The organism is Neoluteolibacter marinus (genome assembly GCF_014904755.1).
GTDB classification, from domain to species: Bacteria; Verrucomicrobiota; Verrucomicrobiia; order Verrucomicrobiales; family Akkermansiaceae; genus Haloferula; species Haloferula marina.
This window is the reverse complement of record NZ_JACZFQ010000095.1, coordinates 114,936-230,278: the sequence shown is the minus strand read 5'-3', so window position 1 is coordinate 230,278 and position 115,343 is coordinate 114,936. Positions and strand designations below refer to the sequence as shown.

85 protein-coding genes and 1 tRNA gene (2 of these 86 cut by a window edge) are annotated in these 115,343 nt (G+C 63.8%); 39 read left to right on the top strand and 47 right to left on the bottom strand.

Features of this window, described 5'->3' with window-relative positions; all coding sequences use genetic code 11:
- Window positions 1-340, top strand: the 3' end of a protein-coding gene (locus IG178_RS18585) for a PVC-type heme-binding CxxCH protein (RefSeq protein ID WP_193214075.1). It extends 2,540 nt beyond the left edge of the window; the window shows 340 of its 2,880 coding nt (coding positions 2,541-2,880); the start codon falls outside the window, past its left edge; the stop codon is at window positions 338-340.
- Between the two features lie 13 nt (window positions 341-353).
- Entirely contained in the window at window positions 354-1,454 is a 1,101-nt protein-coding gene (locus IG178_RS18580; protein ID WP_193214074.1) for a hypothetical protein, read from the top strand.
- Window positions 1,455-1,499: 45 nt separating this feature from the next.
- On the opposite strand, the gene IG178_RS18575 is transcribed toward IG178_RS18580, so the two are convergent.
- Complete coding sequence (locus IG178_RS18575; RefSeq protein ID WP_193214073.1) at window positions 1,500-3,230, bottom strand: hypothetical protein; 1,731 nt, start codon at window positions 3,228-3,230, stop codon at window positions 1,500-1,502.
- 145 nt (window positions 3,231-3,375) lie between these two features.
- On the opposite strand from IG178_RS18575, the gene IG178_RS18570 reads away from it, so the two are divergent.
- From IG178_RS18570 to IG178_RS18560, 3 genes are all read left to right on the top strand, one after another.
- Window positions 3,376-3,933, top strand: a complete 558-nt coding sequence (locus IG178_RS18570; protein ID WP_343226013.1) for a sigma-70 family RNA polymerase sigma factor — start codon at window positions 3,376-3,378, stop codon at window positions 3,931-3,933.
- Window positions 3,930-5,459 carry a LamG-like jellyroll fold domain-containing protein gene (locus tag IG178_RS18565; protein ID WP_193214071.1) on the top strand — a complete coding sequence of 510 codons (1,530 nt, stop codon included), beginning with the start codon at window positions 3,930-3,932 and terminating at the stop codon, window positions 5,457-5,459. Before IG178_RS18570 ends, IG178_RS18565 begins: the two co-directional genes overlap by 4 nt.
- Window positions 5,460-5,563: 104 nt before the next feature.
- Window positions 5,564-7,990: a sulfatase family protein gene (locus tag IG178_RS18560; protein WP_193214070.1), complete on the top strand. Its 2,427-nt coding sequence runs from the start codon at window positions 5,564-5,566 to the stop codon at window positions 7,988-7,990.
- Between the two features lie 4 nt (window positions 7,991-7,994).
- Here the strand turns inward: IG178_RS18560 and IG178_RS18555 are convergent, their stop codons facing one another.
- The 10 genes from IG178_RS18555 to IG178_RS18510 form a co-directional block, all read right to left on the bottom strand.
- Entirely contained in the window at window positions 7,995-9,356 is a 1,362-nt protein-coding gene (locus IG178_RS18555; protein WP_193214069.1) for a DUF1552 domain-containing protein, read from the bottom strand.
- Window positions 9,357-9,410: 54 nt separating this feature from the next.
- Entirely contained in the window at window positions 9,411-11,744 is a 2,334-nt protein-coding gene (locus IG178_RS18550) for a DUF1592 domain-containing protein (RefSeq protein WP_226895566.1), read from the bottom strand.
- A 12-nt stretch (window positions 11,745-11,756) separates the two neighbouring features.
- Window positions 11,757-12,731, bottom strand: a complete 975-nt coding sequence (locus IG178_RS18545; RefSeq protein ID WP_193214068.1) for an alpha/beta hydrolase — start codon at window positions 12,729-12,731, stop codon at window positions 11,757-11,759.
- Window positions 12,732-12,910: 179 nt separating this feature from the next.
- The gene (locus IG178_RS18540) at window positions 12,911-13,291 is read right to left on the bottom strand and encodes a hypothetical protein (RefSeq protein WP_193214067.1); all 381 of its coding nucleotides are present in this window, start codon (window positions 13,289-13,291) and stop codon (window positions 12,911-12,913) included.
- Window positions 13,292-13,438: 147 nt separating this feature from the next.
- Window positions 13,439-13,930, bottom strand: a complete 492-nt coding sequence (locus tag IG178_RS18535; protein ID WP_193214066.1) for a VOC family protein — start codon at window positions 13,928-13,930, stop codon at window positions 13,439-13,441.
- 87 nt (window positions 13,931-14,017) lie between these two features.
- Window positions 14,018-15,133 carry a WD40/YVTN/BNR-like repeat-containing protein gene (locus IG178_RS18530; protein WP_193214065.1) on the bottom strand — a complete coding sequence of 372 codons (1,116 nt, stop codon included), beginning with the start codon at window positions 15,131-15,133 and terminating at the stop codon, window positions 14,018-14,020.
- 29 nt (window positions 15,134-15,162) lie between these two features.
- Window positions 15,163-15,432, bottom strand: a complete 270-nt coding sequence (locus tag IG178_RS18525) for a MoaD/ThiS family protein (protein WP_193214064.1) — start codon at window positions 15,430-15,432, stop codon at window positions 15,163-15,165.
- Between the two features lie 86 nt (window positions 15,433-15,518).
- A complete protein-coding gene (locus tag IG178_RS18520; protein ID WP_193214063.1) occupies window positions 15,519-15,878 on the bottom strand; it encodes a hypothetical protein in 360 nt (119 codons plus the stop codon).
- Between the two features lie 83 nt (window positions 15,879-15,961).
- Window positions 15,962-16,441 (bottom strand): hypothetical protein, encoded by a 480-nt coding sequence (locus tag IG178_RS18515; RefSeq protein ID WP_193214062.1) that lies wholly within the window; start codon window positions 16,439-16,441, stop codon window positions 15,962-15,964.
- Window positions 16,442-16,729: 288 nt separating this feature from the next.
- Entirely contained in the window at window positions 16,730-17,503 is a 774-nt protein-coding gene (locus IG178_RS18510) for a class I SAM-dependent methyltransferase (protein WP_193214061.1), read from the bottom strand.
- 129 nt (window positions 17,504-17,632) lie between these two features.
- Between IG178_RS18510 and IG178_RS18505 the strand changes: the two genes are divergently transcribed.
- Entirely contained in the window at window positions 17,633-18,724 is a 1,092-nt protein-coding gene (locus tag IG178_RS18505; protein ID WP_193214060.1) for a nucleoid-associated protein, read from the top strand.
- 28 nt (window positions 18,725-18,752) lie between these two features.
- On the opposite strand, the gene IG178_RS18500 is transcribed toward IG178_RS18505, so the two are convergent.
- The gene (locus tag IG178_RS18500) at window positions 18,753-20,108 is read right to left on the bottom strand and encodes a basic secretory protein-like protein (protein ID WP_193214059.1); all 1,356 of its coding nucleotides are present in this window, start codon (window positions 20,106-20,108) and stop codon (window positions 18,753-18,755) included.
- Window positions 20,109-20,231: 123 nt separating this feature from the next.
- Between IG178_RS18500 and IG178_RS18495 the strand changes: the two genes are divergently transcribed.
- Window positions 20,232-20,972 (top strand): dienelactone hydrolase family protein, encoded by a 741-nt coding sequence (locus IG178_RS18495; RefSeq protein WP_193214058.1) that lies wholly within the window; start codon window positions 20,232-20,234, stop codon window positions 20,970-20,972.
- 153 nt (window positions 20,973-21,125) lie between these two features.
- The gene (locus tag IG178_RS18490) at window positions 21,126-21,392 is read left to right on the top strand and encodes a hypothetical protein (protein WP_193214057.1); all 267 of its coding nucleotides are present in this window, start codon (window positions 21,126-21,128) and stop codon (window positions 21,390-21,392) included.
- Window positions 21,393-21,425: 33 nt separating this feature from the next.
- Here IG178_RS18490 and IG178_RS18485 read toward each other — a convergent pair whose 3' ends face one another.
- Genes IG178_RS18485 through IG178_RS18475 form a run of 3 tightly spaced genes read right to left on the bottom strand, consistent with a single transcriptional unit; the run spans window position 21,426 to window position 24,291 of the window.
- Window positions 21,426-21,995: an SMI1/KNR4 family protein gene (locus IG178_RS18485; protein ID WP_193214056.1), complete on the bottom strand. Its 570-nt coding sequence runs from the start codon at window positions 21,993-21,995 to the stop codon at window positions 21,426-21,428.
- Window positions 21,996-21,998: 3 nt separating this feature from the next.
- The gene (locus tag IG178_RS18480) at window positions 21,999-22,304 is read right to left on the bottom strand and encodes a hypothetical protein (protein ID WP_193214055.1); all 306 of its coding nucleotides are present in this window, start codon (window positions 22,302-22,304) and stop codon (window positions 21,999-22,001) included.
- A complete protein-coding gene (locus IG178_RS18475) occupies window positions 22,297-24,291 on the bottom strand; it encodes an RHS repeat-associated core domain-containing protein (RefSeq protein WP_193214054.1) in 1,995 nt (664 codons plus the stop codon). The genes IG178_RS18480 and IG178_RS18475 overlap by 8 nt, the downstream gene beginning before the upstream one ends.
- On the opposite strand from IG178_RS18475, the gene IG178_RS18470 reads away from it, so the two are divergent.
- Together IG178_RS18470 and IG178_RS18465 are read left to right on the top strand one after the other, a co-directional pair.
- On the top strand, window positions 24,276-25,382 hold the full coding sequence (locus IG178_RS18470) for an IS4 family transposase (protein WP_193214053.1): 1,107 nt from the start codon (window positions 24,276-24,278) through the stop codon (window positions 25,380-25,382). The genes IG178_RS18475 and IG178_RS18470 overlap by 16 nt on opposite strands.
- 14 nt (window positions 25,383-25,396) lie before the next feature.
- Entirely contained in the window at window positions 25,397-25,789 is a 393-nt protein-coding gene (locus IG178_RS18465; RefSeq protein ID WP_193214052.1) for a hypothetical protein, read from the top strand.
- A gap of 200 nt (window positions 25,790-25,989) precedes the next feature.
- Here IG178_RS18465 and IG178_RS18460 read toward each other — a convergent pair whose 3' ends face one another.
- The 6 genes from IG178_RS18460 to IG178_RS26245 form a co-directional block, all read right to left on the bottom strand.
- Complete coding sequence (locus IG178_RS18460) at window positions 25,990-26,514, bottom strand: SMI1/KNR4 family protein (RefSeq protein WP_226895565.1); 525 nt, start codon at window positions 26,512-26,514, stop codon at window positions 25,990-25,992.
- The gene (locus tag IG178_RS18455; protein ID WP_193214050.1) at window positions 26,511-39,680 is read right to left on the bottom strand and encodes a PKD domain-containing protein; all 13,170 of its coding nucleotides are present in this window, start codon (window positions 39,678-39,680) and stop codon (window positions 26,511-26,513) included. Before IG178_RS18455 ends, IG178_RS18460 begins: the two co-directional genes overlap by 4 nt.
- A gap of 317 nt (window positions 39,681-39,997) precedes the next feature.
- The gene (locus tag IG178_RS18450) at window positions 39,998-40,585 is read right to left on the bottom strand and encodes an RNA polymerase sigma factor (RefSeq protein WP_193214049.1); all 588 of its coding nucleotides are present in this window, start codon (window positions 40,583-40,585) and stop codon (window positions 39,998-40,000) included.
- Window positions 40,582-45,321 (bottom strand): PQQ-dependent sugar dehydrogenase, encoded by a 4,740-nt coding sequence (locus tag IG178_RS18445; protein WP_193214048.1) that lies wholly within the window; start codon window positions 45,319-45,321, stop codon window positions 40,582-40,584. The genes IG178_RS18450 and IG178_RS18445 overlap by 4 nt, the downstream gene beginning before the upstream one ends.
- Before the next feature lie 95 nt (window positions 45,322-45,416).
- The gene (locus IG178_RS18440; RefSeq protein ID WP_193214047.1) at window positions 45,417-48,680 is read right to left on the bottom strand and encodes an RHS repeat domain-containing protein; all 3,264 of its coding nucleotides are present in this window, start codon (window positions 48,678-48,680) and stop codon (window positions 45,417-45,419) included.
- A 117-nt stretch (window positions 48,681-48,797) separates the two neighbouring features.
- Complete coding sequence (locus tag IG178_RS26245; RefSeq protein ID WP_193214046.1) at window positions 48,798-49,592, bottom strand: PEP-CTERM sorting domain-containing protein; 795 nt, start codon at window positions 49,590-49,592, stop codon at window positions 48,798-48,800.
- Window positions 49,593-50,031: 439 nt separating this feature from the next.
- Between IG178_RS26245 and IG178_RS18430 the strand changes: the two genes are divergently transcribed.
- The 3 genes from IG178_RS18430 (at window position 50,032) to IG178_RS18420 (ending at window position 54,429) form a co-directional block, all read left to right on the top strand.
- A complete protein-coding gene (locus tag IG178_RS18430) occupies window positions 50,032-50,583 on the top strand; it encodes an ECF-type sigma factor (protein WP_226895564.1) in 552 nt (183 codons plus the stop codon).
- A gap of 13 nt (window positions 50,584-50,596) precedes the next feature.
- On the top strand, window positions 50,597-52,807 hold the full coding sequence (locus tag IG178_RS18425) for a serine/threonine protein kinase (RefSeq protein ID WP_193214044.1): 2,211 nt from the start codon (window positions 50,597-50,599) through the stop codon (window positions 52,805-52,807).
- Window positions 52,808-52,908: 101 nt separating this feature from the next.
- A complete protein-coding gene (locus IG178_RS18420) occupies window positions 52,909-54,429 on the top strand; it encodes an FAD-dependent oxidoreductase (protein WP_193214043.1) in 1,521 nt (506 codons plus the stop codon).
- 598 nt (window positions 54,430-55,027) lie between these two features.
- Here the strand turns inward: IG178_RS18420 and IG178_RS18415 are convergent.
- The 9 genes from IG178_RS18415 to IG178_RS18380 all read right to left on the bottom strand — a co-directional run bounded on the left by IG178_RS18415 (window position 55,028) and on the right by IG178_RS18380 (window position 67,664).
- A complete protein-coding gene (locus IG178_RS18415; RefSeq protein ID WP_343226016.1) occupies window positions 55,028-55,480 on the bottom strand; it encodes a HEPN domain-containing protein in 453 nt (150 codons plus the stop codon).
- Between the two features lie 117 nt (window positions 55,481-55,597).
- Complete coding sequence (locus IG178_RS25635) at window positions 55,598-56,053, bottom strand: hypothetical protein (protein WP_226895562.1); 456 nt, start codon at window positions 56,051-56,053, stop codon at window positions 55,598-55,600.
- 32 nt (window positions 56,054-56,085) lie between these two features.
- Window positions 56,086-56,349: a hypothetical protein gene (locus IG178_RS18410; RefSeq protein WP_193214041.1), complete on the bottom strand. Its 264-nt coding sequence runs from the start codon at window positions 56,347-56,349 to the stop codon at window positions 56,086-56,088.
- A gap of 99 nt (window positions 56,350-56,448) precedes the next feature.
- A tRNA-Ser gene (locus tag IG178_RS18405) sits at window positions 56,449-56,536 on the bottom strand.
- A gap of 205 nt (window positions 56,537-56,741) precedes the next feature.
- Window positions 56,742-60,221 carry a sulfatase-like hydrolase/transferase gene (locus tag IG178_RS18400; protein WP_193214040.1) on the bottom strand — a complete coding sequence of 1,160 codons (3,480 nt, stop codon included), beginning with the start codon at window positions 60,219-60,221 and terminating at the stop codon, window positions 56,742-56,744.
- Between the two features lie 303 nt (window positions 60,222-60,524).
- A complete protein-coding gene (locus IG178_RS18395) occupies window positions 60,525-63,461 on the bottom strand; it encodes a family 43 glycosylhydrolase (protein WP_226895561.1) in 2,937 nt (978 codons plus the stop codon).
- A 23-nt stretch (window positions 63,462-63,484) separates the two neighbouring features.
- Complete coding sequence (locus IG178_RS18390) at window positions 63,485-65,536, bottom strand: arylsulfatase (RefSeq protein WP_226895560.1); 2,052 nt, start codon at window positions 65,534-65,536, stop codon at window positions 63,485-63,487.
- A 163-nt stretch (window positions 65,537-65,699) separates the two neighbouring features.
- Window positions 65,700-67,088, bottom strand: coding sequence for a FecR domain-containing protein (locus IG178_RS18385; RefSeq protein WP_193214037.1), 1,389 nt, complete (start codon window positions 67,086-67,088; stop codon window positions 65,700-65,702).
- Between the two features lie 9 nt (window positions 67,089-67,097).
- The gene (locus IG178_RS18380) at window positions 67,098-67,664 is read right to left on the bottom strand and encodes a sigma-70 family RNA polymerase sigma factor (protein WP_193214036.1); all 567 of its coding nucleotides are present in this window, start codon (window positions 67,662-67,664) and stop codon (window positions 67,098-67,100) included.
- 222 nt (window positions 67,665-67,886) lie between these two features.
- Between IG178_RS18380 and IG178_RS18375 the strand changes: the two genes are divergently transcribed.
- The 6 genes from IG178_RS18375 (at window position 67,887) to IG178_RS18350 (ending at window position 76,271) form a co-directional block, all read left to right on the top strand.
- Window positions 67,887-69,656, top strand: coding sequence for an assimilatory sulfite reductase (NADPH) flavoprotein subunit (locus tag IG178_RS18375; RefSeq protein WP_193214035.1), 1,770 nt, complete (start codon window positions 67,887-67,889; stop codon window positions 69,654-69,656).
- A 45-nt stretch (window positions 69,657-69,701) separates the two neighbouring features.
- Window positions 69,702-71,420: an NADPH-dependent assimilatory sulfite reductase hemoprotein subunit gene (locus tag IG178_RS18370; RefSeq protein ID WP_193214034.1), complete on the top strand. Its 1,719-nt coding sequence runs from the start codon at window positions 69,702-69,704 to the stop codon at window positions 71,418-71,420.
- 28 nt (window positions 71,421-71,448) lie between these two features.
- Window positions 71,449-72,174: a phosphoadenylyl-sulfate reductase gene (locus IG178_RS18365; protein ID WP_193214033.1), complete on the top strand. Its 726-nt coding sequence runs from the start codon at window positions 71,449-71,451 to the stop codon at window positions 72,172-72,174.
- Window positions 72,175-72,215: 41 nt separating this feature from the next.
- Complete coding sequence (gene cysK, locus IG178_RS18360; RefSeq protein WP_226895559.1) at window positions 72,216-73,175, top strand: cysteine synthase A; 960 nt, start codon at window positions 72,216-72,218, stop codon at window positions 73,173-73,175.
- A gap of 137 nt (window positions 73,176-73,312) precedes the next feature.
- Complete coding sequence (locus tag IG178_RS18355) at window positions 73,313-74,542, top strand: glycoside hydrolase family 99 protein (RefSeq protein ID WP_193214032.1); 1,230 nt, start codon at window positions 73,313-73,315, stop codon at window positions 74,540-74,542.
- Between the two features lie 58 nt (window positions 74,543-74,600).
- Window positions 74,601-76,271 (top strand): 4-alpha-glucanotransferase, encoded by a 1,671-nt coding sequence (locus IG178_RS18350; RefSeq protein WP_193214031.1) that lies wholly within the window; start codon window positions 74,601-74,603, stop codon window positions 76,269-76,271.
- Here IG178_RS18350 and IG178_RS18345 read toward each other — a convergent pair.
- From IG178_RS18345 to IG178_RS18310, 8 genes are all read right to left on the bottom strand, one after another.
- On the bottom strand, window positions 76,249-77,052 hold the full coding sequence (locus IG178_RS18345; RefSeq protein WP_193214088.1) for a ThiF family adenylyltransferase: 804 nt from the start codon (window positions 77,050-77,052) through the stop codon (window positions 76,249-76,251). The genes IG178_RS18350 and IG178_RS18345 overlap by 23 nt on opposite strands.
- 52 nt (window positions 77,053-77,104) lie before the next feature.
- Window positions 77,105-77,992, bottom strand: a complete 888-nt coding sequence (locus IG178_RS18340; protein ID WP_343226012.1) for a sugar phosphate isomerase/epimerase family protein — start codon at window positions 77,990-77,992, stop codon at window positions 77,105-77,107.
- Between the two features lie 50 nt (window positions 77,993-78,042).
- Window positions 78,043-78,273 (bottom strand): DUF2905 domain-containing protein, encoded by a 231-nt coding sequence (locus tag IG178_RS18335; protein WP_193214030.1) that lies wholly within the window; start codon window positions 78,271-78,273, stop codon window positions 78,043-78,045.
- 10 nt (window positions 78,274-78,283) lie between these two features.
- Window positions 78,284-79,204 carry a sugar phosphate isomerase/epimerase family protein gene (locus tag IG178_RS18330; protein WP_193214029.1) on the bottom strand — a complete coding sequence of 307 codons (921 nt, stop codon included), beginning with the start codon at window positions 79,202-79,204 and terminating at the stop codon, window positions 78,284-78,286.
- Window positions 79,205-79,346: 142 nt separating this feature from the next.
- On the bottom strand, window positions 79,347-80,000 hold the full coding sequence (locus IG178_RS18325) for a Rossmann-fold NAD(P)-binding domain-containing protein (protein WP_193214028.1): 654 nt from the start codon (window positions 79,998-80,000) through the stop codon (window positions 79,347-79,349).
- A gap of 46 nt (window positions 80,001-80,046) precedes the next feature.
- On the bottom strand, window positions 80,047-80,850 hold the full coding sequence (locus IG178_RS18320) for a cysteine peptidase family C39 domain-containing protein (RefSeq protein ID WP_193214027.1): 804 nt from the start codon (window positions 80,848-80,850) through the stop codon (window positions 80,047-80,049).
- Window positions 80,847-81,629, bottom strand: coding sequence for a thiazole synthase (locus tag IG178_RS18315; protein ID WP_193214026.1), 783 nt, complete (start codon window positions 81,627-81,629; stop codon window positions 80,847-80,849). The genes IG178_RS18320 and IG178_RS18315 overlap by 4 nt, the downstream gene beginning before the upstream one ends.
- A 137-nt stretch (window positions 81,630-81,766) precedes the next feature.
- On the bottom strand, window positions 81,767-82,759 hold the full coding sequence (locus IG178_RS18310; protein WP_193214025.1) for a malate dehydrogenase: 993 nt from the start codon (window positions 82,757-82,759) through the stop codon (window positions 81,767-81,769).
- Between the two features lie 193 nt (window positions 82,760-82,952).
- On the opposite strand from IG178_RS18310, the gene IG178_RS18305 reads away from it, so the two are divergent.
- Complete coding sequence (locus IG178_RS18305; RefSeq protein ID WP_193214024.1) at window positions 82,953-83,273, top strand: hypothetical protein; 321 nt, start codon at window positions 82,953-82,955, stop codon at window positions 83,271-83,273.
- Window positions 83,274-83,318: 45 nt separating this feature from the next.
- Entirely contained in the window at window positions 83,319-83,852 is a 534-nt protein-coding gene (hpt, locus tag IG178_RS18300) for a hypoxanthine phosphoribosyltransferase (RefSeq protein WP_193214023.1), read from the top strand.
- Here hpt and IG178_RS18295 read toward each other — a convergent pair.
- Window positions 83,833-84,588 (bottom strand): YqjF family protein, encoded by a 756-nt coding sequence (locus IG178_RS18295; protein ID WP_193214022.1) that lies wholly within the window; start codon window positions 84,586-84,588, stop codon window positions 83,833-83,835. The genes hpt and IG178_RS18295 overlap by 20 nt on opposite strands.
- A 210-nt stretch (window positions 84,589-84,798) precedes the next feature.
- Here IG178_RS18295 and IG178_RS18290 point away from each other — a divergent pair, with 210 nt between their 5' ends.
- Window positions 84,799-87,849: a beta strand repeat-containing protein gene (locus IG178_RS18290; RefSeq protein WP_193214021.1), complete on the top strand. Its 3,051-nt coding sequence runs from the start codon at window positions 84,799-84,801 to the stop codon at window positions 87,847-87,849.
- Between the two features lie 48 nt (window positions 87,850-87,897).
- On the opposite strand, the gene IG178_RS18285 is transcribed toward IG178_RS18290, so the two are convergent.
- Genes IG178_RS18285 through IG178_RS18270 form a run of 4 tightly spaced genes read right to left on the bottom strand, consistent with a single transcriptional unit; the run spans window position 87,898 to window position 92,268 of the window.
- On the bottom strand, window positions 87,898-88,764 hold the full coding sequence (locus IG178_RS18285) for a sugar phosphate isomerase/epimerase family protein (RefSeq protein WP_193214020.1): 867 nt from the start codon (window positions 88,762-88,764) through the stop codon (window positions 87,898-87,900).
- A gap of 10 nt (window positions 88,765-88,774) precedes the next feature.
- Window positions 88,775-89,818 (bottom strand): Gfo/Idh/MocA family protein, encoded by a 1,044-nt coding sequence (locus IG178_RS18280; protein ID WP_193214019.1) that lies wholly within the window; start codon window positions 89,816-89,818, stop codon window positions 88,775-88,777.
- 20 nt (window positions 89,819-89,838) lie between these two features.
- A complete protein-coding gene (locus IG178_RS18275; protein ID WP_193214018.1) occupies window positions 89,839-91,440 on the bottom strand; it encodes a divalent metal cation transporter in 1,602 nt (533 codons plus the stop codon).
- Window positions 91,441-91,452: 12 nt separating this feature from the next.
- Entirely contained in the window at window positions 91,453-92,268 is an 816-nt protein-coding gene (locus IG178_RS18270; RefSeq protein WP_193214017.1) for a sugar phosphate isomerase/epimerase family protein, read from the bottom strand.
- 136 nt (window positions 92,269-92,404) lie between these two features.
- On the opposite strand from IG178_RS18270, the gene IG178_RS18265 reads away from it, so the two are divergent.
- The 5 genes from IG178_RS18265 (at window position 92,405) to IG178_RS18245 (ending at window position 97,111) form a co-directional block, all read left to right on the top strand.
- On the top strand, window positions 92,405-93,352 hold the full coding sequence (locus tag IG178_RS18265) for a dihydrodipicolinate synthase family protein (RefSeq protein ID WP_193214016.1): 948 nt from the start codon (window positions 92,405-92,407) through the stop codon (window positions 93,350-93,352).
- Window positions 93,353-93,362: 10 nt separating this feature from the next.
- Entirely contained in the window at window positions 93,363-94,349 is a 987-nt protein-coding gene (locus tag IG178_RS18260) for a LacI family DNA-binding transcriptional regulator (protein ID WP_193214015.1), read from the top strand.
- The gene (locus tag IG178_RS18255; RefSeq protein ID WP_193214014.1) at window positions 94,346-95,158 is read left to right on the top strand and encodes a sugar phosphate isomerase/epimerase family protein; all 813 of its coding nucleotides are present in this window, start codon (window positions 94,346-94,348) and stop codon (window positions 95,156-95,158) included. Before IG178_RS18260 ends, IG178_RS18255 begins: the two co-directional genes overlap by 4 nt.
- A gap of 41 nt (window positions 95,159-95,199) precedes the next feature.
- The gene (locus IG178_RS18250; RefSeq protein ID WP_193214013.1) at window positions 95,200-96,351 is read left to right on the top strand and encodes a Gfo/Idh/MocA family protein; all 1,152 of its coding nucleotides are present in this window, start codon (window positions 95,200-95,202) and stop codon (window positions 96,349-96,351) included.
- A gap of 76 nt (window positions 96,352-96,427) precedes the next feature.
- Window positions 96,428-97,111, top strand: coding sequence for a hypothetical protein (locus IG178_RS18245; RefSeq protein ID WP_193214012.1), 684 nt, complete (start codon window positions 96,428-96,430; stop codon window positions 97,109-97,111).
- 170 nt (window positions 97,112-97,281) lie between these two features.
- On the opposite strand, the gene pheA is transcribed toward IG178_RS18245, so the two are convergent.
- The gene (gene pheA / locus IG178_RS18240; protein ID WP_193214011.1) at window positions 97,282-98,352 is read right to left on the bottom strand and encodes a prephenate dehydratase; all 1,071 of its coding nucleotides are present in this window, start codon (window positions 98,350-98,352) and stop codon (window positions 97,282-97,284) included.
- Window positions 98,349-99,074, bottom strand: coding sequence for an SMC-Scp complex subunit ScpB (gene scpB, locus IG178_RS18235; protein WP_193214010.1), 726 nt, complete (start codon window positions 99,072-99,074; stop codon window positions 98,349-98,351). The genes pheA and scpB overlap by 4 nt, the downstream gene beginning before the upstream one ends.
- Before the next feature lie 248 nt (window positions 99,075-99,322).
- Here scpB and IG178_RS18230 point away from each other — a divergent pair, with 248 nt between their 5' ends.
- The 10 genes from IG178_RS18230 to IG178_RS18185 all read left to right on the top strand — a co-directional run bounded on the left by IG178_RS18230 (window position 99,323) and on the right by IG178_RS18185 (window position 109,368).
- A complete protein-coding gene (locus tag IG178_RS18230; RefSeq protein ID WP_193214009.1) occupies window positions 99,323-99,913 on the top strand; it encodes a TraR/DksA family transcriptional regulator in 591 nt (196 codons plus the stop codon).
- 29 nt (window positions 99,914-99,942) lie between these two features.
- Window positions 99,943-100,116 carry a 50S ribosomal protein L33 gene (rpmG, locus tag IG178_RS18225; RefSeq protein ID WP_193214008.1) on the top strand — a complete coding sequence of 58 codons (174 nt, stop codon included), beginning with the start codon at window positions 99,943-99,945 and terminating at the stop codon, window positions 100,114-100,116.
- Between the two features lie 6 nt (window positions 100,117-100,122).
- Window positions 100,123-100,365, top strand: coding sequence for a 30S ribosomal protein S18 (rpsR, locus tag IG178_RS18220; protein WP_193214007.1), 243 nt, complete (start codon window positions 100,123-100,125; stop codon window positions 100,363-100,365).
- A 74-nt stretch (window positions 100,366-100,439) separates the two neighbouring features.
- Window positions 100,440-101,222, top strand: coding sequence for a GTP cyclohydrolase FolE2 (gene folE2, locus IG178_RS18215; RefSeq protein ID WP_193214006.1), 783 nt, complete (start codon window positions 100,440-100,442; stop codon window positions 101,220-101,222).
- A gap of 52 nt (window positions 101,223-101,274) precedes the next feature.
- Window positions 101,275-101,658, top strand: coding sequence for a hypothetical protein (locus IG178_RS18210; RefSeq protein ID WP_193214005.1), 384 nt, complete (start codon window positions 101,275-101,277; stop codon window positions 101,656-101,658).
- A 102-nt stretch (window positions 101,659-101,760) separates the two neighbouring features.
- Window positions 101,761-104,073 (top strand): Tex family protein, encoded by a 2,313-nt coding sequence (locus IG178_RS18205; protein WP_193214004.1) that lies wholly within the window; start codon window positions 101,761-101,763, stop codon window positions 104,071-104,073.
- Window positions 104,074-104,191: 118 nt separating this feature from the next.
- On the top strand, window positions 104,192-104,725 hold the full coding sequence (locus IG178_RS18200) for a hypothetical protein (protein ID WP_193214003.1): 534 nt from the start codon (window positions 104,192-104,194) through the stop codon (window positions 104,723-104,725).
- A gap of 56 nt (window positions 104,726-104,781) precedes the next feature.
- Window positions 104,782-105,711, top strand: a complete 930-nt coding sequence (locus IG178_RS18195; RefSeq protein ID WP_193214002.1) for a prolyl oligopeptidase family serine peptidase — start codon at window positions 104,782-104,784, stop codon at window positions 105,709-105,711.
- Window positions 105,712-105,728: 17 nt separating this feature from the next.
- Entirely contained in the window at window positions 105,729-106,307 is a 579-nt protein-coding gene (locus IG178_RS26385; protein ID WP_425499869.1) for a GNAT family N-acetyltransferase, read from the top strand.
- Between the two features lie 13 nt (window positions 106,308-106,320).
- Window positions 106,321-109,368 carry an SNF2-related protein gene (locus tag IG178_RS18185; protein WP_193214000.1) on the top strand — a complete coding sequence of 1,016 codons (3,048 nt, stop codon included), beginning with the start codon at window positions 106,321-106,323 and terminating at the stop codon, window positions 109,366-109,368.
- 1,420 nt (window positions 109,369-110,788) lie between these two features.
- Here IG178_RS18185 and IG178_RS18180 read toward each other — a convergent pair.
- Window positions 110,789-111,628, bottom strand: coding sequence for an IS1 family transposase (locus IG178_RS18180; protein ID WP_193213999.1), 840 nt, complete (start codon window positions 111,626-111,628; stop codon window positions 110,789-110,791).
- Window positions 111,629-111,758: 130 nt separating this feature from the next.
- Between IG178_RS18180 and IG178_RS18175 the strand changes: the two genes are divergently transcribed.
- On the top strand, window positions 111,759-112,070 hold the full coding sequence (locus IG178_RS18175) for a hypothetical protein (RefSeq protein ID WP_193213998.1): 312 nt from the start codon (window positions 111,759-111,761) through the stop codon (window positions 112,068-112,070).
- A gap of 230 nt (window positions 112,071-112,300) precedes the next feature.
- Here the strand turns inward: IG178_RS18175 and IG178_RS18170 are convergent, their stop codons facing one another.
- On the bottom strand, window positions 112,301-112,753 hold the full coding sequence (locus IG178_RS18170; RefSeq protein WP_193213997.1) for a hypothetical protein: 453 nt from the start codon (window positions 112,751-112,753) through the stop codon (window positions 112,301-112,303).
- 445 nt (window positions 112,754-113,198) lie between these two features.
- Here IG178_RS18170 and IG178_RS18165 point away from each other — a divergent pair, with 445 nt between their 5' ends.
- Window positions 113,199-115,343: the 5' portion of an MBG domain-containing protein gene (locus IG178_RS18165; RefSeq protein WP_193213996.1), read on the top strand. It continues 1,071 nt past the right edge of the window; the window shows 2,145 of its 3,216 coding nt (coding positions 1-2,145); its start codon is at window positions 113,199-113,201; its stop codon lies off the right edge, out of view.

The window sequence follows — 115,343 nt, the reverse complement described above, 5'->3', positions numbered from 1 at the left end:
CGAGGGCGGCGAGATCGGGCCCGAGTTGACCGGAGGTGAGCGCGGCAGCCTCGACCACTGGCTCGACAACATCATCGATCCGAACGCGCTGGTCGGGGTCGGCTACGAACTCCACCAGATCGAGAAGAAGGACGGCAGCACCGTCATCGGCATGCTGGCCGCGGAAAACGACGAGGAGCTGATCCTGCGCATGGTCGGGGTCGAGACGAAGGTGCCCAAGAGGGAGGTGAAGGAGAACAAGGCGCTCGGGAAATCGATGATGCCGGAAGGCATGATCAACGGGCTGTCGGACGACGAAGTGCGGGATTTGATCGGCTACCTGATGGGGCCGGGCAAGTGACGGGGTCCGGACGATGAAAGCTGTGAGGAGCATCACGGTCTGCCTGGCGGCGCTCGCGGTGCTGGGCGCCGCACCGGGACGCGCGGGTCAAACCGGGGTTTCGATCCGTGACGGAGCCTTCCTGATCAACGGCGAAGCGACCATGAAGGGACGCAGCTGGCGCGGCCATCCGGTCGAGGGCCTGCTGCCGAACGCCCGGATGGTGCAGGGCATCTTCGATGACATGAACCCGGCGACCCGCGGGCGTTGGGCGTATCCCGATACCGGCACGTGGGACCCGGAGCGGAACACCACGGAGTTCATCCGGGCGATGGCGGACTGGCGGCGGCACGGCTTGCTCGCCTTCACGCTGAACCTGCAGGGCGGATCGCCGCAGGGATACTCGAAAGAGCAGCCTTGGGAGAACTCGGCCTTCGATGCGGAGGGTGGCTTGCGGAAGCCCTATCTCGACCGTCTTGAGCGGGTGCTCGACGCCGCGGATGAGCTGGGGATGGTGGTCATCCTCGGCTATTTCTATTTCGGCCAGGACGAGCGGCTGAAGGACGAGGCGGCGGTGATCCGCGCGGTGGATGGCGCGACCGATTGGGTGATCGCCAAGGGCTACCGCCACGTGCTGGTGGAGATCAACAACGAGTGCAACGTCCGCTACGACCACGCGATCCTGAAGCCGCAGCGGGTGGATGAACTGATCAAGCGCGTGCAGGAGCGATCGGCGCGGGCGGGCCGGCGGCTGGCCGTGAGCACCTCCTACGGCGGCGGCACGGTGCCCGGTCCGAACGTGGTGGCCTGCGCGGATTTCCTGTTGCTGCACGGCAACGGCGTCGCGGGACCGGAGGCACTGCGGGCGCTGGTGAAGAAGACCCGGGAGGTGGAGGGTTACCGGGGACAACCGGTCGTCATCAACGAGGATGACCACTTCGACTTCGAAAAGGATTCGAACCACTTTACCGCGGCGACCGGGGCGGGCGCATCGTGGGGCTACTTCGACTACCGGATGAAGGGCGAGCCGTTCGAGGAAGGATACCAGAGCGTGCCGGTGGACTGGTCGACCGGCAGCGAGAGGAAGAAGGGCTTCTTCCGTCTGCTCTCGGAGATGAGCGGGGAAACTCCGTGACCTTCGCCAGCATTGTGCGGGCGAAGGTCGGGTCTTTCCAAGGAATCAAGGGGCGATCTCGATGGAGAAGAAGCCCTTGCTTTCGTAACCGGCCGGAACGGTGACCGTCTGGGGCGAGGTGGTCACGCCTTCCATGCCGGGCAGGATCGCGAACGGTGTGGCCAGATCCGGCGAGCCGAGCAGGTTGTAGCTGGTGTCGGCTTCGACCGACCATGATAGATCGACGCTGGTCACCTCTCCGGCACCGTTGCGCTGGACGTTGGAAACCTGGAGGCCGAACTCCGGCGGGGCGGGGATCGGCAGGGCGAAGGCCCCGATGCTGGATCCCCCGAAGCCGTCCTTGCTGAAGGTCTTGTTGCCGGGATTCGAGATGTAGTCGGCCAGGGTCTGGAAACCCTCCAGCACGCCGCCGCCGCTGGCCTGGAAGTAGTTGGCGCCGGGGATGTCGTTCGGGGAGGCCTGGGTGGTGGGGGCGTCCTCGTTGAAGTAGTAGAAGTTGAAACGATTGCCGCCGTAGGTCGAGGCGGTGACGGTGGCGTTGACATTGTTCACGAAGTCTTCGGCCGTTGCATACTCGCCGATGTCGCCGTCGATCAACGCGTCGCCTTCATAGACCACGTAGAAGCCGCCGGTGTTGCCGTCGTAGCTGATGCCGTGCACCGATCCCTGGGCACCGGTGCCGCCGTAGACGGCGAAGCCCGGTTCGCCGAAGTCGGGCACGATCGAGTTGGTGTCGGCCAGCCAGTCGGCCAGGGTCGGCCACTGGATGACATCGCCGAAGACATTGATGCCGTAAACGATGCCGGTGCTCGGGTCGGTGGTGAAACCCTGGAAGGTTCCATACGACGGCTGGCTCGCCTCGAGGAAGCCGGTGGCGGCACCGCCGGGGCCGGTGACCGGAATGTCGCCGGTGTTGATGCCGGTAAAGCCCCGGATGTCGCCGTTGCCCTGGACGAAGTAGACGTAGCGGGGCGGGGTGACCGGTGCTTCCGGGGCGTCGCCGGTGACGGTGACCGAGAAATCTTCGTAGGTGGCGGGACCGGTCAGCTGGGCGATGTCGTAGATGAAGTGGCGGGATGTCGTGGCAAACCCAAAGGTGCCGCTATCCGCCGGCGTGGGCGAACCGTTGAGGTAGATGGCGTAGGTGGAGTGGCCGATGAGGGTGGTATCGACGTCCTCGATGACGATTCTCAGGCTAACAGGCTCACCGTAGGGCAGACCGGAGGCGATCGCCTGGTTGATCGCCACACCGTCGGGGTTCGAGTTGGCGCCGACGCGCTTGAAGATCTGGGCGCCCGCGGAATTGGCGTCGGCCTGGAGTTGAAGCGACAGCGGGCAGTTGTTGACGTTGTCATTGGTCGACGCGCCGAGGATGAAGGAGAACCGGCGGTTGGCGGTGTCGACCGAATCGTTGTCCAGGGTGACCAGGATCTCGTAGGTCTTGCCGACGAGATAGCTGCCGAAGTCGAAGCCGGTGCTGGAATCCGTGGAGAGCTGGACGGCACCGACTCCGCCCAGGGCGGCGATCCGGAACCGGTTGTCGGCGATGTCGAAGGCGGAGGGGTCCTTGCCGGTCCCGGACTGGTAGTAGCTGAGGGTGAAGTCGGTCGCAGCCTGCCCGGTGAGCCGGGTGGCGACCTCGGTGTTCACCCCGTCGGGGCCGAAGCCGGTGGCGACGGAACTGTCGCCGGTGATGTTGAAGTCGTCTGCGATGATGAGCTGTCCCTGGGCGAGGCCGGTGGACAACGCGATGGCCAGAATGGTGTTGGGTTTCATGACATGGGGAGGAAGCTGGCTTGGTCGCTTCCTTCCCATCGGCATGTCCAAACGGCTGGAAACGTTCGCCGGAAAAACTTTCAACGCCCGGTTGCGAAATTCCGCGAACGTTTCCACGCTCCCTGACATACCACCGGTGACAGACGTGTTTCCCGAATCTCCAACCAAGGCCAGCGACCCCTCTTCCGGGGACTTCGTCTGCCAGTTGATCGACCTGCAACCGCAGCTGCGGTCATTCGTCGGTCACCTGATGCCTTTTCCCGATGCCCGGGCGGACATCGTGCAGGAGGTCAACATGCTGCTCTGGGAGAAGCGGGAGGACTTCGAGGAGGGGACCAACTTCCGAACCTGGGCCTACACTTTCGCCCGTTTCGTGACGATGAACCACCAGAAGCGGGCGCGGCGCGAGAAGCGGCTCGTGTTCAACGACGAGCTGCTGGAGTCGCTGGCGGACGAGTTCGAGGAGAGCGATCCGCTCATTGCCGAACGGATGCCGGCCCTCAAGTCCTGCCTCGGCAAAGTACCGGCGGACGAACGTCACTTGCTGCTGGAACGCTATGCCGAACATGGGGCGGTCGAACGCGAGTCGCGGGACAGCGGCCGCAGCGCCGCCGCCCTGCGCGGGATGTTGTTCCGCCTGCGGATCGCGCTGCGGCGCTGCATCGAGCGCGAGATGAAAATCAACCCCGCTCCCGGATCATGACACGGCTCCGCTTCGAGCAACTGGTGCAGGGCCTGATCGACGGCTCGTGCAGTGAGGAAGAGTTCGAGCTGCTTCAGGAAGAGCTTTCGGGTTCGGCGGAGAAGCGCCGCTTGCTCCGTGAGGCCTTTCTGGTCCACGAGATGCTGGCGGTCGAGGCGACCTTGAACTCGCCGGTGGCGGTGTCGCGCAAGGTGGTCCCGGTCGAGGCCTTCCTGCGCAAACAACGGCAACGGACGCTGCGGGTGGCGATGGTGGCCGCCGCGGCCGTGGTGCTGCTGACCGCGGTGGTCCTGCAGTTCATCCACGCCGACACCCGGGTGCCGGCCCTGCGCTTTTCCGCGGCACCGAACAGCAAGTTCACCGTCAGCCACCGCAAGGCGGGGGATGCACCCGAAAACGAGCTCAAGCCCGGGTCGGAGGTGGACCTGCTGGAGGGCACGCTCGAGCTGAAGTTTTCCAACGGCGTGCGTTCGATCGTCCAGGCACCGGCGAAGTTCGTGCTGCACGATGCGATGAAGCTCGGCATGGACCACGGCATTGCCCGCTTCGAGGTGCCGGGCGGGGCGCACGGGTTCACCGTCATGACGCCGAGTTTGAACGTCGTCGATCTCGGCACCGAGTTCGGCATCGTCGAGCGGCCGGAGCGGATGCCGCAGGTCCACGTCTTCAAGGGGCGGGTCCAAGTGACCGCCCGCCAAGGGCTGCGCGCCAGCCGCATTCTCAATGCCGGGGTCTCGGTGGCGGCAACGATCGCCGGCAAGCTGGAGACGATTCCCAGCGACAGCTCGTTGTTCTTCCGGGAACTGCCACCCGGCCTGCCTTACTTGCATTTCCCGTTCGAGCGCGACGACACCGGCAAGCTGGTGATCGAGGGCTATCATCCTGCGCTTGAATCCACCGTGGCCAGGGTGCGCTCGGGTGGACCCGGATGGGTGGACGGGGTGAAGGGCAAGGCGGCCCATTTCTCCGGCAAGGCGACGCCGATCGAGACCAACTGGAACGGGATCGAGGGCGACGCCCCGCGGACGATCTCCGCCTGGATCCGGCAACCGAAAGACCTGCCGTTCCGGCCTTACCAGACCATCGTCGCCTGGGGTGACCCGACCATCGGGATGGCGGGGAAATGCGAGTTGCTGCTGTTCCGGCCGAAGGCCGGCGAGCGGACCGTGCTGCGGCTGTCCTTCGACCAGTTCCTGTTTTCCGGCAGCACCGACCTGGCCGACGGCGAGTGGCATCACGTCGCCGCGGTTTGTCACGGGACCCAGAAGGTGCAGGGCAACCCGATCGTCGATCTCTATGTCGACGGGAAGCTGGAAATCATCGATCCCGGCCAGTCCAACACCAATGCCGACACCGTGCGTGGCGCCCATACCCGGGTCGGCGTCCGCAGTGCCACGCCGCTGGTGATCGGCTACACCGAGCGCCCGCAACGCGGCCGTGGTTTCCGCGGTGACATCGACGAGGTGATGGTGTTCGAGGCCGCGCTGGGGCCCGACCGGGTGAAGGAACTCGCGATCCGTCCCTGAGCGGAGCGAAGCGGCGGCGGACGGGCGAATCTCCGAACGTTTCGGGACGGTGCGGACATGCATCCCGCGAAACCCGCGCCTCACCAGGCGATCCGTCCGACGTCATGAAGAAACCCATCGCCGCCCTGTTCCTCGCCGCCCTCGTGCCGCTGGCCCCCGCCGCGCAACCGAACATCCTGTTCATCTTCATCGACGACATCGGTTGGGGCGACATGTCGTGTTACGGCAGCCCGGTGAAGGACAAGTCGAACGTGCCGATCACCCCGAACCTCGACCAGCTCGCGGCCGAGGGGATCCGCTTCACCGACGGCTACGTCGCCTCGCCGATCTGTTCGCCGTCGCGGGTCGGCGTGCTCACCGGGATGAACCCGGCCCGCCACGCGATCTACAGCTTCCTCAACAACAAGGCAGCGAACGCGTCGCGGAACATGAACGATTGGCTGCAGCCGGACACGACGACCTCGGCCCGTTTGTTCCGCGACCACGGCTACATGACCGGCCAGTTCGGCAAGTGGCACATGGGCGGCGGCCGCGACGTGAACAACGCCCCGTTCCCGCAGGAGTATGGCTTCCAGTCGTCGCTTGTCTCCTTCGAGGGCATGGGCGACCGCGTGCTTTACAACGGCGACGGGCTGTCGAACCAGAATGCCGACGTGCCGGGCACCATCACCTGGACCGACTGGCAGAACGGCGCCGACCTCCACACCGACGCGGCGATCGCTTTCATCAACGCCGCCCACGCGGCGGGCAAGCCGTTCTACGTCCACGTTCCCTACAACGACACCCACTCGCCGTACAACGTCGATCCCGGGCATGAGAACGATTTCGACCACATCGCCAGCGTGGCGACGAACACCACCGGCAAGAACTTCCTCGAGGAACTCAACGAACTCGACAAGGAGATCGGCCGCCTCATCGATACCATCGACAACCTGGGCATCTCCGGTGAGACGCTGATCGTGGTGGTTGGCGACAACGGCGCGCCGGACGACAACATCAACGCCCTGCTCAATCGCAACGGCGGCCTGCGCGGCGGCAAGGGCGCGCTTTCGGAAGGCGGTATCCGCGAGCCCTTCTTGATCCGCATGCCCGGCACCGTGCCGGCCGGGGTGGTGAACTCGACCACCGCGGTGTCGACTCTCGACCTGCTGCCGACCTACTGCGCGCTGGCGGGGATCCCCTTGCCGGCCGCGCCCTTCGCGGGGGAGAACATGAGCGATGTCTTCACCGGTTCCAGCCGCGCCCGCCAGCGGCCGCTGTTCTGGGAGTATGGCACCGTGTCGGCGCTCTCAAGTCCCGCGCCGAAGCTGGCGATCCGGGAGGGTAACCTGAAGTTCATGCGCGATCCCGACGGCGGCCGCCGCGAGTTCTTCGACCTGTCCAGCGACCGGAACGAGACCACCAACCTGGTCGCGAACCCGGCCCATGCCGCCACCGTGGCCGCGATGGAGGCGAAACTGGTGCGTTGGTATGAAGAGGTTGTGCTCGGCGAGGTCGGCGAGACCTATGTCTGCGATCCGCCGAGTGGACCGGAAGTGCTGATTTCCGATAGCTACGACCTGCCCGGCGGGTCCTCGGCGGGCAGCGGCTTCGGCAGCGGGACGGGCGTGAACGAGGGGGTGGCCTCGCGCCAGGGCGGCGCGCTCGCCGGGGCTTTGGGCTATGTCCAGACCGACAGCAACAAGGCCGCTTCCGCCCACTCGATCTCGGGTAACCGCCTGACTGTCGCCAAGGCCGCGGGTTCCACCGCGTTCCAGCTTTCCGATGACGGCACGGGGCCGCGGGACTTCGGCAACGAGCTCCGCGGCCGCCGCTATGAATGGCGGGTGAGCCTGGACCTCGATGACACCGACATCAGCGCGGCGCGGATGACGCTTGGGATCTCGGATACGGCTCTGCCCGCGGGCGGGGTCAACGGGCATGACCTCGGGATCCAGCTCGATCTGGTCACGGGGAACACGGTCTCAGTCTTCAAGCGGATCAGCGCCGCATCCCACTCGGGAACCGGCGGTATCAATGCCAGCATCCGCACCGGGCTGCCGGCGGGCGAGCCGGTCGATGTGCGGGTGGTAATGGATGACAGCACCGACTACACGGGGTTCAACACCAGCTACGAGGTCTTCATCAACGGAACCTCGGCCGATACCGGCAACATCAGCTTTGCCGGCGACTCGCGCTACCTGGTCTTCGACACCGCGCCGAACACCGGCCCCTCGAGCTACGAGAACTTCGCGATCGAAACGCTGGACGTCGGGCCGGAGCGCCTCTGCCGGATTCCCGAGGTGGGCATCTCCGAATTTACCCCGGCCGCGGTGTCCGGCGTGGAGAAGGTGAGGCTCTATTGGACGACGCAGCCGGGACAAACGGTGGAGCCGGTGATCTCGTCGGATTTGAACTCGTGGCAGCCCTTGCTGGATGGCGGCGTGCCGGTTCAGGTCGGAACCGAACATGGCACCATCCGCTGGTTCGAGGCGACCATTCCCGCGGAGTTCAAGGAGCGGTCGTTCATCCAGCTGCAAACGGTGGACTGATCGATCAGATCTTCTTCAGCACGCCGGTCGAGTCGCCGAAGCGCTTTTCCTTCACGCCCATCTCCTCCAGCATGCGGAGGTAGAGGTTCGCCATCGGCACGTTCTCGCCGAGATCGACATGGCGGCCGGGCTTGAAGGCACCACCGCCGTGACCGGCGACGACGATCGGAAGGTCGTCGTGATTGTGGCGGTCGCCGTCGGAGATGCAGCCGCCGTAAACGATCATCGAGTTGTGGAGCAGGCTCTTGCCATCGACGTCCTCGGTGGCCTTGAGCTTATCGAGGAAGTAGGCGAGCTGCTCCATGTAGAAGCGGTCGATCTTGGCGATCTTCTCGAGGTTGTCGCGGTTCCGCTGGTGGTGGGAGATGTTGTGGTGGCCGTCGGAGACGCCGATCTCGTTGAAGGACCGGTTGCTGCCGTCGTGCGCCATGAGGAAGGTGGAGATGCGGGTCGAGTCGGTTTTGAAAGCGAGCACCATCATGTCCATCATCAGCCGCATGTGCTCCTGGTAGGAGCCCGGCCGGTCGGTCGGTGCGGGCACGCCCGGGTCGGCGGGCAGGCCCATCGCCTCGGTCTTCTCGATCTGCTTCTCGATCTCTCTGACGCCGGTCAGATACTCGTCCAGCTTGTGCTGGTCGGTGCGGCCGAGGCGGCGGTGCAGGGCCTGGGCGTCGTGCTGGATGAAGTCGAGCATCGACTTCTTCGCGGCGTATCGGCGGCCGAGGCTGTCGGCGCGCTCTTTCGCGCTACCGGCACCGAAAAGCCGCTCGAAGACCGCGCGGGGGTTCGACTCCGGCGTCATCGGCTGGTTCTCCGAGCGCCAGGAAAGGTTGAACTGGTAGGCGCAGGAATAGCCGGAATCGCAGGCGCCGGACTTGCGGACGCCGTCGGTGGAAAGCTCGAGCGAGGGCAGGCGGGTCTGGCTGCCGATGGCATTGGCGGCGACCTGGTCGATCGAGATGCCGAGGTTGATGTCGGATCCGGCGGTCTTACGGGCGCGGCAGCTGGTCAGGTAGGTGGCGACGCCGCGGGCGTGGTCGCCAGGGCCGTCACCGCCGGCCGCGGCGAACTGCTGCTCGAAGCCGGTGAAGATCTGGAAGTCCTCGCGGTGCTTCTCCATCGGCGCGAAGGTCTTGCCCATCTTGTAGCCGGAGGTGGTGCCGTTCGGCCGCCAATGCTCCACGTTCACGCCGTTCGGAATGTAGAGGTAGGCCATCCGCAACGGGGCCCCGCTGGCGGTGGTGGCGAGCGCGCGGCCGGCCTCGGCGGCCATCAAGGGCCGGAACGACTCCAGGGCGGGCAGGCTGATCGCAGCACCGAGACCACGGAGGAAGCCGCGGCGGTTGAGCATTCCGGGAGTGTTCATGATTCGAGGAGAGAGCGTTGAGGGTTGTAATACAAGAGGAAAGGGGCCGGGCTGTCAGTCGTCACCGCGGCGCTTTTGGAACGGCGCGCTTTCGACGATGCCGTAGATCAGCTCGCGCATCTTGCCGTCGTTCTTCTCGAGGCGTTCGACGAGCTGATCGATGGTGGTCGCGTCGTAGTACTCGACGCCGCGGCCGATGGCGAAGGTGAGGAGCTTCTCGGAGAGGCAGCGGTAGAAATCGCCGCGGCGCTTGTCGGCGAGGATCACCTTCAACTCGGCGACATTGGAGAATTTCTCGCCGGTGACCAGCTCGCCGCCGGTGTCGATGCTCTTGCCATGCTCGTCGGTGCGGAAGCGGCCGAGGGCATCGAAGTTTTCCATGCCGAGCCCGATCGGGTCCATACGGGCGTGGCAGCCGCGGCAATCCGGCTTCTTGCGGTGGATTTCCATCTTCTCGCGCATCGTCATGCTGGCGCCGATCTTGCCGGCTTCCTCGAGCTCCGGGACGTTCGGCGGAGCCGGCGGGGCAGGGGTGCCGAGCAGGTTGTCGAGCACGAACAGGCCGCGCTTGACCGGCGAGGTGCGGGTCGGGTTGGAGGTCACCATCAGTACCGTGCCCTGGGTCAGGAGCCCGCCGCGCTCGGGGTGCTCGGTCAGGTCGACGGGCTGGAATTCCTCCCCCTCGACGCCAGAGATGCCGTAGAACCGGGCCAGCCTGCCGTTGAGGAAGCTGTATCGCGCGGAGATGAGTTCTTCCGCCGGGCGGTCCTTGCGGAGGATGAAGTCGAACAGCATCTCGGTCTCCTTCCGCATGTCGGAGCGGAGGCGCACGTCGAAGGCGCGGGCGGCCTCGCGGTTGGTTTCGAGGCCGAGGATGTCCTTGGCGCTGACCGGCACCGACTCGACGTCGCGGGCCTGCAGCCACTGGCCGGTGAAGTTCTTCACCAGCCGCTCCGAGCGCGGGTCGGCGAGCATGCGGTCGATCTGCTGGTGCAGGTTCGCGCGCAGCTTGGTGTTGAAGGCGAGGCTGAGCAGCTCGTCGTCGGGTACCGAGTTCCACAGGAAGAACGACAGCCGCGCGGCCAGCGAGTATTCGTCGAGGCGCACGATTTTGCCCGGGTTGTTCGGCTCCGGCTGGATCTCGACGCGGAACAGGAAGCGGGGCGAGGCGAGGCAGGTGGCGATCGCCTGCTTGAGGCCGTCCTCGAATTCCTTGCCGGGCTGGCGGTCGACTTCGTTCACGATGTCGACCAGCCGGTCGATGGTCGGATTGTCGATCGGCTTGCGGAAGGCGCGGCTGACGAAGCTGCGCATGATCTTGCGGGCATAGCGGTCGCGGGCAGCGGGATCCTCCGGTGCGGGTCCGTCGACGAAGATCATCTGGTAGCCCTTGGAATACTCTCGCTGCTCGCCGCCGAGCGGTCCCTGGACGATGACGCGCTGGAGCGTGAGGTTGAGTTCCTCCTCGCCGGCGGCCGGTTCACGGGAGGGGCTGAGTTTCACCTCGAAGACCTGCTTGCCCTTCTTCAACGGCACCTTGCCGGTCAACTGGATGGTCCGCCGCTGGTCCCAGCCGAGCGACTCCTCGCCGACCTTCTTGCCGCCGGCGCTGACTTCCATCAGGGCTTCGTGGATGGTCGCCTCGTTGGCACCCTTGATGGCGTATTCCAAGGTGACCTGGTAGTCGCCGTCCCACTTGATTTCCTGGCTGGTCCGCACCTCGCCTTTTTTCGCGAAGGGCATCCACAGGCCGGTGGACTTGGGATCGCCGGAGTTCTTGAAGTCCTTGCCCTCGATGTCGATCCGCGGGACCTGGGCAGCGGCGCCTTCGGGCAGGGCAAGCGCGACCACCTCGTCGGCGGCGGCGATGTATTTCTCCATCAGCAGCGGCGAGATCGAGAGCACGTCGCCGATGTTGTCGAAGCCGTAGCCGGTGTCGTCGGGCGGGAAGACCTCCTTGGTGTCGTATTCCACGCCGAGCAGGTCGTAGACGGCGTTCTGGTACTCGTTCCGGTTGAGCCGGCGGATGGTCACTCGGCCGGGATCGGGATTGTCGGGGTCGAGCTTGAAGACGTTGCTCTCGATCCACGCGAGCAGCTTCTTCTTCTGCTCGACCGACAGCTGGTCCTCGTCGGACGGCGGCATGATCTGGCTGCGGACGTTCTGCCACACCGGCATCCAGTGCTTGCGGTCGTCAAGATGGGCGGAGAGGTCCTGGTACTCGTCCATCGAGAACTTGCCCTTCGAGATGCCTTCGCCATGGCAGGAAAAGCAGGTGTCCTCGAGAATCGGCAGGATCTCGTCCTTGTAGGTCTCTTCGGGACCGGCGGCCGCGATGGCGATCATGCCGCAAGTCGCGGCGAAGCTGGTGAATCGAAAGTCAGGCATTCCGGGAAGGGGTCACTCGGCGGGCATTTCGGCGGCGGGGGTGTCCGGGTAACCGGCCCACAACCACTCGAGGGCGGCGGGCAGGGTCTGGGCGGTCACCTTGCCGTCGGTGTGGCCGGCGTTCTTGCTGAACACATAGCGGTAGGCGTAGCCCTTTTCTTTCAAGGCGGCGGCCATGCGCTCGTTGGCCATCACCCAGTTGTGCAGCGAGGCCTCGTCCTTGTCCCAGCCGTTGTCCTTCTCGCTGACCTGCAGCCAGACGCGGATCGGCTTGGGCTTCGACTTCGGGATGATGTTCTCGTGATACTCCCAGGCGCCGTGCGGCGAGCGGCGGTTGAAGGGAGATTGCTGGTTCACGTAGGTGCCGGAGTAGGTGAGCACGCGGCGGTAGAGGTCCGGCTCGAACCACGCCATGGTGAATGCGGCCGCGCCACCGGAACTGCCGCCCATGGTCGCGCGGGCCTCCGGGTCGCGGGTGAATTTCAGGCCGAATTCCTTCTCGACCGCGGGGAGCGCCTCCTTCTCGATGAACTTGGCGTATTCGTCCGAGACTGTGTCGTATTCCAGCCCGCGCTGGCTGCCCTGGGCGTCGCCGCCGCCGGAATCGATCATGATGGCGACCATCGGGGGTACGCGTTTTTCCGCGATCAGGTTGTCGAGGACCTTCGGCAGCACCCATTTGTAGCCGAGTCCGTCCTGGGCGATGATGAACGGCGCGGGCTTCTTGCGGTCGAGTTGTTCGGGGATGTAGACGGCGACCTTGCGTTCGTAGGGCACCTTGCCCTTCTGGTTTTTCGCGATGCCCTTGTAGATCCGGCTGTCCTTGGAGTGCATGGTGAACTCCTTGATTTCGCCCTTCGGCACGCCGGATTTTACCTGCAACTCCGGGGCGTCGTGGTAGTCGGGGCCGATGACGAAATCGGTTTCCGCGACAAGCGGAACCAAGGCGCCCCAGGCGAGGAACAGCAGGGTGAAACGGGTTTTCATGCAGGGCGGGAATCTCGGTGGCAGCCGTCCCGGGGTCAAACACCGGCCCTGTCAGGTCGTTGCGGTGGAACGAAAATGCCCGCCATGAAAGGCGGGCATTCGAAAAGCAACTTGAATGGGTTTTCGCCCCCGTGCCCTCCTTCAAAACGGAAGGCACGGGGGCGACAGCCGGAAGCGGCTCAGATGCGAAGGTGCCACATGGAATCGGCTTCCGCGTCGCGCCAGGCGGGGCGGCGGGAAATCGGATCCTGCAAGGTGCGGGAGACCTTGCGGCCCGCGGTGAAGACGAAGCTCTCGACCGCGATCTCCACCACTTCGAGACCCATGTAGTAGGTCTGGTGGAGGGTCGCGACGGACTCCGCTCCGAAGGCGCCGGCCAAGTGCTCGCGCAGCAGGGCGGCTTCTTTCCTTCCGACGAACAGGAACGACGGGGTCTCGCCGAACCTGCACTTCGAACGGATCAACTCCGAGACGGCCCGGGCATCCCAGGTGTCTCGCATTTGCAGTTCAGGAACGACCGAAGTCGTGTCGGGAACCATGTTCTCGTTTTGTGTGTTCATGGGTGTGTGGGTGAGTGATCACCTGTCAGGCGGAGCAAACTACGTGCCCGCCCCGATTTTTTATCAATTCCGGCCGGATAGTCGGGAATGACGATCTTTCAACAAATTCGTCGAAAATGATCGCACCCATGCAACTCTGGCAATCCGTCAGCTCCCGTGCTCCGCGAGCAACGAGGCAAGATCGAGGTGTCGGGTGAACATGGCGATCTGGCCGGCCTCATCTCTCGGCCACTGGGATTCGGGACGGTCGCAGTAGAGTTCGACGCCATTCTGATCGGGATCCCGGAGGTAGAGTGCCTCGCTCACCCCGTGATCCGCGGCGCCGTCGAGCGGGATCCCCGCCCGCTGAACGCGGCGCAAGGCATCGGCCAGGCTCGGGCGATCGGGATAGAGGATGGCGGTATGGAAGAGTCCGGTGTGGCCGGGGGGCGGCGGAGTGCCGCCGAGACTTTCCCAAGTGTTGACCCCGAGATGATGATGGTAGCCCCCGGCAGAAAGGAAGGCCGCGGAGTCGCCGAAGCGCTGGGTCAGTTGGAGGCCGAGGATGTCTCGGTAAAACCCGAGGCTTCGCTCGAGGTCGGCGACTTTCAGATGCACATGTCCGATGCGGACGCGGGGATCAATCGACGTTGCTTGCATGCCGCGACGATAGCAGCGCCGCCCCGGGTTTCCCCATGCCAAGTTCTTGGCGTGGGCATGCCCTCACAGCATGGCCCCGCGTCCCCGTCACGCGAAGCGCGTGCAGTAGACCGGCGGCAAATGGGCGGTGATGAGTTGCCAGCTGTCACCCTGGTCTTCACTGACCCAGAGGGAACCGGTCGTCGATCCCATCACCAGCAGGTCGCCGCTTTGATCAATGTCGAGACCATGGCGGTAGACGAGATCGTAGCAGGGAACGGCCGGCAGTCCGGTGGTGAGGGTTTCGAAGCTTCGCCCACCGTCCCTCGTGCGGTTGACCACCATCCGGCCATCGACCGGATAGCGGAACTCGTCCTTCTTCGCGGGGACGAACCAAGCGGTGTCGGGGTCCTGCGGGTGGACCGCGACCGCGAAGCCGAAACCCGACGGCTCCACGCCCGCCACTTCCTGCCAACTCGCGGCGCCGTCGTTGGATCGATAAATCGTGCAATGATGCTGCACCCAGAGACGATCGGGATCGGCGGCGCACATGACCATGCGGTGGGGATCCTGCCAATCGGGGTCGGCTCCGCCCTGGTCGGCGGGGACGAAGTCATAGGCCATGCCGTGGGCGCTCTGGGCCCAGGTTTCCCCGCCGTCCTCGGTGCGCCAGACCCCGCCGCAGGAAATGCCGACGCTGACTTTCCGCGAGTCCCGGGGATCGACGCAAATCGAATGGATCCCGGGGAAATCATACCCGCCGCCCGCCCACTTCGACCGTTCGGGCCGGTCCCAGAGGCTGCGCACCAACTCCCAGCTTTCGCCGTCGTCGGTCGAGCGGAAGAGTCCGCCGGGGATCGTGCCGCACCACAGCACGCCGGCTTGATCGGCCCCTCCGGCTTCCAGTGCCCAGACCTTTTCCAAGGACCACGGAACCGCGACATTGCGGTTGGGCTCCATGATGTCGGGAACATCGTCGGGCTTGGGTGGGTAGGCGACGCCGGCTTTCTCCTCCCAGGTCGAGCCGCCGTCGGTGCTGCGATGCATCTTGGTGCCGAAATGGCCGTGCTCGACCGCGGCGTGCAGCATTCCCGTCCGACGGTCGTGGAGCAACATGGGCACTTGGATGCCCAAAAAGGATTCGCGGATCATCGACCAGCCGCTTGCGTCGCGTTCGAAGGCGAAGAGGCCCTTGCGGGTGCCGACATGGATCAGGTTTTTCATGGGCGGGGATCAGGGGAAGTGAGCGGGGTTTATCCGCCGGACAAGGCTTGCATCACGAAAACATCCCCGTCCGCGGGAAGAGGATCCGACAAGTTGAGCCGGTCCCGGACCGACTCGCCGTTCACGAAAATCGAAATGTGTTTCCGCACCGCCCCGGTGTCTTCGAGCACATAGCTTTTCAGGCGGGGGTTGAGCTTCACCACTTCCTCCAGGGCTTCGCGCACCGTCGAACCCGTGACCTCGGAACGCACGACATCGACGTGGGTCTGGAGGTGCTGGGAGAAGGCGATCGACGGCATGGTGTCGAATCTGGCCACGCACCCGTGGGGCGTCAACGAGGGAAACGGTGGGACGGGCCAGCGACCGGATCCGCGGCGATCCCTGCTCAGCGGGGCAGCGCCGGCCGGTGGCTTGGCGGGTGCCCGCGGTAGTCCTTCGCGCCCTGATTCACCCGGACGCGACAAGCCCGGTAGACGAGATAGGACAAGGTGAACGCGGTGGTAACGAACAGCATCCAGTGGCCCTTTTGCTCCTGGCGGATCATCTGCCAGTTCCAATCCTCGGCCAGCAGATCACCAGCGGCCTGGTGCCTCCAAACCGAATGGTGGAATCCACCGGTCGTGCCGCCCTCCGCGCAAACGTAGGCATGGCCCGAGATCCGGGATTTCCAGCTCAGCTGGGCAATGCCCCAGCCGCCGGAAATTCCGAGGACGAGGGCGACCACGGCGATGACGAAGGTTTTCACGACAGATCGGTCGGTAACGATGACCCGTGCTCCGCGAAAACGCTTCGCGGGAACCGGACAAGCTCCACCCGTTGCCGCGCCTGTCAAACGACCGTGTGCTCCATCCCGGGAACCGGAACCAGCCCGCGATCGTGGCGCTTGAGCGCGCGGATGATGCTCGGTGCGGCGAACACCAGCAGCCGCACCCGGTCGGAGCCGTCGCGCGACCACTGGATTTCGAGGTCGCTCCGGCAGCCGTTGAGGCGCACAAAGAAGCGGATGCGCTCACAGCCGCGCTGGCCCCGCCGGGAAATCCGCTTGGCCAGCAGGCGCGCCTGCCGCTCGCCGAACCCTGCCTCCGTGCGATCGGAGATCCGCTGGAGGATTGGTTGAAGATTCTTGCAGCGGGTGCGGATCTCGAGGCCCCGCCGGGGCGACATCACCATCTCCATCTCATCGAGGATCTCCTCCGAGTCGCCATCGAGGTCGCGGTTATAGCGCTTCTCCAACCACCGGGCGAGGATCCACCCGGAGGCAAGCCCGCCGCCAAGGATGGCGAGCAGGATGATTTGAGCATCTGACATTTTGTCGGCAGTCCGTTCATCTTTGGGGGGAGTCACGGGGCAGGGGGAGCTAAGGGTTCTGACCCGTTAGGGGCGCCGGTCGTTCAATGTCAGCGGGAAATTGTCGGAGTCGCCCGGAAATGACCGCGCCCCCGGGTTGAAGGGGGGCGCGGACGATTCGACCGGAGGGCAACGGGATGGCCGCGCCCATGTGCTCATGACGAGCGGAAACTATAACACCCTTGATGAGAAAAGGGTGAGTCGGAAAAACAGGAAAATGAAAAAAGTAACTCCCGAGTTACTCAATGATCATGGCTTCTCAAATATCAGGAGATGTTGCCAGGGGAGGGGGCGGAGATTTTTGACGAAGCGGAACCCGGCCGATTCGAATTCGAGGCGGGCCTGGGCTTCGGTCATCTTGTGCAGGGGCTTGATCGGCACCCGCGGATCCTCGGCGCGGTATTCGAGGAGGAAGATCCGGCCCCCCGGCTTGAGGGCGTGGCGGAGGGACGCGAGCATCTCCCGCGGATGGGAGAACTCGTGGTAGGCATCGACCATCAAGACGGCATCGAGGGTTGCCGGCGGCACCCGGATGTCATCGATGGCCCCGAGATGCGGCTGGACGTTGCGGATCTCACGTTCCGAGGCCCGTTCGCGGAGGAAATCGAGCATCTCGGGCTGGATGTCGACGGCGATCACTTTGCCCGCGGGAACCTTGGGGGCGAGGCGGAAACTGTAGTAGCCCGATCCCGCGCCGATGTCGGCGATCACCGCGTCCGGCGCGAGTTCGATGGCGGCAATCGCTTTCGACGGGGCCTCCTCATCCTCCCGGTTCCCGCGCTCGAGCCAGCCCAGTCCCGCGTGGCCCATGACCTGGGCGATCTCCCGGCCGTGGAAAAACTTGCCGGTGCCGTCCGGAGTGGCCGGGCCCGTGGTGTATTCGACGACCGGCGGTTCCGGAGCTTCGGCGGCCTGGGCCTCCTCTGCCGGATCATCCTGCGGCGGCGCTGCGGGCCGGAACCACATCCAGGTGGCGATCGCGATGCCGAGGGCAACGACAAGGGGAACGGCGGTGCGGCTCATTTCCGGGAGATCTTGGCGCGGCAGCCCCGAAGTGCCATCCCCGAATCCCCGGAAACCACAGGGCCCGGCGCGCATTTTTCCAACCGGTCTTGCCTCCCGCGGCGGGTGTTCCTAGCGTCCGCGCCCCGCATGTCCGTCAAGATCCGCTTCACCTCCGCCGCCGCCACCAAACTCGTCCTCGCCAAAGTGGGCCATCCCCAGCGCGATGAACCGCTGCAAACCTCCAAGCAGGTGTTCGTGGTGGACGAGGCTGACCGCTCCACCCTCACCGGGATTTTCCTCAAGCCCTTCCGCAACCTCGCCGGCTACCGCTTCAACCACCACTCGTCGCTGGACCAGCACGAGATGAACTCCTGCGCGAAAGCGATATTCGAATCGCCGGACGGCCTCCTGGAAAAGGGCTGCGACATCGCCAAACGCCTCTATTCCAAGTCCAACCACCCGAACATCAAGTCCGGCGACCTTTGCATCTCCCTGGTCGAGGACGTGGAGGTGAACGGCGAGCCGACCCAGGCGATTTGCATCCTGAAATCGGAGAGCGTGGTGCCCTTCCTGAGCATTTCCACCAAGGACGGCGATCTCGAGCTCCACACCGAGCAGGGGATCAACCCGGAGAAGATCGACAAGGGCTGCCTGATCCTCAACCACCATCCGCACAAGGGCTTCCACGTCCTGACCTTCGACCGGTCGGGATCCGATTCGCGCTTCTGGGTCCGGGATTTCCTCGGGGTGGTCTCGGTGACCGACAGTCCCTTCCTGACCAACAAATACGCCGACATGGCGGTGGCCTTCGTCAAGGAGGAGGAGAAGGCCAAGAAGCAGGCGGCCGAGGAGACGGCGGACGACGGCACCCCGCCGTGGGAAACGGCCACCGCCGCCCGCGACGCGCTTGCTTACTTCGAGGAGAAGGAGCAGTTCAGCCTGCAGGAGTTCGAGGAACAGGTCCTACGGACCCCCGAGGCCGTCGAGAAGTTCAAGGAGCACCGCGCCAAGGTCGAGGAGGAGCAGGGACAGCGTTTCGAGGATTCGTTCGAGATCTCGAAAAAGGACGTGAGCAAGGCCAAGAAGCGGATCAGCACGGTGGTCAAGCTCGACACCGGCATCGAGATCCACGTCAAGCCGGGGGCCGTGGATCAGCCCGAGGATGTGCTCGAGCGCGGCTTCGACACGTCAAAGGGGATGAAGTTCATCAAGGTCTACTTCAACCGGGACGTGACCTGAGGCCACGTCCCGGCCGGGTCGGGCAAGCTCAGCGCTTGCCCTTCTCGACATCCTTCTTCCAGCCCTCGGAAAGTTCCTCGAGGGTGCTGCCGGTCCACTCCTTCCAGAGCTTCTCCTCGTAGCGGCCTTCGCGGGCGGCGGCATTGAGCTTCTTGAAGAGATCCTTGTCCTTCTCGGTGCACACCCAGTCGAGGAAGTTGGCCGACACGCGGTAGCTGGCATCGTAGCGGGCCTGGTTCACGTTGCGGACGTGGGCGCCCTGGCTTTCGGGCTCGAAGAGGAACCAGCGGATGTAGTCGCAGATGCCTTCGGTGATCCAACCCGGGGTCGGCTTGGGATTGCGGTTGGTCTGGCGGGCGCGCCAGTAGTTCTGTACCACGTGGCCCATTTCGTGGACCACGCAACCCTTGGCCTCGCGCTGGAGCTGGCCGGGGAACCACGGGGCGCTCATCGAGATCTTGTTGCCGGCGGCGTAGGCCGGGGTGCCGCCCATGTCGTCGCGGAATTCAAAAATCACCACATCCGGCGCGCGGTAGCCGTCGCTCGGCAGCATCTCAACGAGTTTCGGATACCACTCCTCGATCGTCGGCAGCAGTTCCTTCTCGCACCATTCGGTGAGGGCGGGCGCCTTGGAGCTGTCGATGATGTAGCGGTACTTGCCGTCGGCCGACTTGTAGTTCTTGACGATCTTTTCAGGCGGCTTGATCCGCTCGATCTCCGGTCCGCGGGCGTCGATGACGTCGATCTCGCTGAAGAAGGTGTTGCCGTGCGCGTCGTCCGGGGAGGTGCGCTGGATGTCGAACAGCAGGTGCTGGTAGTTGCCGAGCGCCCGGCCGCCGCGATTGGCGATCTCGACGCCGTGCTGGCCTTCGCCCTTGCCCGACTTCGGCCGGGTGTCGACTTCGGCGATCAGTTCCCAGCCGCAGGAGCGCGGGTCGGTGCCGCGGGTCGGCGAGGCATTGAAGTCCTTGGCTTTGCCGTTGGCGCCGTAGACGCTGTAAACCTGCGGGCCGCGGCCGCCACCGTGCCAGGAATAGGTGCCGATGCTCTTCACCGCCGTGAGCGATCCGAGATCCAGGCCGAGGCGACCGCCGTCGGTGTTCATCGCGAAGAAGAAGTTCGACTGCGGCTGGTCGGCGCTGTTCGGGACCTTGCCGTCGTTCAGCGCGGAGAGGTCGGCGCTGTTGCGGTCGCGGTCGCCGTCAATGATGGAAAAGGTTCCCTTGGCCGCGGCGTCGTTGAGCGCCGGGGGATCGACCTTGTCGAACTTGAAGCCGGCATCGGTCGCGTTGAAGCCCGGCGTCACCGACGGGGCGGCGAGGAGGGGACCGGCGGCGAGGAGGGTGGAGCAGACGAGGGAGCCGTTACGAAAGGTCGGGATCATGCTTGTTACGCGCCTAAGCGGCGGGGCGTTTAGTCTTCGTTCATCATCCATCGTCATTTTTTGCCGCCGGCGCCGCGGGAAAGGCTGGCCAGGGCTGGCCGGGCAGCCGAGTTTCCCGGCGACATGGCCACGCTGACCGAGGGAATCGCCGATCTGGAGACCACGCGCGGGACGATGCGCGTCCACACCTTCACTCCGAACGGGGGAGGGAAATACCCGGCGGTAATTTTTTACTCCGAGATCTTTCAAGTGACCGGGCCGATCCGCCGGATGGCCGCGGCGATCGCCGGCGAAGGCTATCTCGTCGTGGTGCCCGAGGTTTACCACGAGTTCGAACCCTTGGGGACCGTGCTAGCCTACGACCAGGCCGGGTCGGATCGCGGCAACGAGCTGAAATACGCCAAGGAGCTCGCGTCCTACGACGAGGACGTGGACGTGGTGGTGAAGTGGCTGCAGGCGCATGATTCCTGCACCGGCAAGATTGCATCTCACGGCGTCTGCCTCGGCGGGCATCTGGCGCTGCGGGCTGGGTTCCACGAGGGGGTGTCGGCGGTGTCGGCGTTCTATCCGACCGACGTCCATTCCGCGTCGCTCGGCGCCGGCAAGTCGGACGACACCCTGAAGCGGCTGCCCGGCATGGAGGCCGAACTGCTGTTCGTGTGGGGCCGACAGGACCCCCACATTCCGGACGAAGGCCGCTCGCTGATCCGATCCACCGTCGAAAAAGGCGGACGGTCCTTCGAGTGGCACGAGTTCAATGCCGCCCACGCCTTCCTCCGCGACGAGGGCCCCCGCTACAACCCGGCCTTGGCCCGTGCCTGCATGGCGCTGCTGTTCAGGTTCCTAGCCGAGCACGTCGGTTGAGCGAAGAGCGAGCGGACCGGCGTCGCGGGAGATCCGCCGCACCTGGAGGGAACCCGTGGAACCTTGGCGTGCGGAAGCCCTATTTGCTCGTCCGTCAACCTCGCTAGCTCGGGAAGGTTGACATTCTCGGGTCGAGAGTGTTCAAGTGAACTTATGACCGCCGTTCACCCCTCACCCCCGCGCTGCGTCCCGCTCGCCGAATGCCGGATCGGCGACTGGGAGGATTCCCGCTTTGTCACCGAGTGGTTCCGGCGCGAGGGCATCCAGCGCTTCCAACCGCTCGATCTCGGCGAACGGGGCCGCAGTCCCTTTGACGAATTGCGCTTCGATCACTCCCGGCCGGTCTGGGAGTTCCAGCGCTGCCATTCACCCCGTGCCGACGACCTTGGCTCGCATGCGGTCTGGCGGCGGATTTCATAGCCTGGTGGCCTTGCGTCTCGATAGGACCCAATCTCAGATCGAGGGTTTTAGAAAAAGTTCCTCAACGCTGGGGGCGATCATCGCGAGAGATCCATCGCCAGCTTCGAGGTCGAGGTAAACGACGGGTGGGTCTTCGGGTTTCTCACGGTAGTCGAGAAGGTTGAACACGTGACCATCGGTGTACAACACGATCAACTTGGAGAGGTCGCCAAATCGGCGCTCAAGTTCGGGCTGAAGTTCGGGGTTGTCTTCGAAGTCGCCTCTTCGATCCAGCCATTGATCGAGAGCTTGGATCGTCGAATCCCAAAGTTCCTCGGAGAAATTTGTTAGAATAGAGAAGACTTCGGACGGAGAGATGTCCTCATTGAAGTATTCATTTCTTACTGTGCCGCCGTTTTGCAGCATCAAATGTTCAGCGAGCCAATTCGGAAGCCGGCATCCGGTCTTTGTCTCAAACTCGCTGAGAAGGGTGGTTTCGACCTGAGGGGCCGAGTTGATTGGGTGATTCGGCGGGTAGCCGGAAAGCGTCTCGTTCGGAAGGTAGCACAATGGTATCTGAATGTGTTGGTGTGGAAATTGCCATTGGTGGGCGCTTGAGCTCATTTTTCATTCTTCGTCAAAGATCGGGGTGCTTGGATCTAATGCAGCATTAGCATCGAATCTACCTCGGCCGATGAATCTAAGGCCGATTACGGTGTTGGATTCTGGATCTATGGTTACAGCGGCGGTATCTCCACCATCGAGTTTAACGCCAACGTGTTCGATCGGACCGTCGATCATGTCGGGATGAGGATCCGATGCGCCTGGAACATAGACTACTTGCCCATAATCCCTGAAAATGAAGAATGAGCGAAGCATTACACGATCGCCAAGCTGCACAAAATCGCCGCTTTTGTAAGTGTAGTTAGTCATCAGTAATGGCAGCGATAGCTTGTGCGGGGCCAAATACGATCGTAGAGTATACCGCAGTGGCGAACATGCTCGTCAAAAATCGAACCTTTGCGGTGTTTGCTCCGAGTGCTGCATTTAGCGAGCGAGGAATAGGGAGAAGGTTCCAATACCCGTTTCCCAGCCTTTGCAAGCCGCGGTTCTCCAATAGGTTTTCAAATATTTGATTTGGGCCGCCGGCTCTAAACCAAGATTGCTGGATGAAAACATGATGTTGGTCCCAAGCTATGTTTGGGAACAATCGCTTTAGCATCCGTCCCAGCCAGGTGGATCCTACGCGAGGATAGGATTTATTCGTATTGAAAAGCCATCGACTGATGTTCACGACAAGGCGGCGTCCTCCTGTGCGCCATAATCCAGTGGCGGTAATTCTTTGCAGGGATCCGATTGCTCGAAGAGCGGGGCGGAGCATTGCCCGTATAACAGGACCAAAGACGCGGCTTATCAAGCCCCCGACGGGGGCGGTTACTCCGCCGACAATAAAATCCGTTCCAATGTCTGACCAGAAGGATTTTGGGTCTTGTGTACCAGAAGCAATCCGGAACCCGAGACCAAATGCCGCATTGATCGAGCCTGAAACTGCGAATGTAGTCGCTACTTCCTTGATCGTGACGTGACCACTCGGATCAATCCCATTCGCTGGATTCGCATGAGTATACAGGTATTTGTGCAGCGTCAGGGGCTCACCGTTCCGGCCCTCGTAAGCATCGGAGTTATGGAAGCGGCCCAGGTTGGGAACAAGGTAGCGGGCCCGGAGGAAGTACATTCCCAGGTCGGTGTCCCACTGCTCGCCTGTAAAGAGGTAGCGGTTCTCTGTGAGGAGGGGGAAGTTGGTCAGGTCCTGAAGGACGAGGCCGCCGGTGGCGGGGTCGAGTAGTTGGTGGGCAATGAGGCAGCCGTAGGCGTCGTAGGTGTAGGCCTCGGTGACAACTCCGTCGTCGTTGCTGAGGGCGCGGACGCTGCCGAGGCCGTCGTAGTGATACCAACGCCGTTCGGGGATGGAGCGGAGGATCGGGACACCGTTGCTGCGGTCGTTCCAGGAATCGAAGGCAATCAGGTCGTGCCCGTAGAGATGGCGGGCGACGAGGTTGCCGGAACCGTCGCTTTCTTCGACCACCTGGGCGTAGCCGGTGTGGTTCTGGCGGTCGACGAGGTAGTGGTGGATGCTTTCGTTGAGGCCGCCTTGCTGGACCCACTTGGCGACGCGGTCGCCGTCACTGTTGTAGAGGAGGTCGATGATCTTGCCGTCGGAGCGGGTGCGGCGGATCAAGCGGTTGTCGAAGGAATAGACGTCGTTGGCGGAAGCCGGACCGGTGGGGTTGTCGGTTCCCACCTCGGATTGGGTATTGTTGCCGTTGGCGTCGTAGCTGTGGTGGTCAAGCTGGTCGTTGACGTTGAAGGTGTGGGCTTGGGAGGGTAGAAGTGCGTTGAGGCTGCCGCTGCTGCTGCGCGTCAGGCGGTTGCCGACCTTGTCGTAGGTGTAAATTACCTGGCCCGTGGGCAAGAGGGTGCTGCCGGCGATGCTCTCGCCGGTCAGGCGGTAGAGATGGTCGTAAGTGTGGCTGATGGTGCGTCCGCCCAGCTCGCTGATGGTGGTGCGATGTCTTGCGGCATTCAGGGTGTAGCCGTAAGCTTGGAGCGGTATCGTGAGCCAACCCGTTCCAGCCCGACCGACAGTGAGGTCGGTGAGGCGGTTGAGAGTATCGTAGGTGTAGCCGTGGGTGACCTGGTTGATGTAGCTGGTGCCGGCGAGATTGCCGGCGGCACCGTAGCCGTAGGCGGCGAGGGAGTAGGAGGCCGGATCAACGCCTTCCTGACCCTGGTGAACCGTGACTAGGCGAGGTGGGAAGATGCCTGTCCCGAATGGCACTAAATTTGGCTGCTCCGCCGTGCTGAAAGCTGTTAGGAAACCCTGCCCGGCCGGGTTCCTGAGGTGTGAGAAACAAGACACCGTACCTGACAGGGTTTTCCGCCCGCTTGCGTGGCAGCGCCAAGGCTTCGGCACAAGCCCGCACCCGCTCCGAATGCCGGAAGATCGCGACCAACTCCATCGCCGACACCGCCCGCATGTTCGCGCCCGTCCTCGACGCCCGCTTCATGCATGAACTCGACACTTCCCCTCGCCGGCAAGCTTTCGACCAGACCACCACCTTCTGGGCGTGGGCCGGCCAGATCCTCGGCGGCAACACCTCCTGCTCGCAAGCCGTCGGCCAGGTCCAAGCCTGGTGCGCCGAAGCCGGCAAGCCGGTGCCCGCCAGCAACACCGCCGCCTACTGCACCGCCCGCGGCCGCCTGCGCGGCGACTTCCTCGCCGCGGTGCAGCGCAAGCTCGGCAATGCCATGGAAGTCCGCCAGCGCGACAACGACCGTTGGCATGGCATGACGCTCAAGGCCATGGACGGCAGCAGTGCCCGGCTCATGGACACCCCGGCCAACCAGAAAGCCTATCCGCAACCTTCCGGGCAGAAGCCCGGCTGCGGCTTTCCCGTCATGGGTTTTGTCGGCGTGGTCAATCTCTCCAGCGGGGCCTGGCTCGGTGCCGCCGACGGCAAATGGAGCGAACACGACAGCAGCCTTGCCGGCGAAGTGCTTCATCACTTTGGAAAAGGCGACCTCGCCCTGGCCGACCGCGCCTTCAACTCCTACGAGCTGGGCTGCCTGCTGCTGGCCCGAGGGACCGACAGCCTCATGCGCCTCCATCAGGCCCGTCACCGCAACCTCCAAGCCGACTGGCAGCGCGGCGAAAAGCTCGGTCCATCCGAGCGCCTCGTGATTTGGAAGAAGCCCGCGCAAGCCCCTGCCGGAAGCCGCCTTTCCCCGGAGCAATGGGACGCCCTGCCAGCCACCTTGAAAGTGCGCTACCTCCGTTTCCGCTACGAGACCCGCGAGGGCAAGAAGAGCGAGATGGTGCTCGTCACCACCCTGACCGACGGGGCGGAGATCGACTGGACCGAGCTTGCCGAACTCTACGCCACGCGCTGGGAACCGGAACGAAGTGGAGATGGTCCGGAGGACAAATCGAGCTCAAGCTGCGCGATCTGAAGACCACGCTCGGCATGGAGCGCTTCGAGGTCAAAAGCCCCGCGATGGCGCGCAAGACCCTGCGCCTGATGATGATCGCCCACAACCTCGTGCGCTCGATGATGCAGCGCGCGGCGATCGCGTCGGACCACCCGCTGCGTGCGCTGAGCTTCAAAGGGACGCTCGACCTGTTGGTGGCGTGGCGCGCCCGGCACCGCGGCCGCCATCACCACGGGCGGATGGCGGCCAGGATGGATGCCGAACTGCTCGATCTCATCGCCACCAAGAAGGTGGTGGAAAGGCCCTTCCGGCGCGAACCGCGGGCAGTGAAAAGAAGGCCGAAATCCTATCCCTATCTCACCGCGCCCAGGCGCCAATACGTCGAAATCCCGCACCGCTCACGCTACCGGAAGCCCGCCCAAATTTAGTGCCATTCATGCTTGTCCCTTTGTGTGCACGGAGAGCACGAGATCCGAAAATGTTCGAATGCGAGAACCGGCCCCATTCATCGGCCGAGCCATCGCCCTTGTCCAACGGCACAACGACGGATCGTCAAGGCCACAATGCAGCCTGGAGGGGACTGACCCCATTCATGACCCCATTCACATTCATGTGGAGGAGTGGAGACTTAGGCTGACGGCTTCAGGAATAGGTCCTCGATGCTTGGGGCAAGCGTCACAATCGATCCGTCACCGGCCTCGAGATCCAGGTAGACGACGGGTGGGTTCTCCGGTCGCTCGCGATAGTCGAGCATGTTGAAGACGTGGCCATCCGTATAAAGCACGATCAGCTTGGAGATGTCGCCATAGCGTCGCGCAAGTTCGGGTAGAAGTTCGGGGTCGTCCTCGAAGTCACCCCTTCGTTCGAGCCAGTCGGGTAGTGGCTGGATCGCTCCGAGCCAAGCTTCATCCGACGGATCTAGGATCACTGAGAAAATGTCAGAGGGCGACAAGTCTTCATCGTAGTAGTCGCTTCGGACCATTCCCCCGTTCTGGATTTTCAGATGGCCAACAAGCCAAGATGGGAGCGAACAAGCTGTCCGTCGTTCGAACTCCACGAGAACGTGGTCGCTTGCCGGCGCGATCTTCCAGAGAGGGTGATCTGAGGGGAAGTGGGATTCCCGTTCCGCTGGGTGATAGAGTAATGGGTTCAAGGCCGGTAGGGTGTGTTCTTTAATACGGACCAGAACTTGGCACCGCCGTCGTGTCCAAGGCTTTGGTGAATCGAAGTTTTTACCAGTTCCATGATTCCGACAACCTCATGGTGATGCCAAGTTTTTCCACCACCCTGAGACTGGGGGGCGGCAAGTGCAAGCAATGAGAACTTCGCCCGGACACGGTTTGCTCGCTTCTGGTCTTCACGTCGGCTTCCAGTCAGTTCGATGAAGACGACGCTGCGCAACTTGTCGGCACGATAAGCATGAAAATCAGCGAGCCCGTTGATCTTCAGGGGCACGTTTAGCGCCGCTGCCTTGGCTGCTTTGGATCCGAGTGAAATTAATCCTGTGACCCCAGCGAGCGTCGCCGGGTTTGCTGCTGTGCGCTTATTGAAGTTTCGAAGTAATCGGAGATTGTATGGGGTGGCACGGAATAGGGCGAGGATCATCGGGAGATCTCTGTTCTCAACAGCGGCGGCTAGCGTTGCTTCTATGTTCAGTATCACAAGCAGATTAACGAGCACCCGATAGCTTGCTCGGATGATGGGTTGCGCTCGCTGGACTTGGGTCCACGCATTCCGAAGCTGAATGCGTATGCTCGCCCCCAGTTCACTGAGCGTCATATGGCCCGTCGGATCGGTAAATGCCACTGGGTTTGCGTGTACGTAAAGATACTTGTGGAGTGTCAGCGGCTCCCCGCTGCGGCCCTCGTAGGCGTCCTGGGTTTGGAAGCGGCCCGTTGAGGGGTTGAGGTAGCGGGCGCGGAGGAAGTACATCCTGAGATCGGGGTCCCATTGCTCGCCTGTAAAGAGGTAACGGTTCTCGGTGAGGAGAGAGAAGCTGGCTAGGTCTTGGAGGACGAACTCGCCGCTGGCGGGGTCGAGTAGTTGGTGGGCAATGAGGGAGCCGTATGCGTCGTAGGTGTAGGCCTCGGTGACAACTCCGTCGTCGTTGCTGAGGGCGCGGACGCTGCCGAGGCCGTCGTAGTGATACCAACGCCGTTCGGGGATGGAGCGGAGGATCGGGACACCGTTGCTGCGGTCGATCCAGGAATCGAAGGCAATCAGGTCGTGCCCGTAGAGATGGCGGGCGACGAGGTTGCCGGAACCGTCGCTTTCCTCGACGACCTGGGCGTAGCCGGTGTGGTTCTGGCGGTCGACGAGGTAGCGGTGGATGCTTTCGTTGAGGCCGCCCTGCTGGACCCACTTGGAGACGCGGTCGCCGTCACCGTTGTAGAGGAGGTCGATGATTTTTCCGTCGGAGCGGGTGCGGCGGATCAAGCGGTTGTCGAAGGAATAGACGTCGTTGGCGGAAGCCGGACCGGTGGGGTTGTCGGTTCCCACATCGGATAGGGTGGTGTTGCCATTGGCGTCGTAGCTGTGGTGGTCGAGCTGGTCGTTGGCGTTGAACGCGTGGGCTTGGGACGGCAGAAGGGCGCTGAGGCCGCCGCTGCTGCTGCGGGTCAGGCGGTTGCCGACCTTGTCGTAGGTGTAGAGGACCTGGCCGGTGGGCAGGAGGGTACTGCCGGCGATGGTCTCGCCGGTCAGGCGGTAGAGGTTGTCATAGGTGTGGCTGATGGTGCGCCCGCCCAGTTCGGCGATCGCGGTGCGATGGCCTGCGGCATTCAGAGTGTAGCCGTAGGCCTGGAGGGGGGTGGAGAATCCGCCGGTGCCCGCGCGGTTGACGGCGAGGTCGGTGAGCCGGTTGAGACTGTCGTAGGTGTAGCCGTGGGTGACCTGGTTGATGTAGCTGGTGCCGACGAGATTGCCGACCGCGTCATAGCCGTAGCCGGCGATCGGGTAGGAGGCTGGGTCGACGCCTTCCTGGCCTTGGTGGACCGTGGCGAGTCGGTCCAGTTCATCGTAGTCGAAGGACAGGTCATAGCCGTCCACGGTATCGGACTTCACGCCTGCAAGGGTCCCCGAGGGATTCCAGGCGTAACGCAAGGTTCCGGTGGTGGAGGCCTGGACGAGGAGGCGCGAGTGTAGGTCGTAGGACCACGCGTCCTGATGGAGGATCGTTCCACTGGCATTCTTCACCATGGCGGCAGTGCGGCGGCCGAGTGAGTCGTATTCGAAATCGAAACGGGCCGGCGCGTGGGCCAAGGCGAGGGATGGATGTGCGGGGTCGGCGACAGTGGCGAGCAGCCGGTCGTTCAATGGATCATAGTCATAGGTCGTGGTGCGACCATTGAAGTCGGTGCGCCCGGTCAAACGGCCGAGGAGGTCGTAGTCGTAGGTCTCGTGCTGACCACCGGGAAGGTCGCGGGCGGTGCGTCGTCCGAGGCCATCATAGGCGTAGGTGGTTACCCGGCCGAGGGCATCGCGTTGGACGGTCTGCAGGCCGCGGCTGTCGTATTCATATTCCGTGCGGCCGCCTTCGGCATCGATCACGGCGACGAGACGGCCTTGTGGATCATACTCAAAACGTGTGATCTCGCCGGCGGGATCGGTGGTGGAGATGCGGCGTCCCAGGGGGTCGTAAGTGGTGCTGCTGAACGTTCCGTCGTGTAAGGTGGTTCGGGTCAAGCGTCCCGCCGTGTCGTAGGTGAAGCCCGTCGTGTGGCCGAGGGCATCGGTGGTCGCAGCTTGTCGGCCGGCGGCGTCGAAGGAGAACTCGGTCCGATGGCCGAGCGCGTCGATGACGGCCGTGCGGCGACCGGCGGCATCGTATTCGAAGGAGGTCGTGTTTCCTAACGCGTCGGTGGTGGCAGTCACGCGACCATCGGCGTCGTAGGTGGTGGTGCTGCGCGGGTTGTCGGCGAGTTCAGGCGCGCTGGCGATGTCGGCGACCTCGCTCAGCACGCTGGCGGGCATCGTTTCATCGGGCAAGATGGTGGCGATGCTGCGGCCGAGGGCATCATGGAGGGTGTAAGTGGTGATGCCGGCGGCGTCGGTGGTGGCGGTCATGCGGCCTTCGACGTCGTAGGTGCTGGTGGTGAACGTGCCGTCCGGGAAGTCGGTGCGGACCTGGTTGCCGCGCTCATCGTAGCTCATCACCGTTTCGCGGCCGGCGGCGTCGATGGTCTTCCATGTCTTGCCGATCGCGTTGTAGACGGTTCCGGAAGTCGATCCGTCGGGATAGGTGGTGAGGGTGATCCGGTTCTCCTCGTCGTATTCGAAGGACGTGACCAGATCGCCCGTGCCGGTGTGCAAGGTGGTGCTCAGCCGGTTGCCGTTGGCGTCATAATCGTGGCTTTCGGAGCGAAGCAGGTTGCCGTCCGAGTCGGTCACCACGGTGCTCCGTTCATTGCCCTTGGCGTCGTGGGTGGAAGTCGTGGTGGTGCCAATGGCATCGGTGAGCGTGCGGAGGTTGCCGGCCGCATCGTAGCTGAAGCGTGTCGTCGTCCCGGCCGGGTCGGCCATGGCGGTCAGGTTCCCGGGATAGCTGTAGCCCAGCGTGGTGGTCTGGCCGAGTGCATCGGAAATGGTGAGCGGTCGCTTGTCGGAGTCGTAGGTATAGCGTGTGACGTGACCGGCGGGATCGGTCTCGGTGAGCAGGTTGTCGCGGGCGTCGTAGCTCCGGCTGGTGGTCAGGCCGAGCGGGGTGGTGACGGTGACCTCATTATCGTGGTCGTCGTAGCTGTAGCGGGTGATCCCCCCGAGCGCATCCGTGGTGCGGACGACGTTCCCGTGGTCGTCGTACTCGTGGACGGTGGTGTGGCCGAGGCGGTCGCGGATGATCTCGCGGTTGTCCGCCAGGTCGTGCTCGAACTCGATGGTCTGCCCGGCGGCGTCCATCTGGGAAATGAGTCGGCCGTCCTCGTCATACTCGGAGCGGATCGCCGGGATGCCGCGGGGATCGAGGATCGAGGTGAGGTAGTGGGGGAAGCCGGCGTTCTCATAGAGATAGGTCGTCACCTCGCCGACACGGTCGGTCACGGTGTGCAGGCGGCCATGGGTGTCATAGCCGTAGAGGATCTGCTCGCCGGCGGGGTCGGTGACCGCGGTGATGCGGCCGGCGGGGTCGCGGGTGAAGAGGATGTTCTCGCCGTTCGAGTGGAAAACACCCTGGGAGTTTATGGTGAGGCTGTTGCCGTTCGGCTCCGAGATCGAAAGCAGACCCAGCTTTTCGTCGATCACGTAGCTGGTGCCCTCGGGCTCGGTGTAGCGGAAGCGGCCGGGGTCGGCTGGATTGAAGGTGATGTCGATGACCGTGCCCCGGCCGGGGATGGGGCCGTTCCAGATCACCGATGAGTCGCCGACGATCTCGAGCGTTCCCGAAGAACCGTCGACCGCCTTGAATTCAAGGGTGCCTTCGGAGATCTCGGCGAACTTCTGAACATTCGGGTGATTTTCCGACACCGGCGTGCGGGCACGGAAGACCGGCTCGAAGGTTTCGGTGCGGCCGTCGGGGAAGGAAATCATCACGCGCTTGCGGGTGGTCGGGCTGACGGTGTAGACGGGGACGATGGCGGAGATCGTCTGGTCTTGTTCCCAGCCGTAGCCGATGCGGCCGGCCTTGCGGATGCGGATCGATTTCAGGCCGACATTCCATGCCGGGCCGAAGTCCCCTCCGCGCGGGTCGCGGCTATCGTAGGTCCGGGTGACACTGAGAGGAATGCCGGTGAGGGGGATGGAGAGGTCCTCGAAGGCCAGGGAGAAGTGGCCGATCTTCATGTTGCCTTCGACCCGCACCGGGATCGAGTAGCTGGCCGCGGTTCCGGCGGTGGTGGTGCCGGAAAGGGTGAGCTGATAGGTGCCGTTCTGCAGCAAGGTCGGATCGAAGATGCCAAGCTCGTCGTCGAGAACCGCGTGGTTGCCGCCCGCGATCCAGGTCGGCGCCGGGAGTGGCTCTTCCTCCGCAACCAACGGAGTAACGCTCAACGACCAGGCTTCGAGGCGGGTCGAGTAGGCGCTGCCAATGATCGGAGTGGGAGCCGTGATGGCGTCGCCTTCAAAGGGCGACACGATGTCGAGCGTGAGGGCTTGTTCCTCGAAATCGACGATCTCGAAGCTCAGGGGTGGCGAAGTCGCGGTCTGGCCATCGGAGGAGATCGCCACGGCGGTGACGCTGTGGGTGCCGATCGCGAGCGGCGGCAGCTTCAGGAGCCAGTCGTTGGTGCCGCTGCTGCGGGTTGCCGAGCCAATCGGGGTGCCGCCTTCCTCGAACCGGACCGCCGTGATGCGGCCGCCGTCGATCACGGCACGGGCCTGGAGGTTCAGCAGGCTGCGGTCGGTGACCTGGGTGCCGTTGTCCGGGCTGACGATGCGGATATCCGGGACGCCGATGACATTCCAAGCGACGGTGGCACGGGTGCTGAGTGCTCCATCGGAGGCTGTGAGTTGGAAGAGATACGAGCCGCCGGAACCGAAGGTGACCTCGGTTTCCAGGGCGAGGGGATCGGCGATGAAAGCGATCTCCGGACCTGAGAGCTGGATCCATTCGTAGGTCAGGCTGTTTGCCGGCAGGCCATCGTCGCTGGCCGTTGCGGACAGGGTCACCGTTTCGAGCGGCCTGGCCGGTGCGGCGGGCGACATGGACAGGACCGGGGCGACATTTCCGGGGGGCATGACGACGAGACTGGTCCGCGCGCTGGTTGAAAGCTCGCCGTCGGAAACGACGAGTTCGAAGAGGTAGCTGCCGGCCGTGTTCGCGGAGATCAGGGTGCTTGCCTCGGCTGCCGTGGCGATCGTGGCAGTGGCCGGGCCATCGATCTGTTGCCAGGTGAAGGAGAGCGGACCGGACGTACGGCCGTCGTCGGAGACCGTCGCGACAAAGGTGGCCGTGGAGGCGGGCTGTTGGATGCTTCGTCCGGCTGGAAGTGCGACTGTTGGAGCGCGGTTCGGAAGGGCGGGGGCCGAGTCCGGCACCACGATGGTCAGCTCGTCGCTGCCGCTGAGTTCGCCGTCACTCACGCTGAGGCGGAGTCGGTAGGTGCCACTGCGGGATACCGAGGCCGAGGTGTTCGCTGAGGTGGCATCGGCGAAGTCGACCGGGCCCGGCCCGCTGGCGAGATTCCAGCGATAGGCGAGGGCTTGGACTCCAGGCTTGCCATCGTCCGTGGCAGATCCTGTCAGGTCGAAGATGGCATCGGCTGCAGCTTGGTCATCGCCTGCGGAAATGACGGGAGCCTGGTTGGGCGAGGGTTCGGGCAAGACGGTGACGTCGATCTCCCGGGTCGTGGTGAGTTGTCCGTCGGAGGCCTCGAAGAGGATGCTGTAGCTGCCTGCTGCCGGGAACGTGGCCCGGGTCGCGAAGCCCTGCTGCGCTGCGAATGAGACGGTGGCCGGACCACCGAGTTGGACCCAGCGGCCGTTGAGGATGCCGGTCGGGAGTCCGTCGTCGGAGGCGGATGGATCAAGATCGATGCTGCCTTGGGGGATCTGGAGGCTCAGGGAGGCCGGCAAGCTCAAGGCAGGTGCCTGGTTGACCGGGGCGACCACTTCGACACGCAGCGTGTCGGAAACGGTGAGTGTTCCGTCGCTGACCGTGAGCTGGAGGAAATAGCGTCCGGCTTCGGGAAAGGTGGCGGTGGCCTGGACCAATGCCGCGTTGTCAAAGGCAACTCCCCCGGGGCCGGACACGATGCTCCAGGAATAGTTCACCGATGCGGCGTCAAAGTCCCCGAGGAGGATCTGCGGCGTGAAGGTGTGGCTCTCGCCCGGGGCGAGGGTCGCATCCGCTCCGGCGTCCACCCGCGGGTCGCCGGCGGACGCGGCGGGGAATTTGCCTGCTGCGCCGGCTTCGGCGATGGCCAGGATTTCCGCTGGAGTGAGGGTTCGTTGATAGAAAGAAAGTTCGTCGATCCGGCCCGGGAAGATCCGCGCGTCACCGGGGTAACCGCCGATGAAGAGCTCCTTGTCGAAGTGGGCAGCAGGGTTGTTCGAAAGCAATTGCTCCTTGTTAAGAACCCCGTTGAGGTAAATCCGGGCTTTCGTGTCGGTCGGATCCCAGGTCAAGGCCACGTGGACCGGTTGGTCCAAGGGCAGTGCCGCGGTAGACGGATAGCGGTTGGAATAGAAACCGTAGGTGGATCCCCCCGCTTGATTGGTGAGTGACCAGAAAATTACCGGATCGCTTCCCACTCGAGTCAGCTCAACGCGCTGAACCCGCGTTCCCTGAATGTTTTCCAGGGCGAGGATCGTGGAATTGTAGGTGCCGGTGGTGGATGTCGGAACCTGAAGCCAGGCCTCGATGGTGAATCCGCCGGTCGACGAGACGGAGGTCTGTGCCGGGGGAAGGAACCGGACGTAGGAATTCCCATCCCCGAACTGGAAGCCATCCCCGACCTCGACGGGTGCATAGGCCTCGGTGCCGCTCCATACTCCTTGCCGGTTTGCAGTCAGGTCATCGGTGTGGTGATTGCCTGAAATCCAGGACACCAGCCCGGTGAACGCGGGAAGGGTGGTCTCCAGCCCCACATGCACCTGGACCGTGTCTCGACCCGTGGCGTCGCCATCGAAGGCCTCGAGCTGGAGGGTGTAGATGCCGGGGGATCCGAAAGTGGCCGAGGTCCGGGCTGCCTGTGGGTTTCCAAAGGTGACCGCTCCCGGACCTGACAGCATGCTCCATTGGATCTGCAGGTTGCTGGAGTCGTCGGAGACGAAGCCATCGAGCTCGACCGGCGCTGAGAGATCATCGGAGCGGACCGGGCTCCCGGCATCCACCACGGGGGCTTGGTTCAAGGTCGGCGGACATTTGCCGTGGGGCGCGGATTCAAAGAGGCGGAGAACCTCGTTGTCGGAAAGGGGGCGCGAGTAGAACGCAAGGTCGTCGAGGTCGCCGTCGAAACGCCGGAGCGGGTCGTTGGTGACATAGGTGTTCAGGCCCTTGACAGTTGGAATCAGCCCGCCGATCGAAAACTGGTCATCCGTCTCGAAGTAGGGGCCGATCGGCGAGGTGAAGATCTTCCTGCCGACTCCGTCGATGTAGGCCCAGGTCTGGTTGTTCCCGCGGTCGTGGGTCACCACCACGTGGTGCCAGACGTCGAGTGCCAGGGGTTGCGAGCTTTCCGTGATCCGGGCCGAGCCATAGGTGCTGGTAGGGGTGGAGGCAGGCGGCGACTGCAAGTAGAGATGGCGTGCGGTGTAGCTCGGGTTCAGGTTGGGAGAACCCCAGGTGAGAGCTTTCCCGGGAAATCCGGTGGCCGGATCAACGAAGGCGAAGATATAACTCGCCCGGTCGCCCCGCGCCCGCATGCGGAACTCGATGGAGAAGCCGGCCTCCGAGTTGAGCCCGAGGTCGCCGGTGAGACCTCCGTCGAGGATGTCGCCACCGTCGAGAATCTGGACGGCATCGCGGATCGGACCCTCGGTGAAGCGTGGCGATTCCCAGTAGCCGTAACGGGTCAGGTGGTGATCCCCCGCCGCGTCGCGGAGGTTGCCGTCGAAGGGCCACCAGGCGGTGAGTCCGGCCGGGCCGGGGAATTCACACGGGACAGCAACCCGAACGGTCACAATGTCGGAGGAACTGGACTCCCCGTCGCTGACCGTGAGTTTCAGGCGATACTCGCCGGCGGTGTCGAAGGTGACCCGCGGGGTCAGGATCGAATCGTCACTGATCGTGGCAATCCCGGATCCGGCGACCTGCTCCCAGCGGACGGAAGATTGGGAATCCCAGGGCAAGCCGTCGTCCTGATAGGAGCCTCGCAGGATCAACTGCTCATTGAGGTCCGGCAGCCACATGCCGTTGCCTGCGTTGACGACCGGGGGGCGGTTGACATCGAGGGAAAGGGTGCGTTGGAGCGAAGCGAGCAAGACTTCTGTCTGTGGGAGCGATTGGGCGGCGAGGAAATCCGCCGGCACGGTCGCCTGGAGTTCCATGTTCACGGAGTCGATCGGATCGATCCCGTTTGAGAATGCGATCACCACCACCCGCACTCCTGCTTCCCGGGCCTCCCGCGCGGCAATGTCGGCGTAGGGTCCGGCACCGTCGCCGAAGAGCACGATCGCCCGGTCAGCGGGTGTCTCCCGTGGATTGGCGAGCAAGTGATCGAGGGCTCCCTGGATGCCCTTGTCGATGTTGGACGGTTGGAAACTCCCATAGGTTCCAGGTTCGCCCTGCGGCTGAACCAACTTCTCCGCCGCGAGATTCAGATCTGAAGTGATGGGCAGGAATTCACCGCGCATCCTTCTCACGGCGACGCGATCCTTCGCCGGGTCCAGCGTGCTGATGAGGCGGCGTGCGGCCTGGCGGGCCTTGTAAATCGGTGTGCTCGGATCCGATTCGGATTTCAGAGCCCACATCGAACCGGAGTGATCGATCACGATCGCGAGATCCAGGGGAGGTCGTTCCGTCCGGGTGGTTACCACGAGGGTAAGGCGATCTTCGACCGTCCACTCCCCGTCATAGGCTTTCAGGTGCAGCACATAGGTGCCGGGACCTGGCACCGATACTTTGGTTTCAGCGGCGAAGGGGTCGGAGAGTGAGACCCGGCCCGGTCCGGACAACTGGCTCCACTCCAGCGTGATGTCCGGCGAATCATCGACCAACATCGCCGACAGCGGGATGGGGCTGCTTGAGTACTCGACCTGAAGGTCGTCGCCGGCATCGAGGGACGGGATCTGGTTGGTGCTGCCCGGCAGCAGTGTCACCGCAACGGTATCCGCCGAAGACTTTTCGCCGTCGCTTGCCTCCAACTGGAACTCGTAGGCCCCTGGCACGGCGAGCCGGACCGGTGTGGTGGGTCTCGAGTTATCTCCGATCTCCGCCGGAGGCCCGGAGATCTGGGTCCAGTTCACCGTGATCGATTCATCGCTTGGCTGCCCGTCGTCGGTCACGGTGCCGTTGAGAAAGTCCTCGCCCGGTGCGATGAAGCGAAGTGAAACAGCGTCGAACATCGCGTCGTTTTTCTCCTGGGAGTCGGTGGTCGATGGGTCGAGCAATGTTGCGATCAACCAGACCCGTGCCCGGGTTGCGCCGATCGGCACGGTCATGGATCCGGCGAGTTTCCCCCATTGGTCATGCACCGGGGCCCGGTCGATGAGATGCCGGGACAACATCTCGCCGGTGGTATCGTTCCAGAACTCCACCGCCGCCGAAGGACGATCGAGCTCACCGGTCGGGAAGTAGGCGGAGGGATGACCGGTGTAGTCGCTGTAGAGCAGCTCGGTCCTCTGGAAGGTCCTTGCGAGTGCTTCGAAGGTCAGTCGTGCCGAACCGGTTGCGATGACCTCGGACATGGAATCAAGGGCGACGTCCTGCCAAAGCTCCGCCTGGGTATTGGAGACAACGTGGAAGAAGTAGGTCCCCTCGTCCGCGGCGGGATAGAGCGGGGTCTGGACTCCATAGCTGCCGAGCCGCAACCTCGATTGCGGGACCCCTTGGCCCCAAACCGAGCCATCGTCCGAGGTCCAGCCCGGGATGAGGTCGCCATCGAGTGGTTCTTCGTTGCCGCCGTTCACCAGGAGATTCGGTCCCGGGGCACCGGAGCTGAAGGTACGGTCGGATCCCGCGAAGACCACCGGGGCCTGGTTCTCCGCTGTCACGGTGATCTGAACCGGGGCCGTGAGGGTCGTCCGGCCGTTGGTGTCGATCGCGGAGGCAATGATCGTATGGTCACCGGGTTCCAGTTCGCCCAAGTCGTGCACGAACCGTCCGTCGGCGCCGCCAGTGACCCTCACCCCGTCCACTGCCAGTTCGATGGCGGCCAACCGGCCTTCCGGATCGCTCGCTTCGATCACAACTTCGATCGGTTCGCCATTTTTGAACACCGCACCCGGGAGCGGGGAGAGGATCTGGATGACGGGATCGCCATCGACTTCCACCACGATCTCGGCGGGCGCTGAGGTCGCCGCGCCGTCGTTGGCGGTGAAATTGAAGCGTCCTATTCCGGAAAACGCCGGCTCCGGCTGATAGATGGCGGTCGATCCGTTGATGACGACCGTGCCTCCGACCGGGGTGTCATGAAGGGCAAAAGTGAGTGGATCCCCGTCGATATCCTGCGCGGTGAGCGGTATGGTGACTGGTTCTCCCTGGTGCGTCGTTCCTCGCGCTGCCGCCGCGACCGGGATGTCGTTGACCGGAGTCACGGTCAGGTTCACCGCGGCCGTCGATTCCAAGCCGTCCGGGTCGATGGCCGTGAATTCGAAATACGCCGTTCCGTGGTAGTTTGCCGCCGGGTGAAAGATCAACTCCGGTGCGTCGCCCTCGAGTTGTCCCGGGAAGTCTCCGGGAAGGGACAAGGTGTATTCCAGCACATCGCCGTCAGGGTCGCTTGCCGCCAAGGTGATCGGGATGGATTCGTCTTCCTGCGTGAGGCCGTCGGCGGAAACCACCGTGGGAGGATCGTTGACAGGTGTCACCGTGATCCGCACCTGTCCCGATGCGCTTGAGCCGGAACTGTCCAAGACCGAGAAGGTGAACGCCGCGACTCCGTTGAAGTCGGTGTCCGGCGAGAACCGGAGAGTCGGTGCTTCTCCCGAAAGTTGCCCGGGGAAGTCGTCCGGCAAGTTCACCTCAAAGGCCAGGGGATCACCGTCCGGGTCGTCGGCTGAAAGGGAGAAGTCAAGGGAGCCTTCTTCCTCCACGACCAAGTCCAGCGAGGTGGCGGTGGGCGGGTCGTTCACCGCGAGGACCGTGATCGTGACTTTCGCCGGGGCAGAGGTGAATGCGCCGTCGCTGACCGTGTAGTGAAACACGTCGACGCCGTTGAAGTCCGGCGCCGGCCGGTAGGTGAGATCTGGCAAGTCGCCTGACAGACTGCCGTATCGGGGACCGGGGATCCCCGCGGGATCCTCCGGGTCGGGAACGATCTCAACCTGGAGCAGATCGCCGTCGGGATCGGTGCCGGATAGCGAGATGGCGATCTCGCCGTCTTCCATCACCGTGACGCCGGCAGCATCCGCGTGGGGTGCCCGGTTGACCGGCTGAAGCAGCAAGGTCACGGTGGCCGATTCGGAAGCCAGGCCATCCGGATCGAGTGCCCGGTAGGTGAAAGCGTCTGCCACCACGTCTTTCGCCCGCTCACCGGTGTGGGAATAGGTCAGCGCGGCGAGGTCCCCGTTGAGAACCCCCTGGGTGGGTGAAGCGAGAATCTCGTAGGTGACCGGGTCGCCGTCCGGATCCACCGCGGACAAGGTCAAGGGGGTGTCGATTTCTCCCTGGTTCAGCACCACCACGAGGTCGTCGGCCACCGGCGGGCGGTTGGGCTGGAACACGTGGATGAGCACGGCTGCCGCTTCGGATTCCGCGAGCCCGTCGGAGACCTTGAAATAAAAGATATCCGTACCGGAAAAGCCAAGGTCGGGGGTATAGGTCACCATCGGCCCGGCCGTCGACAGGGTGCCGTGCTGCGGCGGACTGATGATCTGATAGACCAACGGTTGGTCTTCGGGATCACTGGCCTGGAGCGGGACCTCGATCGGTGCGCCGACAGGAGTGGTGACCTCGGAGCCATTCGCAATAGGAGCTTGGTTCGGAGCGGCGCCGCTGGGTTCGCAATCGATCACGCCATCTCCGTTAAGCGTCAGGCGGTCGGTGAAGGCGAGGCCGTGCAACAGCGAGCCACTGTTCACGATGATGGAACCCGAAGGGATGACCGCGCGGCCGTGATACGCACTTCCTCCGTTGAGGTTGAAGCTGCCACCCGAAATGCTCAGCTCCAGCCATTCGGGATGGTCGGGATCACCCATGTATCCGTTGAGGTTCAGCGAATTCTTCAGCCGCAACACAACCGGCCCGTGGACCGAGATCCGTGAACCACCGTTGACCGTCAGTTGCTGGACTTCATAGATGGCGGGCTCTGCTTCTGATCCGCCTTGGAGTTCGAGAGTGCTCGATCCGTTCAGGGTGATCCGGTCGTAGCGTCCCGGGTCGAGGGCGATGACGCTCTCACCATGGTTGATGGTCAGGGAGCGGATGGACCCGGCCTCCCCGACTTCGTCGTCCGGGTGATTGACGTGAACCGTTCGATTGCCTGATCCGGGCACGGGGACGGGTGCCTCCGGCAGGGCTTCGGCATCGGTTCCGAGCGTGATGCCGCCCAGTTGGACCCCGTTGTTCAGGGTAAGCCTATAGCGGTCAGGTTGCTGGGATCCCCCGCCATCGGTGACGAACGGCAGGTTGCTCCCGCCATTGGTCTTGATCTCGGGATGACCCGGCAAGATGAGGGACCCATCGACCGTTAGTCCGGAATTCAGGGTGAAGTTCGAACCTTGCATCACCCGGACGCTGCCATGAACCGTTCCTTGGTTCAGATGGGGCGCGTTGCGTGTCACCACCGGGTCCGTGGGCGACGCCAGGGAGAGGGAGATAGAGGCAAGGAGACAAAGGGCCGGTCGAAGTTGCTGGGGGACTCCGGGGGAGGGGATCCGGTGCATAACGATGATCCATCATGGGAATCCGGACTATTGGCAAGGAATGTGTTAAATAATGTGTGTCACCGCGCTCCCGGTGGCATTATTCCGAGTTATTCCTTGCGATTCGTGTGGGTATTAACGCGGGGATCTGGCGAGTGATGATGCGAGAAAGATACGATTCGACGAAACATCCCGCTGAGAACCGAACGAGAATCGGAGGATCTGATCGCCTGATCGAATCAGGAGACCATTCCCGCTTCCTGTCCGAGGAAATGCTCCCGGTCGCGGAGCCGGTCCTCGATGGACTTCCTCAATCCCTCCCGGATCTTGTAGAGGCGGGCCTTCAGGGTTCCCGGGCTGCGACCGAGGGTTTTGGCATAGTCGTTGAGCGTATGCTCGGTGGCATAGCGCATCAGCAGCAGCTCGCGATCCCGGTCCGGCAGGCGCCTGAGGCAATCCCTCAGGGCGAGCAAGGGCGCGGGATCCGCCGGTTCTTCCGCGACGTCGGGGTCGGCGATGTTTTCAAACTCGTCCCGTTCGAAGAGCACCAGGCGGCTCCGGCGCTGGAGCCGGACCTGGTTGAGGGCTTCGAGGCGTGCGATTCTCAATGCCCACGAACGGAAGTTGGTATCTGGGACAAACTGATCCCTTTTCCGCCAGAGGATCAGGTTGGTCTTCTGCAGGAGATCCTGGGCATCGTGGTGATCCGAAACCAAAGAACGGAGATAGAGCAGGATCGGCTCCTGATGAGCGGACAAAAGTTGTTCAAACCGATCGTCGTCGACGGTGGCACAAGAGGCAGCGGCGGAGTTCGACGGTCCGATCATGGCTCCGTGACGGCTTCGACCTTCAGGAACAGGCGCATGCGCCCGGTCACGGCGGCGGGTTCAAGAACGAGGGTGACGGTCTCGTAGCCCGCTTCCGAAATCGCCTGCGATTCCTCGGTCGCGCCGGATTCCTGCCACTCGCCGAGATCGTCGCTGACCAGATACTTGTAATGCAGCCCCGCGACGGCGTGCATGCGCAGGCGACGGTGGGTGAAGCGGAAGGTTCCGCTACCCGGTTCCGAGTTCAGGAGAACCGGCGTGGCGAGGTGGTCGTCGCTCAGGGTGGGCTCGGTCCCGAATGCCCACTCCCCGAGGTTGTCGAGCCGGTCGCCGTCAGGATTCCCGGTCAAGCCTGTGTCGCCGGGTTCGGCGGCGCCGAGCTTCGCGTCACGCCACTCGTCGTAGTTCGCGTAGGGGAAGACCTCCTGGGTGATCCAGTCGGCAATCAGCTCCGCGCCCTCGAGGTCGGGCACGGTCGTAGCCAGGGGAGGCATGCGGTTGTAGCCGTTGGCCCCGAGCACGCGGTTGAAAACGATCGAATGAGGCACGTTGCCGGCGACGACCAGGCGATCGCCCGGATCGATGGGGGCCTCGACCGGCATGCCGTGGAGCAGCCCGGTCTGCATCAGCGACAGCGACGCCCGGCCGTCCCAGAGACCGCCCCCGGTGCCGCCGGACTGGTGACAGTAGGCGCAGTTCACGTCGAGGTAGGAGCGGACGCGGGTCTCCAGGTTCTGATCGCTTTCATCCGGCCGGTAATGACGCGGCAGGATGGCGGGATCGGCCGTCAGGCCGGCAAGATAGCCGGCGAGGTCGAGCGCTTCGAGCTGGTTGCCGCCGATGCCGGCAATGTTGCCCGCGGCATTGAGCTGGCGGCTGTTGAAGGAAAGTGCGTGCCCTGCCTCGGGTGTGTGGCAGGTGATGCACGCCGAGCGGGAGGGAATCTGCCAGGCGACCTGCGATGGCACCCCGTCGACGGTGATGTCCACTTGCAGGTCATCGCCATGGTCCCCGACCAGGACGGCGTCGTCCTGGGTGCCGCCGTTGATGGCATTCCAACGGTAGCTGATGCCGTAACTGCCTGCGTCGGTGCGGACGAGGAAGCGCGTCTCGAGGCGGCGGCGTGGCGAGCCGGCGGCCGGCCGGCGGTCGGTGTAGCTCTGGCCGGCGATGGTGCGGGTGAAGGATTCCCACTCGGTGGGATAGTCGAAGTGCTTCACCCAGATCATGCCCTCGGGAAAGCTCCACGGTCCGTTCTCCGAATAACCCACGGTGTCGGTGGTGTTCTTCACCAGGAACCAGCGGCTTTTCTCCGCGTGGTCCGACCAGAAGCGGAGGTTCGGCTGGTAGCTGTTGCCGCCGGGATTCGGGGTGAGGTCACCGAGGTCGGCGAAGAAGTTGGTCGACGCCAGGGTCGGCGAGAAGCTGCTGTCATCGACCCCGACTACCAGCCGCTTGATGCTGCCGGTTCCGGGATTGGTGCCGTTGTTACCGCGGTCGAGGAGCAAGACGCCGCCGGTCACGGGGTCCGGCAGCAGGCCGACGATCGCGACCTCGCCTGCAAGGCGCTCGACCAGCGGCGGCCCGCCGGTCCGCTCGATGCTCCAGATGTTTCCCGAAACATAGTCGGCGCAGAGATACTTGCCGGTGAGGCCGGGAATCGCGGTGCCGCGGTAGACGAAGCCGCCGGTGATGGATTGGCCCTGATAGGGGCCGCCCCCGTGACCATAGTCCCACAGGGGTTCGACCAACGTCGCCGCGGATTCCGGGGCGACGTTGAGGTCGTCACCCGCGCGCTGTCCTGCGGCGGTGCCCTCGCGCCAGCCCCAGCCGCCGTTTTCACCGGGCAGGAAGACGTCGATCTCCTCGCGGTTGCTGCGCCCGACATCGCCGACCCACAGCTCGTCGACGCTGCCGTTGCCGTCGTTGTCCTCGGCCGAGAACTGCCACGGGTTGCGCAGGCCCATCGCGAAGATCTCCGTTCGGACCTGGCCGGCATCCAGGGTGATGCCATTGAACTCTGTCGCCCCGACGAGGGGGTTGTCCGGCGGAATCGCGTACAGCGCTGCGCCGCCGGGGCGGGGAATGGTGAGGTCGGCGTCGTTGCTTTGCCCGCCGGGGTCCGGACCCGCGTAGGGATCGGGGCCCGGGTCGGGATTGGGAGCTAGGCTGCCCGGGTGCAGGTCGACATCGATGCGGATGATGCAAGACCAGAGGTTGCGGTCGACGTGCTGTGAGTTGTTGTGGCCGTCCTGTTGGGTTCCCTCGTCACCGAAGGCGACATAGAGATAGCCGTCCGGACCGAACTCGCAGGATCCGATGTTGTGGTAGGCATCGTCGTTGTCCTGTTCGATCAGGATCTCCTCGGGACCCGCGGTGAACGGCGGGCTCGTCAGGCAGGTGAAACGCGAGAGCCGCACGGTGCCGGCGCTCGAGTTGTAGGTTACATAGATCTGGCCGTTGTTCTGCCAGTCCGGGTGGACGGCGATGCCCTTGCAGGCCAGCTCGTTGTTGTCGTGCTGTACCGAGGCGGTGAGGTTCACCACTTCGACCTTCGCGGGCGCGGTCATGTCCGGGATCAGGATGACGCGACCGTCGCCCTCGACGACGAAGAGCATCCGCTCGTCACCGGGGACCAGGCTGAAGCCGTGCGGCGCGTCGAAGGTGATGCCGGGCAGGGCATCCTCGATCCGCAAGGCACCGACCGGCGGGGTGGGGGGCAGTGAGACGAAATCCGAGTCGAAGCGGGCGTTCGTGGTGAAGTCGATGTTGACCGTCGCGCTGTCCGTCAGCGGACTGCCGGCGCTCTGGATCTGGTAGGTGAATGAATCATTGGCCGGAGTGCCGTCGAGGTGCTGATAGAGGATCGTGCCGTCCGGGCTTGCCGTGGCTGTGCCGTGGGCCGGAGGAGTCAGCACGGTAACCGAGGCGGGGTCGGGAAAGCCGCCGTCGTTGGCCAACACCTTGAACCGTGCCTTGGCGAGGTGGTGCATCGTCGCGCTGTCATCGTTGGCCACCGGCGGCCCGTCGTTGAGGCCTTCCCAGGCGTAGGCGACGCGCACGTTGTCCCACTCCACCGATCCGCTGCCACCCGAGGCAAGGCGGATCGAGGTCGACCAGTTGCCGCTGGTGTGGGGATAGGTTGCGACCGGTGCGTTGGCCGCTTCGGACTGGTTGAGGTCCGGATTCAGGAAAAGCGCCGCGACGTCGTTGTCGAAGTCGAGCTTCGCCACCAGCGTGTATTTGACCCCGGGAACAGGGGCGATGCCGGAGTAACCCCACTGGTCGGCATTCAGGTCGTGGATGGCGAACTCCCGCTCTCCCGATGCCGGGTTGGCGGCACCCGGCACGCCGAAGAGATATCGCTCCGCGCCGAAGTCGTAGGAGCTCGCGCCGCTCCAGGTGGCGCCTTCCTCGCGGGTCATCTCGAACTTGTAGTAGACGACGTGGGAATCGAAGGCCGCGTCGTCGTTCACCGCACCGGCGCGTTCGTCGGAACCACCCTGGGCACCTTCGACCGGGCCGTTGTATTCGCGCTTGGCACCGCTTTCCCCGGTGACGAGGGCGCCGTCGACCACCTGGGGGCTGCCGAACATCGTGGTCCAGTCGGAGGCCGTACCGGTTGGTCCGATGAAGGCGTCGTTTTCGGTGGAATTGTCGGCATCCCAACCCAGGCCGCCGTTCCGGCCGTCGACCGGTCCGTCGGCGTAGTCGAAGCGATCCGCCCCGACCAGGCCCGTGGGGATGACCGCGCCGGGGTAGCTGGCGGGATTGAGCGGATTGGTGCCGGCGGCGACTTCCTCGCCGTCGTTGTGGTCGTCGTCGTCGGTGTCGTCGAGTTGCGGGTTTGTCCCGTGGAGATACTCATCGAGGTTCGACAGATCGTCGCCGTCGGCGTCGAGCGCGGAGTCGTCGGTGCCCACGACCAGCCCGTTGGCGATTTCCCAGGCATCGGGCATGCCGTCATCGTCGCTGTCGGGGTCGACGAACTCGAAATCCTCCCATGCCGTGTTCACCTCGAGGTTGTCCCACTCGCAGGTGCCGCCGGAAGCGAATCGGACGGCCGTCGACCAGTTGTCGGGAGTGTAGGCGCCGCCGGCGTCGCAGGTGTTGGCCCCGGTGGCCGCGACGTAGAAGTCATCTGCATCCGGATCGACCCACAGCCCGATGAAGTTGTGGTCGAAATCGAGAACCGTCACGAGGGTGTGGGTGGCATTGTCGGCGGGGATTCCGCTGAAATGGCGGATGCCGGTGCCAGTGATCTCGCAGCCGAACTCGAGGTTGCCGCTTTCGGGGTTCAGGGTGTTCGGGACGCCGAAGAAAACCCGCTCCGTGCCGAAGTCGTAGGAACTCGCGCCGCTCCAGCCACCGCCTGACACGCGGGTCAGTTCGAAACGGTAGAAGACGCGGCCGGCGCCCCGCACCGCCCCGCTGCGCTCGTGGTCGTCCTGGCCGTCGTTGGCGGCTCCACCCGCGCCCTCGATGTCGCCGTTGTACTCGCGGATCGCGCCGGAGTTGGTGGTGCCGAGTTTCCCGGCGTTGATTGCGGCCACGCCGAAGGTTTCGTCCCAATCCGATGCCGTGGCGGTGACCTCCTGGTCGTAGCTGTCGTAGTTGAAGCCGGTCCCCCCGTCGCGTCCGGCGATGCTGCCGTCCGGGTAGGAGAACGAATCCGCGCCGAGCGGGATGGCACCGAGCGGCAGCGGCAAGAGAAGAGGCAGAAGGTAAGGCTTCACGGGATGGGATTCGGCGGATGGAATGGAGATGCTTGAAAAGGCCCGCCCTGCAACTTGCAAGGCGGGCCATCAGGGTGCCCTGCGGGCCTAGGATATCATGGGGAGGACGGGCCTTCCTCGGCGCGGAAGAACAGCGCAGGATCGGTGCCCGGGCTGACCGGGATCACGAAGGGCTGCGGCGTGGTCGCGTCGAAGTCGAAGGGCGGCACCAGCGGTATGAAGGTCTCGAGGTCGCTGGAGCTGCGGAGGTGGAAGGTTCCTTCCGGAATCCCCGTCGCGGTGATGCTCATGGTGCCAGCCCCGCTGTCGAGGGCCGAGACGGTGAGCTGGATCGGCAATCCGGCTTCGCCGGCGAGCTTCTCCCAGGTGTTCGCCACGGCGACATCGTCCCACTCTGTGGCACCGGTGCCGGTCGAGGTGAAGCGGGCGCCCGATGCCCAGTTGCCGCCCTCGTAGACGCGGGTCACATGGGCGGAGTTCGAGGCCTCGTCGGCCGCCAGGTCGGGATCGATCCACAGGCTCAGCAGGTTGCCCGTGAAGTCGAGCTTGCCCACCACGAGGTAGGTTTGGTCGTCCGTGACCGCCATCGCGCCGGCGTCGGTCGTCACCTCGGCGCCCTCGCGAATACCCCATTGCGGGGTGCCGGCGTTGTCGACGATGCCGAAGCCGAGGCGTTCCGCGTCGAAGTCATCGGGCCCGAAGACGCTGAGCACGGCACCGGGGCGGCGGGTCATCGTGGTCTTGAAGTAGACCACCGAGGCGTCGAAATCGCCTTCCTCGTTGATCGCTCCCCAACGGGCGCCGGTCGGGGCCTCGTTGGATCCCGCACCCTCGTCGGGGCCGTTGAAGTCACGGAACGCGTAGGTCTCCTGGGTGACGAGGCGTCCGCTGGCGACGACGGCCGTCCCGTCCCAGTCGGAGGGCTCGCCGGTGTGACCGATGAACGGGCCGTTGAAGAGCGAATTCTCGTAGTCGAAGTACGAGCCACCGGTCAGGCCGGCCACCGCGCCGTCGGGATAGGCAAAGTCGTCGGTGCCGATGAGTTGCAGCGGTGCGCCCACGGTGTCCGCCGGGTCCGTCGGGTCCGAGGTGGCGCCATTGACGCCCTGGACTTCGCCACCGTCGGTCTGTCCGTCCTCGTCGGTATCGACCAGCAGCGGGTCGGATCCGTAGGTCTTCACCTCTTCGCCGTCGGTCAATCCGTCGCCATCGGTGTCAGGGTTCAACGGGGACGTGCCGGCTGTCGCTTCCTCGCCGTCGAGGAGGTCGTCGTCGTCGCTGTCGTTGTCGGTCGGATTGGTCCCGGCGACATACTCCGCGTAGTTGGTGCTGCCGTCGGAATCCGCATCGTCTCCGGCGTCGTCGACATCCGGATTGAAGCCCCAGAGATTCTCGTAGGCGTCGGGCATGCCGTCGCCGTCGCTGTCGGAGGGCAGCGAGTCGAGGGTGTCCCAGGTGGTCCCCACCACCAGCTGATCCCAACCGGTCGTGCCGGTGCCGCCGGAACCCAGGCGCAGGGCGGTGGCGTTCATCTGGGCGGGATCCGCATTCAGGGTGGCGAGAATCGGGGAGGAACCTTCGGGGGCCCCGAGGTTGGGGTTGACCCACAAGTCGATGGTCGAGGTCGCGAAGTTGTATCGCGCCACCAGCGTCACCGGGGCACCGGTCACCGGCGCGATGCCCGAGAAGGCGGTGACTTGGGGATTGGATTGTTCCACCCCGTATTCACGGACGCCTGACTCCGGGTTGACGCCGTTCGGAACGCCGAGGAAGATCTTCTCCGCCCCGAAGTCGTAGAGGCTGAGACCGCTCCATGTGGCCCCCGCCTGGCGGGTGATGTTCACTTTCACGTAGAGCAGGTCGCTGCCATTGACGCCGGTCGCAGCGGCGTCTTCGCGCCAGTGCCCGGTATTCTCGCCGACGACGGCGGTGGTGCTGTTCGATCCGCCGTGGAAGGCCCGCTTCACGGAGCTCTCCTGGGTCAGCAGGGTGCCGGACTGGATCACCGGCGCTCCACCGACGTTGGTCCAGGCGCTGTTGTAGGTGGTGTGGCCGATGAAGGTTTCTCCCAGGGCGCTGTTGTCATAGTCCCAACCAAGGCCTTCGGTGGCGCCGTTGATCGGTCCGTCGAGGTAAGTGTCGAAGAATTCCAGGCCGACCAGTTCGAGGTTGCCGTTGCTTGCAGGGTCGTCCCCTGCGTTGCCGGTCTCCGGCACGGTGCCGAGCGCCCATTCGGTGAAGTCCGAGGTGCCGCCACCATCGGTGTCGGCGAGCTTGGGGTCGGTGGAGTAGACGGAAACTTCGTCGCCGTCGAAGAGCGAGTCTCCGTCCGAATCGGGGTCGAGCGGATCGGTCTCGTAGGTCTTCTCCTCGAAGTCGGTGAGGAAGTCGAAATCGGTGTCCTCATCGATCGGCGAGGTTCCGTCCTGGAACTCGACCAGGTTGCTCACTTCGTCCTCATCGGGATCTCCCAGTGCGCCATTCGGGCCGTCCTTGGCTCCGGGCTCACTCTCGCCGACGGTCCCGTCATCACTGTCGTCGAGTCCGTACAGCGTTTCGAAGGATGCCGGCAGGCCGTCCTGGTCGCTGTCGACGAAGTCTTGCAGTCCGACGCTCACCGGATCGAGTGCGACGGAGAGGTCGTCCCAAGTCGTGCCGCCGGCGCTGGAAGCGAGACGGACGGCCGTCGACCAGTTGTCGGGGGTGTAAACCCCGCCTGCATCGGTCGAGTTGGAGCCGTCGGCCGGGTCGTAGTAGTCGGTGGCGGTGGGGTCGATCCAGATGCCGATGAAGTTGTGATCGAAATCGAGGACCGAGACGATGGTGTGGGTGGCATTGTCGGCCGGGATGCCGCTGCGGTAGTCGTTGCCGTTGCCGCTGCAGCCCCACTCGAGCTGACCGGAGGTCCCGTTGCCGCCGGGCACCCCGAAGAAGGCGCGCTCGGTGCCGAAGTCGTAGCTGCTGGCCCCGCTCCAGCTGGTGCCGGCGCCACGGGTCATGGTGAAGCGGTAGAACACGCGACCGTTGCCGCGAAGCGCGCCGTTGCGCTCGAGGGTGTCGTCGCCGTCGGCGCCCGCGGTGCCCTCGACCGGGCCGTTGTATTCGCGCTTGGCCCCGCTGTTGTCGGTGACCAGGGCATTGCCGGTGACATTGGGCGTGCCGCCCGTGTTGTCCCAGTCGGAGGTCGAGGCGGTGACCGCCTTGTCGAAGTTGTCGTAGTTGAATCCGGTGCCGCCGGACTGGTTGGCGACCGGACCGTTGGCGTAGCTGAAGTCTTCGGTGCCGATGAGTTGCGCCGAGAGGGGCGCGACCGGCGCGAGCGCGGCCGTCAAGAGGAGCTGGTATCGATTGGTTTTCATGGGTTTGTTGGAAATGGAATCAAAGGGATCCGCCAGGTTCCGGGGGGGGCTGCGCCGGAACACGAACGACCAGGTGTCCCCGTTTCGGGATCACCCGGTCGTGACGGCTTCGGCGGATCAGCGACGACGGCGGGTGAACAGCAGGCCGGCTGCCGCCAGGCCAAGCAGGCCGGTTGACGGCTCCGGCACCGGGGCGACGTCCGCGAAGGTCGTTCCGACTCGCAGGTCGTCCCAAGTGCTCTCATGCCCGGACGCGAGGCGCAGGGCGGAGGACCAGTTGCCCCCGGTGTACGCGGCGGAGACGTCGTGGGAAGTCACCGTGTCGCTGCCGTCGGGATCGACCCAGAGGCCGAGGAGGTCATTGTCGAAATCCAGCATCCCGATCAGTGTGTAGGTCTGGCCGGTGACCACGGGAATGGTGGAGACCGTCTGGTCTCCTGCGACGTCGATGCCGAAAAAATTGCCGCCCGGGGTGCCGCCCGGCGCACCCCAGAAAATCCGCTCTGTTCCGAAGTCGTAAGAGCTGACACCCCCCCATTGGTTGGCGGTGTTCGGGGTGTAGCTGACGGAGAAGAACATTGTACCAGTTCCGCGGAAAGCGCCCTCGCGCTCGTTGCTGTCGCCGCCGGTGCCCTCGGTGATTCCGCCGAATTCACGATGGGCGCCGCTGCCGCTGGTCACGAGGGCGGTGGAAACGACCTGTGCGTCGCCGAAGGTGTCGTTCCAGTTCGAGGCGGTCTGGGCGGGTGCTGCCGGCTCGTCGGTGCGCTCGTAGTTCCAGCCGGTGCCACCACTCTGGCCGGCGATCGAGCCGTTGGAATAATCGAAATTCTCGGTGGCAATCAACGCGGCGTGGCTCGCGGCGGGGATCAATCCGGTGGTGATCAGGGCGGGGAGAAACGAATGCTTCACTGATGGTTGGGTTGGATATTTTTGGGTTGATCGCCGCGTTGGCTGCGCCCGGAACGCCCGGGCGGATGCCGGCGATCAATCCGGATTCCGACGTCGTCCCTCGAAACCCGCCAAAAATCTTTCGGGTTTTTCCGGCGTCCGTTTGCCTCCGGAAAGAAAGTGGATGCGCGGACGGAACCCAAACCGTCCGCGCATCCGCCCGTCGGTTGCCCTTGATTGACGGAAGACGGAGATTCCCCGGCGTGCTTCCAAGACACTTGTTTCCGTCGGCAGCGCGGCAATCGCGCGCGTTGCCGATGGGCCTGAGTTTCACCATGGACTACGACATCTACCATCGTGACCCGCCAACAAAGTGCCGCCCGCCGTGCATTCGGCGCGGCTGGCGGCTGCCGACGATTCGACTTGCACCCCCATGCCGTCGAACCTACCCGAGATGGCAATGGGAACAACGACCGGGAGTCCCGACATCGGGGCGAATGAATTCTGCTTCTCGTCGGACGAGCTGTTGCCCGTCGTCTACGATGAGCTCCGCCGCCTGGCGGCCTTCCGGTTGGACAGCGGCAGCCCGAGCAAGACGCTGCAGCCGACCGCCCTGGTCCACGAGGCGTGGATCCGCCTGTCGGAAATCGACGGCAAGGTGTGGCAGAGCAAGGAGCATTTCTTCAATGCCGCCGCCCAGGCGATGCGCCGGATCCTGGTCGACCGCATCCGCGCGCAGTCGCGGAAGAAACGGACCCGCCCGCCCGAGAATCTCGACGACGGGGTTTTCGAGGACGACACCCACATCCTGCTCATCCACGACTGTCTGACCAAGCTCGAGAAGGTCGACCCGTATTCCGCGAAGGTCGTGTTGTTGAAATTCTACGGGGGATTGAGTACTGAAGAAATCAGTCAGGTGACGGGGCGCAGCATGCGTTCGGTGGAACGGCAATGGATGTTCGCCAAGGCCAAGCTCTACCGCCTGATCCAGGACGACCATCAGGGCGAATAGAACGACCGGTCCGATGAACGAGGGAGATCAGCACGACGAGGAAATCAGCAGCGCCATCATGGAGGTGGCGCTGTCGCTGGATGATCCATCCACCCGCGAGGTGTTCCTTGAACGCGTTTTCGAGAACCGCGCGGCGGCGAGGGTCGAGATGACGCAGTTGCTGCAAGCGGCGGACGGCGCGGCGGAGTTCTTCCTCCAGGCCCGCGAGCAGCGCACCAAGGTGACCGCTTCCATCCTTTCGGAGAAGGGCACGCGGGCGATCCCGCCCCGCTTCGTCGACAATTTCCTGCAGGAGAGGATCGACCGCTACCGCCTCGTCTCCCGGATCGGCGAGGGCGGGGGCGGCGTGGTCTACGAGGCGGAGCAGGAACGACCGATCCGCCGGCGGGTGGCAGTGAAGGTTTTCCGGATGAGCGAGGAAAACCGTGACGCCTTGGAGCGCTTCAACGTCGAGCGGCAGGCGCTGGCGCTGATGGATCATCCTAACATCGCGAAGGTCCTCGATGCCGGAACCACGTCGTCGGGAAAGCCCTACTTCGCGATGGAACTGGTGTCGGGCGAGTCGATCGTCCGCTACAGCAACCACTACAAGCTGGACTGCGCGGCACGCCTCGAACTGTTCATGCTGGTCTGCAATGCCATCCAGCACGCGCACCAGAAGGGCATCATCCATCGCGACATCAAGCCGTCGAACGTCATCGTCAGCCGTTTGAACGGTGAGAATGTCCCGAAGATCATCGACTTCGGCATCGCCAAGCCCTCCGGGGGCGCGTGGGGGGACACCATCACCGCCCACGACCAGTTCATCGGCACGCCGGCCTACATGAGCCCCGAACAGGTCGCCATGACGGGCATCGACGTCGATACCCGCAGCGACATCTTCAGCCTCGGGGTCTTGTTGTATGAACTCCTCACCGGATCCACGCCGATCGACCGTTCCGCCGATCCCGGCCTGAACTTCTCTCAGATCCGCAAGTCCCTGCTTTCCTCGGAGACACAGCGTCCCTCGGAGTTCCTCGGGAAGCTGCCGCCGGAAAAGCTCAAGGAGCTCGCCCGTGAACGGGGCATGGAACCCGCCGCGTTCCTTGATTTCGTGAGGGGGGATCTCGATTGGATCGTGATGATGGCCCTGGAGAAGGATCGCATGCGCCGCTACCAGACGGCCAACGGCCTGGCGATCGACATCAAGCGCTTCCTCACCTATCAGCCGATCGCCGCCCGTCCGCCTTCCCGGGTCTACGTGCTCGCGAAGTTCGTCCGGCGCAACCGCATCGCCTTCGCGGCGGCGGTGACGTTCCTGTTCCTCCTCGTCAGCGGTCTGGCGGTCACCGCGGCGATGTACGACCGGGAACGGAAGTCCGCGATCCGGCAAATCCAGCTGAAAAACGAGGCACAGGCGGCGCGGAACGAGGAAAGCCGCTTGCGCCAACAGGCCGACGCCCGCTCGAACGTCGCCCGCGCGGCATTCCTGTTGGACCAGGGTCGCATCGACGAGGCTGACGAGCTCCGGCAGAAGTATCCGCTGTCCTCGATCGAGCCCTCGTTGGAGGCCGCGGCGGTTTTTCGCGCGCTCGGCGACTGGAACGCCAAGAGCGGCCGTTGGGACGAGGCGTTGCAGTGCTTCCGGCTGCTGAGGCAGGCCAACCGCCACGACAGCCCGCAGAAGATCCTGCAGGGCGATGATCTCATGGCCATCAGCGCGGCCCTGCTGAGACACGATGAGACGGAATACATCGAATTCCGCAAGGAGGTGGTTGATCGCTACACGCCCGCCGCAAGTCGCCACAAGGCCGAGCACCTGTTGAAGGTGTGTCTGATCCATTCCGCGGACGGGAAGATGCTGCGGCACTTGAAGCGGGACGTCCTGACGATGGGAGACCCGGATAGCACCCCATGCCCGTCTTGGTCCGCGCTCTCACTGTCCCTCTTTCATCTCCGTTCGGGGAATCACGAGGAGGCGCTGCGCGCTTGTGATCTCGGCTTCAAGCGGCCGGAGAGGAAAAGCTCCTGCGTCGTATCGCTCGAGGCGGTCGCAGCCATGGCCCACGCCGCGCTGGGCGACACGGCGGCGGCGGAGACGGCGCTCGCCCACGCCCATGAGTTGACCGCGAGTTGCAACGGCAAGGATTTCGAGCTGGGTCGCGAAATCCCGCCCTACTGGCACGACTGGGCGATTGCCGGGCTCTTGGTCGACGAGGCGAGGGGCCGGGTAAGCACCCATTGATTTTGTTGGCGGGATTTCGGGCGGTTTGACGGATTCCACCAGGGGCATTCCACTGTCACCGGTGCGTTTGCACGGGTACGGTCATGTCCCGGAAAGAACCCATGAAAAAACCCATCTCATCGATCGTCGTCCTCGGCGCGGGGTCGGCCGGATTGCTGGCCGCCTTGACCCTCCGGAAAAAGTTGCCCGCCGCGGTGTCGGTGCGGGTGCTCCGCAGTCCCCGGATCGGGATCATCGGGGTGGGCGAGGGCACGACCCCGAACTTCCCGGCATTCCTCTTCGACTACCTGCAACTGGACGAGGAGCGCTTCTTCCGCGAGGTGCGGCCTGTGTGGAAGCGCGGCATCCATTTCATCTGGGGACCCCGCGGAGAGTTCCCCTACGCCTTTGGCAACCACTACAGTGTGTCGGACACCGGCTTCCGGCGGCCGAATGGATTCTACTCCTGGGGCGATCCCTATGCCGCCGGCTTCATCGGCCGGATGATGCAGCAACGGAAGGTGTTTCTCCCGGACGACAACGGCCAACCGCGGTTCGACGGCGCCTACGGCTACCACCTTGAGAATGTCCGCCTGGTTTCATGGCTGGAGGCCGAGGCACGGCAGGTGGGGGTGAGCATCACCGACGCCGAGGTCACCGGCACGGCGCGGGACGGGGATCGCATCCGCCATCTGGTGGTCGACGGGCAGGAGGTCGTGAAGGCGGATTTCTATGTCGATGCCTCCGGTTTCCGCAGCGAGTTGCTGCACGGCGCCTTGGAGGAGCCCTTCCAATCCTTTGCCGACACCTTGATCTGCGACCGGGCGGTGGTCGGAGGTTGGGAACGGGAGGGGGGCGATCCGATCCAACCTTTCACGACCTCGGAGACGATGCCGGCCGGTTGGAGTTGGCGGATCGACCACCGCGAGCACGTCAACCGGGGCTACGTCTACTCGTCCGCGTTCACCACCGACGACGAGGCGGAGAGCTTGTTCCGGAAACGCAACCCGCGGGTGGAGACCACGCGCCTCGTGAACTTCCGGTCCGGCCACTACCGGCGCTCGTGGGTCGGGAACGTCTGCTCGGTGGGGAATTCCGCGGGATTCGTCGAACCGATGGAAGCGACCGCCCTGATGGTGCTCTGCATGGAGCTCCGGGCCCTCGCCGCCAGCTTGCAGGAAGGCCGGCTCGAGCTGCGGAGTTCGCTCATCGATCTCTACAACCGTTTCTCCGAAAACGTCTGGTCGGAGATCCACGGCTTCCTGATGGTGCACTACAAGTTCAACACCCTGTTAGACACACCGTTCTGGCAACACTGCCGCGACTTGCCGCTGCCGGAGGACGCGGCGCGCATCGTTGGGTTCTTCCAGGAGAACGGGCCGAGCTCCTTCGCCCGCGATTGGCTGCTGCCCCGGGCCTCCCAGTTCGGAACCGAAGGGTGGTGGGCGCTGTTGGTCGGTCAAAAGGTGCCGTGGAAGATCCAGCCGCCCTCGCCGCAGGAACAGAAACGCTGGGCTGAGCGCCAGATCCGGCTGGAGCATGCCGTGAAGCATGCGCTGACCACGGAGCAGATCCTGGCGACCATGGATTCCCCCGCGCATTGGCAACGAGCCCGGGAGGCCAGGACCCGTCAGCCGGCGTGATATCGATGCAGCCGGAACCACAAAGTGGCGGAGGGGGTGAGGTTCTCGATCACTCGACAACACCTTTTAGGAATCAGTCAGCGCTTCTGCTGATCTCACATCCGGGGATGTAGGTACGTACGATGCCGGTTCCAAAGTCGCGAAAGATACGTTCCAAAAGGGATGGCGATCTCGATTGCGCGGAGTTGCCTGTCCACTTTTAATGAAGTGAATTGCCTCCGGGGAAGTGTCGGGAGTTCCATTAAACTTCCCAAGTCTCCCCGCATGAGAGGACTGCCGTTTCTGCAAGGTGTGCTGCTGGCGCGCCTGTAGAGGGAGAATGCCATTTACAATAACTACCGCTGAACGGACTTTGAAGGAGCGGGCGGCATCCTATTTGGACTTGGCGCTGGAAGCCGCAGAATCCGTGAATCCAAGAATCGCAGCTTCGTTGGATACACGTGAGATTGAAGACGTTCCTGCAAACCGAAACTTTTCCCCACTTACCTATCCAAAGCTGAGATAAACAGGGCTTAGAATGCCTTAATTCACTCGCGCGCGACGGGAAACGCTGGGACTTCCATCGATGGATTTTAAGGTCTGAAGGCGTTCACTTTCGTCAGGTGATTTTCCCAGAAAAAGCTTCATCGAAGCAGTAAAGCACTCGCTTTGCGAAAACGTGGAATTTCGCCGCTTCGGAGACCGTGGTGTTTTGGAGGCCTGCATGTGCGTAGTCATGACGCCACGATAAAATCTGTCCGTATTTCTCGGCAATGTCCATGCCAGTCCGACTTGCTATAGCATCAGATCGCTTTTTCAGGAGAGTCTTGAAATCCTTATGAACTTTGGCACTGAATAGCTTGGCGTAACGTAGCAAATCATCCTTTCCAATCTTGCTGTTCAGTTTGGCGTAGTGCTGGGTGACGAAATACTCGAAGTCTCCATGCCTAAAAGACGCGTGAGCGATCAAAACCTCCTTCACACACGATTCGTATGCAGCCGCCATTGCGACAACCAATAGCCCTGCCAAGTCGGCGCGAAAGCCTGTCGAGCCATTAGTGCCTTCGGGAATAAACTGCTCGATCTAGGTGGCCTCCTCGTTGGCGGATGTCATTTCCTTCAAATGGACCCTGCGAGTGCCCCCATAGCCATTCACTGGGTTTCAGATTCCGGCGTGGAGGCATATGAATCAGGAAGTTCTTGGGGGTGGGAAATACATTGGGATGTAGGGCTGGGGAAGGGACCTGTTCTCGTATGCGTCCGTGAGCAACCATTGGATAAAGTCCCATCCGCTATGCTCAGGACGGGGCATGGCGGCGCCGCCGAGGTGCGTCGAAGGAACCGTGAGGATCCACGTAAATCCCTTGGCCCACTCGAGCCGGATATCGAGAAGGAATCTAACCGCTGTCTTTGATCGCTTCGGCCACTGTTGATTCCTGCAGAACGTGGCGACCAACTCGTGCAGTTCACTTCGGAGTTCGATTTCGTAATCCTCCAGCGCAGCTTCGTTCTTCCAGAGCTCATCAGGATGGTCCCAGAACACAGCTCTTGGGTCGTCACCAGTAGGGAGGGATCTTCCTGCTTTTACCACCACTTCGTGGACAGCTTGCCAGAAATCAAGGTGAGGGTCCTGTGGCGTCGTCATGGGCCGATAGGCTGGCTTTGGGCTTGGTATTCTCAGCGGATGATGGCCCGGCCGGATGCTTGGCGATCGGCCTCCTCATCGGCGTCGTATCGGAGATCCCAGGCCAGATTGTGGGAGCGGGTATGGGCTCTAAATACCTTTCTCATGAAACCGGCCTTCCCTTTGAATTTTGGGATCTTGTCGAGGTCGTCGATTATCGAGAGGAGCCTTCGATTCAGGTCTTCGGCCGCTTCGGCGCGGCGAATGGGGCGGGATTTCTCTTTCACATTAGCGAATATCCCGACTTCGCGAACCATGTCGAACCATAACGACCTATCCGAACGTGTTCCCGGTTTTGTTCCCAATTGGTGGGTTTGGGTGCTCCCGAATGCCTCGAAACCTTGATTTATCAAGGATGGCGGAGGGGGTGGGATTCGAACCCACGGAAGGTTTCCCTTCTCCGGTTTTCAAGACCGGCGCGATCGACCACTCTGCCACCCCTCCTGGTCGGATCTTGGAAGGCTTGGGACTTTCGTCCGGAAGCCCGGCCGCGCTTTTTACGCACGGATCCCCGGGGACGGCAAGTTTCTTGGCAAGTCTCCGTGGGGAGAGTCGCCGGGTAAATGGAGATGAGCGACTTAGTGGGGGCAGTCGAGTGCCGGGGGCTCCTGATCGTTCCATGGCGGTGGATCTTCGGCCCCCGGCATTGCTAGGGCACCCGAACCACCCGGAAGAACTTCTTCGCTTCGCCAGGGGTGATGTCGACGGTGGCGGATCCCGCTCCCGTGTTGATCGTGATCACATTGACCGGTTCCCAGTTCTTGAGGTCCTCCGAGCAATCGACGCGGTAGACACCCGGGGTGCTGTCCCAGCCCAGGGTGAGCGTGCCATCGCCGCCGCGGACAAGGCTCGCGATGGCCAGTGCTTCAGGCAACAGGGGGTCGGTGCCTTGGAAGCGTTCCTGGCCGTCTGACACCCCGTCGCCGTCGGTGTCGGCCGTGCCGTCGAGGGCGATCGTCAGCAATTCGCGCATCTCCCACTCGTCGGGGAGGCCGTCGTTGTCCGCATCGCCGTCGTCGATGCCGTCGGCCGGGGAGAAGTTGTCAGGGTCGGGCAGGGCGTAGAGCGCACCGGCCGATTTCATGTAGTCGCGCAAGCGGACCCAGAGCTGCCAGCGCTTGCCGACATCCACGCCAGCGAGATCGGTGTCTTCCTCGATGCGTTGTTCCAGATTGTAGAGCTCGATGGTTCCCAACTCGAACTGGGCGACCAGCTTGTAGTCGCCGTCGATGATCACCGCGCGCGGGCGCTGGTCCTTGTAGGCGCTGAGGACGTAGTGAGGAGTGTAGGCGACCAGCTCGCCGGGGCGCCCGATGGACGGGTGCCGGTTGCCGGCGGAAGCCGCCGAGATCGCGCTGACGAGGCTGCCGCCGTCAATGTCCTGCGGGAGATCGGTGGACGCTTGTCCGGCGAGTTCCCAGATCGTCGGGAGGATGTCGATGCCCATCACCGGGGTGTCCATCTGGCTGTTCGCGGTGATGCCCGGTCCACGGATGATGGTCGGCACCCGGATGCCGCCTTCCCAGACCTCCGGCTTGACGCCTCGCAGCGGGGGGCTGGCGGAAAGATCGAGCGGGCTGCCGTTGTCGGCCTGATAGAAGATAAAGGTGCTGTGGCGCAACCCGAGGGCATCGACCCTTTCAAGGAGCCTGCCGACGGCGGTGTCGAGGTCGGTGAGCATCGCGCCGTAGTTCGGGTTGAAGTGGTCGGTGCCGGCCGGGACGCCGTCATAGAGCGACCGGGACGCCGCGGAGTACTGGATCTCCGCGTGGACGGCGTAGTGGCTCACTTGCAGGTAGAAGGGGCGGGCAGATTCGTCTTCCATCCAGGTCATGGCCCGGTTGGTGATCGAGTAGGCGAGCTTCGGATCTTCGACCGGCGTGTTTGCCGGGCCCGCGTCGCCTTCGTTGTTCCCGGTGGCGCCGTCGCTCGCGTCGAAGCCGTGTCCGGCGGGACCGCCGCCGTTGAGGTGCCATTTCCCGAAATGGGCCGTGGCGTATTGGGCGCCCGGGATCGTCTTCAGGAGTTCGGGGGTGGTGGTCTCGGCGTCCTGGATCGCATTCACCGGCTTGCCCGGCGAGACGAGCAGTTCGCCGGTGTTCGGTGCCGGGTTGAAGTTGCGGCCGACGATGTCGGTGAGACCGAGCCGCAGGCAGGTCTTTCCGGTGAGGAGAGCGTAGCGGCTCGGGGAGCAGTTCGGAGCGGGGGAGTAGCCGCGCGAGAAGCGCATGCCTTCGGTGACGAACTTCGAGATTTTGGGCGTGATGTAGTAGTCGCTCTTCGACTCGGGATTGTCCTGGTCCATCCCGATGTCGAGCGAGGTCCAGCCCTGGTCGTCGGCGTAGATCACCAGGAAGTTCGGGAACTCCCGGACGTCGAGGGTGACGCTCGCGGTCAAGCCGTCGGCGAGTGTGTAGCTGAAGCTGTCCGGCCCGATGTGACCCGGGGCGGGGGTGTAGTCGATGCCCAGGCCGTTGACCGAGGCCATGCCGTGAAGAGGGACGCTGACCGCGGTGATCGCCGCCGCGGAGAGATCGTTGTCTCCCACCGTGAGATGGTTCGCGGCGCTGTTGCGAAGGACCTGATAGAAGTCGTCGCGCGCCGGCGAAAGAACCTCCACGGTGACCGTCGCCGCCGATCCGTTGCCGAGTTCATAGCCGAAGCTGTCCGTCCCGATGAAGCCGGGCTCCGGCGTGTAGTCGACCTTGCCAGCACTGACCGCGGTTTCCCCGTGGGATGGCTCCGTCACGCTGGCGATGCCCGAAGCCATGGCAAATCCGAGGTCATTGGCGAGCACGTCAAGCGGGGTCGCCAGGGCGTCCCGGGCGACCTCGAAGGAATCGTCGATCGCTTCGGTGAGAATGTTAGGGCCCGCCGCGATGATGGAGAGATCGTTGACGCTCCAGCCGCTCCCGTCCTGGCGCGCCGTGATACCGATATGGTTGGCATCGCTTTCCTGCCAGGTGAACGAGAGGTCGTCAGCGGCGCCGATGGTTTCGTCGCCCCAGGTGATCACCGGGATCACCTGCGCGCCGGCGCCGAAGCTGTTGCACGCGAAGCGCACGCTGAAGTGCCCGCGGGCGCCGATCTGGATCGGGTTTCCGCTGTCAAAGGTCGGGTAAACCGCGGTGCGAATGCCGTTCTGGTAGATCTCCGCCTCCAGGGTAGACTCCTCGCCGGCAGTGCCGTTCCGCCGGAATCCCACGTAGCAGTCGGCGACGCCGGAGCCAGCGACCGCCCCGCCCGGTGCTCCGCGGATGCCGGGAGCGAGCGCCGTGGCCGTGAAGTCGGCGCCATAGCTGCCGAGCTCCGTCGCGCTGATGCCGACGCCGACGCCGATGAAACGGTCGCGGTCATCCGCACCGCCGTCGTTGCTCGCGATGTCGAGGTTGAGCGTGAACCCGCCGTTGGCGATGATCTCCGCCTCCGTGAAGTTGTGTCCGAGATGCAGCTGCGAGCTGTTCGGCCCGTCGGCGAGGTGAAGCTGGTTGCCTTCGATGTTCGTCAGGCCGGCGGCGACGTCGTTCGTTTCGACGTAGCTGAGCGGAGCCTGGCTTCCCGCCATGCCTCCCGCATCGGCATCGATGTCATTGGCCGGCTGGGACGTGCGGGCGAAGCTGTCGCGGAAGAGGACCTCGGCGAGGTCGATGTCGACACTGGCAAGCCGGACGCCGTTGCCGGTGAGGGTTGAAAGGGTCAGGCCTTCGCCGGCGATGAGCGGCAGCGCCAGGCCGGTCACCGTGGCGGTGGTCTCCGTCGCGGTTCCTTCCACCGGGGTGGCGTGGGTCGAATCCTCGCCGGCATCGAACATTTCCAGGGTGTAGCCCGTGACGATCACATCCCGGCTGAAGGCCAAGGCCAGGCTCTCGATCGAGTCGAGCCGCCCTCCGCTGCCACCCTCGACGCCGAGCCCGACGTCCGCGGCATTGATGTTGCCTCCGGTTGCCGTGAGGGCGACGTCGATGGTCCCGCCATTGCCGTCGTCGATTGCCGTGATGCTGCTAGAGGTGACCCCCAGGTTCACGGGACCGGCGACTCCATCCGGATCCGCGTTTCCGTTGTGTTTGAAGTCGAGCGTCAGGCCGCAGGCAAGTCCGGGCAGGGTCAGGAGGAGTAACAGGGGCTTCATTGGGTCTTTCGGGAGATGGCAGGCGGAGGGGCCGGGGCGAAGAATTGTCCCGGCCTTGTCCACATGCCGGTGGATACCCCATAAAGACGGGATCCCGGGATCGGCCGTTAGAACCGGAGCGGGCCGCAAGCACGTGCGAACTACCGACCGGCCCAAGCGATGGATCGGTCGCCGGGTGTCGCCATGAACAGAGGATGTCGAGCGGGCCGGGATGGTTGCCTTCGATGGGTTTTCAAAAGGGGTAGTGTCACCTGCAACGCAGGTGTTCCCTCCATCATTGGCCCGTCACCCCAGCGCTTGGGATCAGGGACCGAACTTTTGCACCTCGTCCGGGCCCGGGGTTCCGTAAGCGGGGTCCTTGGCGCGGATCCGGACCTCGCCGTTGTCGAGGACGGAGACGTCGAGCGGAACGATGGTGGTGCCGCGCTGGTTGATCGTCTGGGCGTCGCCGGAGAGATCCCGCGTTTCGATGCCGTCGCGTGCCAGCGGGGGAACGTTGGCGTTGAAGAAGGCGGTGCTCCACCACTTGCCGTCACGGGTCTGGAACGGCGTGCCGTGTCCGAGGAAGCGTCCGGCGAATTTGCGCGGTCCGTAGGGCCCCGTGATCTTGCCCGAGGTGCTGTAGTAGAGATTGTAGGAGCCCTTGCGGCCGCGGTCGGTGGACCACGCGGTGCCGAGGTGCACATACTGGTTGCCCACCTTGATCATGGTCGCGCCCTCGTGGCCGATCCGTGAGATGGGCTTGCCATCGGGACCGGGGCGGGAACCGCTGGGATCGATCCGCACCTTGGGGCCGGTGAAGCGGCTGAAGTCGTCGGCGAGCGGTTGGACCATGGTGTTCTCCGAGAGCACCCACCACTTCGAGCCGTCGTGATAGAGCGAGGGGTCGTGGTGCCCGGCAAAGCCGCCTTTCATCGGGTGGCTCCACGGTCCCTTCAGTTCCGGCCCGGCGGAAAGGGCGAGGTTGGACTTTTGCTTCGGGCAGTGGACCAGGGCCCAGCGGTTCATTTCCGGAACCCAGTGGACCTCCGGCGCCCAGATGACATTGCCGGGTTGCGGGTGAACGCTGTCCGCGAGCGTGAACGGCGTCCCGAGGTAGTCCCATTCGATCAGGTCCTTGCTCCGCCAGACGCGCACGGTGTTGCCGACCGCCGACTGCCCGCCGAGCCCGACATTGTAAGGGTCGGTCTCTTCGCGCTTGTCGTCCTCGTTGATGGTCGTACCCGTCAGATAGTAGTAATCGTCCGGGCCAAGGGTGATGTAGGGGTCCCGGATCCAGCCCTCCTTGATGTAGAGGGCGCGGTCGTGGGACGAGAGGCCGGCTTCGATTTCCGCACGGGACATGGCGGGTGCGACCGGTGCGACGGCAGCATCGGGGATCTTCACCGGGGCCATGCCGGCGGTGGACGACGCGTCGCTGCCCTCTTTCAACAATCCGGAGTTCGCGAGGATCCTGGCGAGACGCTTCGCGGGCAGCTTCTTCACCTTGCGGTCGTAGGTGATGAGGCCGTTGATTTCGCCCTCGACGTCGGTGGTCTGGGTGTAAATGCCGCCGGCAATGCCGCGCTTCTTCAGTTCGGCGAGCTTGTTGACGGAGGTGGTGTAGCGGGCGATCCACTCCTTCTTGTTCTTCGGCAGACCGCCGTAGCCCCAGTTCCGTTTCGACGAGTCCCACAGGTGGCCGGGAACGGGAAAGCCGTGGCCGCCGAACTCGCCGACCACTTTCACGAAGTCGTCGAAGCGTCCTCCCTTGCCCAGGTCGAAGGGGAAGTCGGGGTGGGGATACTGGTGGTGATCGACGATGTGACCGACGGGAAAGAAGTTTCCGCCGGAGGCGATGTTGATACTACGGGTCGGATCGTAGCCGGTGATCCACTTGCCGACTTCGGTCGTGCGGTGCTGGCCCCAGCGTTCATTGAAGGGAACCCAGACGACGATCGACGGATGATTATGGAGGGAGTCCACCATGCCCTTGAGCTCGCTCATGTATTGGGCGTGGGCATCGTCCGGCCAGGTCGCTTCGGGCGGGTTCGGCTTCAGGCGCGGCCACGCGGGGCTGGATTTCTTGAACTTGTTGCCGCCGGTGCCCGACGAGACCTGGTCCTGCCAGACCAGCATGCCGATGCGGTCGCAGTGGGCGTAGTAGCGGCGCGGTTCGACCTTGATGTGCTTGCGGATCGTGTTGAAGCCGGCCTCCTTGAGGAAGCGGATATCGGAGACCATCCCCCCGTCCGAAGGGGGCGTGAGCAGGCCATCGGGCCACCAACCCTGGTCCAAGATTCCCCAGTGGTAGTAAGGTTCGCCGTTGAGGGTGAACCGCAGATGGCCGTCCGCGTCGCGGGAAATCCCGGTTTCGCGGAGCCCGACGTAGGACTTCACCGTGTCGTCGCCGAAACGGATCGACAGGTCGTAGAGCGTGGGCGACTCGGGCGACCACAACTTCGGATCCGGAATTTTCAAGGTCAAGGTTTCCGCGGGCTTGCCCGAGACGCGGGCGAGTTCCTTGCCCGCGAGCGATGCGACGACCTCCACCGGGATCTCCGCTCCGCCCCGGGCGGTGAAGTCGAGGGTGACGGTGCCATTGATCGCCGGAACCATCTTGACCGACTCGAGATGATGTTCCGGCAGAGTCTCCAGCCACACGGTCTGCCAGATTCCGGTGACCGGGGTGTACCAGATGCCCTTCGGGTCGGTGACCTGTTTGCCGTGGAGTTGCCATTCGGTGTCGGTGGCGTCGGTGACCCTGACCGTGAGCGTGTTATCGCCGGACTTCAGTGCCCCGGTGATGTCGAAGCTGAACGGCAAATTGCCTCCAATGTGACGGCCGATCTCGGTGCCATTGACCCAGACCGTCGCATCGTGATCGACGGCTTCGAAGTGCAACAAGGTCCGCGCGCCGGCCGCAGGGTCCGGCCCCGGAAAGCTCCGCTGGTACCAAAGCGCGTCGTCGGGCGTGACCCGCTTCTTCACCCCGGATAGAGCGGATTCAATGCAGAACGGGACGAGGATCTCGCCGCTCCACGTCGATGGCGCGGCTGCCGTTGTTTTGGGGGTGACGGCATAGCTCCAAAGGCCGTTCAGGTTGGTCCATGCTTCGCGTTCAAACGCCGGTCGAGGGTATTCGGTCCACGCGTTCTCCGGACCCAGCGACTCGCCCCATTCCGTGAGCATCGAGTCAGGTGCCGGCTGCCAGGCCTGGGCGGCACCAGCGAGGGCGAAGGCGATCAAGGAGGCTTTCATCATGGTCTCGGGTTTGGAAAGGGTCAGCGGGTGGAGGCGTTTGGCAGGGCATCGACGTGGCTCGAAAGCACCTTTCCGGTGAAGCGGTTCGGTGCCTCGTAATCACCGGCCGCCGAGCGGTCGTCGTAGCCGATACTAAGCGGGTCGATGGGCTGCTTCCGCAGCAAGCCGGGCGACGCGCGGCGGATCGGTTCCGCGCCGCCCACCGCCAGCGTCATGTGATCGGCATCGAGGGTGGCGACCAGTTCCACCTTGCCGCTCACCGGATGGCCGGCGATGAGCCGGCTCACCTTGCCGCCGATCCGGACGTCGAAGGCAGGGCGACCATCGACGAAGTGGAGGGCGTAGCCGCACTGGTTGCCGCCTTGGGCGATCACCACCCCGGCGGGTTTCTTGCCGCGGATGCTGGCCGTGATGCGCAGGGGCTTGTTCGCGACCTCCGGGCTGTCGGCGATCGCTTTCGTGGCGAAAGGATCGGCACCGACCTTGCGGGCCCAGGCCTCCCACTCGCCCACCAGTTGGCGAAGGATCTCAGGGTGTTCCTTGGCGAGATCCTTGGTTTCCGAGCGGTCGGATTTCAGGTTGTAGAGTTCCCAGCGGACTTCCTCGGGCTGGCGCTTGCCCCACACGATCTTCCAGTCGCCCTTGCGGTAGCCGCGGGCGTCCTGATGCTCGGTTGGCAGCCCGCGTTCCGCGAGGCCTTCGCCGCGGGCGGCGGGCAGGAGCGAAACCCCGGAGACCGGCTTGATGTCGTGGCCGGCGCGGGTCTTCGGGTAGGCGACACCGGTCGCGGCGCACACGGTCGGCACGATGTCCATCACGTGACCCGGGTCCGCGACATAGCCGGGACGCGGACCGAGACCCGCGGGCCAATGGACGATGAACGGCGAGGAAATGCCGCCTTCGTGGCAGAAGTGCTTGTACATCCCGAGCGGCGTGTTGCAGAGCATCGCCCAGGCGGAGCCATAGGAGCTGTGGCCGTGGTCCTGTCCCATCTCGGCAAGCTGGTCGCCGGTGTGGAGGATCGTCTCGCCCTTGCGGGACGGGCCGTCGAAACCAAAGGGCCCCCACTCGTAGCACGCCCCGTTGTCGCTAAGGAAGAAGATCAGCGTGTTGTCGAGTTCGCCGTGCTGCCGGAGGTCACCGACGATCCGGCCGATGCCCTGGTCAACGTGTTCGACCATCGCGGCGAAAGTGGCCATGCGGCGGGCCAGGTCCTCGCGCCGGTCGGCGGGCAGGGAGTCCCAGGCGGGATTCGGTTGGCCGGAGTAGCCGTTGGCGATGTCTGCCCGGTCCACGGGCACCTGGGAGCGGGGCGGGAGCGGGTTGTCGGCGGGAACCAGCCCGAGCTTCTTCTGACGCTCCAGCCGCTCGACCCGGAGAACATCCCAGCCCTTGCGATAGGTCGCCATGTGGCGGTCGATGTCCTCCTTCGGTGCCTGGACCGGGAAGTGCGGGGACGAGTGGGAGAGGAAGAGGAACCAGGGCTTCCCCCTGTGGTCGCCGCTCCGGGCTTCGCGGAGAAACTCCAGGGCGTAGTCGTTGAAGACGTCGGTGGCGTAGTATTTCCCGCGGGGCCGTTCGATCTCCGGGCTGGTGCCCGCGGGCAGGCGGACGTAGGCGCCGGGATCCCATTGGTTCTCCGAATGGGCGAGGAAATTCCGGTAGCCGTAGTAGTTCTGGATCCCCCGTTCCATCGGGCCGGGGACTCCCAGGTGCCACTTGCCGATCATCCAGGTGCTGTAACCCGAATCGCCGAGGATTTCACCCAGCGTGGCGGTATCGGGGAGCAGGTGGCCGCTGTAGGCGGGGCCGGCATCTTCCCGCGGTCGGGCGGTGGTGAACGAGCCGATCCCCGCCTCGTGGGGGTGCAGGCCCGTGAAAAGCGAGGCGCGCGAGGGACAGCAGCGGGCCGAGTTGTAGAAGGCCGAGAATTTCGCGCCGCCTTCCGCGAGCTTGTCGATGTTCGGGGTCTGGATCTCGGAGCCGTAGCAGGAGAGATCCGAGAAACCGAGGTCGTCCGCGAGGATCAGCAGCACGTTCGGCCGTGAGGCGGCCGGCGCGGCGGCGGCCAACAGGCTGAGGGTAGGGAGCAGGACCCGCAGCTTGAATCGCCGGGAGGGGCCCGCGGGCTGACGGGGAGTGGAGATTGGTGAAGTAAACCGCATTCACCCAAGCTATATCACCACGCGCCCGGGTGTTACCGCGCGGCTGGATTTTCCTCCGGTTCGCGACCCGTCAGCGCGCCTCGGTGATCACCCGGATCTCGTCGACCGACTCCCCGGCGTTGAACTTGACGGTAATGGTGCGGCGATCCTCGGACAGGGCGAGGGAATCGGACAGGGTCAGCGGACCCGTCTCCAGACCGCGCATGCGGTGGGGCTCCGAGGTGTTGGGTAGCCGCGCGGCGGACGCGATCCGGTCGCTCCGGTCCAACTTGCGGGCGGAGGTGATGATGCCGAGAATCGGGCGGTCGAAGGTCACTGATCCCTCGAAGCTCACGAAGACACCGTATTCAAGCTGGCCGACGGGGTTGTAGCGCAGCCGGAAGCAGCGCGCGCGTTTGCCGTTGCCGCCGGCGATCTCGCCGGGGCCGTGCAGAGGCAATTCGTCCACGTCACCGTACCGGCCGGGCGAGGTGATGTCGGCGGCCAGGCGGTCGGGAAGGAGGAACGACCTGCGCTCGGGGATGACGATGACATGGTCGTCATCCTCGTAGTCCGCCACTTTCCTCGGCGTGTCGGGCGGGGCCGGGATGACCTCGCCCGTGGTGGCGAGGATACCCGAGGTCAGCGGCCAGGTCCGGCGGAACGGGGTGGTTTCAAAGGCGAGCTCTTCAAAAGCCTTGCTGCGGGTCGCACGCACGGCCATGCCCTCGGGCAAGGTGCGCAATTCACTGCCGACCGAAACCTCGACCTCTCCTTCCAGCACCAGGAAATCGGCATCGCCGGCTTCGCTCGCGGAGACGCCGAAGGTGGTGCCGAGATCGGTCAGGGTCGCCGACCGGGTGCTGACGCGGAAGCCGTGCGCGGACTCCGGACACCAGGCGTTGAGGTTGCCCGACTCGAGCTCGATCTCGTCCGCCGAGGCGACGCGGAACTTCGCCGGGCCCTCGACGGCGACCACGGCCCCGTTCTCGAACTCCAACTGCATCAGGCCCGATTCCAGGCGGATCTCCCTCCCGGCGGGGATCTCCTCGCTGCGGGCGTTTGTGCCGCTTGTCTCGGAGAGCCGGGTCGCAACGGCCACCGCAGGGGCAGCCGTCCCGGCCGGTGAACGCAGGGCGAGGGGGATCGCGGCGAGGGCGAGGCATGCGGTCATTGCCATGGCGATCTTGCGGAGTTTCTGGCGGCGGATCCGGCGGCGGACGAGATTGGGGAAATCCTGCTCCGGCTCGTCCCCGACCTGGCGGAGGTGGGTCGAGAGGGCGGCGGCGAAGCGATCGTCCGCATAGGCCGGATTTTCCCGGCAGAGCGCCCCCGAGACCATCAGGTGCCGCTGGAGTTCCAGGATCAGGCCGGGATCCGACTGGAGCATCGCGAGGAGTGCTGCGTAACCGGCAGCATCGAGCTCGCCGTCGAGCAACTCGGTGCAAAGGTCTTCGAAAGTGGATTCGGAGCCGTTCACGGGAAGGATTCAGGTGGCTTCCCGGACTTGGCGGGTCGCCAGGCATTCGGCAAGGGACTTGCGGGCGGTGAAAAGGGTCTTGCGGACGGCCACCGCGCTCATCTCGAGGTCCTCGCCGATCTCCGAGGCGTTGCGATCACGGAAATAGCGCGCATCGATGATCTTCCGGGTCCGGTCGGTCAGCTTCTCCAGGCAATGACGCAGCGCTTCGTGGCGCAATTCGGCATCCTGCAGCCCGCCGGGCTCGAGGTGGACCGGGGTCGCTTCCAGCAGCAGGCTGGTCAGGTTCTCGTCGAGCAGGCGCTGCCGCCGGCCGGTTTTCGAGAGCTCGTTCATCACCACGTTCCGGGCGATCCGGCGCAACCATGGCCGGGCGTTGTCCGGGTGATCGAGGTCACTCCACTTGCGGTAGGCCACGAGGAACACCTCCTGGGCAAGGTCATCGACCCAGGCGTGGTTCACTCCCAGGGAACGGATGAAAAAGCGCAGGCTCGAGTGCTGGTCGCGGACCACCTCGTCAAAGTCGATGCGCGCCGGACTTGGTTTGCGCGGATGTTCCGGAAGCTGACTGCTCATGGGGTGATTCGGAATCTGTAGGGGCTCGGGTTGCGGCGTGCAAAAGGGGATTTGGCGGCAATCCCGGGTGTTGCCGGATTTCCGTGCGCAAAGTCCTGATACCTGGGGTGGCTACAAGTGGTGGAGAAATGCACGTATGCCGCAGAATTCGCCTTGCGCGCATCGCAGAGGGAGTGAATGCTCACGCCGAAACGTTACAAACCTGAGCAACAAACTAAGGTAATGCTTCCCGAGCACGCTCCATTTTCGCCCGATCAACGCCGCAGCGTGGAAATCGCGTTGGCTGGCCTCGATGCGTCCCAGCGCTTCTGGCTCGCCGGCTTCTTGTCCGCGGGGAATGCCCCCGCCGCCGCCGTGGCAGTGCCGGCCGCCGCGACGGCGTTGACCGTCCTTTACGGCACGGAATCGGGCAATGCTGAAAAGCTCGCCGACCTGTCCGCGAAGATCGCCAAGAAGAAGGGTTTCAAGGCGTCGGTGAAGAACATGTCGGAGATCACGCCGGCGAATCTCGCCAAGGTGGACAACCTGCTGGTCATCGTCAGCACCTGGGGCGAGGGCGACCCGCCGGAAAGCGCGACCTCGTTCTACAATGAGATCATGACTGGTGTGGCCGTCGATTTGAAGAAGCTCAGCTTCTCGGTTTGCGCGCTTGGCGACACGTCGTATGAGCGCTTCTGCCAGGTCGGCAAGGATCTGGATGCACGCCTGGAGCAACTCGGCGGCCGGCGGATTTCGCCGCGCCAGGATTGCGATGTCGATTTCGAGGAACCCCACGCCCAGTGGCTGGAAGCCGCGCTGGCCGCCTTCGGTCCGTCGGCATCCGCGACCGTCCAGGTGAGCGGGCCCGCTGCCGCGGCGGCGACCACCGAATTCGGGAAGAAGAATCCTTATCCCTCCGAATTGCTGGAGAAGGTCCTGCTCAACGGCAAGGGAACCTCGAAGGAAACCTGGCACTATGAACTGGGGCTCGATGGCTCAGGTCTCAGCTACGAGCCGGGCGATGCGCTCGCCGTGGTGCCGGTGAACCCGCCCGACGTGATCGACGGCATCCTCAAGGCCGCCAAGCTCAACGGCAGCGAAACCGTCGAGGTGAAGGGAGTCGGCGCCAAGCTGCTGGCCGACGCCCTGCGCGAGGACTACGACATCACCGCCTTGTCGCGGGCGGTCCTGACCAAGCTGCAGAATTTCGCCGGCTGCAAGAAGCTCGCGGCCCTGCTGGCCGACGATGCCAAGGACCAGCTCAAGGACTACCAGTGGGGACGCTGGATCGCCGATGCGATCCGCGACTTTGCACCGAGCGGACTGGCGCCGGCGGATCTCGCGTCGATCTTCCGCAAGCTGCCGCCGCGTCTCTACTCGATCGCTTCCAGCCCGCTCGCGCATCCGGACGAGGTCCACCTGACCGTGGCCTCCGTGCGCTACCAGGCCCACGGCATGCAGCGGAAGGGGATCGCCTCGACCTACCTCGCCGACCTCGTGGAGAAGGGCGGGCGGGTGCCGGTCTACACGCACCAGAACAAGAACTTCCGCCTACCCGCCTCCGGCGACACGCCGATCATCATGGTCGGTCCCGGCACCGGGGTGGCACCGTTCCGCGCCTTCGTCGAGCACCGCGCGGCGTTGGGACAGGGGGGCAAGAGCTGGATGTTCTTCGGCGACCAGCACTACACCTACGACTTCCTCTACCAGACCGAGTGGCAGGAACATCTCAAGGAGGGCGCGCTGACCAAGCTCGACGTCGCTTTCTCGCGCGACCAGCCGGAGAAGGTCTACGTTCAGGACCGCATGCGCGAGCGTGCGAAGGAGCTCTACGGATGGCTCCAGGAAGGTGCCCACTTCTATGTCTGCGGCGACGCCTCCCGGATGGCAGCCGACGTCCACGAGGCGCTGGTCTCCGTCGCCGAATCCCAGGGTGCCTTGTCCCGCGAGGCGGCCGAGGCCTACATCGATGACCTCAAGAAGTCCAAGCGCTACCAGCGCGACGTGTACTGAGGAAGCTCCAATCATTTAAGTTCGAAGTTCCAATTTTCCAGAGACATGAGTGAGAAAAAGCTCTCCGCCAACGAAGGCATCAAGACCCGCTCGAACTACCTGCGCGGGACGATCGAGGAAGGCCTCGCCGACCTGTCCACCGGCTCGATGTCGGAGGACGACCAACAGCTGTTGAAGTTCCACGGCACCTACCAGCAGGACGATCGCGACCTGCGCAATGACCGCCGCAAGCACCGCTTGGAAAAGGCCTACTCGTTCATGATCCGCATCCGCGTGCCCGGTGGCGTCGCCACCCCGCAGCAGTGGATCGAGACGGACCGCCTCGCGACCCAGTTTGCCAACGGCACGATCAAGCTGACCACCCGCCAGGCCTTCCAATTCCACGGCATCATCAAGACCAACCTGAAGCGCACGATCAAGGAGATCAACGATGCGGCCATGGACACCATCGCGGCCTGCGGCGACGTGAACCGCAACGTGATGTGCAATCCGAACCCGCACCTGTCCTCGGTCCACGCCGAGGTCTTGAAGGCGGCTCAGGACATCTCCACGCACCTCACCCCGGCGACCCGCGCCTACCACGAGATCTGGCTCGACGGCGAGAAGATCAAAACCTCCGAGGAGGAGCAGGAACCGATCTACGGCAAGACCTACCTGCCGCGGAAGTTCAAGATCACCATCGCCGTGCCGCCTAGCAACGACGTCGACATTTTCGCCAACTGCCTGTCGTTCATTGCCATCGTCGAGGGCGGCAAGCTGGCCGGCTACAACGTCGCCGTCGGCGGCGGCATGGGTTCGACCCACGGCAACGAGGCGACCTATCCGCGGATCGCCGACGTGATCGGCTTCTGCACCCCGGAGCAGGTCGTGGACGTCGCCGAGAAGGTGGTGCTGGTGCAGCGCGACTTCGGTGACCGCACCGACCGCAAGCACTCGCGTTTCAAATACACCGTCGACGACCACGGCCCGGAGTGGATCCTCGCCAAGCTCAACGAATACCTCGGCTACGAGCTCGGTCCGGTGCGTGACTACAAGTTCACCGACAACGGCGACCGCTTCGGCTGGGTCGAGGACGAGAAGGGCAACTTCCACTACACGCTGTTCGTCGAGGGCGGGCGGGTGCTCGACACCCCGGCTTATCCGATGCGCACCGGATTACTGGAGATCGCGAAGATCCACGACGGCGACTTCCGCCTGACCGCCAACCAGAACCTGATGATCGCCAACGTCTCCGCCAAGAAGCGCGCGGAGGTCGAGGCGCTGCTCGAGAAGTACGGCATGGCCCGTAGCCACGAACGCAGCGCCCTGCGCCTTTCGTCGATCGCCTGCGTCGCCCTGCCGACCTGCGGCCTGGCACTGGCCGAGGCCGAACGCCACCTGCCGACGGTCATCACCGACCTCGAGGAGGAACTGGAGAATGTCGGCCTCCGCCACGACGCGATCACGATCCGTATGACCGGCTGCCCGAACGGCTGCGGCCGCCCGTTCATCTCGGAGATCGGCTTCGTCGGCCGCGGCCCGGACCGCTACAACCTCTACCTCGGCGGCGGCCATGCCGGCCAGCGGCTGAGCAAGCTTTACCGCCAGGACATCCACTCGCACGAGATCCGCGACACGCTCGCGCCGATCTTCCAACGCTACGCAAAGGAAAGAAATGAAGGCGAACACTTTGGAGATTTCGTCATCCGCGCCGGATACGTCGCGGCCACCGTCCAGGGAGGCGACTTCCACAAGAACATCAAGGAAGACGCCATCCGCAACTGAACCCGGCCCGTCGCGGCCCGTTCGACCCATGCCAGAAGCACCCGTCAGCTTGGACTCGGAAACACTGTCCGGCGAACTCGCCCGCCTCAAGGCCGGCGAGCGGTTGAAGCTGTTGCACCGGCGCTACGGCAAGCGCCTGGTCGCATCGACCAGCTTCGGCCTGCAGGCGGGCGTGATGCTCAAGCTCATCGCCGACCACGCGCCGGAGATCCCGGTGGTGTTCATCGACACCGGCTACCATTTCCCGGAGACCTATCAGTATGCGGAGGAGCTGACCAAACTCCTGGGCACCGACCTGCGCGTCTATCAGCCGACCCACTCCGCCGCCCGCATGGAGGCGCTGTTCGGCAAGCTGTGGGAGCAGGGCAGGGAAGGCGCAGACAAATACGGCGTGCTCACCAAGATCGAGCCGATGGACCGCGCGTTGCGGGAACTGGGGGCCGATGTCTGGCTCAGCGGTGTCCGCCGCAGCCAGTCGAGCACGCGGGTCGAGCGCCCCTTTGCCGAGCAGCAGAAGAAGACGCTGAAGGTCTACCCGATCCTCGACTGGGCCGATGCCCAGGTTTCCGTCTACATGCACGATCACGGCTTGCCGCCCCACCCGTTGGCGTCCCAGGGTTACGTCACCATGGGCGACTGGCACAGCACGCGGCCGGCCGTCGACGGGCTCGACGCGGAAGCCACCCGCTTCAACGGCGAGAAATACGAGTGCGGCCTGCACCTGGAATCGGAGAACACCGACTTCCAGATCTGAGGTCCAGCGCCCGGGACCACAACTTCCACCTCCAGAACATCATGATCGCAGACTCCATGGTTGCCACCATCGGCAACACCCCGCTCATCCGCTTGAACAAGCTCACCGAAGGCCTCGATGCCGAGGTCCTCGTCAAAGCCGAGTTCTTCAACCCGCTGTTCAGCGTGAAGGACCGCATCGGCAAGTCGATGGTCGAGGCCGCTGAAAAGGACGGCCGCCTCAAGCCCGGCGGGCTGATCATCGAGCCGACCTCGGGCAACACCGGCATCGCGCTCGCCTTCGTCGCCCGCTCCAAGGGCTACCGCTGCATCCTGACCATGCCGGAGAGCATGTCGATCGAGCGCCGCGTGCTGCTGCGCCTGCTTGGCGCCGAGATCGTCCTGACCCCGCGGGCACGCGGCATGGGTGGCGCGATCGCGATGGCGAAGAAGCTGCTCGAGGAGAATCCCGGTTCCTTCGGCCCCGGCCAGTTCGACAACCCGGCCAACCCGCAGGTCCACCGCGAGACGACCGCCGAGGAGATCTGGCGCGACACCGAGGGCAAGATCGATGCCTTCGTCGCCGGCGTCGGCACCGGTGGCACCATCACCGGGGTCTCGGAAGTCATCAAGTCGCGCAACCCGGAGATGAAGACCTTCGCCGTCGAACCGGTGGCCAGCCCGGTGATTTCCGGCGGCCAGCCGGGTCCCCACATGATCCAGGGCATCGGAGCCGGCTTCATCCCTGGCAACCTCAACGTCGACATCATCGACGAGGTCATCCAGGTCTCGAACGAGGACGCGTTCGCCACCGCCCAGGCGCTCAACCAGCAGGAAGGCCTTCCGGCCGGCATCTCCACCGGCGCCAACGTCTGGTCGGCGTTGCAGGTCGCCAAGCGGCCCGAGTTCAAGGGCAAGCGCATCGTCACCGTCGGTTGCTCCTCGACCGAACGCTACCTTTCGACGCTGCTGGCCGAGAAGGTTCGCGAGGAGGTCACAAGCCTGCCGGTGGCCGATATCTGAACCGACCGCCTGTTTTGCAAGCGTTCCGTCCGGTCCGGGCGGAACGCTTTTTTGTGTCCGCGACTCCCGGGCGGCCGGTGCGTTCGGGTTGCGGTGCTTCCGAGAAGATGGAAGACTCGCCGTCCAACCGAATGCCCATGCTCGCCCGCTTTGTTCTGCTCATCCTGGTTCTCACGTTCGGCTTTGCCCGCGCGGAAGACAAAGGGGCGTCCCTCGACGGGATGGTGATGTGCGGCTATCAGGGCTGGTTCCGGTGTCCCGATGACGGCAGCGGCGAGGGCTGGTTCCACTACGCGGGCGGCGGCAAGTTCGAACCCGGAAACGCGGGGATCGAGATCTGGCCGGACGTGAGCGAGCTGAGCCCGGGCGAAAGGTTTTCCACCCCGTTCCGGCACGAGGACGGGACCGCCGCGGAAGTGTTCAGCTCGGTCAACGGGGACACGGTGCGGCGCCACTTCCGGTGGATGCGTGAATATGGGATCGACGGCGCTTTCGTGCAGCGGTTCGCGACGACCGCCAGGGATCCGCGGAAGCGGAGTTCGATGGACCAGGTGCTGGCCCACTGCATCGCTGCGGCCAATGGCGAAGGCCGGAAGTGGGTGCTGATGTATGATCTCTCGGGGCTCAAGGCCGGGGAGTTTCCCAGCGTTCCGGAAGACTGGAAGCGGCTCCGAGCCACGGGGCCGATGTCGAAGAATGATCCTGCCTGGCTGCAGTACCGGGGCAAGCCGCTGGTTGCCTTGTGGGGACTCGGTTTCAACGACCGGCCACCCGCATTGGCGGAGTGGGAGACCTTGATCCGCTTCTTCCGCGAACAGGGCTGCGCGGTGATGCTGGGGGTCCCGTGCTACTGGCGCAGCCTCGAGCGGGACGCGATTGCCGATCCGGAACTCCACCGCCTTGTCGCCCTTGCCGACCTGATCAGCCCGTGGTCGGTCGGTCGCTTCGCCACCCCTAAGGAAGCGGAGGACCGGGTGGAGAAGCTCCTGAAGCCCGACCTCGCCTGGTGCCGCGAGCGGGGCATCGGCTACCTGCCGGTGGCCTTTCCCGGCTTCAGTTGGACGAACCTCCAGAAGGGGCGGGGCATCGAGGCGAAGTTCGATGCCATCCCGCGGCTCGGCGGGCGTTTCCTCTGGAGCCAAGCCGTCGCGGCGCAGAAGGCGGGGGTGAGGTCGCTCTATATCGCGATGTTCGATGAGATGGACGAGGCGACGGCGATTTTCAAGACGACCCAGGACCCGCCTACGGGTGCCAGCCGCTTCCTGCGCGAACCCGGGGTTGAGCCGGATCACTACCTCTGGCTGACCGGGGAAATCGGACGGCTACTGCGCGGAGAGCGGCCCGACACGACATTTCCTGTCCGCTGAGGCCCTGGTGTGGCGGTTCTTGCTGGATTGCGCCGCTCGTCGTGGCAGCGTCGCGCGCATGTCGAAACGCCTTGCCGGCCTTCTGCTGCCTGCCTTCACCCCGCGTCGCGAAGGCGACCTCGGAATCGGCGACACCCGATCGATGCGGCGGTGGATCGACCACTGTGCCGCGGGCGGCATCGGCTTCCTCCAGCTTCTGCCGCTCAACGAGACCGGTTCGGACGACAGTCCCTACAATGCCATCTCGTCGGTGGCGCTGGAACCGCTCTACCTGACCTGCGAGCCCCACGAGATTCCCGGGCTCGTGGAGAGCGACGTCGAGGAGGCTCGCGAGGTGCTCGGTGAGAACGTCACGGCGGTACGGGTGAACTATCCGGCGGTGCGGCGGGCGAAGCGAGGGCTGTTAGAGAAGGCATGGGCACGCTTCCATGCCGGACCGGGTGATGTCGGCTTCTACCGCTTCAAGCGCGAGGAGGCGGCATGGCTGGAGAACTACTGCATTTATCGTTGGTTGATGGATCAGGCGGGCGGCACCGAGGCGTGGGACTGGTGGCCCGAGGATTGGCAGACGGTGGAGGGGGCAATGGCGCACCTCCGGCAAGCCCGGGAATCGAATGCCGCGCTGGTCGCGGAGCGGCTCGATTTCTATGCCTGGGTCCAGTGGATCTGCTTCCGGCAATGGAATGCCGTGCGCGCCCACGCCGACCATCGCGGCGTCCAGCTCATGGGCGACATCCCGATCGGGGTCAGCCGCTATTCAGCCGACGTGTTCTTCAACCGCGACGACTTCGACCTGAAGCACTGCGGCGGGGCACCACCGGAGACGATGTTCAAACACGACCTGTTCATCCAGAAGTGGGGGCAGAACTGGGGCATTCCGCTTTACCGGTGGGGCAAGATGGAGGACGAGGGCTTCCCGTGGTGGCGGCAGCGCGTCTCGAAGCTCACCGACATTTTCCACATCTTCCGCATCGACCACATCCTCGGCTTCTACCGCATCTATTCCTTCCCCTGGCAGCCGCAGCGCAATGCGGATTTCCTGGACCTGACCAAGAAGCAGGCAGCGAAGCTCACCGGCGGCGAACTCCCGGGCTGGAATCCCCGGCCCGATGACACCGAGAAGAACCAGGCACTGAACCGCGATGACGGCGACACTCGCCTGCGCATGGTGGTCGAGGCCGCGGGTCCGTCTGCAGTCGTCGGCGAGGACCTCGGCTGTGTCCCCGATTATGTCCGCCCGCACCTGGCGTCGCTGGACATCGCCGGATTCCGGGTGCCCCACTGGGACACCGATGAGGACGGCAAGGTGATCCCGCCGGAGGAGCTGCCCGAGTGTTCCTTCGCGACGTTCGCGACGCACGATCACGATTCGATCCCGGCGATGTGGGCGGAGTTCCGCAGGATCGCCGCCGATCCCGAGGAAGAAGCGGAGGCCCGGGAGGGGGCCGAGTGGAACCTGAAAACGATGGCGGATTTCGCCGGGATCGACGCGGACCAGCCCTATGGCGATGAGGTGAGGGACGGATTGATCGGTGCCCTGATGGAAAGCCGCTCCCGCTATGCGGCGGTGATGATCACCGACATCTTCGATCTGACCGACCGCATCAACTCGCCGGGAACGGTGGGGCCGCACAACTGGAGCTTCCGCTTGCCGGTGGAACTCGAGGCGCAGGCCGCGGACGTGGTGGCGGGGCTCAAGCCCGTGCTCATTCGTTCGCAGCGGGTCTGACCGCGAGGTGCTCGAGCACCCGGCCCGCGGCCAGCATGCCGAAGACCGCGGTGACGTGGGTGGCAGTGCCGTAGCCGGCGTCGCAGCGCAGGCCGGCAGGCAGGTCGTCGGGCCGCTCGTGGCTGACGCCGCCGTCGCAGGTGGGGAAGAGCGGCGGCTCGTCGGAGAACACGGCCTCGATGCCGAACTTGCGGATCTTCTCGCCGGCGCGGGCCTTGGGGAAACCGTGGTCGTCGCGCAGCCGCTTGCGGGTGGCCATCAGCAGGGCGTCGTCGCGGGTGCGGGCCAGGTCGGCGACGGCGATGCGGGTGACATCGCGCCGGCCGCCGGCACCGCCGCAGGCAATCACCGGCACACCGCGCTCGCGGCAGGTGGCGAGCAGCACGCACTTGGCGCGGACCGCGTCGATGGCGTCGACCACGTGGTCGAAGCCGGTGTCGAGGAACTCGCCGACGTTGCGGTCGGAGAGGAACTCCTGGCGCTCGATGACCTGGATCTCCGGCTGGATGGCGCGCAGGCGCCCGGCCATCACGCCGACCTTCGGCTTGCCGTAGGTGCCGTCCAGCGCGTGGATCTGGCGGTTGGTGTTGGTGACGCAGAGGTCATCGGCATCGATCAGGGTCAGCTTGCCGATGCCAGAGCGGGCCAGGCATTCGGCGGTCCAGCAGCCGACGCCGCCGACTCCCACGATGCCGACGTGGGCGCGGCGGAAGCGCCCCAGGGCAGGGATGCCATAGAGCCGGCCGATGCCGGAAAAGCGGTCGAGGTAAGGATCGTTCACGGGCCGACGAGGTGCTAACTGCCGTCGCGCGCCGGTGCAAGGGCCGTCGAAGTCAGACTCCGAGCAAATGCATGCGCATGTTGTGCAGGATCTCGGCGCAGCGTTCGGCGTCGCCCCCCGCGACCTCGGCCGTCGCCCAGCCGGTGTAGCCGGTTTCACGCAGCGCGCGGCGGACATCCGGCCAGTCGACATCGCCGGCACCGATCTTGGAGAACCCGGCCTTCACGCCCCAGTCCTTGCAATCGAGCTTCACGATCCGCTTGCCGAGGGTGCGGATCCAGTCGGCGGGCTTGCCGAAGCGCTGGTGGTTGCCGATGTCGAAGTAGGAGCCGACCCAGGGCGAATTGATCTCGTCGAGGTAGGACGCGAGCAGCCCGGCGGATTGCTCCGCGCCGCCCTTTTCCTGGTAGAACATCCGGTTCCAGACGTTCTCGATCAGGATGTGGATGCCCAGTTCGGCCGCCAGTGGCAGGGCCTTGCGGATCTCAACGATCGAGCGCTCGCAGGCCTCGTCGTGGCTGGTCTTGGCATCGACCACGCCGGGCACCAGCAGCACTGCCGAGCCGCCGACGCGGTGGCTTTCGCGGATGGCGGTGAGAAGACCCTGCAGGCCCTCCTCGCGGACGTCGGGCGAGGGGTCAGAAAGACGGGTTTTCCAGTGGATCGAATCGACCACGCCGTGGATCGGCAGGCCGGTGGCGCGCGAGGCGGCGAGGGCTTCCTCCTTGTCCTGGCCGCCCGGGGAATCGAGCTCCACGCCGTCGTAGCCGAGCTCCTTGAGGATGCGGAACTTTTCTTCGAGGTTCTTGCCGAAGCTGGCCATGCCGCACTTCAGCGCCAGCTTGATGGGCAGTGCGGGCTCCTGCGCGGCGGACTGGCCGCGCAGCGTCAGGGGAGCGGAGGCGGCGGCGAGGGTGGTGAGGAAATGGCGGCGTTGCACGGCGCTTCTACGGACCTATTGGTCAATAAGTTCCATGAAAAGTGACGAGATTATCCAAAATATCGCCGGATCAGGGCCAGGATCCCGCTGAGCAGCAGGCTGGCGAGCAGGCAGGTGACGACCGGGAAATAGAAGCCGCCGCGTTCGCCTTCGACCCGGATGTCGCCGGGCAGGCGGCCGATCCACGACAGCCAGCCGCGGCCGCCGCCAAACCACAGCAGGGCCCCGACGACCGCCAAGCAGAGCCCGGCGACGACCAGCAGGCGTCCGGCATGTTCCATGGCCTCACTTTCACGCGAAGGCCGCGCGCAGCAAGTCGAGACTCTTGGGAATGGCGGTCAACGGATTCTCCTTGCCCTCGAATTCGAGCGAGACGTAGCCGCGGAAACCGGCGTCCTTGAGGATCCCGGCGATCCGCGGGTAGTCGAGGTCGAGGGTGTACCAGACGCCGCCGCCGAAGTAGGTCTTGGCCTGCAGCAGCACCGTGTCGGGTGCCAGCTGGGCCAGCCGCGCGTAGGGATCCTCGAGGAAGTTGCCGGTGTCGAGGGTGACGCGCAGCCAGGGCGAATCGATGGCATCGACGACCCGCTTCACGCCTTCGGGAGTCACGCCGAGTCCCCAGTGGTTCTCCAGCCCGAGGATCACGCCGCACCTTTCGGCAACCGGAAGGATCTTGCGGTAGGACTCGATCACCCAGCCATAGGCGTCTTCCTCGGTGTAGCCTTCGAGCGGTTCCTCGATGCCCCGCTTGGCCATCAGGTCATCGAAGTCCTTGGAAGTGCCCCAGGTGCCGGAGTTGACCCGCATGGTGGGGATGCCGAGTGCGTAGGCCTGCTCGATGCAGTCGATCGTGTGCTGAATCTGGGCGTCGCGCTTTTCCTTCTCGGGCGAGAGGAAGCCCTGGTGGGTGGAGTAGCCCATCAGGTCGAGGCCGTTGACGAAGGCGTGGCGCTTGATTTTCTGGAGCTCGCTGTTGTCGGTTGAGACGAGCTGGCGCTGCAGGACCTCGAAGCCATCGAAGCCCATCCGTGCGGCGTGGTCGAGGCAGGTGGGAATGTCGCGCAGCTCCTCGCGGCGGAAGCCCCAGAAGGAGTAGGACGAGACGCCGATGCGGTTGGGCCGGCTCGTTGCGGGGGCGGTGGCATCGGCCGAGTGGAGCAGCGTCGGGGCACCGGCCAGGGTGCCGGTGGCGAGGAATTGGCGGCGGTTCATGAGCGGAGCTTGGCGGCGGCGGGGTCGACCGGGAAGGCAGTTTTGCCCTGCGATTGTGAGAAATCCGCCAAGGGATGAGTCACATCCAAGCAGCTTGCCGGATCCCGGGTACCTTGTCGCGAATCGGGCGCGGGGCTTCGGCTCAAAGTGCTCCGCGAGTGGACGCGCTGATTTCCTCCGACTCGATCACCGTGGTGCCGGCCTTTGCAGCCAAGGCCGACTCTAACAGAGTCTCGGCGATTGCGACCGCTGGCACCACCCGGTAGCGCTTTGGAACCAGGGGTCGAACGAGATTGAGGAGGACTTTCGAGAGTGTCTCGGCGGGCCGGGACTCATTGCGCTCGCCGCCGATCACGGACGGCCGGACAAGGGTGAGGGAGGCATAACCGAGGGCGGCGAGATCCCGCTCAACTTCGCCCTTGGTGCGCAGGTAGAAATTGCCCGAGTCGGCATTGGCTCCGAGCGAAGAGTTCAGGGCGAAGGCGGTTGCGCCGCGATCCCTTGCCAGTCGCCCACAGGCGAGGGGATAAGTGTGATCGACCTTGCGGAAGGCCTCCTGCGAGCCTGCTTTGCCGATGGTCGTGCCGAGGGTGCAGATCACCGCATCCACCGCCCACCACGGCGCGTCGGCGGGAAGTTGGTCGAAATCGATCACGGGATTCTCCAGTTTCGATCGGGCGGGCAATGCCTTCCGGGTCGGCGCGACGACGAGGTTCACCCGCGGATCGGCCAAGGCGAGATGCAGCACTTCCTGCCCGACCAGTCCGCTGGCTCCGATCAACATCAGTTTCGACATCTCCGGGGAGCAAAGCCGCGAATCTCCGGTCGGCAACCCGATAGTCCTAAGGTCCGATTTCCGGACCGGGCTGGATCGACATGAAGAAGGGTTCGGTCTCGTTCCAGCGATGGAAGTCTGCAAGGTCGGTATGAACGCGCCCGCGGAGCGGATCCATGTAGCGGATTTCCCCGTTTCCGAGTTCCAGAACCGCGATGAAGTGACCCGCCCGGATGCTCCCGGTGCCCATGATCCCGGGAAGGTCCAAGGGATCGGGCAGCCCCTTGGGGGCGAGGAACCGCACGCGATACCCACGTCGACGCAAGGCCCGGGCGAGATGCCAGGCTTCGGTGCCGCTGTCGGAGGTCCAGGCTTCTTCCGCGAGGTCGCGCTCGGTGACCTCGGTGTCGCCGAGTTCCCGCAAGATGCTGGCGGCCGCCGCGGGACCGCAGGTGACGACCGAGGTCTGGATGCACGCACCGTCCCGCCACTCGTCCCGGAGACTCGAGGTGTCGAGCTTGTGGAGCACCGGCTTGAGGAAGGGGATCGCCAGCAGGAAGACTCCGGCCGCGGTGGGCAGGGGTTTCAGAAGTTTCGGCAACAAGCTCCGCCACACCCCGCAGGCGAGTCCGAACAAGGACAGGAAGCCCTCGCTGAAGGCAAGCGATCGCAGCTGGTAGAGCAGTGGCGGCTCCGGCAGGAAGTGGAGATAGTAGAACGCGAACCAGAGCCCCGGCAGGCATGGCAGCAGCGTCAGGACACCGAGTAAAATCCGGGGCTTCCTCCCGACGGTTTCGGCCCCCTTCCACCCGAGCAGGTGGAGGACGATGAACAGGGCGAGCACCAGTCCGAGGACGACCAGTGCGCTCATGCGTTGAGGAAACCGGTCAGCGGGCTGGTCGCGGAAGCCGCGTCCGAGGGCTCGGGCAGGCCGAGTTCGTAGGCCTCGCGTCCGGCCTCGACCGCCTTTTTGAAGGCGATGGCCATCCGCACGGGATCCGCGGCGATGGCGATCGCGGTGTTGATCAATACGGCATCGGCGCCGAGCTCCATTGCCTCCGCGGCGTGGCTCGGGGCACCGAGACCGGCGTCGACGACGACCGGCACGATCGCCTGCTCGACGATGATCCGGATCTGGTCGCGGGTGGCGACACCCCGGTTGGAACCGATGGGAGCGCCCAGCGGCATCACCGTCGCGGTGCCGGCTTCCTGCAGTCGCTTGGCCAGCACCGGGTCGGCGTTGATGTAAGGCAGCACCGTGAAGCCTTCCTTCACCAGGATCTCGGCGGCCTTGAGGGTCTCGATCGGGTCGGGGAGGAGGTAGGTCGGATCCGGATGAATCTCGAGTTTCACCCACTTCGGCAAGCCGGCCGCAGCGGCGAGGCGGGCGAGGCGCACCGCTTCTTCGGCATTCATCGCGCCACTGGTGTTAGGCAGCAGGAGATATTTTTCGGGATCGATGTAATCGAGAATGTTCGCGTAGGGATCGGAAGTGCCCGTCAAATCGGCGCGGCGCAGGGCCACGGTGACGATCTCGGTTCCGGACGCGGCGAGCGCGTCGCGCATCGACTCGTTCGATGAGAATTTCCCGGTCCCCGTGAAGAGGCGGGAGTTGAATTCGCGGCCGGCGATGACAAGCGTCTGGGACATCCGCGGCGAACTGTAGGAAAGCGGCCCCCGCATGCAAGCGGCGTGTCGGTCGTGAGTGTTCCTGCGAGCCCAACGCATCGTCCGGGCAACAAAAAAGCCGCGGGGAGCACCCGCGGCTTCCGGAGCAGGAACAGGACTCAGGCCGGGATCAGATCCTTCACGGCTTCGCGCTCTTCGAGCAGCTCGTTGATGGTGGCGTCGATCTTGCCTTGGCTGAACGCGTCAACGGGCACGCCGTCGATGACTTCCCAAGAACCATCGGCCTTGGTGCGGATCGGCATCGAAGCCATGATCCCCTTGGCAATCCCGTAGTGGGTGCCGTCCGAGTAGACCGCGACGCTGTGCCAGTCGCCATCCGGGGTCGGGTTGACAAGGCTCACCACGGTGTCGATGGCGGCGTTGGCCGCCGAGGCCGCGGACGAGGCGCCACGGGCCTTGATGATCGCGGCACCGCGCTGTTGGACGGTGGAGATGAACTCGCCCTCGAGCCAGGCGCGGTCGCTGATCACGTCCGTCACCGGCTTGCCGCCGATTTTGGCATTGGTGAAGTCGGGATACTGGGTGGCGGAATGGTTGCCCCAGATGCAGAGGTTGGTGACGTCCGAGTGATGGGCACCGGCCTTCTTCGCGAGCTGGCTCTTGGCGCGGTTCTCATCGAGACGGGTCATCGCGAAGAAGCGCTCGTTGGGAACCCCGTCGGCGTTGGCCATGCAGATCAGCGCGTTGGTGTTGCAGGGATTCCCCACCACCAAGGTGCGGACGTCGGAAGCGGCGTTCCGGGCGATCGCCTGGCCCTGGCCGGTGAAAATCTTGCCGTTGATCCCGAGCAGGTCGCTGCGCTCCATGCCCGCCTTGCGCGGCACCGAGCCCACCAGCAGCGACCAGTTGGTGCCGCGGAAGCCCTCGTCGAGGTTCGCGGTCGGCACGACCTCGCGCAGCAGCGGGAAGGCGCAGTCGTCGAGTTCCATCACCACGCCTTCGAGCGCCGGTAGGGCGGGCTCGATCTCGATCAGGCGGAGGTTCACCGGTTGGTCGGGACCGAAGACGGCGCCGGATGCGATGCGGAACAAGAGGGCATAGCCGATTTGGCCGGCAGCGCCGGTCACGGAGACGGTGATGGGGTCTTTCATGGGTAACTGATGACTGGTGTAAGCCCCGTGCCCTCCCGAGGTCAACCGCGGACCCCGCAACAGCAAGGGATGCCGGTTCTTTGCGACGGGATGCCCGTCGGCAGGCGTGATGATTTTTTCCTGTCCGGAATCCTTCGGGAATGCTAACTAAATCGCCCAGCAAATGGCCGCCCCCCGAAAACGAGCGAAAGAGGTGAAATTGAAGCGACTGGAAGCCCAGACGCGGGTGATTTGCACGGTCAATCGCATCATCTTCGCGCTGATGGCCCTGATCCTCAGTCTGGCGGTGGTCGCCTCGGCACTCCCGCAGAAGAAGCGGCTGGCCGACTTGAAATTCAAGCTGGCCCAGACCCTGGCCGCGGAGGAGCAAATCCTCGCCGAAAAGGAGTTCCGTGAGACCGAGTTGCGGGCGTTGAAGGAGGATCACGAATTCCTCGAGCTCAAGGCGATGGATCGTCTCAACCTGCACCGGCACGGCGAGAAGGTCTACCGCATCGAGCGCGACGAACCCTGACTTGCCGCTTGATCGGCGGGCCGGGAAACGCGGATGCTTCGCGGCATGGAAGACGACATTGATCGCGTGCTGGTCGACGAACAGGTGATCCACAAGCGCCTCGACGTCATGGCCAAGGAGATCCGCCAGGACTTCCCGGGCGAGGTGCTGGTGGTGGTCGTTCTTCTCAAGGGTGCTTTCGTCTTCGCGGCCGATCTGCTGCGGCGGGTTCCGCGGATGCTCGAGATCGAGTGCGTGAACGTCGCCAGCTACCACGGCGGCACCGAAAGCAGCGGTGTGGTGAGCTTCCTCGATCACAAGCTGCCTGAAGTGAAGGGACGAAAGGTGCTCCTGCTGGATGATATCCTCGACACCGGCCGGACCTTGAAGGCCGTGGTCGATCGCCTTCTCGAGGAAGGGGCGACGGAGGTGAAAACCGGGGTCTTGCTCGCGAAGGACAAGCCGCACGCCGAGGACGTGGCCGCGGACTACGTGGGCTTCTATATCGCGGATGAATTCGTGGTGGGCTACGGCCTGGACTATCAGGGACGCTACCGCAATTTGCCCTACGTCGGCGTGCTCAAGACACCGGTGTCCTGAGCTTCTTCAGAGCGAAGACATCGACATCGACCTGGCCCGCCCACAGGACGGACCGGGGTGGACCCTCGATCGTGGGCAGACCGTTCCACATCGCGGGCAGCGTGGACCAGGGATCACAATGTGCCGGGGCAACGCGATAGGGGGCGTGATGGACCCGTCCCTCGTGGAGCGAGCCGTCCGCGCCGCTCGAGTAGAGGACATAGCGCTCTGCGAGAAAGAACTCCAAGGTGCCGGGAGCCGCCTCGGAAGCCGGTCCGACAGGACCATATCGATACCGGGCGGTGGCATCCATGGAGCGTCGCCGGCAATCATACTCGGTGACCGATCCGAGGGAGCGGCAGCTCATCCGGGCATGCTGATAGGGAAGGTGAAAGGCGCGACGAGCCAGCTCCACCGCGAGCGGTTGATTGCAATCGAGGGAAAAGAACCAAACACCCGGCACCCCGGCATCATCATGGACATAGGTCCGGACATTGAGTTCGAGGAACCAGGAGACTCCGGGGACGGGCGGCAGGTAGACCGGGCGGATTCGCTCCATGTAGAAGGGAACGATCCCCAACCATGCCTTGCCCTCGTGGAGGTCAAGGTGGAGACCCGGCGGCAGCAGGACTTGCAAGAGCGCTGGATCGACCTGCCAGTGCAGGAACAAGATGCGCGACCAGCGCTGTTTCATCACCGGGTGGCCGGTCGGCCGCTCGCGGGTGGCGAGCCGGTCGGAGGTGGAGGGCAGTCGCATTGACACCCGTTCAACGGAGCAGGTCCCCGGCCCTTGGGAAGGGAAAAACACGGACCGGGGGGAGCGGTGGAATCGAGGTCCGCCAAATTGCTGTCAGACAAATTTCCAGAATGTTGAAACAGGGTTGATAGGCGGGACGTTCCTTGCGCGATCCGTGGAGGCCGGGATGCCTCCCGATCATTGAACCCTCAATCCATGATATCAGAACCCATGACTCATCGCCGGTCCCTCCTGGCTCTTGCCGCCGTTACTTGCTTCAGCGCCGCTCCGGCGGTCGCCGTCCCGCTCTATTGGGATGGTTCCGACCTCACCCCGGATGCCGATGGCGGTGCCGGCACCTGGGACACCACCACTTCCGTCAACTGGGACAGCTCGGAGACAGCCGGCAGCGACTCCGCCTGGCCGGGCGCGGGTACTGACAATGACGCCATCTTCCCCGGCACCGGCGGGAACGTCGTCATTCCTGCGGGCGGGGTCACCGCCAATGACCTGAGCTTCCTTTCCGATGGCTACACGATCGAAGGCGGGTCCCTGACGCTGAACAACACGGCAGCCAACACCCTCACCGTCGCGGACGGGGTGACCGCGGCAATTTCGGCCCCGATCACCGCCACCGCGGGCAACGTGATCATCGCGGGAACGGGCAGCTTGAACCTGAGCGGAGACTATTCCGGGACCGGCAGGAATTTCTCGGTGTCCGGGGCGCGCGTGAACCTTTCGTCGCCGGCATTCGCTATCAAGAAGTTCATCATCGGGGTGGGAGCCGGGACGACCTCCAGCATGCTCACCTTGACGAGCGGCACGTTCACGACCAGCGGCGATTACGTCGGGGTGGGGGACGGGGTCAACGGCACCGTCAACGTCGCAGGGGGGAACCTGACCTTGGCCGCCGGGACCACGGCGCTGTTCCTCGGAACGAACACCGGCGCCACCGGGACCCTCAATATCAGCTCGGGCAGTGTGAACGTGAACTCCGGTCCGCTGAACATCGGCACGGGCTACAACGGCAACCAGACCACCTCGTCTTCCGGGATCCTGACCCTGTCCGGCACCGGCAGCTACAATCACAACAGCGGATCGCAGGTGAAACTCACCAACTCCGCCAACCAGACGGGCACGGTGAACCTGCTCGCCGGCGGAACCTTCAGCATCAACGGCCAGCTGATCACCAAGGGCGCGGGCAACGCCACCTTCAACTTCGACGGCGGCACCCTGCGTTCGCTGTCGAGCACTCCCAACTACTTCGGCGGCAACCTCGACCCCGTGGTCAACGGCGGCGGGGCGATCGTCGACACCAATGGCTTCAACGCCACCATCGCCACCAACCTGGTCTCGGGATCGGGCAACGGCGGGTTGACCAAGAAGGGCAACGGTTTCCTCGGCCTTGCGGGAACCAACACCTATACCGGGGACACGACGATTGAAGGCGGTCACCTGATCGCGAACGTGCTGGGCGCGATTCCCGCGCCGGAAAAGGTCACGGTGGCCGCAGGCGCCGGCTATGGGGTCCGCTATGGCGGGGCCTATGTCGGAGAGACGGATTTCCTGGCGCTGATGGGTGCCGCGGATTTCGCCCCCGGAACCTTCGTGACCTTCGACACCGGCGGCGGGAATACGATCCTTGCCACCGATATCGGCAGCGCCACCAACATCGGCAGCGGCATCGCCCTGGCAAAGGTCGGCACCAACACGCTCACCGTGGATCTCTCGGCCCAGAGCTTCACCGGCGACATCTCGGTGGCCGGCGGGCCGCTCACGCTGGATACCAGCGCACCCAAGAGCTACGGCGGGGACATCAGCGGGAACCAGACGCTGAATCTTCAGGGCGGCGGTGACCTCACCTTCTCCGGTTCCGCGGCGGTCGGGCAGTTCAACAAGTTTGACACCGGTACCTTCACACTGGCCGACGGCGCCCTGACCGTAGCGGCTAACCAGAACTTCTTCGTCCACGACGGGACCTTCCATCAGACCGGCGGGGCGATGAACAGCGGCTCCTACTCGGTCATCGGCCGCAGCCCGGGACTGACCGGGGAGTATATCGTCGATGGCGGCATCTTCAATGCCAGCGGTGCCCCGGGTGTCTCGCGCAACACCGTGATCGCCGAGCAGGGCAGCACCGGCATCCTCACCATCAACGGCGGGACCGTGAACGCGACCAACAGCACGGGCGGCAGCAACATCGGAGGCTTCTATTACGGCATCATCATGGCCGCCACGGAGACCGATAATGCCACCCTGAACCTCAACGGCGGCACCTTGCTGCTGAGCCGCATCGGTTCGACCTTCTCGCCCGGCACTTCGACCTTCAACTTCAACGGCGGCACCCTGAAGTCGAGCGAGACCCTGCTCAGCTTCATGCAGGGCCTGACCCGGGTGAACGTCCGCGACGGCGGCGCGGTGATCGACACCAATGGCAACGACGTCGCGGTCTATCAGGACCTCCGGCATTCCGACATCCCCGGCGACGCGGCGGTCGACGGCGGGCTCACCAAGCTCGGCGCCGGTACGCTCGAACTGGATGGCTACGAGAATGACTACAGCGGGAACACCCGGGTGCTCGGCGGCAACCTGTTGATGTACTACGCGACCTTACCGGACACCGCGGACGTGACCATCGCGGGCGGTGCCACGCTTGAACTGGCCACGGCGGACACCGACACGGTGCGGTCGCTGGTCATCGACGGCGTGCCTGCCGCGGTCGGCACCTGGGGCAGCCTGGATTCCGTCGGGGCGGACTTCACCTCCGCGGCCATCCTCGGCGACGGCCTGCTCAACGTGACCGAACTGGCAACGGTTTCCGCCTACGATAGCTGGGCGGCGGGTTACGGCTTGTCCGGAGCCGATGCGCTGCCGGACGCGGATCCCGACAAGGACGGGACGATCAACGCCGTGGAGTTCGCGCTTCACGGCGACCCCACGGACGCGTCGGATCCCGGGCAGCAGCGAGCGCTGATCCAGGATGCGAGCAGCCCTGCGGGCGAAGAACTGACCTTGGTGGTTGCGGTCCGGGACGGTGCCACCTTCGGCCCGGACGGTGGCAGCCAGACCGCCACGGTGGACGGCGTCGTCTATCGTATCGAAGGATCCCTCGGCTTGGATGACTTCGACGCCGCGGTGTCTCACGTCTCGGTCTCTGAAACCGCCAGCGGCCTGCCATCGCTCGCCGGCACGGAGTGGGAATACCACACCTTCAAGCTGGACGCTTCCGAAGGTCTCTCCGGCAAGGGCTTCCTCCGCGTGGGCGTGGAGCTTGCCCCCTGATGGGGAGGGTTAAGCCGCGCGATCCGTCGATCGCGCGGCTTTTTAGGCCTACAAGGCCGCGACGATCCGTGCCATCCGCCGGCCGTAATCGACATAGCTGTCGTAGCACTGCTGCCAGTCGACGGCCGTCGGGTCCGCGGCGTGGAAAACCGTGGCGACGTGGGGTTCGATGGCGACCCAGCCGGCGTAGCCACGCGCCTTGGCGTCGGTGAGAATCTCGACCACCTTGGCCTGGCCTTCACCGGGCATCGTGTATTCCGGCTCCACGTCGTCGGAGACGGGATTCCGGCAATCCTTGACGTGGATGTGGACGACGTGGTCGCGGACCTTTTGCCAAAACTCGAAGGGATCCTGCCACGGGAAGGGCTCGGGTTTCGAGCGATCCTTCTGGAACACCGGGTTGCCGGTGTCGAAGACGAGCTTGAGCCCGGGAACTTCCTCGACCAGGCGCAGCGTGTGCTCGGCGGAAAAACCTCCCCAGTTCATGCAGTTCTCGTGGATGGCGGTGAGACCGGCGTCCGAGAATCGCTTCACGATCTCGCGCAACCGGCGGAATCGTTCCTGCTCCTGCTGGTCTTCGCCCCACGGTTCCTGGGCGTAGGACATGACCCGGATCAACTGGGTCCCGAGTCGTTCCATGCGCGGGATGGCACGCTCGATCTCGGCCAGCGTGACTTCGAAATCGCTGCCGATCTTCTTGCCCCAGTTCCCGATCAGGGAACCGAACTCCGGGATCTGGATGCCAGCGGCGTCGAGGCGTCCGGCGGCATCGTCGAACTCGGCCTCGGGGAGTTCGTGGATGTTCGCGCCCCCGATCATCCGCGCCGAGATCGCGGACCACCCGATGTCCCGGGTGGCGGCGATCTGGCGGTCGAGGTCGCGTGACGCTTCGTCGGCGAATCCGGTGAGTTTCATCCGTAGGGTGTTAGAGTTCGACGCGCTTGCCGCCGTTACGGGCACTCTCGTAGATCGCCTGGATCAGGGCGACGGGCTTGCGGGCTTCGGCCGACGAGGTGCTGGGCTCACGGCCTTCGTTGATGGCGTTGACCACTTCCTCGAAGTTCCGCTGGTGCTGGTAGAAATTGATCGCGCTCGGATCGTTCGCGCCGAGCCCCGCTTCCTGGCCTTTCATCAGCGTGCTCTTGATCCCGGCGTCTTCCGGCTTCTCGTCGCGGAAGTCCCAGATTTCGAAAGATTCGTCGGCGAGGAATACCGAGCCGTCGGTGCCGGAAAGCTGGACCCGGGCGGGATGACCGTCCTTCGACCAGGTGCAGGTGGAGCATTCGATCACACCGCGGGCGCCGTTCTCGAATTCGACGATCGCGACGACGATGTCCTCGACCTCGATGCGCTCGTGGGCGAGGCATGCCGCGTTGGCTTGGACGGCCTTGACCGGGCCGGCGAGATAAAGCAGCGCATCGACGGTGTGGATCGACTGGTTCATCAGCGCGCCGCCGCCGTCGAGGGCCCAGGTCCCGCGCCAGGCGGCGGAATCGTAGTAGGCCTGGTCGCGGTACCACTTCACGTAGGCGGAAGCGCTGGTGAGCGTGCCGAAGCGGCCCTCGTCGGCGGCCTTCTTGAAGGCGTCCATGCCGGGGTGGAAGCGGCGGTTGAGCACCGCGGCAATCGTCTTGCCGTTGGTTTCCGCGGCCGCGATGAGCATGTCGATGCGGTCGGTGGTGATCTCCAGCGGCTTCTCGCAGATCACGTGCTTGCCGGCGTTGAGCGCGGCGAGTGAGGGCTCGAGGTGGGCGCCGGACGGGGTGCCGACGGTGACGATCTCGAGCTCGGGGTCGGCGAGGAACTCCGCCATGTCCGAATAGGCCTTGGCACCGTATTCGCCGGCGAGTTTCTCGGCGGCCTCCTGGCGGAGATCGAAGACCGAATGGAGCGAGCCGCCGGTCATGGCGGTGATGGCTTTGGCGTGGAAGTGGCCGATCATGCCGGCACCGATGATTCCGAATTTCATGAGGAGATGGGGAGGCGGTTTCAGTCGGCCTTCGCCTCGTTCCGGATGAACGAGAGGGTTCCGACCACGAACAGGAGGATCAGGATGGCGATGCCGGCGGCGGGAATCATGCCCTTCCAGCTTTCGAAGTTGGCCTTGCTCTTCAGCACCCACAGGGACCCGAAAGTGGCGATGCCGGTGGCGGTGGCCATGAGCGCGTTCCAGAGGATGCGCTTGCCTCCCTTGGGCCGGTTTTCGCCGAGCACCTTGCGCGAGTTCATCATCAGGAAGAAGGTGAAGTAGGCGATGGGGATGAGGGAGCCGCCGATCACCGAGGTCGGGATGGCGAGGGCCGCGGCGGCGGCGCCGGTCCAGATGAAGGGGCCGCTGGCACCGGCGAGCCCCGAGACCGCGCAGCCGAGGAAGTGGACCGGTTTGTTGCCGGGACGGCCGAACAGCTCCTGGAAGGCGAGGCCGTTCATCAACATCAGGATGATGATGGTCGACACCGCCATCCCGAGCACGCCGAAGCCGAAGATCTTCTGCGACACGGTTTCGCCCGCGAGCGGCTTGAGGGTGGTGGCGAGTTGGAAGTTGTCGCGCTTGACCAGCATGTCGGCGAGCTTCGCGTCGGCGTCATTGGCCGGTCCCGGATGGGCCTTGGCGAGGAGTTCGAGCGTCGGGGCGCCGGCTCCCGGAGTCACGTCGTCGGTCTTGGCGTGGAATTGCGAGGCCGCGGCGAGCACGACGCAGGAGGTGGCGAGGAAAAACGGCACGAAGAGACCGATCGAGAGGTCGAAGATGGCCAGTCCCCGGTGCTTCTTGCCCCAGCGCTTCTTGAGCAGTGAGTAGGGCAGCAACCAGGTCATGTTGATGCCAACCGCGGTGCCGAAGGCGGTGATGATGATGTCCTGCTGGTCCGAGGTGATCTTGTTCGTCCACCATTCCGGATGGGACGACGAGGCGATGAGCTCGGTGTAAGCGGCGGCCGGCTTGAACAGGAGCGACGGGTCGGGCACCAGGCCACCGAGGATCTTCCCCCAGTCGAGAGCCCCGGTTTTGGAGAGGGTGATGACCACGGCGAAGAACGAAAGGACGATGAGGCCCACCATCGCCTTGATGATGTTGTCGAAGATCTTCACGCCCCGGCCCTCGGACTCGTAGAGCACGTTGATACCGAAGCAAACCAGCAGCAGGATCACGCAGATCGCGAGCGTGCAGGTGTTGCTGTCCCCGATCCCCGGCGCCAGGTTCTGTTGGATCGCGGCGCGGGCCAGGTTGAACTGGGGCATGCACCAGACAATGTTCGCCATGACCGTGGCGATCAGCCATGACCAGCCGAGAAGCGGGGACAGGTGCCGGTTCACGGCGCCGAAGGGCCTCTGCTCGGTCGTCAGCGTGACGTAGGCGATCGCGGCGAGCATGATGATGCCGCAGATCATGGCCAGAGGCTGGAGCCACATCAGGCCGTAGCCGGCGATCACGCCGAGGTAGAGGGCTCCCGCCAGCGATCCGCCGCCGAGGGTGATTGCGCCTTGCAGCCAGCCGGGTCCGGAAAGCTTGGCGTAGATCGCGGCCTTGCCGAGCGGGCCTTTGGTGGCGGCCTCTTCGATCAGGGCCAGTTCGTCCTTGGGTTTGTTCATGGAGTTGGGAAATCAGCAGCCGAAGAAGCGCCGCAGGTTATCGCGGCTGATGCGGGCCACGTCTTCGGGGGTGGGATCGTATTTGAACACCTCCACCGAGACCCAGCCGTCGTAGCCGGTTTCACGGAGCGCCTCGACGATGGGCGGGTAGGGGACCTCTCCCATGCCGGGTCCGTAGAGATTGGGGTCGTTGGCATGGAAGTGGACGGTCCAGTCTTTCGAGGCGCGTATCACGTCGGCGATCGGCTGATCCTCGTAACTCATCGCCTTGACGTCGAGATGGAGTTTGCAGGCCAGGTGATCGACCGCTTCGCACAGCCGGATCGTCTCGGCGGCGGAGGTCAGGAAGTTGGTTTCGACGGCCCCCAGCGGCTCCATGGCGATGGTCACTCCCAGCGGACCGCAGTGTTCGGCGGCGGCCCGCAACACCTCCACGGCGCGGGCGAAGCCGTCGGCGTAGTTCCAGCCCGCCTCGAGCGAGCGCTGTTGCGGGCTGCCCCACACCATGATCGTGCCGCCCATTCCGTGGCAAAGGTCGGCGAGTCTCCTGGCATGGTCGATGGTCGCGGCTCGGACACCACGGTCGGGCGTGGTCAGGTGGTAACCGGTGGTCTTGGCGAGGAGCCAATGCAATCCCACGACGTCGACCCCGGCGTCCCGGACCTGGTTCCCGAGCTCCTTCGCCGCCGCCGGGCCGATCCCGGAAATGTCCTGCGCCAGGGTGAACGGGGCGATTTCCAGCCCCGTGTATCCCAGTGCAGCCGCGGTCCGCGCCGCCTCTGACAGGGGCACATCGCCGAAGGTTTCGTTGCAGATCGCGAATCGCATTGTTGTCATACAAAAGTGCCGTGACCAACGTAGCAAGGCCAAGTTTCTGGTCTACCCCGAATGGGTTGAGCTTCGTTCAGCAAGCACCACGAAAGTCTTGCATCTGGAAAATTTGCATGCAAATACCAATCCCATCATGTCGCTCGAAACCCGCCACGCCGCCAAACGATTCCGCCGCAAGATCACCGGATACGCCGCCTGTCTGCTGCCGTTTGAAGAGGATGGTGCGATGGCCCGGGATGCCTTTGAGGCAGCCGTGGCGAGGACCACCGATGCGGGCCTCGGCTGCGCGGTGAACATGGATACCGGCTATGCCAACTACCTGACGGCGGCGGAGCGGACCGAAGTGCTGGGGTGGACGAAGGGGGTGATCGACGGCCGGCGCGACTTCGTCGCCGGGGTGTTTGTCGAGGGCCTGGAAGGGGATCTGGTCGATCTTTACCGCCGGCAAATGGACGAGATCGTTTCGTTCGGGGGCACCCCGATTTTGTTCCAGACGACGCGTTTCCACGATTGGACTCCCGACGAGATCGTCGGGCTCTATGCCAAGGTCTGCGAGGGGCACGAAGCGGTTTTCGGCTTCGAACTCGGCAAGATGTTCGCGCCGAATGGCATGATCTACGACGAGGAAACCATCCGTGGCCTGATGGGGATCCCGGCCTTGAAGGGGATCAAGCACTCGTCCCTGGACCGCGGTCTCGAGCTCCGGCGGCTCGAGATCCGCGACGAGGTGCGGCCCGATTTCATGATCTTCACCGGCAACGACCTGGGAATCGACATGATCGAATATGGCTCCGACTACCTGCTCGGTCTCGCCGCGTTCTGCCCGGAGAAATTCGCCCTGCGCGACCAATACTGGCTCGAGGGGGACGACCGCTACGCCGAACTGAACGACGCGCTGCAGTACCTGGGCAATGTCGGCTTCCGGGCACCGGTCCCGGCCTACAAGCACAGCTGCGCGGTGTTCCAGCACCTGCTCGGTCGCATTCCGACCCCGGAACCCCACCCGATGTGCCCGCGCCGCCCGGACTGGGAAGCGGGCATCATGGAGGACTGCGCCAAGCGCCTCGGCTACAACGCATGAACCCGGGCAAATGATCACCATCGACGACATCGCCCGCGAGCTCGGCATCTCGACCGCCACGGTCTCGCGGGCCCTGAACGGCTCGCGGCTGGTCAGCGCCCCGGTGCGGGCGAAAGTCGAGGCAGCGGCGGAGAAGCTCGGCTACGAGAAGCGCAGTATCCGCCGTCACCGGGGCAGGGGGATCCTCAACGTCAAGCTGGTGTTGCCCCGGCACGCGGATCCCGAAAGGGCCCTGTTCTATGACTTCGCCGCGCTCGTCGAGGGCCTGCGCCGCGGCTTCACCCTGTGCGGCCTCAATCTCCTCTGCGAGGTCAACGGCCCGAATTTCGACCCTTATCCCCACAAAAAGGGCGGCGACACCGACGCCTTCGTGTTTGCGTTCCACCGGCCGGGCGCGCAGGCGGTCAAGAGCCTGAAAACCAACGACACGCCGTTCGTCGTGCTCAACCGATCAATCCCGGGGATGCCCTGCGTCGCCGCCGATCATGCGGCCGGAATGCTGGAATTGCTGGATCACCTGCGGGCGAAGTCGGGCGACATCCGGCCGCGGTTCATTTCCCTGGAAGGCCTCGGCCAGATCCACGAGGAGCGTCTCGATGGCTTTGACCAGGCCTGCCGCCGTCGCGGCATCGACTTCGACCGCGAGACCGACTGCGTGATATTTCCGGATGTTGCCGGGATCCAGCAAGCCGGGGTAGCCGCCGCAGCGGAGGACGCCAATGTGCTGGTCTGCGTGAACGACATCGTCGGCACTGTCGTGCTGACCGAGCTGGACCGGCTCGGGCTCGAGGTGCCCGGCCGGGTGGCGGTGACCGGCTTCGACGATTCGCCGGTGAGACGCTTGTCGCGACCCTTGCTGACCACGGTCAGCCTGCCGGTCGAAGAACTCGCCCGCTTCGCCGCGACCCGCCTGCAGTCGGAAGTGATCGAAAACCAGGGACCCGGCGAACTGCTGAGGATCGCGGGCCGCCTGATCCCCGGAGAATCGACCCCATGAAACCCGATCAGCTCGCCCTCCACACCTTCACCAACAAGCCGTGGTCGATCCACGAGTGCCTGGAGAACTACGCCCGCCGCGGCATCGGCGGGGTCTCCATCTGGCGCGAAACCGTCACCGGCCATGATCTCGCGAAGGTCAGGAAGCACCTCGATGACACCGGGTTGAAGCCCGTGAGCCTGGTGCGCGGCGGATTCTTCACCGCCACGGACCCGGCCGCCCGCGAGAACGCGGTGAACGCCAACCGCGAGGCCATTCTGGAAGCGGAGACGCTTGGCTTGCCGATGGTCGTGCTGGTCTGCGGTGCCACGATCGGCCAGTCGCCGGAACAGAATCTCGCCCAGATCGGGGAGGGGATCACGGCCTTGCTTCCGCTCGCGGAGAGCACCGGTGTCCGCCTTGCGATCGAACCGCTGCACCCGATGTACGCCGGGGATCGCTCCGCCGTCGCGTCGATGCGCGATGCGAACGAACTCGCCGACTCCCTGGGCCATCCGCTGGTCGGAGTGGCGGTGGATGTTTTCCACGTCTGGTGGGAAAGCGGTCTCGAAAAGCAGATCCAGCGCTGTGCCGCGGCCAAGCGCTTGTTCGCGTTCCACGTCTGCGAGTTCAAACCGGAGTTTGACCACGTCCTCCTGGACCGCGGCCTGCCGGGCGAGGGGGTGAACGCGTCCGCCCGGATCGCGAAAATGATCAAGGCGGCCGGCTTCTCCGGTCTGACGGAAGTCGAAATCTTCTCCCGCAAATACTGGTCCGAGAACCAGCACGATTTCCTCGACAAGATCGTCGCGAGTTGCGCGGCCCTCTAACCCTCCTTTCTCCCAAAGCTTACCGGTCACCCGGCACTTTCATGAAAACCAAGAAACTCGGCATCATCCTGAACGGCGTCACCGGACGCATGGGCACCAACCAGCACCTCGTGCGCTCCATCCTGGCGATCCGCGACCAGGGCGGGGTGATGTGTGGTGACACGTTGGTCATTCCCGATCCCATCCTCACCGGCCGCAACGAGGACAAGCTGCGGACCCTCGCGGGGAAGCACGGCGTCGAGCGTTTCTCGACCGACCTCGATGCCGCACTGGCCGACCCCCACAACGAGATCTTCTTCGATGCCTCCGGTACTCCGTACCGGATCGGCTTCCTTGAGAAGGCCATCGCCGCCGGCAAGCACGTCTACTGCGAGAAGCCGACCGCAGTGTCTTTTGAAGAGGCGCTTCGAATCGCCGAGGTCGCGGAAGAGGCCGGCGTGAAGAACGGCGCGGTGCAGGACAAGCTGTGGTTGCCCGGGCTCCGGAAATACCAGCTCCTCAAGGAACAAGGCTTCTTCGGCAAGATCCTCAGCGTGCGCGGCGAGTTCGGCTATTGGGTGTTCACCGGCGAACACGAGGGCCAGCCGATCCAGCGCCCGAGTTGGAACTACCGCAGCGAGGACGGTGGTGGGATGATCGTCGACATGCACTGCCACTGGCGCTACGTCATCGACAACCTCTTCGGCAACGTGACGCGGGTCTTCTGCAAGGCGGCCACCCACATCCCGGAACGCTTCGACGAGAGCGGCAAGCCCTTCGCGTGCACCGCCGATGACTCGGCTTACGCCCTGTTCGAGACCGACACCGGCATCACCTGCCAGTTCAACTCCTCCTGGAACGTCCGAGTCCGCCGCGACGACCTGTTCACCATGCAGGTCGACGGCACCGAGGGCTCGGCCATCGTTGGACTGCGCAAGTGCTGGGCCCAGCACCAGAGCGTCACCCCGCGGCCGATCTGGAACCCGGACATCGACAGCCCGATCAACTACTACGACCGCTGGACCGAGGTGCCCGACCAGTTGAACTTCGACAATGCCTTCAAGATCCAGTGGGAACTTTTCCTCAAGCACGTTGTCAACGACGAGCCGTTCCGCTGGACGCTGCGCGAAGGTGCGAAGGGCGTGCAGCTCGCCGAGCTGAGCTGGAAGTCGCACGACACCGGGGCGTGGGTGGACGTGCCGGGAATCGGGTGATGACTTGCGGCTAGACAGTCGGCATTGAGCGCGCCAAGAGGCTCGACAGGCGGTGAATGGTCCCATAGCAGAGGCTATGCATCGCAAAGTCCTGTACCTCTTGGCTATTGCCGCAATCATGAACGGTCCGGTCGGGGCCAAAGATGAATCGAGTGAATTGCCGCCATTGCTATTCGACGGGGCGACAAGGGTTGTCGCCTACTTCCTAGAGTCACCGAGGAAGGAAGACAGATACTTGGATCGAGATGGGGTCGAGCGGGCCGTTGGAGGGCGATTGCTTGCTTCTCATCCGAAAGATCGCAGCGAAATCATCTACAAAAAGAATCTCAAGATCTTCGCACGCTCCGAAGCACCCGTTGCTCATTCCCAAATTGCCAATCTTCGAAAGGCGCTCACCGAAAAGAAAGGCTCACGTGCGGTAATGGCATGCTACGACCCCCACCACGCCATGGTTTTCTACGACAGCGAGGGTGAGCCAGTGGGATGCGTGGAAGTTTGTTTCTCGTGCAATCAAGTGAAGGTGAAACCTGATTTCCGGGATTTGGATCCTCGGGTCGACTTCATGTATGATCGCAGTGATTTTCTGGCGATTGGCAAGATTTTCAGGCACGCCGGAATTCCTCTCGAGCCCTATACTTCGATTTCAGCCCTCAAGAAGGGCGACAAGTATTGGAGGGATCGGTGTTCGGCCGAAATCGCCAAAAAGCTGGGAGAGGAGGATCGATCCAAGAAGCAAGGTGTCAAAAGCCTCGCGGATTGAGATCCAGGGGTGGACCTACCGCTAATCCGGTGAAGAAAAGCCGTGGTCCGCGACTCTCGAGGGGGATCCGCGTGCATAGGTGAAGTTGCCTCCACGGGCGGCGGCGATGGCTTTGCTGCCGATCCGTCCAAGCCGAATGAATTCGGCGCTCCCTTGCTTGGCGGCTCCGGCTATTCCCCGGTGTCCGGATACGAGCCCAACAGCTTCACCATCGAGCAGTGCTTCTCCAGCTCCTCGATGGCGTCATGGACGCTGGCGTCCTCACAGTGCCCCGACAGGTCGACGTAGAAGACGTATTCCCAGTCCTTCCGCTTGGAAGGGCGGGACTCGATTTTCGACATGTTGATCTGGAACTGGTCGAAGGCCTTCAGGGCGTTGACCAGCGAGCCGGGGCGATCGTGGATGGCGAATAGCACCGAGGTGCGGTCGCGGCCGGTCGGGGGGCAGGTTTTTTCACCGATCACCAGGAAGCGGGTGGTGTTGGTAGCTCGGTCCTGGATCGAGGTCTCCAGCATCTCCAAGTCGTTCATTTCCGCAGCCAGCGCACCGCCGAGGGCAGCCGCGCCTTCCGCGGCCTTCTCCCGGGCGATCTGGGCGGCGCGAGTGGTCGATGAGACCTCGACCAGATCGGCATCGGGGAAGTTCCGCAGGATCCAATTGCGGCACTGGCCGAACACCTGCGGGTGGGAGTAAAGCGTCTTGATCTGGTCCCGGGGAATGGCGGCCATCAGCCCGTTCTCGATTCGCAGCAGGATTTGCGCGCAGATTTGCAGCGGGGAATCGACGAACAGGTCGAGCGTGTGGGAAACCGCCCCCTCGGTGGAGTTCTCGATCGGCACCACGCCGTAGTCGGCCTGACGGCGGACCACCTGGTCGAAGACTTCGGCGAAGTTCGGCTGGGCCGAATAATCGACGGAGTGCCCGAACTTCTTGATCGCCGCCTGATGGGTCCAGGTGCCCTCCGGACCGAGATAGGCGATCTTCAGATCATCTTCCAAGGCAAGCGCAGCGGACATGATCTCGCGGTAGATCGCGCGGATCGACTTCTCGGGAAGGCGGCCCTGGTTGCGCTCGACCAGGCGCCGGAGCAAGGCTTCCTCGCGTTCGGGCGCGTAGATCTGAAGGCCGTCGCGCTTCTTCACTTCGCCCACCTGGTGGACGAGGTCGGCGCGGGAGGAAAGGAGATCGAGGAGCTGGCCGTCGATGTCGTCGATGTGCTTGCGGATGTCGTCGAGATTCACGCGTTTTCTTCGGAAGGGGCTTGCTCCTCTTTCTTGCCGGTGGCGCTGAGGGCGAGTTGGGATTCTGCGGACTCGGGTGCCGCGGCGGCGGCTTCCTCCGGAGCCTCGGGGAGCTTCACCCGGCGCAGTTCGCCGGCGTTGGGAAGATCGTCGATGCTGCGGATCCCGAAGTGTTCATAGAACAGCTCGGTGGTTTCGTAGAGCAGCGGGCGGCCGGGAAGCTCGGCACGGCCGCCGATGCGCACCAGCTCGCGGTCGAGGAGTTTCTGGAGCATGCCGTCGCAGGCGACGCCGCGGACCGCCTCGATGGCGGACTTGGTGATCGGCTGGCGGTAGGCGATGATGGCCAGCGTTTCCATCGCCGGGCCGCTGAGGCGCTCCGGCTTGCGGCCGGGGAAGAGATGGCGGACGAAATCGCCGTATTCGACGCGGGTGAAGATCTTCCACCCCTTGGCCCGCTCGTGCAAGGTGAAGGCCCGGCCGGAGGCCTCGTAGTCGTGATTCAAGGTGGCGATCGCGGCGATCACCTGCTCGGAAGACACCGTGGCAAGGCCGGTCAGCCACTCCGGGAGCTCCACCGGAGTCTCTCCCTCTTCGATCTTCCGGGCGCGCGAATCCTCGGCCTCCGCGACTCGGGCGCGGATCAGGCGGGCGATTTCCTCGGCCGGCAACGGATCATCCGAGCTGGTGAGGAGGGCTTCGACGATTGATGGGAGTTCCATGGCGGGCGGCGGAGCTTAGGAAAGCCCGCCGTCATTTCAAGCGTCCCGACGAAACGTGTCATCGCGGGCTGCCGGAGCGGAATCGATTGCCGCATCGGATGAAATCCCTTGCCGCCCCGATGACGGGCGCAGGATGAATGAAATTTCAACTTGCAGCGGTATCGGGTAAGCGCTAATCGACCGCGCCCGAATTCTCATCACTGTGAGGTATTCTGGTTTTACCAACGATTTCACGACTCGAACCCACCATGCCTGAGAAGAAGCAACCCGCGAAGAAGGCGGCGCCTGCAAAGGCCGCCAAGAAGACCGCCGCAAAGGCAGAAAAGAAAGCAACCGCCAAGCCCGCCGCCGATGGCGCCCCGGCTCCGGTGAAGGTGAGCGGGTTCACCCTCAAGCAGCGCCAGCGCCTGCTCGACCTCCGCGATGAGCTGGTCGATGCCATGTCCGGCATGACCGGCGAAATCCGCAACGCCCCTTCGGGCAGCGAGGCTTCCGGCAGCGGGATGCACCAGGGCGACGCCGGCAGCGACGCCTACGACCGCGACTTCGCCCTCAGCGTGCTGGCCAAGGAGCAGGACGCCCTTTATGAGATCGAACAAGCCCTGCGCCGGATCGACCGCGGCGTTTACGGCCTCTGCGAAATGTCCGGCAAGAGCATCCCGCAGGCCCGCCTCGAGGCGATCCCGTTCGCCCGCCTGACCGTCGAATGCCAGGCCCAGTGGGAGAAGGAATACGGCAACCGCCGCTTCCGCCCGTCGAACGAAGTCGGCTTCTCCGGTGGAAAATACGGAGATGATGAAGATTCCGACACGGTTTCGCTTGACGAGGATGACGACTGAACTAGTCTCCGCGCCCCAACTTCCCGCTCATGCCACGCGACATCATCATCCTCGAATGCACGGAAGCCCGACCGGAGGGTAAATCCCCGTCCCGCTACGTGACCACGCGCAACAAGAAAAGCCTGCGCACGCCGGGTCGCCTGGAGAAGGTGAAATTCAATCCCGCGCTCCAACGCCGTACCCTTCACCGCGAACTCCGCTAATTTCCCATGACCGAACCGAAGACCGTCAAGCGCCGGATCGCCTTCCGCAAGGCGAACCGCAAGATGACCCGCCGCCGCCACGACATCCCGGCGGACGACGTCGACTACAAGAATCCCGACCTGCTTTCGAAGTTCACTTCCGAAACCGGCAAGATCCTTCCCCGCCGCGTCACCGGCGTGTCGGCCAAGCTGCATCGCAAGATCACCCGCTCGATCAAGCGCTCCCGCGCCGTGAACCTGATGCCCTGAGCGTCGGTTCGAACTGAAACGCTTTACCGGAAGCCTGCCCGTCACCCGGGCGGGCTTCTTTCGTTTGACCCCTGATGAAGGAACTCAAGGACACCCAGAACGAACGCGACGACCGCAACCTGCCGATCGACCGGGTCGGGGTGAAGGGCCTGCGCTTTCCCGTTGAAGTCCGCGACCGCGATGGCAGCGCGCAACGGACGGTGGCCACCGTCGCCCTGGCCGTCGATTTGCCCCACCACTACAAGGGCACCCACATGAGCCGCTTCGTCGAGGTGCTCAATTCCCATGGCGGCTGCCTCGATGTCCGCTCCATGGCCGGCCTGCCGCGCGAGCTCCTGAAACGGCTCGACGCGAAGAAGGCCCACGTCGAGTTCCAGTTCCCGTTTTTCCGCTCGAAGCCGGCACCGGTGACGGGCCAGGCCGGCTTGATGGACTACGAGGTGCGCTTCGAGGTCGAGGCAGAGAAGGACGGACCCCTGGACTTCGTGGTCACGGTGATGGTGCCCGTCGCCACCTTGTGCCCGTGCTCGAAGCAGATCAGCGACCGCGGGGCCCACAACCAGCGCGGCGTCGTGACCTACTCGGTCCGCTGCAAGGAGCCAGTGTGGATCGAGGACCTGGTTGAACTGGTCGAGCGCTCGGCCAGTTGCGAACTCTACAGCCTGCTCAAGCGTCCGGATGAGAAGGCCGTCACCGAACGTGCCTACGACAACCCGGTCTTCGTCGAGGATCTGGTGCGGAATGTCGCGTCCCGTTCGAATGCCCACGAGGACATCGTGTGGTACCGGGTGGAGGCGGAAAATTTCGAGTCGATTCACAATCACAACGCCTATGCGGTGATTGAGAAGGCGGGGTAACCGAGGCCTTCGGACTGGAAAACGCGATGCTCCGCTGATTGTGTTTTCTGGAATGGAGGACCCCACGGAGGAACCGCTTTATGATCTGATCCTCGGGATGGTCCTTTGGGGCGAACCCGAAGAGGATATCCTCCATCGGCTCGAGGTGAACGGGGTCACGGGCACGCGGGCAGCCGGGATCTACTCCGCCGCGAGATCCGAACGTATCGATCAGATCCGCGGGGAGTGCGCCCGGAAGATCCGGATCGGAATCATCATGGCCGCGGTAGCGGCAGCAATATTCTGCGGTTCCTGGTTCGGTCTCCGTGTTATCCCGAGATTGTTCATCGCCGGTTGCGGGGTGGTTTTCGGATTGGGGATGCTGAGGCTGATCGACGGGGCTGCCGGGTGGCTGATGGCGGCCCAGAAAGAGGGGCCTGTTTCGGACTCGATCTGAGAGGATGACCGCATTCCTGAGGCTGACTTTCCCTCCTTTCCTCTTGCATTTTTCCATCGCTTGCAACCTTGCGGCGACGCGGCGTAAAACGTCCCTCCACCCATGACCGACGTCCCGACCGAAGCCGCCAGCCAGCATATTGAAACCATCGCCAAGGAGACCGGCATCAAGGCCAGCTCCGTGGCCGCGACTGCCAAGCTCCTCGCCGAGGGCGCCACGATCCCGTTCATTTCCCGCTACCGGAAAGAGGCCACCGGCGAACTCGACGAAGTCCAGATCCAGGCGGTCCGCGACCGCATGCTGCAACTTGCCGAGCTGGATGCCCGGCGCACATCCATCCTCAAGTCGCTCGAGGAACGCAGCCTGCTGACGCCGGAGCTGAAAAAGAAGGTCGCCGGCGCCCAGACGATGACTTCGCTCGAAGACATCTTCGCACCGTTCCGGCCGAAGCGGCAGACCCGCGCCACGAAGGCGAAGGACAAGGGACTCGTGCCCTTGTCCGAGTGGTTGCTCGCCAACCAAGGTGCCGATCCGGCGGAGGAGGCCGCGAAATTCGTCGATGCCGAAAAGGAGGTCGCCGACGCCGGCGAGGCATTGGCAGGCGCCCGCGACATCATCGCCGAAAGGGTGGCGGAAGATGCAGCGCTGAGGGGTCGGGTCCGCGAGGTCTATCAGGAAGAAGCGGTGATTTCCTCGAAGGTGATGTACGGCAAGGACACCGATCCGGAAGCGGCAAAGTATCGCGACTACTTCGAGTGGAGCGAACCATTGAAGACCATTCCCTCCCACCGTCTGCTGGCGATTCGCCGTGGCGAGAAGGAGAGTTTCCTGATCATGCGCGTCGAGATGCCGCTCGACCGCATCGCCGCGATGGCGGAGCCCGACTGGGTCAAGGGCCGCGGGCCGGCGGCGGACCAGGTGCAGATGGCGGTCGAGGACGGCTGCAAGCGCTTGTTGATGCCATCGATGGAAACCGAGATGCGCTTGGCCGGGAAAAAGGTCGCGGATGAAACGGCCATCAAGGTCTTCGCCGACAATCTCCGCGAGCTCCTGCTGGCCTCGCCGCTCGGGCGCAAGCGCACCCTGGCGATCGACCCCGCATTCCGCACCGGTTGCAAGACGGTCGTGCTCGATGCCCAGGGGACGCTGCTGCATCACACGGTGCTCTACGCCACCGCCGGCTCCAATAACCAGCTCTACGAGGCCGCGGTGGAGCTCGCGGGTTTGGTGACCAAATACAAGATCGAGGCGATCGCGATCGGCAACGGCACCGCCAGCCGTGAGACCGAGGCCTTCGTCAGGAAGCTCAAGCTTCCATCGTCGATTCCCGTCATCATGGTCAACGAGTCCGGGGCATCGGTTTATTCCGCGTCCGAAGTCGCCCGCGAGGAGTTCCCCAACGAGGACGTGACGGTTCGGGGCGCTGTCAGCATCGGCCGCCGCTTGATGGATCCGCTCGCCGAGCTGGTGAAGATCGATCCCAAGGCGATCGGCGTCGGGCAGTATCAGCACGATGTCGACCAGCGTGCCTTGAAGGCGAGCCTCGACGACACGGTGACCAGTTCGGTGAATGCCGTCGGGGTCGAGCTCAACACCGCATCGAAGCAATTGCTCGCCTACGTCTCCGGCCTCAATGCCACCCTCGCCGAGAATATCGTCGCTTTCCGCACCGAGAAGGGTGGTTTCAGTTCCCGTGAAGAGCTGAAAAGCGTTCCCCGACTCGGCGACAAGGCCTTCGAACAGGCGGCCGGCTTCCTGCGGGTTCGTGACAGCAAGCATCCCCTGGATGCCTCGGCCGTCCATCCCGAGCGCTACCCGCTGGTCGAACGGATGGCCGCCGACCTGGGCTGCGCGGTCACCGACTTGCTCACCAGCGACAGCCTTCGGAAGCAGATCGACCTCAGGAAGTATGTCGATGGCGATGTCGGCTTGCCGACCTTGCAGGACATCCTCGCCGAGCTGGCGAAACCCGGCCGCGACCCGCGCAAGCAGTTCGAGTTGTTTTCTTTCGCCGAGGGAGTTGAGAAACCGTCCGACTTGAAGGAAGGCATGAAGTTGCCGGGGATCGTCACCAACGTCGCGGCCTTCGGCGCCTTCGTCGATGTCGGCGTCCATCAGGATGGCCTGGTGCATGTCAGCCAGCTGTCGGACCAGTTCGTCCGCGACCCGGGTGAGGTCGTGAAGGTCGGGCAGAAGGTGATGGTCACCGTGATGGAGGTCGACCTCCCGCGGAACCGGATCTCGCTGTCGATGAAGTCGAATCCCGATCTCGAGGGCCGCCGCAGCCAGAACGGCGGTGGCCAGCGCGACCGGGGCCCGCGTCCACCTCAGCGCCGCGACTCTCGACCGCAGCAGCAGGGCGGGGGAGGCGGCGACTGGTTCAGCCAGGCAATGAACCAGGCGAAGAAGCGCTGATCGGGCCGGCGGGAAGCGGGGGGTCGCTGGAATCGCTCGCCGCGATCCCTCGCCGATCCATACGCCTGCTGATTTTCCAAGTGCGGGATGGGGATCAATTTCCCAATCTCATGCCGCGATGAAGATCACGAAAGTATGCTGTCAGGGCTGCGGCGCGGACCTGCAGGTGGACGAGGACGTCCGTTACGTGACCTGCAACTACTGTCACGCCCGCCTGGAGGTCGTCCACGATCCCTCCGTCACCCACACCCGGTTGATGGAGAAGCTGGAAAAGACCACCGACCAGATGGCCGCAAATCTGAAGGTGATCGCGCTTCAGAATGATCTCGAGCGCCTCGACCGCGAATGGTCGGGATCACGGGAGAACTTCATGATGACCGGTCGGAATGGCAGCCGTTCCGTGCCCACCCGCACGGGCAGCGTGGCAGGCGGCATCATCGGATTGGTCTTCATCGTCATTTGGATCGGCCTTGCGGCTTCATCGGGAGCACCCGGACCCTTCGTCCTGTTCGGCGTCGTGATCGGCGCGTTCATCATGGTCAACATGGTTCGCGGAACCGTGAAGGCCACCGATTTCGAAGGCGCGGAATCCACCTACCGGCAACGCCGCGCGGAGATTGTCCGCGAGCTCGAGGAGGCCAGGAGGCAGTGAATCTTGTCACGCTGACGGGTTGCCTGCGGAAATCGGCATGAGACGATCCGCCGATCATGAAGGCATGCCTGCTCGCGACACTGCTGGTTTCCACGGGACTGCTTCCGGGGCGGGCCGGGGAGGTGAGGACCTGGAAAACAGCGGATGGCAGCAAGGCCATCGACGCGGAATATGTGGGCTCCCGGGATGACAAGGTGACAATCCGTCGGGTCGACAATCGCAAATTGTTCACGATCCCCTTGGCCTCGCTTTCGGAGGATGACCGGAAGTGGGTCGAAGCGACCCTTGCGACTGCCGCGGAAGAAGCGGCAAAAGCCGACAAGTCGAGTCCCTTTGCAAAACTCCTCACCGGCGAATGGGAACGCACCGAGGGACATGGCCTCCAATATCGGATATTCGGCGCACGGAAACTGCGGGGCGCCGACGAGGAAGGTTATCCGCTGGTCATTTATCTTCATGGGCGCGGCGGCGATGTCATGACCCCGGAACAACCCGGTGAGGCAAGGACATTTACCGACGAGGCACAATATCGGAAGCACCCTTGTATCGTTATCGCCCCGCAATGCACCGAGGAAGGCTCATGGGACGGCAACAATGCGGATGCTGTGATTGATATCGTCGGCGATCTGGTGAAGAAGCTGTCGATTGATAAAAATCGGATTTATCTCACCGGATATTCGATGGGGGGATACGGGACGTTTTATTTACTGGGAAAAGAACCGAAGTTATTCGCTGCCGGCATTCCGGTATCCGGAGGAGGGAATCCGAATACGGCGGAGGAATTCAAGAAAGTGCCAGTTTGGGTATTTCACGGTGCCAAGGATCCCACGGTTAAACCGGAACAGAGCCAACGGATGGTTGAGGCGCTGGAAAAGGCCCGTGGCAATGTGAAGTACACCGAGTTTCCCGATGGCGACCACGGGATCGCGGGTCGTGTCTACAACGACCCGGAAGTCCACGAGTGGCTGTTTGAACAAAAACGCTAACCCGGCCATTGCGCGGGATGAAACCGGGGACAAGGTGCCAGATGCCAGTCCTCGACCAGCGGCTGATCCGCCAAGGGTGCGAACACGACACCGCGGGAATTGCCGGATTGTGCGGCAGGTCGTGGACCCGGGTGTCTGAAGATATTCTCTGGGCTGGTTCTCCAAGCGATACGGTGCAGGCCAAGCGGGCCGAAGCTTGGGGCCAGCGGCTCCGCGATCCGGCAACCAACGTGCTCTTGGCGGTCTCGGGCCGGCAGGTCATCGGATGTGCCGCGCTCGGAACGGCTGAGCTGCCGTCGACCGGGCGACGGGTCGCGTCCCTCATTTCATTCCTGGTGGATCCCGCGGAGAACGATCGCGACACCGCGGAGAAATTGCTTTCAGAAGCCGTGAGATGGGCGCGTCGCTCGGATTGCGATCAAATCATCCGGTGGCTCTACCCGCAGGATCATCGGGCGCAGAGCCTCCTGACGGTCCTTGGATTCCAGCGGGACGGCGGAAAGAGAGGTCGCGCCTCCCGGGGCAGAATCCGCCATGTGATGAATCTCCGGACCGAAGGCGGATTCGACTCGCCCGCCCGCCCGCCCGGGCGTTGAGTGCCCGCGGTTCATGGAGATTTCGGAAAACTGGTTGCGGTCCCAAACCGGCTGGCAGCCCTTCAAGGAAGGCCGGGCGAAGGCGGAGCAAGGATTGGTCACGGGATTCAAGCAGACCGGTTCAATTTATCAGGGCGTCATTCGCGATGGCCGCCTGAACCTGCGCCCCACGGTGAAAGTCGCCGGGCCAACGGATGTGCGGGTCCAGTGTGGCTGCCCCGAGAATCGAGCCACCGGGGGCATTTGCTCCCACGCGGTCGCCGTTCTTTTGACGGCCCTCCGGGCGAGTGCCGCCGAGTCTTCCAAGACTTCAATGCCCGTCGCCCCGTTGCCACCGGCGGCTTGGGAGATCCGGTTGTCACCCCGCCTCCAGGCCGAACTTGCCCTCGATAAGCTCACGGTCCGCCTGCTTCGGTCAAATGGGCCCCTGATCGACATCGACAAGGATCTGACCTCCTGGCTCGGCTCCAAAAAGCTGCTCCCGGAGGGCGAGAGCCCTCTCACGCTCTCGCTGCGAGGGCACGAAACCGGCGAGTTCCTCGATCTCGTCGCCGGCCATCCGAGGATCGGGATCGAGGGGCAGTCAGGATCGTTCCAACTCGCCGACGAGCCCGGTTTTCCGCTGCGGCTCGAAGACAGCCGTCTGCTTGGCGACCACGTTCAGTTGGTGCTCTCGCAAACCGAGCAGCGCCGGCAATTGGTGCGCTGGGGGGATGCCATGGCGATCGTCGGTCCAGAGGGCGCCTATCGTTTGCCGGGGCGTTCAAGCCGTGACGAATGGGCCTCTTCTGTCGATTCCCTCGCTCGCTCCGCACGCCTGAAGCTACCGCTTGAAACGTTTCTGAGGTCGCTGGATGCGTGGATGGATCTTTTCGAGCCGCCCCATCCCGGTTGGCTGGGGTCACTCCGATTTGCCAGCAGCGAGCCCTCATTCGAGCTTGAGCTGGAGGGATCCCTGGAAGCCGTCGAAGCCGTTCTCAAGGTTCGCTATCCGGGCTTGGTAGCCATGACGATTCCGGCGCTCGACGAGGCCATTCCCGGACTCCCACGCCTCGCAACCGACGGCCATCTCTTGTCCCGGGATTTGATGGCGGAGAATCGCGCCCGCCGCCGTCTGATTTCCTCAGGCTTCCAGTCGTCCTCCGGTCATGCCCGGTTCCGCCTCGCGGGTAAAGAAGACATCCTCGGTTTCGTGGCCGACGAGTTGCCTGATCTTCGCTCGCGGTGGCTCGTCAGGGTGGGGGATCGCCTCGCGACGGTCCTCAAGCGGGTGCATGTGGTTCGACCGGAAATCCAGGAAACCGCCAATCACGGGAGCTCGGCAGAATTTGAACTGTCGTTCCAGACCACCGGTGGGAAGCGCATTCCAAGCGCCGAGATTCGCCGGATCCTCCGGGGTGGGAAGCGGAACGTAAGGCTGTCGAGCGGTGCGGATCTGGTCGTCTGCCGCAGTTGCGAGGAAGTGGTGAATCCCATGGTCGAAGAGATGGGAATCGGCCGTCCTGACGAGACGATCCGGCTGTCAGGAGCGGCCACGATCCTATTCCGAAATTTGCGGGAGAATATTTCTTCAGGACTACCGAGAAACGATGTAGGGGATAGCATTGGGCGTGGATCCGAGACTGCACCAAGGATCCAAGTAGAGAATCTAAACGCTCGCTTGCGAGACTATCAAGCGATTGGAGCCGCATGGATGGTGGATCGCCTGGAGCATCTGGGTGGCGTGTTGCTCGCGGATGAGATGGGACTTGGAAAAACACTTCAAACTATTGCTGTAATCAATCATTTGAAGCAGGTGGGCGATGCTTCCGGAATCTGTCTGGTCATCGCTCCAACTTCCCTCCTGGGGAATTGGATGGCGGAGCTGGAACGCTTCGCGCCGCAACTGCGTTGCCTCCTTTTTCATGGCACGCACCGAGACGCGCTCCGGGAGGCAATCCAGGATCAAGACGTGGTTGTCACAAGTTACGGAACCTTGGCCCGGGATCTGGCCTTCCACCTCAAGAGGGAGTATCGGCTGATCGTTGCCGACGAGGCCAGTCTTCTTAGGAATCCGGACGCCGCCACCTCCAAGTCGCTGGCCAAGTTGAAAGGCCAAGGGAGAGTTGCTCTCACCGGCACTCCGGTCGAGAACCGGGTCCAGGATCTCTGGTCGATCTTTCGCTTCGTCGCCCCTGGCTATCTGGGAGAGCGCCAGGACTTCAAGGAACGCTACGAGGAGCCATCCGATCCCGAAGCCCCGTCATCGAGCGGTCGATTGAAACGTCTCCGCTTGCGAACCTCTCCATTCCTGCTGCGCCGAACCAAGGAGGAGGTCGCGAGCGACCTGCCGGACAAGATTCTGGTCGATGAGTGGCTGAGTCTGCGTGGAGAGCAAGCGGAGCTCTATGCGAGCTTGGCTCGAGCGGGTCTCGAGGAGCTGGATCGTGTGCGGGAGCGCCAAGGAGAGGGCGCCGGGCGAATGCACCTGCTCACGCTCTTGCTGCGACTCCGGCAGGTATGCGTCGACCCAGGATTGCTGGATCTCGATCGCAGCGAAGAGCTCGACGCTATCAAACTGGAGCGTTTGTTTGAGATTCTCGAAGAACGCTTTGAGAGTGGAGCAAAAACACTGGTCTTCAGCCAATTCGCAAAGAATTTACGAAAAATTGAGAAGAAGATCGGATCGCGATTCGGCCGGGTGTTTTGCATCGATGGCAGCACCCGGGAGCGTCAGGTTTTGGTGGATTCTTTCCAATCCGAGTCGGGACCGGCGGTCTTTTTGATCAGTCTCAAGGCCGGCGGCTACGGGCTCAATTTGACCGCGGCGGATGCCGTGATTCATTTGGATCCTTGGTGGAACCCAGCCGTGGAAGCCCAGGCGACTGACCGGGCGCACCGCATCGGACAGACCCGACCCGTCACGGTGTACCGACTCCTGACCCGCGACACGGTCGAAGAGCGGGTTCGGCGGATGCAGGATCGCAAACGCGTCCTGATCGATGCGGCGACTGGTGCTGATTCGGATTTGGCGGTTCCTCAGAATTGGACCCAGAAGGACTTGGAGGAACTGTTGCGATGAGAGGTCGCGAATCCTTCTTTTCCTGGTTGTGGTTGCATCGAGTGCCATGAAAGCGCCCGAATTCAACTTGTGACAATGTATGTAATGCGAAATCTATCCCTCTCGGATATCGTCCTCTGCTTGTGCTCCCCGACCCTGTGAATTCACACGCCGTCCCTCTCGTGCCCAAGATATCGACTCTGGAGTAGCTGCTCCTTACATCCCGGGGATGGCCGGCAAGCGCACCTCATCTCAAATCGATCGTTCGCCATTTGGACTGATCACGAATCGGCAAACTCTGATTTCGGCCGCGGTGTTTGGATCAGCCGGCCCCCTCCGGTCCGTCTGCCAATCTTTGCAGGCCACTCTGCACGAAATCCTCTCACGTCGTCTAGTTTCGGCGATCCTGCTCGCCCGGACAAAACAACCATAGGCCTGTTTGGAAGCATGGCTTATTGGTTGCTGATGGTATTTCCTCTTGTCGCATGGGTAAGAGGGTTAATCTGGCGAATACGGCGATTTCTTCTACAATTTGGCAAAACGTCTGACTAAATGGCGAAATCCGGGTTTTCCTGACGTCAGCCCAAGCACAAATAAAGGACCCCGAGCGAACCGAGTTCACGGTAGTGGTACAGTTTAAATCTCCTGCCGATTTGGCACGGGCAAAGTGTACCGGTTGGGTTGTACGGGGCGGGATAATTTGGGGATGACTGAGCGAGACGACCAAGGGCTTATTCAATCGGCATTCTTTCAGAGTCCAATAGAACGAGAACTACGTTCCACTATCGTTCAAATCGTCGCGGACCTTGGCGGCAGTTTCATCACCCAAGCCACGATCCGAGCGGCTGGCGGAGGTTTCTATTCAGACGAGGAAATTCTCCGACTACTAAGGCTTGATGCTAGCTGCGGTGTCGATTGAACTCATACGCGGATCATCGGGCTTATACCCGTCGCGGGTTCTTGCGTAAATTTCGTCCGTTGACTCGAATCCGCGGATTTCCGTGTAGGGGAACGAATCCCACCCTTCGCCAATCACCCAAGCGACTAGTGTAACCCCGCCGCCCTTGCGCGTCCCGAGAAGGTGCGGCTCAATGGAAACCACGTCTTGGCCGCGACGCAATCGCGCAACCCGATATTCGCGGATGGTTCGCCGGATTTCTTCTTTGCTAGCAAACAAGCTCTTTCCCATCCCTAACCCCTTACCCTCAACCCCGACCCCCGGCAAGCCGGTACAGTTTCCATTTGGCTTGCCAACCCAGCAAGAGACCCCCGATTCTCGCGAATGGCTAGAATCCTTCTCCCCTTAGTGGTCGTTCTCTTTGCGTACTGCTCCGGCCCCAAGTGTCCTGTCTGCAAGAAAGCGCCGGTCAAGAGCGGGATTCGCGATGGATCGACAATCCTCCTATGCCCGAATGGCCACCAGTGGGCGGACTAACTCCCCTCAATCCCGCCTCAGCAACCCCACCACGTCCAGCACGCTCCACACCCGATCCGACACGCCCGCTGCCATTGCCGGGGTGGTTCGGAGGGTCTGATGGACACGGCAGAAATTGTAATATATGTAGTGGAGGCTGATGGCGTGGCAATGGTTCTCAAGCTTCTTTGAAAAGCCATTGGTCAATCGGGTGAAGCGGCGCATTCCCATACGCATCGTGAGGTTCTGCCGTTCAACATAGGACGTGCTGATGTATCCCTCATCGGGACAGCCTAGGATCGTGGTCTTGCGGGCGGTTTTGAACCCCATCGGACTATACCGGACTTGGCCCTTGGGTTCCCCGCCGTCCCCGTAGATCTTGACGAGCTGCGCGAAGTCCACGGCACCCGAACCGAACCCACCGGAAACAGCCTCAAGGTATGCATGGTGCCCGTCGGTCGTGAGTTGCACGCGGTTTGCCAGCCTTCCCGCCAAGTCGTCTATGAATGCTTTCGCCGCGTAGCCATCCCGGTTCCCGACGTGCCAGGACGGGACAAGCTTCGTGTCGGCACAAAGGGCCACCCATGTCCAAGCGTCCCCCCATCCGGCCATCTTCTGCAATTCGGTGGCGTTCTTGTTCTTCGCTCCGACGAATGACCAAATCTCGTCACACTCAAGGCGCTTGCACGGGAGGTTTTGGAAAACCTCGTCTTGATAGGCACTGCAAGCGTAGCCGAGACGCTCAAGCAGTTTTTGAATCGTGGTCCGGTGGACACCCGTCATGCGAACCGTTGACCGGAGGCTGTTTCCCTCGACAAGTGCCGCGATCACTTGCGCTTGCGTCTTGGGGTGTAGGTTGTTGCTCATCACCCCCTTGGGGTGATACGTGGTATAGTTTGACGGGTAAGGGGTTGAGGGTTAGGGATTCGGGATGCCAGAGGGAAACGCGCCGACGCCCGCAAAAACAATGGCCGCAGCCCGTGAGCAGGTTGCGGCCATGAGTTGGAAGGAAGTGCAGGAGTGTGCGGACGACGGAAAGTGGCGGGCTGAGGCCGCAAAGGAGCGTCTTGCCAGCCGCAAGACGTTCTGGGAAAAGTTTTTCAAGGTTGGCGCATTTCTAGTTCTTGCCGGCATTGGCGTAGCTCCATGGATAATTCAGCAATATCCACGCGAAGCGCACGCATCGCCAGAAACAGAAGCGCCACGATTACGCACGGAAGCAACCACTCCAGAACATCAAGAACCCGGTTTAGAATCTTCATCACTCCCCGATGGGGTGCTAGGTCCCCCGTTGCCGCCTACCGATTGAGGGATTAGGGGATCGGGGATGACCGGGACGGGCTGACCGGTTGATTCGGCGACCACGCGGGCTGCGGGTGTAGGGTTGAGGGGTAAATGAGAAGGATCGGCAGACATAAGTCCGACGATCCTAGTAGATTGGGAGGCTTTGAGCGAGTCAGAATCTAAACTGTACCACTACCGAGTTCACCAGGGTCCATACCGCTATGATATTGCGAGATATCGGGCTAGGAGTTTGTTTTAGAAGCCTCCGCCTCTCACCAAGTCAGCAAGTTGCTTTTGGAAGTCCATGATGTCCTCCTGACTCGGCCGATAGCCGACAGTGTCCGGGTCGAGCCCCGGACGTCCGGTTGAATCAAGCATCCAGATGGCGGTCTCGCCGTCGGAAAAGGTTACTTTGCCGGAAATCATCGCTCCAGGAAGCGCGACATGGTCCATGGTCGTGGTCACTTTGCCCGGAGCTGCCGGGGCCTCGGCCGGAATGTCGGGCTCGGGCTCTTTCTCGGGTTCTTTCGGCGTGTCCTGCAGTTGAATGCCCAGATCGAGGACCAGAAAGCGGGCATCCATGTAGGTGATGCTGATCTCGTAGTCTTCCTTAAGGCGCTTCTGGAGATCGGCGATACTGGCCCCTTCCGCGGCCCATGCGTGAAGGGCGGTTTTCTGTTCTTCGGAAAGCTTGCTGGCGCTGAACATGCGGCGATTCAGCCCCGCTGGCCGTCATTTCCAAGCCTCAAATCATGGAATGTGGCGGCAAGGTTTCCTCCAAACCGCAAGCCGACCAAGACCGGCGATGACTTCGCGTGCCGAGGTCGCCGGTCGACTGCGAAGAAGGTGCGGGAGCTCGACATCCAATCGCTGATACCGTTCGGAAAATCCCGGCTTGTGACGATTTCGAGCAACTGCACAGTTACTCGTGGTGAAACGAACCCAAGTTCCCCTTCTCCTGCTGCTTGCCCTCCTTTGCGGTGCTTGGATCGCGGATTGCAGCCGTCCTCGGCCGACTCCTTTCAATCAAATTCCGCATGCCGCAACCCCGCTGGCGAGAACTCCCGGGCGGGTCGAACTCCGCGAGGACCGGGGCATTGGAGCAAAGCATGTGGACGCAGGCATCGCCGGGAAGCTGCCCCGTAGGGCGCCTGTGAACAATCCGGACGCATCGACCGTGGCGGCGATCACTGAAACGCCGACGCCTCGGAACGAGCGAGCGAAGTTGGCGCTGCTGGAGCGGATCCTCGCCGACTCGGAGTCATTCGCCGGATTGCCCGAAGAGCGACGTCAACAACTCGCCCTCTACGCCGGTCAGCTCGCCACGGAGCAATCTCCCCGCGTGCAGTGCTGGTCGATCGACACGCCGCCGGAAGTGGTGCAGGCATTTTTACGGGTCGAGCAGCAGTTCGCCCGGTTGGATGGAGCCAGTATCAAGGCCCTGCGCGTGGCCGACCGCTGGTCCAGGACGGCGGTCAACGGGTCCGGACAGGGCGTTCAGGGCCAGCCGGTCACTCTCACGTGGAGCATTGTCCCCGACGGAACCCCGATCTCATCCACTGATCCGACGGAGTCAACCGACACCAGCAGCCTGCGGGCGCGGATGACCGAACTCTATGGCGGGAGTGCCACCGGAGATCCCAGGGATCAACCGTGGTTCTCCGTCTTCCAGGCGGTGTTCGACAACCTCGCCGATATTTCAGGCCTGCAGTTTGTGTACGAGGAAAACGACGACGGTGTCTCCATTGACAGTTCCAGCGGAAGCAGCGACTGGGGCGTCGTCGGCACCCGTGGCGACATCCGCTTGAGCGGGCACCGGATCGACGGGAACAGCAACGTTCTGGCCTACGCCTACTACCCGGACAATGGCGACGTGGTCATCGATACCGCGGATAGTTATTACACCAATATCGGCAATACCTCGATCCGGCTCAGGAATATCCTCGAGCACGAAATCGGCCACTCGCTGGGCTTGGCCCACGTCTGCCCGGTCAACCAGACAAAGCTGATGGAGCCCTTCGTCAACATCAGCTTCCGCGGTTCCCAGTTCGACGATATCTATTCCCACCAGCGGAACTACGGCGATCCGCTGGAAGTCCACGGAGCTCTCCGGACGAATGATTCCGCGGCCAATGCGACCTCCATCGATCTCGTCGAAGGACAGACCTCGGTGTGGGAGTGGCTGAGCATCGACGATAACACCGATCTCGACTACTTCGCATTTACCGGGACCCGCAACCAGGCGGTGACCATCCGGATCATTCCATCGGATCCGATCCAACCAGCGGATCCCGCAGTGGACACTTACCTTGAGGGTGCCCAGAACTCTGATGGCAGCTGTAGTGCCGGCAGCGCCTTTGATCCCACGATCCAACAAGATCTGGTTCTGGAATTGATCGGTGCCAACGGATCTTCGGTGGAGGCGGCTTCCGCGTCCATGCCCGCCGGTGAGACCGAGCAAATCGTTGCATTTCCCCTTCCCTCCGACGGAATCCACTACATCCGTGTCCGGGGCGGCACCACCGACCGGGCTCAGCTTTACCGCATGGAAGTCAGCTTGATCGAAGCCGCATTGCTGCCGCGGGTGGAGGTCACGGCCAGGCGGCTCGACGCCGAGTCGAACAGCGGCGGCAACGGTGTGCCGGATCCGGATGAAACGGTGCGCTATGGGATCACATTTACCAATGAGGGAGGTCTGGTCGCCGAGAATATCTCGATCGTGCTCTCTGGCCCCGCTGGAGCCACGATCTTTGAGGGTGCTGTCGAGCTTGGCTCCCTGGCGCCGGGCGAATCGGCGGAAGGTCTTTTCACCTTCGCCGCCGCCGGGTCGACGGGTGGCACGGTTTCCTTTGACCTCCAGGTCACCGCGAACGGCTACTCCGACGTGCTGCCGTTTGAGCTAACATTGGGTTCAGTCCCGGACGCTCCGGGGCTCGACGAGAACTTCGATGATGACACCAGTCTGCCAGCCGGTTGGGGCAGCGTCACCGTCGGCTCGGGGAGCCCGTGGGTGATCCAGGCCAACAATCCGGACAGTCCGCCGAATGCCATCTATTCCCCCGCCGTCCTGTATCAGGGAGACGCGATCCTGACCACACCGGCGGTCGTCGCCGGGACAACCGGGGGCGTCTTCGAATTCCGACACAGCTACAACCATGAGGCGGGCTATGATGGCGGGGTGCTGGAAGTCTGCCGCAACGGTGGCGAGTGGTTCGACCTGATGAACTCTTCCGCGACGGTCACCGGCGGCGACTACAACGGGTCGATCGGCAAGAAGGTCGATTCCTCGATCAAGAAC

Bases quoted from the DNA above. Each gene is read 5' to 3' on its own strand.
- IG178_RS18525 (WP_193214064.1), bottom strand. From the start codon at position 15,432: ATGCCGTCGATCGCCTTCTCCCAGCACCTCCAGACCCACGTCGATGTC.
- IG178_RS18400 (WP_193214040.1), bottom strand. From the start codon at position 60,221: ATGAAGCCCCTGTTACTCCTCCTGACCCTGCCCGGACTTGCCTGCGGC.
- IG178_RS18280 (WP_193214019.1), bottom strand. From the start codon at position 89,818: ATGAAATTCGGAATCATCGGTGCCGGCATGATCGGCCACTTCCACGCC.
- IG178_RS18565 (WP_193214071.1), top strand. From the start codon at position 3,930: ATGACACGGCTCCGCTTCGAGCAACTGGTGCAGGGCCTGATCGACGGC.
- IG178_RS18255 (WP_193214014.1), top strand. From the start codon at position 94,346: ATGAAACCCGATCAGCTCGCCCTCCACACCTTCACCAACAAGCCGTGG.
- IG178_RS18485 (WP_193214056.1), bottom strand. From the start codon at position 21,995: ATGAGCTCAAGCGCCCACCAATGGCAATTTCCACACCAACACATTCAG.
- IG178_RS18210 (WP_193214005.1), top strand. From the start codon at position 101,275: ATGGAGGACCCCACGGAGGAACCGCTTTATGATCTGATCCTCGGGATG.
- IG178_RS18370 (WP_193214034.1), top strand. From the start codon at position 69,702: ATGAGTGAGAAAAAGCTCTCCGCCAACGAAGGCATCAAGACCCGCTCG.
- IG178_RS18480 (WP_193214055.1), bottom strand. From the start codon at position 22,304: ATGACTAACTACACTTACAAAAGCGGCGATTTTGTGCAGCTTGGCGAT.
- IG178_RS18290 (WP_193214021.1), top strand. From the start codon at position 84,799: ATGACTCATCGCCGGTCCCTCCTGGCTCTTGCCGCCGTTACTTGCTTC.
- IG178_RS18505 (WP_193214060.1), top strand. From the start codon at position 17,633: ATGTCCGTCAAGATCCGCTTCACCTCCGCCGCCGCCACCAAACTCGTC.
- IG178_RS18500 (WP_193214059.1), bottom strand. From the start codon at position 20,108: ATGATCCCGACCTTTCGTAACGGCTCCCTCGTCTGCTCCACCCTCCTC.
- IG178_RS18465 (WP_193214052.1), top strand. From the start codon at position 25,397: ATGGAGCGCTTCGAGGTCAAAAGCCCCGCGATGGCGCGCAAGACCCTG.
- IG178_RS18180 (WP_193213999.1), bottom strand. From the start codon at position 111,628: ATGAGCAACAACCTACACCCCAAGACGCAAGCGCAAGTGATCGCGGCA.
- IG178_RS18575 (WP_193214073.1), bottom strand. From the start codon at position 3,230: ATGAAACCCAACACCATTCTGGCCATCGCGTTGTCCACCGGCCTCGCC.
- IG178_RS18555 (WP_193214069.1), bottom strand. From the start codon at position 9,356: ATGAACACTCCCGGAATGCTCAACCGCCGCGGCTTCCTCCGTGGTCTC.
- IG178_RS18330 (WP_193214029.1), bottom strand. From the start codon at position 79,204: ATGAACCGCCGCCAATTCCTCGCCACCGGCACCCTGGCCGGTGCCCCG.
- IG178_RS18230 (WP_193214009.1), top strand. From the start codon at position 99,323: ATGCCTGAGAAGAAGCAACCCGCGAAGAAGGCGGCGCCTGCAAAGGCC.
- IG178_RS18510 (WP_193214061.1), bottom strand. From the start codon at position 17,503: ATGAGCCGCACCGCCGTTCCCCTTGTCGTTGCCCTCGGCATCGCGATC.
- IG178_RS18325 (WP_193214028.1), bottom strand. From the start codon at position 80,000: ATGTCGAAACTGATGTTGATCGGAGCCAGCGGACTGGTCGGGCAGGAA.
- cysK (WP_226895559.1), top strand. From the start codon at position 72,216: ATGATCGCAGACTCCATGGTTGCCACCATCGGCAACACCCCGCTCATC.
- IG178_RS18560 (WP_193214070.1), top strand. From the start codon at position 5,564: ATGAAGAAACCCATCGCCGCCCTGTTCCTCGCCGCCCTCGTGCCGCTG.
- IG178_RS18535 (WP_193214066.1), bottom strand. From the start codon at position 13,930: ATGCAAGCAACGTCGATTGATCCCCGCGTCCGCATCGGACATGTGCAT.
- IG178_RS18515 (WP_193214062.1), bottom strand. From the start codon at position 16,441: ATGTCAGATGCTCAAATCATCCTGCTCGCCATCCTTGGCGGCGGGCTT.
- IG178_RS18495 (WP_193214058.1), top strand. From the start codon at position 20,232: ATGGCCACGCTGACCGAGGGAATCGCCGATCTGGAGACCACGCGCGGG.
- IG178_RS25635 (WP_226895562.1), bottom strand. From the start codon at position 56,053: ATGACGACGCCACAGGACCCTCACCTTGATTTCTGGCAAGCTGTCCAC.
- IG178_RS18430 (WP_226895564.1), top strand. From the start codon at position 50,032: ATGGGAACAACGACCGGGAGTCCCGACATCGGGGCGAATGAATTCTGC.
- IG178_RS18315 (WP_193214026.1), bottom strand. From the start codon at position 81,629: ATGTCCCAGACGCTTGTCATCGCCGGCCGCGAATTCAACTCCCGCCTC.
- IG178_RS18530 (WP_193214065.1), bottom strand. From the start codon at position 15,133: ATGAAAAACCTGATCCATGTCGGCACCCGCAAGGGCCTCTTCGCCTTC.
- IG178_RS26385 (WP_425499869.1), top strand. From the start codon at position 105,729: ATGAAACCGGGGACAAGGTGCCAGATGCCAGTCCTCGACCAGCGGCTG.
- IG178_RS18310 (WP_193214025.1), bottom strand. From the start codon at position 82,759: ATGAAAGACCCCATCACCGTCTCCGTGACCGGCGCTGCCGGCCAAATC.
- folE2 (WP_193214006.1), top strand. From the start codon at position 100,440: ATGAAGGAACTCAAGGACACCCAGAACGAACGCGACGACCGCAACCTG.
- IG178_RS18440 (WP_193214047.1), bottom strand. From the start codon at position 48,680: ATGAAAACCAATCGATACCAGCTCCTCTTGACGGCCGCGCTCGCGCCG.
- IG178_RS18285 (WP_193214020.1), bottom strand. From the start codon at position 88,764: ATGAAACTCACCGGATTCGCCGACGAAGCGTCACGCGACCTCGACCGC.
- IG178_RS18250 (WP_193214013.1), top strand. From the start codon at position 95,200: ATGAAAACCAAGAAACTCGGCATCATCCTGAACGGCGTCACCGGACGC.
- IG178_RS18320 (WP_193214027.1), bottom strand. From the start codon at position 80,850: ATGAGCGCACTGGTCGTCCTCGGACTGGTGCTCGCCCTGTTCATCGTC.
- rpmG (WP_193214008.1), top strand. From the start codon at position 99,943: ATGCCACGCGACATCATCATCCTCGAATGCACGGAAGCCCGACCGGAG.
- IG178_RS18260 (WP_193214015.1), top strand. From the start codon at position 93,363: ATGATCACCATCGACGACATCGCCCGCGAGCTCGGCATCTCGACCGCC.
- IG178_RS18175 (WP_193213998.1), top strand. From the start codon at position 111,759: ATGAGTTGGAAGGAAGTGCAGGAGTGTGCGGACGACGGAAAGTGGCGG.
- IG178_RS18395 (WP_226895561.1), bottom strand. From the start codon at position 63,461: ATGAAAGCCTCCTTGATCGCCTTCGCCCTCGCTGGTGCCGCCCAGGCC.
- IG178_RS18380 (WP_193214036.1), bottom strand. From the start codon at position 67,664: ATGAGCAGTCAGCTTCCGGAACATCCGCGCAAACCAAGTCCGGCGCGC.
- IG178_RS18540 (WP_193214067.1), bottom strand. From the start codon at position 13,291: ATGAACACACAAAACGAGAACATGGTTCCCGACACGACTTCGGTCGTT.
- IG178_RS18365 (WP_193214033.1), top strand. From the start codon at position 71,449: ATGCCAGAAGCACCCGTCAGCTTGGACTCGGAAACACTGTCCGGCGAA.
- IG178_RS18550 (WP_226895566.1), bottom strand. From the start codon at position 11,744: ATGCCTGACTTTCGATTCACCAGCTTCGCCGCGACTTGCGGCATGATC.
- IG178_RS18295 (WP_193214022.1), bottom strand. From the start codon at position 84,588: ATGCGACTGCCCTCCACCTCCGACCGGCTCGCCACCCGCGAGCGGCCG.
- rpsR (WP_193214007.1), top strand. From the start codon at position 100,123: ATGACCGAACCGAAGACCGTCAAGCGCCGGATCGCCTTCCGCAAGGCG.
- IG178_RS18245 (WP_193214012.1), top strand. From the start codon at position 96,428: ATGCATCGCAAAGTCCTGTACCTCTTGGCTATTGCCGCAATCATGAAC.
- IG178_RS18355 (WP_193214032.1), top strand. From the start codon at position 73,313: ATGCTCGCCCGCTTTGTTCTGCTCATCCTGGTTCTCACGTTCGGCTTT.
- IG178_RS18490 (WP_193214057.1), top strand. From the start codon at position 21,126: ATGACCGCCGTTCACCCCTCACCCCCGCGCTGCGTCCCGCTCGCCGAA.
- IG178_RS18425 (WP_193214044.1), top strand. From the start codon at position 50,597: ATGAACGAGGGAGATCAGCACGACGAGGAAATCAGCAGCGCCATCATG.
- IG178_RS18350 (WP_193214031.1), top strand. From the start codon at position 74,601: ATGTCGAAACGCCTTGCCGGCCTTCTGCTGCCTGCCTTCACCCCGCGT.
- hpt (WP_193214023.1), top strand. From the start codon at position 83,319: ATGGAAGACGACATTGATCGCGTGCTGGTCGACGAACAGGTGATCCAC.
- IG178_RS18200 (WP_193214003.1), top strand. From the start codon at position 104,192: ATGAAGATCACGAAAGTATGCTGTCAGGGCTGCGGCGCGGACCTGCAG.
- IG178_RS18410 (WP_193214041.1), bottom strand. From the start codon at position 56,349: ATGGTTCGCGAAGTCGGGATATTCGCTAATGTGAAAGAGAAATCCCGC.
- scpB (WP_193214010.1), bottom strand. From the start codon at position 99,074: ATGGAACTCCCATCAATCGTCGAAGCCCTCCTCACCAGCTCGGATGAT.
- IG178_RS18335 (WP_193214030.1), bottom strand. From the start codon at position 78,273: ATGGAACATGCCGGACGCCTGCTGGTCGTCGCCGGGCTCTGCTTGGCG.
- IG178_RS18185 (WP_193214000.1), top strand. From the start codon at position 106,321: ATGGAGATTTCGGAAAACTGGTTGCGGTCCCAAACCGGCTGGCAGCCC.
- IG178_RS18545 (WP_193214068.1), bottom strand. From the start codon at position 12,731: ATGAAAACCCGTTTCACCCTGCTGTTCCTCGCCTGGGGCGCCTTGGTT.
- IG178_RS18170 (WP_193213997.1), bottom strand. From the start codon at position 112,753: ATGTTCAGCGCCAGCAAGCTTTCCGAAGAACAGAAAACCGCCCTTCAC.
- IG178_RS18580 (WP_193214074.1), top strand. From the start codon at position 354: ATGAAAGCTGTGAGGAGCATCACGGTCTGCCTGGCGGCGCTCGCGGTG.
- IG178_RS18420 (WP_193214043.1), top strand. From the start codon at position 52,909: ATGAAAAAACCCATCTCATCGATCGTCGTCCTCGGCGCGGGGTCGGCC.
- IG178_RS18265 (WP_193214016.1), top strand. From the start codon at position 92,405: ATGTCGCTCGAAACCCGCCACGCCGCCAAACGATTCCGCCGCAAGATC.
- IG178_RS18195 (WP_193214002.1), top strand. From the start codon at position 104,782: ATGAAGGCATGCCTGCTCGCGACACTGCTGGTTTCCACGGGACTGCTT.
- IG178_RS18275 (WP_193214018.1), bottom strand. From the start codon at position 91,440: ATGAACAAACCCAAGGACGAACTGGCCCTGATCGAAGAGGCCGCCACC.
- IG178_RS18205 (WP_193214004.1), top strand. From the start codon at position 101,761: ATGACCGACGTCCCGACCGAAGCCGCCAGCCAGCATATTGAAACCATC.
- IG178_RS18375 (WP_193214035.1), top strand. From the start codon at position 67,887: ATGCTTCCCGAGCACGCTCCATTTTCGCCCGATCAACGCCGCAGCGTG.
- IG178_RS18450 (WP_193214049.1), bottom strand. From the start codon at position 40,585: ATGATCGGACCGTCGAACTCCGCCGCTGCCTCTTGTGCCACCGTCGAC.
- IG178_RS18270 (WP_193214017.1), bottom strand. From the start codon at position 92,268: ATGCGATTCGCGATCTGCAACGAAACCTTCGGCGATGTGCCCCTGTCA.